This is a genomic window from Sphingobacterium faecale (assembly GCF_016746095.1).
GTDB classification, from domain to species: domain Bacteria; phylum Bacteroidota; class Bacteroidia; order Sphingobacteriales; family Sphingobacteriaceae; genus Sphingobacterium; species Sphingobacterium faecale.
In genome coordinates, this window is the sequence record NZ_JAERTY010000013.1 from 1 (window position 1) to 115,343 (window position 115,343).

Consider the following 115,343-nt stretch of genomic DNA (forward strand, 5'->3'; position numbering starts at 1 on the left):
TTAACTTTATTGAGGTCAATCATAGCGGGATAAACAGTTAAATATTTGAATTTAAGATACTTAAATATATAACCATGCCCACTATATTGCAAATTTTTATACCAAATTATTAATCGAACTCAGGTTTTTAGCTTTTTCCATTCTTAACTGTACGACATAGGCGTACAGTGTAGTACCGTAGGTAGCTTTGAAACTTTGCTTAAGCTTCTTTTCATTCATAAAAAATATCTTTGCCAGTTCTGCACTTGAAGGTGGGGTGTCTAGATTTAGTGTAAGATAAGATTTTATTTTTTCTAAACTGTCGGATGGCTGGGATGCGATTTCAGGAATATTTTCTCCATACTGTGTCTGTTGATGTATGGTAAATAGGAGCTCCCGCAACTTAAGTTTAAAAAAGTGATATCTATGTTCAATTATATCTTTACTGTTTATCATATCCTCCATAATCTGTAGCATCTTAAGATCTATACAAAGAGTTTCATTGGGTCTGTTTTCTGGTGTTCCAGACAGGATATATTGATGGAAACTATCTTCATTTATCCAATCTTCATATTTTATGAGATCGAAATAAAAATCGATGGACATTTTTATTATGATATAATGTAGCGCCTCTCCTGGTTTCACAATGAGAACGCCTCCACCTCCTTCTGTATCTAAGAAGTTTCGTTGTAACATTCCCGCCCTATGTGTATAAGACTCATTACCTGCTCCATTTTTTACACAAGAATTACCCCCGAGATAGAAAAAAAAACGAACGTGTGGAGTCTCTGCAGACCAGTTATTGGTAAGAATAGTAGCTGTATCTATCTGGGCCTCGACAATATGTAATCCCACCGAATGAAAGATGTCACAATGTATCGACACTTGATGCTGTTTGTAGCTGAACACTCTATGTATCAATACATCTTCCTCTATATGAGTTCTTTCCACTATATCATCATGTATTATTTTGTCTATCTCAATAATCTCTGATCTCAATCGCATGCCTCTATTTCGCTATTTTTTGTCCTGTTTATCACTATTTGTTAATCGGCATAGTAATTACATTTGCGAAGTTATTTATAATTAATCTAAATACCAATAGTGTTGTCAAGAATGAAAATAGATTTATCTGAAATCAAACAAGTGGTTTGCATATCCTTGATGTTTTCAATATTATTTACAAGTACCTCACTTTTTGCACAATCATCAAAAAGAGATGGAGCAAAGATTATCGGATATGTCAAGGATGCAGATGGAAATGCTGTGCCCAGTGCTACTGTCTATGTTTTAAATACAAGATACAGTACTCAAGTTGACAAAGATGGTCATTATGTCCTGATGGTAGCTTCAGGAGAATATGAGGTGATGAGTTCTGCAGTTGGGTTTATAGCGCAGAAGAAAAAAGTATCTATAGGTCGAAATGAGACTAAACATCACCAATTTGTTTTGAAAGTAGACCCGAATACAGCGATAGAGCAGGTTGTGGTCAGTGGTAAATCTGCAATTCAAGAGGTCAGGGAGACTCCTTACAATGTTGCTGTATTGGACGCTACGAAATTTCATAACTCGTCTATGGAGCTTTCAGATTTATTAAATAGAGCTTCGGGGGTTAAAATTCGACAAAGTGGAGGATTGGGATCTGCCACGTCTGTTAATTTGAACGGTTTTTCTGGCAGACATGTGAAGGTATTTATTGATGGTGTACCTATGCAGGGAATGGGATCTGCATTTCAGCTGAATAATATTCCTGTTAATTTGGCTGAACGTATTGAAATATATAAAGGGGTGGTTCCGATTGAATTGGGCTCAGATGCTTTGGGAGGAGCAATCAATATTATTACCAATAAACGTAATAAATCCTATGCAGATGTATCCTATTCTTATGGATCTTTCAATACGCATAAGACTAATATCAATGTTGGATACGCAGCAAAGAATGGATTTACGGTCCAATTAAACGCTTTTCAGAACTATTCAGACAATAACTATCGCGTCTATACCCAAATTAAAGACTTTAAAACCAGCAATTTTACGATGGATAGTGTATGGACAAGGGCCTTCCATAACAAATACCATAACGAAACAGCTATTTTAAAGACGGGATTTGTGAATACGAGCTGGGCGGATCAATTTCTTATAGGTGTGACTCTTGGTAAAGAATATTCTGATATTCAAAATGCCAACACTATGAAAATAGTATATGGCGAAAAATCGAGAAATGGTAATACTGTAATGCCCTCGTTAACCTATTCTAAGAGAGGTTTATTGACCGAAGGACTGGACGTTATATTAACAGCTAATTATAATCATAACTATAATCAAAATATAGATACTGCATCAAGAGAATACAACTGGCTCGGTGAGTATCGAGAAACTAAAAATGTTGGTGAGGGGAGTAGATCGTTAGCCAAGTTTTACAATGACAATGCTGTTGCTTCATTAAATGTGATCTATAAAATAAATAATCAGCATAGCTTCTCATTTAATGATAACTGGTCAACTTATGAACGTAAAAATGCAGATAATGTAGCGATCAAAGATGAATACTCTAAACCGGAGGATAAAGCAAATAATTATAAAAATGTAGCTGGTCTATCCTATAAATTTAATTACAATAAACGATGGGTCTCTACTGTTTTTGGGAAGCATTATAAGCAGAAGACATCAGGAGTAGTCAATGCGGGGGAAAGTGAGTCGTTTCCAACATGGAAAAGAGTAACGGCAGAAGCTAGTGCTTTTGGCTACGGGGTGGCAACTACTTATTTTTGGAAAGATTTTCAATATAAAGTCTCCTATGAAAAAGCATTACGGATGCCCTCCGACTCCGAGATTTTAGGCGATGCGCTATTAGAGCGAGCGAATGCTGAGCTGAGACCGGAGAGAAGTAATGGCGTAAATATTGGTGCATCTTATCAAAAGGATTTTAATGAAAATCATGCTGTTTATATTGATGCGAGTGGTTTGTATCGCGATGTCCAGGATTTTATTCGTCGTACTATCGTACAACGAACCGGAGAAGCGCAAAATGTAAATCACGGGAAAGTGCAAAATTTAGGGCTGAATTTTGAAGGGAGGTATTATTATAAGCGATTTCTATCAGTAGGGGGGACCCTAACCTATCAAAGTCTTATCAATAAAGAATTGTATACTAATTATGGGGATAAACAGTTGTCTGCGACTTATAATGACCGTGTGCCTAATCAGCCTTATCTATATGGTAATGGTGAAATTGAAATGCGCTTTCAGGGTATTCAAGAGCCTACAGATTTACTAACCATAGGCTATAATTTAAACTATGTTCACTCCTTTTATAGAGAATGGCCAAGTTTAGGGGATGTCAATACTAAACACACCATTGACGGTCAATTATCTCATGATTTTACAGCTTCCTATGCTATGAAAAATGGACGTTATAATATCGCATTGGAGGCAAGAAACTTGAGCGATCAACGCCTATATGATAATTATAGTCTACAAAAACCGGGACGTAGTTTTGGTGTAAAACTTCGATACTTTTTTATGTAATCTAATAAATAATTGAAATTAATAAATTATAATATGATGAGTTCTAAAAACAATGTATTCAGAGGTGCTATTGCATTATTATTGTGCGGTAGTATAATTAGCTGTTCAGATAAGAAAGTTTTCGATGAGGAGCGTGAGTCTAACGATGTCGAGTTCTTTATTTCAGCTTCTGAAAGTGAAACTGCTAGCTATTTATTAGCTGTGCCAGATATCACCGCAAAAGAAAAGTTAACTATTAAAGGTAAGGGGATGGAGTCTGATGCATATGGCTCTTGGTTATTCCCAACGCCTTACGTTGGTATTGGACTACAATACCGAAAGGGCGATCCTGGTATCGGTATCGGTATAGCTTTAGGGCCCAACGGTAAAATTATAAAAAGTGGTAGCGAGTTTCAGATTGTTTCAAGATTTACAACTTATGGTGTCTTTCAAGAAAAAGTATTATCTGTTGTTGAAGGGATAGTTCAGCGGGATGATAAAGGTAATATGGATAATACCAAGTTGTATTCTACCTTCAATTTTATCGATCCTGCTGATAATAATGCCGTTACTACGATAACGAAAAGTACAACAAACTTAACTGGTAATGGTGAGTATTCAATTTTATCAGGAGTAGTTCAATTTGGTGCCAATAACTTTTTAACAGCACTTGTTCCGAGACAATTTAAAGAAGGCTTAGATAGGAATGGAAAGCCTACATTAGTGATGAGTGACACGCAATATCCGGATTCAGTTTGGATCGCATCATTTGACAAAGATCTCAAGATGACCAAATTGTACGGAGATGATCGGATTAGTTACGCTGCAGGAAGACACCGCTCACAATTCTATAATACAATAGGTGGGGATGACGAGGGAAATCTTTATGCCTTCGCTCCCAAGAACGCGATAACATCGAAGGCAAGCGGTGTGCTTAAAATCAATAAAGGCGCTTCAGAATTTGATAAAAATTACTACTGGAATCTTGATGAAGAGGTCGTGAAATCCGGTATATCAAGTAGTCCTTCTTTTAATAGAATACATCATGTAAAGGGAGATTACTTTATTGTAGAATATCTTATAAAGGGTAGTAACCCTATCGAAGGCGATGTCCCTAGCTCTAACGCGCTTGCGATTGTCAATGTCCGTACAAAGGAATTTAAATGGGTAAAAGATATCCCGGATTACAATTACTATCCTAAATTCCATACGCCAATTGCTGACGGTGGTAAGTTTTACGTGCCAGTAAAAGAAGTGGACAAATTACCTGCAATCTATATTATTGACCCTGTCACAGGTCAAGCAGCCAAAGGTCTAGAAGTAGATGCTAAAGATATTAATGGTATCGGCAAGCTTCGTAAAAAATAGGTAGTCCCTTAATAAATGAATATTACAAATAGTAGGAGTAGACCTTCTGTTTGTAATATTCATTTTATATTATCCACAAGAATATTAATTATGAAATGTCATTTTCTTATAGCCCTATTTTTAGCGGCTTGTTACTTCAATACCTCTGCTCAGCAGGCAGTCACTTTCAAACATTCTAAAGGCGAAACCAAGGTTTCAGCAAATCCAAAAAAAGTGTTGATTATGGATTTGAGTGCACTTGAAACTTATTACGAATTGGGAATACCGGTTGCAGCGACGGTTGACCAGGTTCCGGAATATTTAAATGAATATAACGATACAAAGTATATACGGGTCGGGAATGTTAAAACGCCAAATATGGAAGCGGTAGCTGCTCTAAAGCCTGACTTTATCATTACTGGAGGTCGAATGGGAAATTACTATGACTCTCTATCTATGGTCGCTCCCACGATTATCTTCGGTACAGACAATGCTGATTTTTGGGGTTCGTTTGAACAGAATGTACGTGATATTGCAAAATTACACGGTAAAGAAAAAATCGGAGAAGCAAAGTTACAAGCTTTGCGGCAGAAAGCTGCTAAAGTGCAAGACAGAGCAAAAGCAGATCCTAAGAAAACAGTGTTAGCAATGCACATGGGCGGGCGCTTGATGCCGAGCGGTCCTAACTCTCGTTTTGGATTCTTGTATGATGCCCTGGATTTAAAACCGGCGTATATACCAGATGCCGAAGCTTCAAATGCCCCTAGAGGTGGAGATCGTCCTCAAGCCCCGAAATTGGCTGATATCAATCCCGATTACTTGTTCGTTTTTGACCGTAACACGGGCATACAAGGAGTTATGCCTGATCCAGCCGATATTATCAATGATGATATCAAAGCGACCGAAGCTTATAAGAATAATAAGGTATTTATTGTTCCAGGATGGATTTGGTATCTTTCGGGGAGTGGCTTGATATCTGTTGATCAAAAGATAACAGATATCGGTGAGAAGCTTTATAATATAACATTTTAAAAAGAGCTAAATCACAATAACAAAGAAGCCCGCTATAGCGGGCTTCTTTGTTATTGTGCGTTTAAGAACATTGATTTCTTTAAAACCAATTCCCTAAAATAAGGGTCTTTTAAATCTTTGATAAAACGTATGGCTTCACCCGTTGATTTCATTTCTGGGCCTAATTGTTTATCTACCTCTGGGAACTTAGAGAAGGAGAATACAGGCTCTTTGATCGCCCAACCTTCAAGTTTGCGCTCGATGGTAAAATCTTTCAATTTGTTTGCTCCCAACATTACTTTGGTTGCGATATTGATATAAGGTACATCGTAAGCCTTAGCTATGAATGGAACAGTACGTGATGCGCGAGGGTTGGCCTCGATAACATATACATTTTCTCCTTTTATAGCAAACTGAATGTTTAACAGTCCTCTTACGTTCAGTGCTTTAGCAAGTTTGATCGAATATGTTTCCATTTTATCCTGTACAGCTTGAGAAAGCTCAAAAGGAGGTAATACCGCGTATGAATCTCCAGAGTGAATACCTGCTGGTTCAATATGCTCCATCATCCCGATGATATGTACATCTTCTCCATCCGAAATAGAATCCGATTCTGCTTCTTCAGCACGATCCAAGAAATGGTCGATCAATATTTGATTTCCAGGAAGGTTTTTAAGTAGATTAACAACTGCTTTTTCTAAGTCTTCATCATTGATGACGATACTCATTCCTTGTCCACCTAATACATAAGAAGGGCGTACCAAAACTGGATAACCGACTTCGTTTGCAACTTTGATTGCTTCTTCAGCAGATGTTGCGACACCATACTTTGGATAAGGAATTTCAAGCTCTTTTAGGAGATCTGAGAAACGGCCACGGTCTTCAGCAAGGTCCATATCCTGGAATGAAGTACCAATTATTTTAACTCCTAGTTTTTCTAGACGTTCAGCCATTTTCAACGCCGTCTGACCACCTAACTGTACGATTACTCCTTCTGGTTTTTCTAATTCAATGATTTCGCGTACATGCTCCCAGAATACTGGCTCGAAGTATAGCTTGTCTGCCATGTTAAAGTCTGTTGATACAGTCTCAGGGTTACAGTTGACCATGATCGATTCGTAGCCACATTCCTTGGCAGCCAATAAGCCGTGTACACATGAATAATCAAACTCGATACCTTGACCGATACGGTTAGGTCCAGAACCTAATACGATGATTTTCTTTTTATCCGAAACAATCGACTCGTTCTCGTCTTCAAAAGTAGAGTAGAAATAAGGAGTATGTGCTGGAAATTCTGCAGCACAGGTATCTACCATTTTGTAAACACGATTGATTCCTAGTTGTTTACGACGGTCATAAACCTCGTCTTCTGTTACATTGCCCAACAACCAGGAGATTTGCTCATCCGAATAACCTTTTTGCTTCAAGGTCATGAAGAAATCGCGTGGAATATTGGATAGCTGGTAGCGGCGTAATTCTTGCTCTAGCTGAACTAATTCTTGAATCTGTACTAAGAACCATTTGTCAATATGCGTCGCTTTACGGATGGATTCTAGAGGAACACCTAGTTCAAAAGCGTCTTTTACGTGGAACAAGCGGTCAGCACTTGGATGCTCTAAACTGTGCATGATATCATCTAGGTTGCGCAGTTGTTTGCCATCTGCACCTAGTCCTGCACGGCCTGTTTCTAGAGACTGACAGGCTTTTTGTAGTGCTTCGATAAATGTACGGCCGATAGCCATAACCTCGCCCACAGCTTTCATCTGAAGACCTAGTTCTTTGTTTGCTCCTTTGAATTTGTCGAAGTTAAAACGCGGAACCTTTACGATTACGTAGTCTAATGTAGGTTCGAAATATGCTGAAGTTGTTTTGGTAATCTGGTTTTGTAACTCATCTAAGTTATATCCGATAGCCAATTTAGCAGCTATTTTAGCGATAGGGTAGCCAGTTGCTTTAGAGGCTAATGCGGAAGAGCGTGATACACGAGGGTTGATCTCGATTGCGATGATATCTTCGTTTTCAGGATTTACCGAGAACTGAACATTACAGCCTCCAGCAAAAGTTCCTATCGAACGCATCATCTTAATCGCTTGGTTACGCATATCTTGGTAACACTTATCGGACAATGTCATACCTGGAGCTACTGTGATAGAGTCACCCGTATGTATACCCATTGGATCAAAGTTCTCGATTGTACAGATGATGATTACGTTGTCGTTTGTATCACGTAGCAATTCTAACTCGAATTCTTTCCAGCCTAATACCGCCTGCTCTACTAACACCTCATGAGTAGGTGATGCGTGTAAGCCTCTATTCAAGGCTGCATCGAAATCTTCTTTTTTATGTACGAATCCACCTCCTGTACCTGCTAATGTATAGGATGGACGGATTACTAAAGGAAAACCGATTTCTTGTGCCGCTTCTTTTCCTTCAAGGAAAGAGTTTGCGATTTTTGAAGGAGCTACACCTACACCGATATCAATCATCAGCTGACGGAATTCTTCGCGGTTTTCTGTCTTCTCAATAGCCGCGACATCGACTCCGATCACTTGAACATTGTATTTCTCCCAAAGCCCAATATTTGAGGCTTCAATACATAGGTTTAAGGCCGTCTGTCCACCCATCGTTGGTAATACGGCATCAATCTTTTGCTCTTTTAATATTTGCTCGATACTCTCGCAAGTAAGAGGTAATAGATAGATGTGGTCTGCTACAACCTTATCGGTCATAATTGTTGCAGGGTTAGAATTAATTATGGACACTGTGATGCCTTCTTCTTTGAGAGATAAGGCAGCTTGAGATCCTGAATAATCAAATTCACACGCTTGTCCGATAACAATAGGACCAGAACCTATGATTAAGACAGAGTTAATGGAGGTGTTTCTAGGCATTATTTATTAGATCAAAAAATTAAAATACGAACTTATTGTTATTAACAAAGCTGTGAAAATGCCTTTGAAGAGAAGAGTATTCCGACTGCTTTGTCGGAGTGCAAAGTTATATTTAATTTTTGATATAGTCAAAAATGTTTTGTTAAACTTAGTACCCTATAAAAAGGGTTTTTTGAAATATCTGCCGAAATGGTACATTATTTGCTTTATATTCGGCAATAATTTAAAAAAATAACTACAAATACAACTTTATGAAAAAATTTACTTTAGCATTAGTCGCATTGTTAGTCGCTGGGGCTTCTCAGGCTCAGGACTATAAGAACTCGATCGGTATCCGTCTTGGATCAGGGTATTATGACGTGGTATCTGCATCTTTTAAAACATTCATTAAGCAGCCTGCTGCTTTGGAATTTAACTTAGGTTTTGATTCTGATAAATTTGGCGGAAAAAGTTTTACGAATTTAGCACTTTCTGGTGCTTACCAACATCATTTCCCTATCGGAAATATCGATGGATTCAAATGGTTCGTAGGTGGTGGTGCTGTATTGTCTAATACTTTCTCAGATATTGATGAGGTTAAGGGTTTTAGCGCAGGTATCTTCCCTACAGGGGGTGTTGATTACAAGTTGAAAAGTGCTCCTTTCGCATTTTCGGCTGACATTAGACCTACTATCCATGTTGTAAATGGTGCAGGACACTATAACGGTTTCTACGCTAATGGCGGTGTAACAGCTCGTTATACTTTCTAAGCTAAAAAATATAGCAATAAAAAAGGGATCGCATTCGTGATCCCTTTTTGTTTATTCTCTATTTCTTTAAATGGATATCAAAGTATTTAGCGATCTTGTCGTACATATGGATTCTGTCTTTTCCTCCAACATTGTGCTCATGAGTAGGGTATAGAAAGTAGTCTACTTGTTTGCCCGCTTTTATACATTGTTCTACAAAGTCCATGCTGTGCTGCTGTACGACTACAGGATCTTGGGCGCCGTGTATAATTAATAGGTTGCCTTTTAATTTATCCGCCTTATTTAATAGGGAGGTTTTTGTATAGCCCTCTGGGTTTTCCTCAGGACTATCCATATAGCGTTCGCCATACATTATTTCATAGTATTTCCAGTCCATTACCGGACCTCCCGCTACTGCTGCTTTGAATATGTCGTTATGTTTTGTCATTAATGAGGTGGTCATATAGCCGCCGTAGCTCCATCCGAATATTCCCATGTTTTCACTATCTACATAAGGAAGAGATTTAAGGTATTCTATTCCGACCAGTTGATCCGCCATTTCCGCTTCACCTAGGTTACGATGCGTTATACGTGTGAAGTCCCTACCTCTAGCGTCGGAGCCTCTGTTGTCCAATGTGAAAACAAGGTATCCGTTCTGTGCCATGAACATATCAAAGTAACCTACGCCTCCCAGCCATCGGTCAGTAACGAGTTGAGCATGTGATCCTCCGTAAAGATATAACATAACTGGATATTTTTTTGAAGAATCAAAGTTTGCAGGATAGGTTATTCTAGCGTTTAGAGGTGTTTTGCCATCCGGGGAAACAAATGTCTTGAATTCAATCTTTGGAATGTTTATCTGCCCTATAAAAGGATTCTCAGCCGTTAGTATATTAGTCGATTTATTGTCTTTTTTTGTTATTACATCAATTTTATTAGGAGTGTTCAGGTTGCTGTATTGGTCAAGAATGAAATTCCCACTATCACTGATTGAAGCTTTGTGCGTGCCGTTTGTCTGAGTCAGTTGTGTTGTTTTGCCACTTTTTAGCTCTACTTCGAAAAGCTGGCGCTCCATGCCATTATTGGTTGTGCCTATATAATAAGCTTTTGTTCCTTTGTTGTCAAATCCCTGGAAATCTATTACGCTGACATCGTTATATCCAAGATGACGAATCAATGTGCCTTGTGTATCGTATAGGTAGAGTTGGTTGTAGCCGTCTCTGTCTGTTTGATATAAAAACTGTTTCGGATTGTTTGGTGCAAAAATCAATTCATGTTGAGGTTCTACCCATGTAACCGATTTTTCTTCAAAAAGTGTTTTTACAAGAGCCCCTGTTTTTGCGTCATATTTGTTCAGCTTTAGATGGTCCTGCCCACGGTTTAATACCCCCACATAAATATATTCGCTATTAGGGTCCCATGAAGCCATGGTCAGGTACTGTTCTTTTGGAGTTCCACTCTGTAGTGTGATATAGTCTCCTGTTTGCATGTTAAAAACGTTCAGTGTTACTTCTTCACTTTTCATTCCGGCCATAGGGTAGCGGATGTCTTTAATCGTAGCAACGCGTGTGTCCCACTGGGGTAGCGGATATTTACTGACCATCGTTTCGTCTTTACGGTAGTAAAGTAGTTTTTGATCATCAGGAGACCACCACATCCCTTTGGTTATTCCGAATTCTTGGCGATGCGTAAATTCACTGCCGCTCACAATACCATTCACCGTGTCTTTTGTGACCTGTATTTTCTTTCCGTTTGCAGTTGTGATCTCGATATTGTTGCCGATGAGGTAAGCTGTCTGTCCATTTGATGTACTATACTCTACATTTGTAGCAGTTTTGGGTACACTAGAAGTAATCAGTGCTTCGTTTTTGTTAATATTATAAGTTACGCCATACACACTTTCTTTTCCGCTTACGTTAAATACGAGTGTATTAGCATCCTGCCATTGATACTGTGTAGGAAAAGCTCTTAGTGTGAACTGTTCATTAGGGATCGCTTTTGTTAATGCAGACTGGAGTTCTGTGATCGAAACTAGATCTTTGCTCTGCCAGTTATCTTTTGATGAGCGTATCACTAAGTTTTGATACGAAGCGTCTAGATGTGAAAAAGCATCAGTTCCTTTTAGCCATTTTTGCCCAAATAGATTCTTGGGTGAAAATTTGCTCGGACCGAATACTGTTTCATCTATCGTGAAACTGCGTTGGCCGTAGGCATAAGTGGAGCCGAGTAGTAATAATAACAATAATTTTTTCATCTGTTTGTTTTTTGTTAGATGGAGTCTTTAAGAGGCGTCGCCTACTGGCGAAATTAGGTAATTGTGTTAATATAATTACTAACGTCAAAAATGTTTTACAAGCCTTTTTTTAGTTTAGGTAGCTTTAGCTATGTTGTAAAAGAGACGTTTTGTTTAAGATGCCGTTGAAATGTATTGCTTTTCGCCCGTATTAATTTAAAATTTGTGTAATTTTAATATTATGATTACACAGAAGGTCTCCCTACGGGAGGTGCGATTTTATTCGCCAATTGGTTATTACGAAGAAGAACAGGTCGTTGGAAATGAGTTTTATGTAAGTGTCGACGTGTTTTTTCCTTTCGAGAACTCGGATGCAGAAGACTTAAAGAATACTATTAATTATGAAGAGCTTTATCAGATTCTTCTAGAAGTGATGAGTCCTAAGCGTAAGTTATTGGAGTCTGCATTGGAAGATATGCTTGATTTGATTCTTAAGAGGTTCAATTTTGCACAAAAGGTCAATGTGGTTATCAAAAAGATTAATCCCGCTTTTGGTGGAGACTTGGCAAATTCGGAGGTGGCTCTACTTTTTGAAAAGGACTGATTGACAGGTTTTAGTGTTGTGTTGAATAATTATGACTGACATTTTGTCTTTTCATTTTGTTTGCTTATGTCAAATTGTCTTGTTTTTGGGTTTGGTATTTTTATTGAAATAGACTGGCTGTATAAGTTTAGTATATAATTAAAAAATAAAAATAATTGGAGGACAAGAAAATGGCATTAATTAAATTCCCTACAAAAACAGTAAACACAGACAGTGTGAACCCATTTGTTAATAGTGTATTTGACAATCTTTTTAACGATTCATTTATCTCTGACCGTTTGGTAACACGTGTTCCAGCAGTAAATATCACTGAGACAACAGAGGCTTTTGCAATAGAATTGGCTGCTCCTGGATTACAGAAAACTGATTTTAAAATCAATGTAGATAAGAATATTATCTCTATCAGTGTGGATAAGGTTGAAGAGTCAGTATCCGATGATAAGCTGTACAGCAAAAAAGAATATAGCTACAGCTCTTTCTCTAGATCTTTTACGTTGCCTGAAACTGTAAATTATAGCGATATTGATGCTGCTTATGTGGATGGAGTATTGCAGGTTAAGATCGGCAAAAAAGAGGAGGCTATTGTGGCCAAACGCTTGATTGAGGTTAAGTAAAATAAGTTTTTTAAGCATATAAAAGAGCTCCCAAGGAGCTCTTTTTGTTTTATACAGATCTGTAGGCGCGATTTTTGAAAAAAAATTGCAGTATTGAATATAATAATCTATCTTTGCGGTTCATTAAATAATTAACATTATTAATAAATAACAATGTACGCAATAGTAAATATAGCAGGGCAGCAATTCAAGGTTGCAAAAGACCAGTATCTTTTTGTACACCGTTTACAAGGAGAAGAAGGCGCTAGTATTGAATTTGACAATGTGTTGTTGGCCGAAAACGGTGGTAAATTCACTGTAGGTACACCAAGTATCTCAGGAGCTAAAGTTTCAGCTACGATTTTGTCTCATTTGAAAGGTGATAAAGTAATCGTTTTCAAGAAAAAACGCCGTAAAGGTTACAAAAAGAAAAACGGCCACCGTCAACAATTCACTAAAATCCAGATTACTGGTATCAGTTTATAATCGAATTTTTAATCCTGACGCAAGTCATAAATTAAGATAAAGAAATGGCACACAAAAAAGGTGCGGGTAGTTCCAAGAACGGCCGTGAGTCACATAGTAAGAGATTAGGTATCAAGATTTTCGGTGGTCAGAAAGCTATCGCTGGTAACATTATCGTTCGCCAACGTGGTACTGTACACAATCCAGATACTAACGTAGGTGTTGGTAAAGACCACACTTTATTTGCTCTAGTTGATGGAACAGTTGTTTTCCGTAAAAAAGCAAATAATAAATCTTATGTTTCAGTAGTTCCTGCTGAGCAAAACTAAGGTTTAGTTTAATCCTATTTAAAAGCCGCTAAGTGTCCCTTGGCGGCTTTTTTTTCTGAAAGTGTCTGTTTTTTAGTGGCCATCAAGAACTTTCATATCTGTTGGTTATCCCAAGGAGCAATGAAAGTTTTATCTGAAAGTGTTTTATTTTCAATGGACATAACGAACCCTCGAGACATTTTCATAGCTATATAGACTGTTATTATAAGAGGGTTTGTTTTTACTATAAAACATATTGATGAAGACTTTCAATGATTTAAAAATCAGCTCGCCTATATTGGCCGCTGTAGAGGCGCTGGGATATGAGAATCCGACACCTATTCAAGAACAGGCTATTCCTGAGGTACTTAAAGGAAGGGATTTGTTGGGGTGTGCACAGACTGGTACAGGTAAGACTGCTGCTTTTGCAATTCCTATTTTACAGTTGCTCAATAGCTCTAAGCCACAGGGACATAAAAGAGGGACTATCCGTTCTTTGATTTTGACCCCGACTAGGGAGCTTGCTATTCAGATTGGTGAATCGTTTGGTGATTATGGGAAGCACCTTAAACTAAAGCATACCGTGATCTTTGGTGGGGTAAACCAGTTTAGCCAGGTTAATGAAATCCGTCAAGGCGTAGATATTCTCATCGCTACTCCAGGTCGGCTTTTGGATCTTATGAATCAGCGGATACTTTCCATTAGTCAGATAGAAATATTTGTTTTGGACGAAGCTGACCGTATGTTGGACATGGGCTTTATCCATGATGTCAAACGAATCCTTAATGTTATTCCTGAGAAGCGTCAAACGTTATTCTTTTCAGCGACTATGCCCAAAACGATACAAGCGTTAGCGGATAGTATTTTGACAGATCCTGTGAAGGTTGAGGTTACACCAGAGTCTACGACGGCAGAGACTATTCAACAGACTTTATATTATATCGAGAAGGCCAACAAGCCTAAGGCTTTGATGTATTTACTCAAAAAAGAGGTAGATGATAACGTGTTAGTGTTTACAAGGACGAAACACGGTGCTGACCGGTTAGTGAAACTCTTGCATAGACAGGATATTTCTGCTGCTGCAATACATGGTAATAAATCGCAAAATGCTCGTCAGAATGCTTTAGAAGGTTTTAAGAAGAAAGAAATCCGTGTCTTAGTAGCTACTGATATTGCGGCTAGAGGTATTGATATCGATCTTTTGAAATATGTTATTAATTACGAAATTCCTAATATGCCGGATGCGTATGTGCACCGTATCGGTCGTTCAGGAAGGGCAGGAGCCGAAGGGTTTGCTATCTCTCTCTGTGATGTGGAGGAAATTCCTTATATCAAAGATATACAGTTTACTATAGGCTTTGAACTTCCTGTTAAAAGAATGGAAGATCTGAGTATGTCTCCTCAGTTTTTGGCTAAATCAACGTTAGAGGCAGGAAAGGGAAAAACAAAAGGTAAAGCCGAAAAGCCCAAACCTGGAGCGAAGCCTGATTTTCGCCATAAAAAGAAGAAGCAGGCTTCTGGTAATGGAGGACAGTCTTTTAGCAGAGGGAAAAGGAGGGACTCAGATAGTTCCACGAAACGATACTAATAAAAAAAGGCAGATGAATAATCTGCCTTTTTTTATTAGTGGAGAATAACGGATTCGAACCGATGACCTCTTGCCTGCCAGGCAAGCGCTCTAGCCAACTGAGCTAATTCCCCGTTAGCTGATGCAAAGATATAAAAATATTAATCTGTTGCAAGTAACAGTGTGAATTTTCCTCTATCGGCTTCTGCAACTTTACGCATAAACTCATGGAACTGCGTATAATCTTCAACAGGATAAGTCCCTTCTTTAATTTCCAATTTACGGTAATATATCAGCTTGTTTTTCTGTGCTATTATTTGAAGTTCATAATTTCCCATAGGAGAATTTATGTTTTTATGTATAGGCGGGATATGCTGTTTTATTTTTTGTTTAAGGGTATATGTGATACTGTCAATGTCGGTATATCCTCGGTTGATATAGACAGGGTTTATTCTGTTTTTAGATTCTGGGATAGTTTTAGCAGTATTGAATAAGTTGGGGAGAAATATTATTTGATCACCGTTTCTGACCACATAGTTTTTTACAGTAATGTCTGTTCTCTCAATAATAGCAGGTTCTGTTCGTTGTTCCAAATTATAGGTGCTATTGGAAAAACTAATATTATCAATGTCATAATATTTTTTCAATAGTTCGTGTTGCTGACGTTCTCCATTAAACATATTTTCAAAATGGTTGTCAAACTGTGTGCCTGTGAATTTTGTTATTATGCTTCCCTGTATATTACCTGTCTCTGTGATTTCTAGATCTCCCGTTCGTTTTTGAACATTTGCTGAGTAGGGGTAGCTTATCGTTCTTAGTAGTTTACCACCATTTGAAGTGCAGGCAAGGACTAATCTGTCGTCCGTGAATTTGCCAAGGTAGCCAAAAGGATGTCTGTTGCTTGTACATTCAAGCCAAGTTGTATCTTTTTCAAAAGGTAGGCATAGGATTATATGGTTGCCGTCAACAGCATTAGGGAAATCGATATCAACGTTTTTTTTCTGATAGCCGGCTTCAACAATACAATATAAAGACTCTATACCAGCTTCCTTTAGCAGTGCTTGGGTGTAGTTTACAAGCGCTTTGCAATCCCCATAGCCAAGTTTCTCTACATGAGAAGCAGGGTATGGCTCCAAGCCTCCTATTCCTACCTGAACGCTTACGTATCTCGTTCTGTTCTGCATATATGTATATAAGATTCTTGCTTTTTCTTTGTCCGAATCTAGATGGGCGGTAAGTTCTTTTACTTTGGACTTTGTTTCTGGAGACAGATCTTGTTTGCCTGCTAGAAGATTTTCATATACCCATTTCCCAAAATCTGACCAAGAATTTACAGTTCCTCGTTTTTTGAAATATTGAAAGGATTCTGGAATTGCTTTAACAACGATAATATCCTGTTGATATAAAGGATTAAAGGGTTCTTCTTTTCGGGCTTTTATATCCTTCACTGTCCATTTGTAAGTTTTTGAGTTTTCTGATGTTGTTATTTGAGGGGGATGGGGTATGTTTTTACTTTCTATACGTAGTGTCTGGTTTATTCGGGAGGTAAGTTTGTATTCGCTATTAGCCACTGAAAGATCTGAGAAATAATTCGGCTGCCAGTAAGGAATAAATAGATTTTGGTTATGTTTTACCTCGTAACTATATATAATGGTATAGGGATATGTGTGGGAGTGTGGAGCATAATGTTTAACCCTTGTATCGTCAAACAAGTTAATCTGATTTGACGCACTATAGTCTTTAAAATCCTTTTGACTAAACTTGTTTATTTGCTTACCGAATTCATCTAGAACCTGTCCTTTTATATTCTTGATGGTTTCGCTTTTGTTATAATGAAGCAGCAGTTCAGCATATTTGTCTCCGGCTTTGTTTAATACCGTTATAACTTTATAGACAGTTTGGGACACCGTTGAATAATCTATATCAAAGGACGTTTGCTCTTCCCTTATTACGGCATTTGCACGGATAAGGAGACTTTTGGGGATATCCGAGGCTGGATACTGCTGTGTCTTGGCAGTTGCGGTGTAAGATATCAAAGCCAACAAGAATATGATTTTATAAGGTAGCATCAGGTACGTGGTTAAATGAATGATCTATCTTTAGGTGTTGAATAATTCTTGAGAACAATTCTTTTAACTGGAAATATTCATTGCTATCGTATATTGCTTTTTTGAGCGATAGGCTTTGTGTCACATAGAGTGTACCATCTCGTAGTTCACTTTTATAGCTATATCTGGCCGATTTATCAGGTAGCACAAGGTTTGTGTTTTTAGGAGAAGCCTTTATGCTACTTCCGTTCGGTAGTCTGATTGTTATCGTATGACTTTCATCTCTCTTGGACCCAATATCTACGTGATAGTTTCTTTCATCCAGATTGAAGGGGTTTTTTGATATACGATTAATAAATATTGGATTGAAATTAAAGCTGTTTCCGATGATATGGTCGGCAGTTTTTATCTCTACGTCCAAGTTTTCAATCAATTCTTTTTCGTTGTCGTGTAAGTTTCCTATATTAATTTCTTTTATAGCTATGTTTGTAAGTTTTTCGTCAATAGCCTCTTCATATTCCGCTACCGAACCATATTCGAGGATATTTCTACGTTTGCCCACTGCATCCATTCCGCTATATGTTATTACCAACCTTCCTTTTAATGTCCCACTAAGATCTAATAAGCCATCAAAACTGTAATCTGTTGATGAGATCTGATTATTGACCAATGGGATCCATTCGGAAGATTTTTTTGAAAATATAATTCTTCCTTTGTCGTTGATGCAGCGCAGCGGGAGTTCGCCAAAAGGCAACAAAGGGTCGCTCGCATCAGCAAGGTAAGTTTTGTCCTCAATTTTAACTCCTGCAATGACATAATTGAAATCCGAAATAACAGGATGTAAGCTATTCGGTATCCCATTTTCACGAGTCGAAACAAGTATGGGATAAGATTCTATACCCATTGTATTGAGCGCTGTGACGAGCGTCAGATTAATGTCTGCGATGTTTCCGTTTTTAGCTTTTAATGCGTCTTCAATGCCATGCTGTGTATATTTACCATAGGTATTATTCCATTTAATATTTTGTTGGATCCATTTGAATATTTCTTTTGCTTTATCATAGGGAGAAGATGATGCATTTACTGTTTCCGCGAAAATGCCTTCAAATAGATTTGTTTTTTTTAACTGCCCTCCAAAGTTTTTATCGGTCATGAGCTCTCTGTCAACATCGCTCCATTTCTTTGTGAAAGTTTTTATCCCACCTCTAGACATCGCCATTTCCTCAAGTTCAAAATTTATAGCCGATATATAATTTTTAGGAGCAAGCATATAAGCCTCTGTTTTGAAGGCTGGTATGTTGTCCATAAAGTAGGTGATATCGGAACAGTCTATTTTTTGTCCGTTCAAAATCAAACATTCCCGTTGTACCTTTGATTTTGTGTCAGAAAGTTTCAGGGGCCCCTTTAGGGTAATATTATATTTATATGTGGCAGGAATCTGTACTCTATAGTTGCTTTTTAATTTAGGAATAGCTGTTTGGAATTGCCAAGATCTGAAATTAAATATATCTGGAGAGATTAATGTGTATTCTAGTTCTATTATTGATCCAATCTGAATGTCTGGCAGGGTGAACTTGTTTAGTTTAACAAACTCACTTCGATTTTCAAGAAATAAATCTTTATTCTTAAGGGGAGTAGATTCTATTTTACCGTCTATAAGATTGTAGGTGGTGGCTTTTATATCACTAATATATTCAAAGTTTGAACCATATTTATATAAGGGGATGGTGAAGTTGGCGTGCTCATAGCCTTCTTTCGTTAATATTCTAAGGCGAGTTTTGTAATGGTGAAATACCATTAAGGAGCGGTCTGATTCGCTTTTGTCAATTCGTGTTTTTCCATGCTCAAAAAGTACGATGGCATGAGCATTAGTGTCTATTTCATATATTTTTTTTGCGAAGTCGGAGGTTAATACTGTAGGGAGCTCTTCTGATTGTGCCATTAAGTCGCTCGAGAGTATTACGATAACGGCTAAAAGAATATATCTCATAACTAAAAACAAATAGTTTGGTGTCTTCCCGAAAGTTAGATAAATAATCTTCTAATCACAAACCGAATTTTACTCCACACTCTGAAGCAGTTGTTTTTCGTAAAGCTCAGCATACTCACCTTTGGCAGCCAATAGACTCGTATGGTTTCCTTCTTCTATAACTTTACCATTGTCCAGAACAATAATATGATCCGCATTTTTTATAGTCGAAATCCGATGGGCGATAAAAATAGAGGTCTTGCTTCGCATAATACGTCCTAGGTTGTGTAGTATTTCTTCCTCTGTCTTTGTGTCTACAGCGGAAAGGCAGTCGTCAAATATCAGTAACTGTGGGTCTTTGATTAGCGCACGGGCTATGGATAGGCGTTGCTTCTGGCCGCCTGATAACGTGAGACCGCGTTCGCCAATATGTGTCTGAAATCCATTTTCAAAAGCAGCAATGTTTTCGTAGACAGCTGCGTCTTGTGCTGCAGACTCTATCTTCTCTATGTCGGTGTTATCTAGGCCAAACGCTATATTGTTGGCGATAGTATCAGAGAATAAGAATACCTGTTGAGGGACGAATCCTATTTGATGCCTTAATTCTTTTATATTTAAGTCTTTTATGTTATTTCCGTCATATTTGATGGTGCCTTTGTCAGCATCATACATCCTTAATAGAAGATTGGCTAAAGTAGATTTTCCAGAGCCGGTTTTACCAATAACGGCCAAAGTCTGCCCAGCTTTGATGTTAATATTAATATTATCCAAGGCTTGGATTCCGGTTTCGGGATAGGTGAAAGAAAGATTCTCTATTTGGATCGCTCCAGTCAGCCTCTCGGATACTCTTCCACTTATGATCTCTGGTTTTGTATTTAGGAACTCGTTGATTCTTTTTTGCGAAGCAGCTGCCCGTTGGATCAGTGAGGTGACCCAAGCCAATGCCATTGCAGGAAAAGTAAGCTGGTTGACATACATGATGAATTCGGCTATGTTTCCAGCGGTAATTGTCCCTTTGTCTACTTCTATTCCTCCAATGTAAACTGTAATTATTGTACTGAATCCGACTAAAAATATAATTAAAGGGAAAAAAATGGCTTGTACCTTGACTAGGTCTAATGACGTATTTCTGTAGATGTTACTTTCTCGTGCAAATTCGGCCATTTTTTGCTCTTCTCTTACGTAAGTCTTTATAACGCGTATTCCAGAAAAAGTCTCTTGTACAAAGGAAGATAGCTTAGATAGTTGCGCCTGTATTCTAGTGCTTCGCTTGTTTATGATCCGATTGACCATAAGGATTATTAGCGATATGATCGGGATAGGGAGTAGTGCATAGGTAGCTAATGTGGGATTTACATCATACATAGCATATATGATCATTACAGACAGCGTTACCGTATTGATGGCGTACATGATTGCAGGGCCTAGATAATTTCGTACTTGATTTACATCTTCTGTGGCCCGGTTCATAAGATCTCCGGTATTATTTTTTCGGAAGAAAGAGAAATCCAGCTCTTGATAGTGATTGTATATTTCGTTTTTTAAGTCGTATTCAATATGTCTAGAGATGAGGATAATAGATTGACGCATCAAGAATAAGAAAATTCCGCGAAGTAAAGCGAGTACAAGTACTATAATACCAAAAAAAAGTAAGCTGCTACCAAAGACCTGGTAGATAAGATTTTGTTGATCAAATCCATCGTATAGCCTGTATAGGTCTATATTTTCTTTAACAAGGTCAAAAGCCTCTCGTATTACTTTGGCGGGTAATATTCCAAAATAGTTGGAAATAATGACGAAGATAACCCCTGGGATCAGGCGCCATTTGTATTTGTAGAAATATTTATTGAGATAGGATAGTTCTTTCATGTTGCGTCTCCAATACAAATGTAATGGTTTCGATTTAATATCTTTTGGCTAGATCCTGTGAATTCGTCATATAATTCTGTAAAAGCGACATATTTCAATAAATAACAGATAAAACGAATAAATTTTTTATTTTTGTGGAGCTTTTTAAGATAGTTTTTGAATTATTTTTTTTGATATGCAAAACGCTTCGGTTTTCGATTTGATGGCTCCTTCAGAACATCAGAATTTATTTTTTTGCAATGATCCATCGGTCGGTTTAAAGGCCATCATTGCTATTCATGATACAACTTTAGGTCCAGCGATTGGGGGCGTAAGAATGCTTCCCTATGAGTCTGAAGAAGAAGCGGTCGAAGATGCGTTGCGTCTATCTAAAGCTATTACCTATAAATCGTCCTTGGCTGGATTGAATTTGGGTGGAGGTTGTGCTGTTATCATCGGTAATAATCGCACAGAGAAATCAGAAGTGCTTATGCGCCGCTTTGGAAAGTTTGTTAAAGGCTTGAACGGGAATTTCATAGCATCGATTGATGTAGGTACTACACAAAGGGACTTGGAGTATATACATGCTGAGACTGATTATGTCGCAGGCCTTCCTACCTCGATGAATGGGGGAGGAGATACTACTGTTTTCGCAGCGCGTGGTGTTTTCTATGGAATTAAAGCTTCTATCAAAGAACTTTACGGAGACGATTCACTAGCTGGGCGCAAGATCGCAGTTCAAGGAGTGGGCTCCGTTGGTGAGCAGTTGGTGTCTATGCTAAGAGCAGAGAATGCACGTGTCTACGTATCAGATATGACCGAAGAGCGTAAGATGAAAGTCGCTGCAAAATACAAAGCCGAACCTATACAATATTCGACGAGCTATGAGCTTGATGTCGATGTTTATGCACCTTGTGCATTAGGCGGGACGGTCAATGCGGATACTGTTCCAAAGATGAGGTGCAAAATCATTGCAGGATCTGCCAATAATCAATTGAAAGATGAAGAGCGGACTATACAGTTGTTAAAAGAACACAATATTTTATATACACCGGATTTTTTGATTAATTCGGGTGCTTTAATAAGTTGTTACTCCGAGTTAGAGGGGTATGGTACGGATCGGACAGAATCCTTGATACGTAATATATATAGCGCTACGCGTCATGTGTTGCAAACGTCTAGAGAAGAAAATATAACAACATTCCAAGCAGCTAAACAGTTAGCTGAAAAGCGTATTGCTGATATGGCGAAGCTTAGAAAATAACGTGTGTTCTTTTAAATTATCGTTCTTATAAAATTATCGTTCTTATTACACTATGTTAAACAGAAGACACCTTAGGGTTAAGGTATTGCAGACGCTTTACGCGTACAGTTTATCTGAAGATAAACAGGTTAAAGATTTTGAAAAAGCGCTTTTCAAAAATGTGGAGGAGGTCAATGAAATGTATATTTGGACATTGAACCTACTGGATGAAGTAGCAGAGTATGTGGTCTTGGATCAGGAAAGTCGTGCAGCAAAGTTTTTGCCTACCGAAAAGGATAAAATTTTAACTGCAAAGCTGAATAGTAATACCTTTATTGAGTCATTGCGTCAGAACAGGACTTATTTGGAATTGGTGAAGAAATATAAGGTGTCTTGGGGATTTGATCCCGAAATTGTTCGTTCAATTTTTGCGCAGCTTAAAGATTCCGAGGCTTATTTGGAATATCTTGCATTAGAAGATCGCAGTATCAATGCCGAAAAAGACATTATTAAATACATCTTCAAAAAGATTATTTTGAAATCGGTGGATATTGAACAGGTTTTCGAAGAGAAGTTTATAAACTGGCCTGTTGATAAAGAGGTTCTTCAGGCGATGATCGCTAAGACTTTTAAAAACTTCAGCTCAGAGAATCCTGCCCAGAATAAGCTTGCGGATCTGACACCAAATTGGAATGAAGATGAGGAATTTATTAGTGAATTGCTAAAAACAACCATCCGATATTCAGACGAATATCAGGATATGATCGCGGCTAAGACTAAAAATTGGGAAGCTGATCGTATTGCTTTGATGGACGTTTTATTGATGCGTATGGCTATAAGTGAGCTGGTCAATTTTCCCTCTATTCCGGTTAAAGTTACTATAAATGAGTATATTGAGCTGTCGAAGGCGTTTAGTACAGCAAAGAGTAATACATTTATTAATGGTATTTTGGATAAGATTCTAGCTGATCTGACAAAAGAAGGACGTATTCGTAAAGCGGGTAGAGGATTAAAAGATTAACTTATGATACTAAAAAACATACTTTTGGCATTTGCTGTCGTAGGGTTGATAGCGGGTTGTGGTAATCAAAATGGAACCAATACAAATCAACAGGTCGGAGATTCGGTAGTGTCTTCAACGGATACGACCGCTTCGCAACAGCAAGGGCTTGTTGAATTTGAAGAACCGGTATTTGACTTTGGTAAGGTGAAAGAGGGAGTAGTAGTGGAACATGTCTTTAAATTTAAAAATGCAGGTACCGCGCCGGTTATATTATCACAGGTTTCAGCATCTTGTGGATGTACGACTCCTGATTTTACTAAAGAGCCTGTTTTGCCAGGTAAAATTGGAGAGATTAAAGTTAGCTTTAATAGTTTAGGGCAAGTAGGTACGCAACAAAAAATTGTGACCGTAAGCTCTAATGCCGAAAATAGAGTTACCACAGTTCAGATAAAGGGTGTGGTTGAAAAATAGAATAATAATCAATAACTAAATAAATAATAATGATATCAACATTTTTTTTACAGGCTGCAGGTGGTGCAGGAGGTGGAATCATGAGTTTTTTGCCGATGATTTTGATCGTTGTGGTATTTTACTTCTTCATGATCAGACCACAGATGAAAAAGCAGAAAGACCACAAGAAATATATTCAAGAGCTAGACGTTAATTCAAAAGTTGTTACTACAGCAGGAATACATGGACGTATTGTTGAAGTCAGTGAAAATACTTTTTTAGTTGATGTTGGTTCTGGCGTTCGGATTCGTTTTGATAAATCAGCAATCTCTTTGGATGCGTCGCGTGCCGTTAATACAGAAGTGAAAAAAGACTAAATACACGGGTACTAAAATTAAGATTTTTTGAAGGGCTACAGTAATATGTAGCCTTTTTTTTATAGTGTATATTTTATTGATGAAGTCATAGTGTAGTACATCAAAAAACTTACTTGGACCCGTTCAGCCCTGCTGGTGATTCTATGGAATCAATCAAAGTTGTGTTGAATTTATGGTTATTGTAGGAACTGCCTTTGCGTTTTAGTAACTTTGTGTTCGATAAATTATCGGTTTTGTGTGTATACACAATAAGGCAATATATGAAGCAACGAAGAATCAGTAAAATACAGCGACGTAAGATTTCGATCTTTGTACGTTGTCTCATTATTTCTTTTATAGCTTGGCTATTAATTGCCGTTTCGAATAAGTATACGTTTACCATTAGAGCCGGTATTGAGTACGTTAACATACCAGAGAAGCGGGCTTTTCATCCACTACAGTCTGATACGGTCAGTGTGCGTATCAAGATGAGTGGGTGGAATGTGTTGTTGTCTCGATTGAATCCTGATACTGCTAATATTCAGGTCGATCTAAGCAGTTTAAGCACGAGAAACTATATTGTTTTTTCTAACCAGATTGGCTTTATTAACAGACAGTTTCCTGTCGATAGACAGGTCATCAGTGTGGGGCCAGATACCTTATATTTTGATTTCTCTAAACAGACCCAACGTAAAGTCCCGGTACGCGTTCCGATGCATATAGGCTTCAAGAAGCAGTATGGTGTGATTGGAGCTACACGCACTAACCCAGAGTATGTTACCATCACTGGGCCTTTGGAGGATGTAGCGAACATAGAGTATTTGGAAACAGACAGTGTCTTTGGTACACAGATACACACCGATATCAGGACAGTATCCAATATCAATAGAAAGCAACGTACCAATGTAACTATTTATCCTACTTTTGCTGAAGTGACGATACCAATTGGTGAACTGACGGAAAAAATTATTGAAATCCCTATTAAGGTAGAAAATGAAAGACGCTATACCTCGGTAAGGACGATTCCCAGTAAGGTAAGCCTTACTATCTTGGTGTCTCTAAAAGATTTTAGTAAGTGGACTGCTCGCGATTTTGAGGCTATTGTGGATTTAGATAATTGGGAAGAGAATAGAGTGAAGAGTTTGCCTGTTCTCTTAACTAAAACGCCAGATTTTGTCAAGGTAATCAAGATAGACCCTCAAAATGTTGATTTTTTTGTTCGTAGATAGATTAATATGGGTTTAAAAGTCGGTATCACAGGAGGGATTGGATCGGGGAAAAGCTATGTATCCCGTATATTTAAGGCTATGATGATTCCTTTTTATGATGCGGATCAGGAAGCTAAGTTGTTAATGAGCCAAGATGCGGATATCCGCAAGGGATTGCTCAACGCATTTGGTGCAGAAGTTTATCAGAGAGATGGTACGTTAGACCGAAAATGGCTAGCTTCACAGGTTTTTAATGATAGTAACAAATTAAATCTTCTCAATGCTATTGTACATCCAGTAGTGATAAAGCATGGAACAGCGTGGGCAGAGAGACAGATTGCTCCTTATAGTTTAAAAGAAGCTGCTCTACTCGTGGAGAGTGGATCCTATAAAGAGTTGGATTGCCTTATTCTGGTCTCAGCTCCTGATGAGGTAAGAATAGCACGGGTAATGCATCGGGACGGGGTACCACGAGAAGAGGTTATTGGACGGATGAGTACGCAGATGTCAGAAGCCGATAAAGTTAAATATGCTCAGTTTATTATATACAATGATGGGGTCAAACCTCTATTACCCCAAATACTACATATACATCAACAGATTTTAATAAGAGAATGCTCGAAATAATTGATGACTTTTTAGTGGAAACTGCTTTAGGATACTACTGTCGGTACGGAGATTTTTATATAGACCCCAAGCAGCCTGTAAGGCAGGCTGTAGTATCTCACGCGCACGGAGATCATGCAGTACCTGGTAGTAGACAGGTCTATTGTACAAAAGCTACAGCGAAATTCATGCAGTATCGTTTTGTACGTCAGGTGGCATCAATCTATCATATACAAGAGTTTGATGCTAGTTTTGATTTAAATGGTGTAAATATTACATTTATTCCAGCAGGGCACATATTGGGATCAGCACAGATATTAATGGTTTTTAAAGGGATAAGATATCTTTATACCGGTGATTACAAATTGCAGGAAGATGCGACTTGTGAGCCTATAGTTTATACTAAGGCAGATGTATTGATTACAGAGACCACATTTGCTGACCCCAATGTTATTCATCCGGATCCAATCGAAGAGATCAAGAAGCTGGGGGAACAGTCTTCTCATATTATGCTCGGTTGTTATGCTTTAGGGAAGTCTCAGCGGTTAACTCATCTTCTTAATACATATTGTCCGGAAAAGAAAGTGTTTTTGCATCACAGTATGCTTCCTTTGCACCGTATATATGATGAATTGGGTTTCGTGAAGCTAAATTACGAACCTTATCAAAGAAAGGCATTGAAAGAAGGTAAGGATAAGGTTTATCTGGTGCCACCGATGACTTTCAATCATTATATTAGAGCTAAGAATGTAGTCCGTGTATTTGCTTCAGGGTGGAAGCGTTTGCAGTTTCGTAATGATCTATCTCTCTATATATCGGATCATATTGACTGGGCTGATCTTTTGGCGTATATCGAACAAGTGGAACCGACAGAGATATGGACTGTGCACGGTGACGGTATTCATTTGAGAGAATTCTATAAGGACAGCATGCATGTGCGCAATATTTTGAAAAGAATATAAAGAATGGAATTCTGTTTATACAAAAAGAGACCATCTTTTGGATAGTCTCTTTTTGTGGTGCCAGCTGGATTCGAACCAGCGACACAAGGATTTTCAGTCCTTTGCTCTACCGACTGAGCTATGGCACCTTTTAGCTTTTATTTGAACCTGTGCTAATCAGGTTTTGGGTGGTGCCAGCTGGATTCGAACCAGCGACACAAGGATTTTCAGTCCTTTGCTCTACCGACTGAGCTATGGCACCTTTTTTTGCTTTCCGTTTTACCGTTCTTGCGATGCAAATATAGCTTCTCTTTTTGAATTCCGAAACATTTATACAAAAAAAAACGCCTTATATGTACAAATCGTTGATTCCTATGGGAATAATTTTTTGTAAAATAGGGATAGAGAATGTCTGGACATTTTTGGTCGAGATAAAATTACATGAAATAAACACAGGAATAAATGATTTTAGGGTATCTTTGCACTTTATTGGAATAATATGAGTAAAAGAGGAAGAGTATTAGTCGCAATGAGTGGTGGTGTCGATAGTTCAGTAGCTGCTGTTATGTTGCATGAGCAAGGTTACGAAGTGATCGGTATCACCATGAAAACATGGGATTATGCAAGTTCTGGTGGTTCATCAAAAGAGACGGGGTGTTGTAGCTTAGACAGTATCAATGATGCTCGATCTCTTGCTGTCAACTACGGCTTTCCACATTTTATCTTGGATATTCGCAATGAATTTGGAGATTACGTTATTGATAATTTTGTAGAGGAGTATATTGCAGGTCGCACACCTAATCCATGTGTGTTATGTAACACGCATATTAAATGGGAAGCACTTATCAAGCGAGCCAATAAATTAGATTGTGAGTTTATTGCTACAGGTCACTACGCCAATATCCGCCAACATGACAATGGACGTTATGTGATTTCTAAAGGACTTGATGAACATAAAGATCAGTCTTATGTATTATGGGGGGTCACGCAAGAAAACTTAGCAAGAACACAGTTTCCATTAGGAAGTTTTCGTAAGTCTGAAATCAAACAGATGGCCTATGATATGGGACAAAAGGAATTAGCTAACAAGTCCGAGAGTTATGAGATCTGTTTTGTGCCTAATAATGATTATAGAGAGTTTTTAAGGCATAGAAGACCGAGTTTGGACCAAGAGATAGGTCCAGGTAATTTTATACTCTCAGATGGCACGGTTGTGGGCCAACATATAGGTTATCCTTATTTTACAATCGGACAGCGCAAGGGATTGGGAATTGCACTGGGCAAACCGATGTTTGTGATCGAGATTCTTCCAGAAAGTAATTCTGTTGTTTTGGGAGAAGAGCATGAACTTGAGCGTACACAGGCATTGGTAAGGAATATAAATTTAGTGAAATATGCTTCTTTAGAAGAGCCTTTGGAGGCTGTAACAAAAATTCGTTATAAAGATCCAGGTGCTGTGTCCACCTTGATCCAGCAGGGGGATATTATGCAGGTTGATTTCCCCCATGCCGTAAAAGGGATTGCCCCGGGGCAATCTGCTGTTTTCTATGAAGGGAATGACCTGCTCGGCGGTGGCTTTTTAATGAAGTAAGCTTTAGAAATTCTAAAGCTTACTTTCTTTTTTAATTTTTCTCTTTACCACTTGGCTTACGGCCTGTTTGGCTTCATATTGATGTTCGAGGTATTTTATTATTTCCCCTGCTATATCTTTGTTTGTGGCTTTCTCTATACCTTCTAAGCCAGGGGAAGAGTTTACTTCTAATATCAGCGGACCTCGAGTAGAAGGGAGCATATCGACCCCGGCTACAGTAAGTCCCATTGCCCGAGCCGCTGCTATTGCGGTTTCTCGCTCTTTCCTTGTCAGCTTTACAATTTCCGCAGTTCCTCCACGGTGTAGATTGGATCTAAACTCTCCTTCTTTAGCGGTTCGTTTCATAGCACCAACTACTTTGCCATCGACAACGAATGCCCTTATATCTGTTCCTTTTGCTTCTTTTATATATTCTTGAATCAATATATTATTGCCCAATCCATAAAAAGCTTCGATGACTGAGGATGCAGCTTTTTTGGTTTCAGCCAGTACAACTCCGATTCCTTGAGTCCCTTCTAATAATTTGATAACAAGAGGTGCTCCGCCGACCATATTGATAAGATCGTCTACATCTGATGCTGTTCTTGCAAACCCCGTAATCGGTAAGCCTAGTCCAGCGCCAGAAAGGATCTGCATGCAACGTAATTTGTCACGTGATCGTGTGATAGCTTGACTTGGATTTGCCGATATAACATTCATTACTTCAAATTGACGTACGATTGCTGATCCGTAAAATGTTACGGAAGCGCCGATACGTGGTATTATAGCGTCGATATCCGTTATATTCTCTCCTCTGTAATGGATGCTTGGTTTTCCTTGTTGTATCCCTACATAACATTTGCTGTGATCCATCACAACACACTCGTGGCCCCTTGCTGAGGCAGCTTCGACTAGACGTTGTGTGGAGTATAGATTTTTATTTGTAGATAGTATTGCTATTTTCACGAATGTGCTTATTTAAAATATAAAACAAATGGGCAGGTTAAAGGTTTGATTAAAAGCTGTTTCTAGCGAGTCCCTTTTTAGAAACATCAACAAGGAATTTTCCACTGATGAAGTTTCTTCCCAGTAACATAGGGTAAGACATAGAGGAACGATCCCTCAATGATAATTTGATATCGAAGAGTTGGTCGAACATGCGGATTTTTGTCAAGAATATATGACGTGTTTCGGTTTGACCAAATGAGCTTTTGACGACACGTTCGCGATGAATAGGAAAGGTTAATGTCAAGATTTCCTCTTCTTCCAAGTGAGGTTTAATGTGGCAGGTAATAAACCGGTGTCCGTCTTTTTCTATTATTTCAAAGTCTTCGCAGTGTAACACCGAGGTTTCCGCCCCGGTGTCAATTTTGGACTCTATATTGTACATTCCTAGTTCAGGGAGATCTACAATTTCATATCTGCCTATGATAAGCTTTTCTTTCACTTACTATTCGTAGATAAATGTTCCGTAAGGCGAAGTTATAGTGACTTGTTTCTTCTCGCTATCTTCTACACGGCCAATAATCTGTGCCGGTATTCCAAATGATTTGGAGATTTGAATAATGTCTTGGGCGATAGTTTCAGGTACATATAGCTCCATACGGTGTCCCATATTGAATACTTTGTACATCTCTTGCCAATCTGTCTTGGATTCTTTTTGAATCAATTCAAAAAGCGGTGGAATTGGAAAAAGGTTGTCCTTGACAACGTGGACATTGTCTACAAAATGAAGTACTTTAGTCTGTGCTCCACCTGAGCAGTGTACCATGCCGTCAATCTGCTTTCTGTATTTATCTAATATTACTTTTATCACAGGGGCATAAGTACGTGTAGGCGAAAGTACAAGCTTACCTGCCGTTACCTGTTCTCCTGTTTCAACGGTTATGAGATCAGTTAATGCTTTTCCTCCAGCAAAAACCAGATCGTAAGGTACAGCGGGATCGTAACTTTCAGGATATTTCTCTGCTACGTATTTGCCAAATACGTCGTGGCGGGCAGATGTGAGTCCGTTTGATCCCATTCCGCCGTTGTATTCGTTTTCATAGGTTGCTTTACCATAAGACGCTAGTCCCACAATGACATTGCCACCTTTTATATTATGATTTGAAATCACCTCTTCGCGCTTAATTCGGCAGGTCACTGTACTATCCACAATAATGGTTCGTACCAAGTCACCGACATCAGCTGTCTCTCCACCTGTAGAATATATGCCTATTCCAAGATTACGAAGGTCAGCAAGAATTTCTTCTGTACCGTTGATTATTTCGGCGATCACTTCTCCAGGAATATTATTTTTATTACGACCGATAGTAGAAGATAGAATGATGTTATCAATAGCTCCTACACAAAGCAGATCGTCAAGGTTCATGATAATAGCATCCTGAGCAATACCTTTCCATACCGAGATATCACCAGTTTCTTTCCAATAGACATAAGCCAGTGAAGATTTGGTGCCAGCGCCATCGGCATGCATGATATTACACCATTCTGTATCACTTCCCAATATATCAGGGATGATCTTGCAGAAAGCTTTTGGGTATAAACCCTTATCTATATTTTTTATAGCGTTGTGTACGTCCTCTTTCCCTGCGGACACACCTCTTTGATTGTATTTTAAGTCTGACATCTTGCCACAAAAATAAACATTGCTTATGATTATAACTAAAGTTTTTTTGCTACTGTGCTTCCATCTCGAAGACCGAGTCGATTTTCCAGTTTGCTTTATCTTTGGATGCTGCTACGGCTAGACGGTCACAGCGTTCGTTGAGCGGATGTCCGGCGTGACCTTTCACCCATACCAGTTTTATATCATGGATTTTATAAGATTGCATTAGACGCAACCATAAATCTTTGTTTTTTTTTCCTTCAAATCCCTTTTTTATCCACCCATAAACCCATTTTTTATCTATAGCATCAATAACATACTTAGAGTCAGAGTAGATGGTGACTTTTTGTTTTGTGTTTTTGAGAGCTTCTAAACCTATGATTACAGCCATTAACTCCATCCGGTTGTTTGTTGTTTTTCGAAATCCTCCGGAAAATTCCTTTTCGATCAATTTGCCATGAAAATCGAGGTTGCTACCATTATAAATAGTTCGCAATATGGTACCATAACCTCCAGGTCCTGGATTACCACTGGAAGCCCCGTCAGTGTAAAGTTCTATCATTGTCGCAAAAATACATTTATTAGACGGACTTCAAAGGAAGTGAAAACTAATTTCTATGTGCTGTAATAAACACAGGCTTCATCGTTGTTAGATGGATATTTCACAGTTATAATAGCCCTAGTAGGCTACTATAACTGTGTTGAAATGTTTTATTTGCTACTTACGGATACTTTTCCTTCTTTTCCGGGCGATCCCGAATAGATCTGTCCTTGAGGGAGGCCGCGTAGACCGGGAGAAGAAGTCGCTATTCTTGAATAGATATTAGATATTTCCGAACTTGGGGTTACACGAAGTCCACCAGGACTGACATCAACAAAAAGGTAGTTTTTCTTTTTTTTGTTGTCCGTTTGGGGAACAATTCCTGTAGGTTCGTATAATAGATTTACATTGCCAGCATCTCCATTTGGATAAGTGCGGGTGCCATTATTGGCATCCTGTCCTCGGGCTATTACATATAGGGAACCTAACTTGCCGAAGTTGATGTCAATATCAAAATTAGAAGCGTTATTTTGTGCTCCCTGTCCAGAGATAAACGTGCGATCTCCGATTTCAGCATATTTAACAACCAGTTTGACATCTTTTTTGCCGTAAAACTGAAGTGATGATTTATCCTTCATGATCAATGTATCGATATGTATAATCGATGAAGAATCTCTGTTGTTAAAAATCTTCTTCTCCTTTTTATTCAATACTAATTTTTCAAGATGCAATTCTTCTGTCTGTGCCATTGCGATAGAACATAACGCAATCATGAAAGCGATAAGTCCTGTTGTTTTGTTTCCTTTCATCTGTTTGTACTTTATTGTTAACAATTATTCCATCTTAAATGTAAAGAAGGAACTTGACCTTTGATACAAAGTTTAGACTACAGTTAGGTACTGAAAGATTAATCGGGCAGTTTTTTCTGATGCACCAGGTGCTCCGAGTTTATCAGCTAACACATCATAGTTTTCTAATATGTTATCTCTGTGTTCCTTTTCAGTAAGTATTTTGCCGATTTCGTCTCGGATTTGTCCAGGATTACAATCTTGTTGTATCAGTTCGATTACGGATAGATAGTTGTTGATTAGGTTGACCAACGAAATAAACTTAACTTTAACCAATTTGCGTGCTATCCATACACTCACTGGGTTAGCTTTGTAGACAACTACCTGAGGTACTTTTAATATACCGGTTTCCAATGTCGCCGTACCGCTAGTTACGACAGCGGCTTCTGCATTTCGGAGCAGGTCATAAGTTTGGTTAAATACGATGGGTATTTCTAGATTTCCTAAATAATTCTTGTAATACAATTGGTCAAAATTTGGAGCACCTGCAATAATGAGCTGATGTTTTGGAAATGCATAGTAGAGCTCAATCATATCCGGTAGTATTTGCTCAATTTCCATCTTTCTACTCCCTGGTAGTAAAGCGATTATTGGTGCATCTGTGAGTCGGTTATCGTTTCGAAAGTCTGGGTTAAAACTATAGTGGCTTATAGCATCCAATAGAGGGTTGCCGACATAATCCACCTTCATACCAAATCTTTTGTAAAAATCGACCTCGAAAGGAAGTATACAGAACATGTGATCTACTATTTTTTTGATTTTATGTACTCTTCCTTGATTCCAAGCCCATATTTTTGGTGAGATGTAGTAACAGGTTTTTATCTGTAGGTGTTTTGCAAATGAAGCTATCTTTAAGTTAAAACCAGGGAAGTCTATCAAAATTACCGTGTCGGGCTGATAATCTAAGACATCTTTTTTGACACTTTTTAAGTTTTTACGTATAGCTCCTATATTTTTGATGACTTCTATAAAGCCCATAAAAGCCATCTGTGAGGTATGTATCAGAGCGGATTGGCCAGCTGCTTCTTGCATCCGGTCACCACCTACGATCTTGAATTCTGCATCTGGATCTTCCTTCTTCAGCGCCTTGATGAGGTTGGCTCCATGTAGATCTCCCGAAGTTTCTCCTGCTATAATATAGTACTTCATATATAAATCATTTATCTTTCCCTTGCTTTACCATTTAGATAACAACAATTATATGTGTCAGCAAACGACCATGTTTTTTTTCAATCTAGCTGTTCTGTATCGAGTGTTAAACCTACGTAAATTCTCTATCACACGCAATATAATTGCGTGATAATATAAGACGAATTTTGTGGTACTTTTTATCCATTTAGTTTTTTTATGGATAAAATAATAAGTGTTCTTCTAATAAGGATGCAACGCATATATCATTTCCATAATTAAGGAAAGTTGCATATCAAAAAAAAACGCCAACTCTTGTCAGCGTTTTTTGGGGATGCGTTGTTTTAGAAAATATGTTATATACCAAGTTCTACCTGAAACATGCCGCCCCATGAATTTTTGTTGTTTGAATTACCATAATTCCCGCCTTTAACCATATAATTTGCATTGAGCTGGAATTTGAGACGGTGTGCTTTCATGTATTTGGTGAGTCCCAATTCCAATACCTCGGTCTGTACCTCGAAGTCCGAGATTTGTTGATGGGGTTTTAAATATGTATAGCGGCCGGCTATTTCATAACCATGATTCATCAGATACGAGGTCTGCTGATTCACACCCCAACCTTTGTAGGCATAAGTATCTTCGGGTTTATCCTCTTTTGTCTTATTAAGCGGGTTGTCCACATCTCTACGCATATATTCTACCTGATAGGCAAACCCCTGATATTTAAATATTGCATCCGCAAAGGAAGTTTTGAGTGTAAAAGGGTTCTGTACGTATTTCCCTGTTTGTCCTCCTTCCCGGATGGTTCTGTCATTGTAACTGTAACCACCACCTAGCGATAGTTTAGGTCTTTTTTCTCGTTCAATATCACCTTCTGAATAGTCGCCGTCGTTAGTAAAATCTCCAAAAGGCAAAAACTCGACACGTCCTGTATAGGCTAGACCATCGTCGGTTGAGTTGGCTGGTCTTCCTTCTCCCGTTGATACAGCGGCTTTTGCATTGATTGGCATATCGCCCAGCTTCTTGCTAAGATTGAAGCTCACACCAAAATCCCTATCAATGGTAAAGTTTGAATTGACCAGCGATCTGTCAGCAAATTGAAGGGAACCTGAAGAGTTGACTCGCTGTCTGTTTCCCGGTAACTTGTTTTGCCCAAAAGAGATATAGAAATCGTCAGAGAAATTGTAGAATATTACCGCATCGCGGACGATATTGGGAATGCCTGTGTCATCAAAATCCTGATCACTCCTGGTAAAGGCCAGTTGAACAGAGTAGGATATTTTAGGTGTGTAGATATAACCATCCATCCTCATCCGCAAACGACGTATTCGTGCGTCAAATTTTCCATTGCTTTCGCCATCCAGCACATTGCTATAACCGAGTCTATTCTGCATTCTAAATCTGAAATTAGTGTAGAAAAGAGAATCTTTTGAGGTGTATTGAATTCCTTTAAAGTTGAGAATAGTAGCACGGTCGTCCCGTTCCTGTCCTTTTAATGCACCTATGCTAATAAGCAAAAACAAAGGCGTTGTAATCCATTTTTTTTTACTCAAAAAAAACGTTCGAAAATTGCGGTACTGCATTGTTATTCTTTAAATTTAAAATCTAATTTGGGTATGTGGTGTTAAGTCTTAGTGATTTAACATTAATTTTACGCAAATATAAGATTAATGAAAAGAACACAAAGTGTTAAATTTCAAGGTAATCATTTAATAACATTGTGTTAACATTTTATTAATACAAATAAAAAAGTACCTTGTCAATAGAATCAGAATTGCTGAAATTTAGTCGGTGTATATTATGAGAAAGATTATCCACGTTGATATGGATTCATTTTATGCTTCGGTAGAGCAGCGCGACTTCCCCGACCTCAGAGGTAAGCCCGTCGCTGTGGGAGGTTCTCCCGATGGAAGGGGAGTAGTCGCAACAGCGAGCTATGAAGCGCGGCGATTTGGTGTTAAATCAGCTATGTCGTCACGCCAAGCTCTGCAGCTATGTCCAGCACTTATTTTTGTCCGTCCTCGTTTTGATGTTTATAAAGAAGTATCCATACATATTCGTGAGATATTTAAACGATATACGGATCTGATAGAGCCATTATCTCTTGATGAGGCTTATCTTGACGTGACTGAAGACAAAAAGGCGGTAGGCTCAGCTATTGAAATTGCCAAACAGATAAAGCAGGCAATCCAAGATGAGCTCAATCTTACTGCTTCAGCAGGAGTTTCTGTCAACAAGTTTATTGCTAAAATTGCATCAGACTACCATAAACCGGATGGACTGACTTTTATTGGGCCGTCTAAAATTGTTCGTTTTCTAGAAGGGCTTCCTATAGAGCGTTTTTTCGGGGTAGGTAAAGTTACAGCCGAAAAAATGAAAGCTAAGGGAATACATAACGGACGGGATTTGAAGTTGTTTTCCGAGGAACAATTAATAGCAGGGTTTGGCAAATCCGGAAGTTTTTTTTATAATATGGTCCGTGGTAATGATGAACGCCCGGTACGACCGAATCGTGTTGCTAAATCGATCGGAGTTGAAGATACCTTCGAACGTGATATTGCCGATGTCGAAGAGATGAAGCTTGAGTTGGATCTATTATGTCTGAAATTGAGCAAACGACTTGAAGCAAAAGCAGTATCCGGTAGAACACTCACCTTAAAAGCAAAATTTTCAGATTTTACACTCCTTACCCGGAGTGTAACAGGAGGATATTTTTTACGAACACATCAACAGCTTCTGGACGAATCACAGGCGCTCCTAGATAAAATTAATCTGGAAGGAAAGAAGGTGAGACTCTTAGGAGTTACGGTATCCAATTTTTTTGAACATGAATTTGATGCCCCCCGAAACGGGCAATTGACTTTGTTTTAATGGTGGGACATTTCAATTACCAAGCAATAGTACAGTATGCCCACTATTGCTTGGTAATAATGGTAAATAAACTATTTATCATTAATCTTTGTGTCCGCACTAAAACTACAGCCACAACCTTTGCCACAGCCACCGCTTTTTGTTTTGGAAGGTAAAAACTTTCTAACCATAAATACAATTGCAAAAACGAATACAATTGTGATAATAGCGTATTGAATGTATAGCATCTTTTTGATAATTATTTTAAAAGTTGGTACGCAATCAAAGCGGCAATATAGGCAACACCTGTCATAAAACCAGCTTGGATTAATGTCCACTTCCATGATCCCGTCTCTCTTTTAACAACGCCAATTGTTGCCATACATTGCATAGCGAATGCATAAAATAATAAGAGTGAGATCCCCGAAGCAAAATTATATGTCGGCTTTCCTGTATTTCTGTTGATTTCAGATTTCATCCGTGTAAACAGCGTCTGCTTCTGCTCGTTATCTTCAATGTCTAAGTCAGAGCCAAGGGAGTATACGACAGCTACAGTACCAACAAATACTTCCCGCGCAGCAAAAGAAGCGAGAAGACCGATTCCTATTTTCCAATCATAACCCAATGGTCTGATGGCCGGCTCAATACCTCTTCCTAAATACCCCAGGTAAGAGTATTCTGTTTTATAAGCCGTTATCTCATCGGCAATCTGTTCTTCCGAAAAGTTAGGGTTTTCCTGTGCAATATATTTCTCAGGGTCTGAAAATTTATCGTTCGGGCCAAAATTGCCCAATACCCAAAGTACGATTGATATAGCTAAGATGATTTTACCTGCTCCGAATAAGAAACTAGAAGATTTTTCCCATACAGTGTTCAGTACATTTTTCCAATCCGGCGTTTTGTACGTCGGCAGTTCAAATATCAGGTAGGAGTTACGAACGGATTTGATGATCTTGTTCAGAACCAAGGCTGACAGTAGAGCTGCTAATATACCTAACAAGTACATTGCAAATAAAACTATCCCCTGCACATTAAATCCTAAGAACTCCATGTCAGGGATTACCAGACCTATTATGACCACATAAATAGGGAGACGTGCCGAACAGGTCATAAATGGCGTGACTAACATCGTAAGTAGACGCTCTTTTGGGTTTTCAATATTCCGGGCAGACATAACAGCAGGGATGGCGCAGGCAACTCCTGACATCAACGGAATGACCGATTTTCCATTTAGACCGAATGGTTTGAGCCAGCGGTCCATCAAAAATACGACACGACTCATATAACCGGTTTCCTCCATCAAGGAGATAAATAAGAATAAAATTATAATTTGAGGGAGGAAAATGACGATACCACCTATCCCCGCAATGACTCCGTTGACCATCAAATCAGCCAATGGCCCCTCCGGTAGCAGCGCCGCTGTAGATTCTCCTAGGCTAGCAAAGAGTTCGTCGACGCTGTCCATCAGCGGGCCTGACCAAGTGTATATAGCTTGGAATATCAAGAATAGTAAACCAAAAAAGATAATATAGCCGTATACAGGATGTATGAGTATATTGTCTATTTTTTCTGTAGTCTTAAGTTTCTTGTTCTCTTTCTTTTGAAATATTGATCTGAGATCATTGTTTATTTTGTCCTGACGCAGGATCGCTTCAGCTTTCTGTAGCTGTTGTATGTTTATGCCATAGCTATTCCTGATGGCGGATAGCTTATTGTTTTCCTCAATTGATAATGCCTTGATGTTTTCTTGGGCAAGATATTGCCAAGTGCGGTATTCCGTTTCTAGCGGAAATATTTTCTTTGCTTCATCCAGTGGTTCTCGAAAGGTTACTGGGAGTTCTAGGCTATTGAAGTAAGGAGAAGGCTGCGTGTCAAAATTTCGTATAAGCTTATCTACTCCCTCTCCTGTACGTGCATTTGTTTTAAAAACTTTAGTTTTTAAGTAGCTCTCTAAAGCGCTGTAATCGATCTGAATACCTTTATCTTCTATTTCGTCCATCATGTTTAGGACAAATATTGCTGGCAATCCAGACTCACGGATCTGCTGGTATAGAACGATGCCTCGGTTTATGGTGCTCGGTTCCGAAACGACTACTACAAGATCAGGTGTTGAATTGGTGTTTTTGCCTGCTAGGGTATTGAATACAACCTCTTCGTCCAGAGAATTGGGGAATAGAGTGTAGGTCCCCGGTAAGTCTATTACTTTATATTCTTTATCACCGGACTTTGCTGTTCCTTCTCTTTTCTCTACGGTGATCCCCGGATAGTTTCCCACCTTTTGGTTCAGCTTGGTGATTCGGTTAAATAGGGAAGTCTTTCCTACGTTAGGGTTTCCTAATAATGCTATTGTCTTATTCTTCATTATATTCTATTTGCCAGAATTAAAGAGGCTTCTGACCTTCTGATTGCTACTAAGGTGTTGTCTTGAATAATATTGATACAGATAGGACCATGTAATGGTGCTTTATGTTTGATTTGGATGGTCGTTCCAGGGGTAAAGCCTAATTCGTAGAATTTGGCAGGCAAGTCATCTTTTTCAAAAGAATGGATAATTGCTTTTTCGCCTTTTTTTAGTTTATCCAATGAGATTTTATTTTGCATTATTTTTGTAACTTTAAATGATTTCAGTGCCTCAAAATCTTCCAAATATAGGTAAAAGGAGTGAGATTTAGAGGTGTTGGCTCTGTCATATAGTTGTTTTATTTAGATTTATTAAAAGCATGGGGATTGAAGATCGAATCAAGACAAATCGATTTCAGGATGATTGGCATAGAGCCACAATTAATATTTTGTTTACCAATAATTGGTTAAGTAATCTGTTGGAAGACAGAGCTAGTAGGAAGAATATTACCTTGCAGCAATTTAACGTTTTACGGATTTTACGAGGTCAATATCCTAAGCCAGCTTCTAATGCTACCATTCGGGACCGTATGATCAGCAGTACGCCTGATATATCTAGGTTGGTGGAACGTATTGTTACTAAAGGATTGGTTACGCGTACAAAAAATAAAGCAGACAAACGCTCGGTAGATCTACTCATTACAGAAAAAGGCCTCCAACTTTTAGAGGAATTAGAGGCCGATATGAATTTATCTAATATGCTTTCAAAGAATCTTTCTGCACCCGAAGCCAAGCTTCTAAGTGATCTGTTGGACAAATTGAGAGGCGAAGATTAATCTTTTGGGTTAGTGCTTATGATCGTGAGCAGCTTCTTTGCTGTGGTCATGTTCATGTCCCTCATGATTGTGATCATGCCCTTCATGATTATGGCCGTGCTCGTGCTCGTGGTGGTCATGCCCCTGTGCGCCATGACTGTGTTCGTGTGGCAATAGGAAAGTGGTGAGTGATACCGCTAAGCCTAAGAATACCGCAGCCATTTTTTTCTTATTGAATTTATGATGGTCAGCTGATCCGGACTCAAACAATATTGTTGTAGAGATATGTAAGAATATACCGATTACAACAGCCATTATCTTATCGAAATGTTGCGAAATATTCCCTATTTCGCCTTCACTTAATACAGAGCTCGTAATAAACCCTAAGGGAGTCATTGCGGCAAAGATTACTAACATAATGATGATGGTCTGTTTTTTTACAGTTGAGCTCAATAATAAACTACCTAAAGCAAATGCTGCTGGGATATGATGTATAGCAATACCAAACACAAGTTTGGTCTGTTGTCCTGATATCAGCGGCATGCCCTCCAGAAATGCATGCAGACACAGACTAATCATAATACCTAATGGGAATCCTGAGTTTTCGTGATGATGAATGTGGCCATGTTCTATTCCTTGTGAAAACTGCTCCAATAGTAACTGGAATATAAAGCCTCCTAGTATATACAGGCCGATTACTTCCGGACTAGTCGTATTAGTGTGGTACACATGGGGAATCAAGTGTAATACTGTAATAGCAAACAGGTAAGCCCCACTAAAGGAGAGGATCAGCTTGAGATAGTTTGTATTGTCACGTTTGACAAAAAAGACTGCCATACCACTAATGAAGGCAGATAAAAATAAGATAGCTACGATTAATGTAAAGCTCATATAGTATTATGTTGTTGGAATTGTCTCCTTAAAGAAAGCGGGTACAAAGCGTTTAAATAGATTACCGTTGAGGGTTCCTATCAAGATTCCCAATAATGCACCGCAGAGTATATCGAAGGGATAGTGTACTCCGACATAAATTTGAGAGAATGAAATAAGTGAAGCCCATAGTATGCATAGCCATAGCGTATGCTTCCATTTTCTTCTGAATAAGACAATCCAGAAAAATGCCATTGCAAAGTGGTTTGTAGCATGGGAACTGGTAAAGCTAAATCCAGATCCGCATCTTACCCGTAGGTTGATATCGTGTTTGAATTCAATATCGTTACACGGGCGGATACGCTTTACATTTTTCTTGATCAGATGAGAAGATACACCATCCGATATACCAAAATTAATCAATGTACAAAGGACTACCAATATTCCTAGTTTGCCGTAGTGTTTAATAAAAAAGATAACAACAAATAGGTAAAGAGGTGCCCAAGTGAATGGGTTACGCAAAATAGGTAACAACCAGTCAAATACTGGATTGCTCATGCCTTGGTTTATAAGCAGGAATATCTCTTTATCTATATCAATTATTTGTTGCCACATAAGATTTTGTTTTTGTGTAAGAAAAGCTAAAAATACACTAATTGCCCTAAAACCGGAAATTGATTGTTAGTTTATCAAAATACACAAAGTTGCAACAAATATAGGTTTTTAATTTTATATCCTATCAATATAGTTGTATTTATTTCGGAATAACTTATTTTTACAGTTCACTATTCATTAATCAAGTATATGACTTTAATAAAATCTATTTCGGGTATCCGCGGTACTATAGGCGGACGTGCCGGAGAGGGGTTGACACCGATTGATATTGTCAAATTCACAGCCGCCTTTGGTAAAATTCTTATGCAGCAGACAGGTAACAAGAAGATTGTTGTCGGTAGAGATGCACGCGAATCCGGAGAAATGGTGAATAATTTGGTGGTTGGTACATTGCAGGGTATAGGTGCCGAGGTTGTTGATTTAGGACTATCTACTACACCTACCGTCGAGATTGCAGTTCCTTTAGAAAACGCAGCAGGAGGGATTATATTGACGGCCTCTCACAACCCAGGGCAATGGAATGCATTAAAATTATTGAATGCGAAGGGAGAGTTTATTTCTGATAAAGAAGGTAAAAATGTATTAGAACTAGGCGAAAGTTTAGACTTTGATTTTGCCGAAGTACAAGATCTGGGAAAAGTTACAGTAAATAGTTCTTATCTTCAAAAGCATATCGATGCCGTGTTAGCCTTGGCTTATGTCGATGTCGAGGCTATTAGAGCGGCACGTTTTAAAATTGCTGTGGACGCTGTCAATAGTACGGGAGGTATATTTATTCCTGCTTTATTGGAGGCACTGGGGGTAGATACTGTCTATAAGATACATTGTGAACCCAATGGTAAGTTTCCACACAATCCAGAGCCCCTAAAAGAACATTTGACCGATCTTTCGGCTGCAGTTTTAGAGAATAAGGCTGACTTAGGTATTGCTGTTGATCCTGATGTGGATCGTTTGGTTTTTATGATGGAAGATGGCGAGCTTTTTGGCGAAGAGTACACACTTGTCGCCGTGGCAGATTATATTCTGGGATGTCGAAAAGGAAATACTGTTTCCAATTTATCTTCGACCCGTGCATTGCGAGATGTGACTATCCGGCATGGAGGAGAATATTTTGCTGCTGCTGTAGGTGAAGTCAATGTCGTCACCAAAATGAAAGAAGTAGATGCCGTGATCGGGGGTGAAGGAAATGGAGGGGTGATCTATCCGGCTTCGCATTATGGACGCGATGCATTGGTCGGTGTGGCTATCTTCTTGTCCCATTTGGCCAAGCTCGGCAGAAAAGTTTCTGACTATCGTGCCGAGCTACCACAGTACTTTATGTCGAAAAATAAAATAACCCTTACTCCGGAAATGGATATCGATGGCTTACTGGCCAAAATGCAGGAAAAATATGAACACGAGAATCATACCACTATTGATGGGTTGAAGATTGATTTCGAGAATGAGTGGGTGCACCTGCGAAAATCAAACACAGAGCCTATCATCCGCATCTACTCAGAAGGACCTAGTCCTGAGGCAGCAGAAGCTATTGCTCAAAAGATTATCAACGAGATCAACGCTATTATAGCTTAGTATCCGACTGATAAATAATTTTTATAATAAAGTCAGAGCGTTTCCGAAAGCCGGAAGCGCTCTAATTTTATCTTTGATTAAGCTTTTCAATCCGTTGCTTGTTTTTTGCATCTAGACGGGAGGCGACAGCCCATATGGCAGCAGGTAGCCATCCGATCAGGGTGATTTGTAGAATTAAGCATAAGATCCCAGACAATATCTTTCCGCGAAGGAAAAAGGAAAGCCAAGGGAATAACACAGCTATTAAAATCATTATATTTTCCTATTGAAGTATAGCTAAACGGTAGGAGGAGCTTCCTGTTCTTTTTCCCCTTCTGTAGGCTCGCTATCTTTTCGTTCTACAATTATTTTGCACTCGGTAACAATTGCTGCTAATGCACCTGCAGCAGCAAAGACCGGAGCTAGTACTAGGCCTACGATTCCGATAGATACTGGGAAGCTAATGATTTCTTTCTCATTTTTATCAGCAATCGTAATCTTAGTCACGTTTGTCTCGTTGAATAGTTCTTTGATCTTCTTTAAAAGATTTTCACCGGAGATGTTATAAGTTTCTTTGAATGCCATGATTTTTATTTTTATAGTTTATGTTCCTTGTTTGTTTAAAACAAAGATAATCAACTATTGCAGAGATATTCTAGAACAAGTAGGTGAGCCAAGTCAGATTTTCGGTAAGAATTGTCTTTTTGTCGGTATATGGAATTATAAAGAAGATTATGCTTCCCGTCCGATAAGTTCACGTAGTGCTACCGAAGCAATAGCTCCTCCGAAAGCGGCCGGTAAATAAGACATGGTACCATAAGCTGATTTCTTGAAATTACTGCCGTCCGTATAGAGTAATGATGCTTTGTCCGGTAGTTCGGTCGAAAATGCTACTTTTACCCCTTGTCGGATATCGTGTTTACGTAGTTTTTTACGGATGTGTTGTGCGAGTTTACAGTTGTATGATTGGCTGATGTCTGCTATTTTTATTTTCGTCGGGTCCATTTTACCTCCAGCTCCCATAGAGCTCACAAAGGGGATTTTTGCAGCATAAGCCATGCGGATCAGGAAAAGTTTGGGTGTTATACTATCAATGGCTTCAACAATATAATCAGGAGCAGACTCCAATAAGGAAGGAAGTCGTTCGGGTATGATAAATTCCTCATATACTGTTAGGTCAAGTTCTGGATTAATGTCCAACAGACGCTGTTTCATAATCTGTGCTTTCGATATACCGTGGTTAGTAGATAGAGCTGGGAGTTGTCTATTTCTGTTGGTCGGATCGATAGTGTCCCCATCAATAATCGTCATCTTTCCGACTCCTCCACGACAGATGAATTCTGCGGCATAGGAGCCTACGCCCCCAAGGCCTAATACCAGTACATGTGATACTGCTAGTTTTTCAACAGCCTCACGGCCTATTAATGCCTCTGTTCTAGCTAACCAAGATAAATCTTCCATACATATTCCAATAGTTGTGCGCGTTGGCTAGATAGTATAGCCGAACACATGCTCTAAGTTCTCGATCAATTGCGCTTTTAGTCTGTTCATACCGATTTTTCGAGCGGCACAAAAGTAAGAAAAAATATCTACTATATTAGTCGTTTTATCATCCGTTTCTAGGAATAATCGATCTAAAGGGATATGTTGTATCAGCCTGTCCTTATTACCATGTATAATGGCAGCCCCTAAACTTAAATAATATCCTTTGTCTAAGAGTTGTTCTGCAAGTGTTATGTTTTTGTCGAACCCGTGAAATACAATTGGAGTTTGGGCTTTCTGTGCTTTAAGTTCATGTATAATTTCTTGGTAGGCACGTACACTATGTATGATCAGGGGCTTATGATTTTCGTTAGCCAGTTGAATTTGGTATCTAAATACTTCGAGTTGTAGGTTCCAATTTGTCTTACAGTGTTTGTCAAGACCACATTCACCAATTCCAATTACCCGATTGTTAGAGATCATAGACTCCATGACGTCGTACTGCAAGGAAGGAACTGGAGCTATATGCCAAGGGTGTATCCCTACACTGCATAACATTCCCGCCCGGAGATCGTCGACTCCTACCATCCAGTTCTGTATACGTAAGACGTTGGGATTTGTCGTCTGATGATGGCTATGTATATCCAAAAAGGGTAGGTCCATGTGTTAGTCTTCTGTATTCCTTCTGTTTTCTTTGTCTGTGCTTTCTATGTAAGGCATGTCTTCGCTTTCGTGGATTTCTTTGTATTTTACCTTTGTCGTCGGTTTCGATTCTGTGCTATCGATATGTACATCTACTTTGATTGTCTCTTTTATTTTTGGCGTACGTACGATTCCCCATTTTATGAGTAGCTCTTGGGTAGAGTTCTGTTTGAGGTGTTGTTTCTCTGGTTCGCCTATTAAAAAACCGAAAGCCTCCATGCTAGGGATCGCATCAAAAACGACTTTAAGTGTAGCAATAAAAGGCAGTGCTAATATCAATCCAGCAAGACCGAATAACATGCCTCCCAAGAGTATACCAATGATAGCCATTAATGGATTGATGCTGACTTTGCTGCCTACAATATTCGGGGTGATGATATTCCCTTCTAAAAATTGTACTACCTGAAACCAAGCTACGACACCTAATGCGTACCAAGCTGTGTCTTTGGTCGCTAGGGCAAAAAGTGCTGGCAGTATAGATCCGATGGCTATCCCTATGTAGGGTAGTAGCATAAGGAGTGAGGCCAATGTGCCAAAAAACCAGGCGTATTCAATATCCATCAGCATGAGTCCGACCGTGTTCAGTACAGCGACAATCCCCATAACGGTAATGAGTCCTACAAGGTAGCTCTGTACGACCGTATAGATCTTGTTCAGTACCTCATCGACTTTGGCTTGTGGAGTTGATTTGAAGGCCTTGAAGAAAAACTCACGGAAGAAATCACGGTAATAAAGCATAAAAAAGCTGTACAAAGGAACTAGTATCGCACTAGCTAACATGTTGCCAATCGAACCAAATGTAGCCGTTATGACTCCACCGGCGTTTTCTAGGGTTTTGTTGCCCTGCTCTTTAAGTTTGTCAAGTACTTGATTCTTTTCAATGCCAAATCGGTCCTTAAGCCAGTTCTGACCATTATCCAAGACAGAAAGCACCTTGTCGGTAATAGCGGAGGCATCCTTCCCAATAATGATACTCTGATGTACAATGAACCAAAGTATAGCAGATATCACAGTTATAGCCACAATAACTGCCAGCAAAGCAGAGAGTGCTTTTCCAAGGCGTAGTCGCTCGAACAACCGCGCCAATGGGAATAATGAAATCGAAATGAGTGTTGCAAACAGGATAGGTAACAACACGTCTTGTGCGACGTAAAGTAATGCAAGTATCAGTACGAGTGCAAATAAACTAGCTGCTAGGTTAAGTGCGTACGGGCTTTTAGTGGGGCTTTCCATATTTGCTATAACAAGCGGTTATATATTTATGTTTTTGTCTTTTCCCAATATAAGACATAAAAAAAAGCGGTAAAAATAACAACAGCATTGCCATACATAATATAAGGTATGCGGGATATAAAGTCCTGATAGATATATCCAGCCAAGAGTGCTCCTCCACCTATTCCCATCTCTAGGGCGATATACATCGTCGCCATTGCTTTACCTCTGTATTGAGGCAGAGATAGGTCTATAGTCCAAGCATTAAGTGCAGGCGATAAGATTCCCGTTCCGATACCGTATATGCAGGCTCCTAAGATAAGGCCAGAGATAGTGTCACCTTTCCCTAGTATTACCAAGGAGATCACAATTACAAATAGACCGACTAGCATTACTTTGATTCTTCCAAAACGATCCGATACCTTGCCTGATACGAATCGTATTCCTATAGAGGCTAGGGTATAGGCTGTAAAGAACAGTCCCTTGTTTGCTATTCCTAGGTGCTCACTCCAGTCCGGTATCAGTGTGAGGATCACTCCATAGGCCGAGTAGGATAGAAGTGTCACGATACCTGCTGGTATAGCCCGTTTTTCAAGGATATCCGATCGGGATATGCGTAGCATTTTTCCATGAAATTTACGTCTCGGCTGTAAAGTCTCTTTCATGTTCAGGACGATGATAATGGAGAGAAAAGCAAATAGCGAAGATGAAAAAAACATGGTGTTGAGATCAAAATTCTGCGCGATGAAACTGCCTATGGCGGGCCCTATTGCTCCACCTATACTAAAACATAATCCGTGCATACCCAATGCTTCTCCCCAACGTTCTTGTGGTATAATATCTGCGACGTAGGCGGAAGTTGCTGTAGGTTTGAAGCCTGTCGAAAATCCGTGTACAAGCCTTAACATGAAAAAACCAGATAAAGTCGTCAGGATGGGATATAGAAAGCCACATAATACACATACTATAGATCCGATGGCCATTACCGGTACGCGTCCCCATTGGTCGGTCAGTCTGCCGCTAAAGGGACGGGATATTCCCGCTGTAAGTGTAAAAAGAGCGATGATCAACCCTTTGTGATCAGCTCCTCCTAAGGAAGATAAATAATTAGGAAGTTCGGGGATGATCATGTTGAAGCTCGCTGAAAAAAGGAGAGAGCTTAAACAGAGTAAGGCAAACTGGAGTGTGTATATAGATTTTGCGCTATCGTGCATCGTTTTTTACACTTTACTTTTTAAGATGTTGACGAGCCAGTTCGGAGCAGAATATTGTTGTTGCTACCGCAACATTCAGTGATTCTGCTCTACCTATCCTTGGGATAGTCACTGCCGTCTTTAATGCAGGGATGAGCTCAGAGCTTATTCCGTTCCCTTCGTTTCCCATGATGATCAATCCTTCTTTTCCAAAATCAACTTCGTATATCGACTGTCCATGCAGCAGGGCTCCAAAAGTTGGTATTTCCTCTTGCAGAATAAGATCCCTAATATCCGTATAGTAGAGCTGCACACGTGACAACGAGCCCATTGTGGCCTGCACTACTTTTGTGTTATAGGCATCAACGGTTCCATTCGAACAGACGATTTGTTGTATCCCAAACCATTCTGCCGTGCGGATAATCGTTCCGAGGTTTCCAGGATCCTGAATATCATCCAAAACCAAAGTATGTCTATTCTTAAAGTTTTTTAGATTTATTTGTTGCGGTTCTGGTATTTCTACCAATGCAAGAGCGCCTTGAGGCGTCTTTAGTGTGGATACCTTATTGAAATCACTTTCTGGAATCTTGATAGGTTTTATACTTTGCGGTATTTTAGGCAACTTTGCGCAAGCCTGATCGGTAGCGAATATTTTTTGTACCTTGTAGGATGAATGGACAAACTCCGTTACGGATTTGATTCCCTCAACAATAAAGAGACCATGTTTGGTGCGAAACTTTTTGTGTTGGAGAGAAGTTATCAGACTGATTTGCGCTTTTGACAACATTGGATCAATGACTATAAAAAGAAGACTTTTATTTTTTGCAAGTATAACACTTTTACTCCTAAAATTTGCCTCTTGCCGTTCAGCAAAATATTTGGACGACAATCAAGCACTGGTTACCGAGGTCGACATGACCGGTGTGCCCAAAGAGCTGAAAGAGTCTGCTTATGCTTATGTGTCGAATGAAATCAGGCCCAATTCGATTCTTAACCTGACCATATACAATCTCTTCAATACCCAAAAGGGAAGATACAAAACGCAAAAAATAAGACAAGTAGGAGAGTCTCCTCACTTGTTGGATTCTTCATTAGTCGAGCTTTCTGGGGATCAGATCCAACGATTTCTTAATACCAAAGGCTACTTTACAGCGAACGTAAGGCCTCAGTTGCAGCTTAACAAAAAGAAAGCAAAAATAGATTTCGTAGCAGAATTGGGAGACCCCTTCTTTGTTCAAAAGATAAAGTATGATTTTGACGAATCCGCCTTTTTAGATATATATAAGGAAAAAGTAGCCCCCTTCAGTGGGCTAAAAGAAGGTATGCAGTATGATGCAGCAAAGTTGGTCGAAGAACGTGAAAAACTGTTCTTTAGCATCAAAAATGCAGGATATTTTGATTTTCTCCGTCAATATATGCGTGTCGGTGTCGATACTACAATGAGGAAGGATAAGGCCGATTTGTTTATCAAGGTGGCTAATCCAGACTCTTCGTTCCATAAGCGTTATAAGATAGGGCAGGTATCATTGCGTATACTCGCTGTTAACAGTAAGAATGTCGATGTTGCACAAGAAAAAGATCCGTTGACAGGTATTGTCTTTGCGGATCAGACCTTCCGGTACCGTCTCAAACCTATTGCCCGCTATATGTACATTCGCCCAGGACAGCTTTATAGCTTTGAGAATGAAACTCTTTCTTATGACCGGCTGTATGAAATGAATGGATTCAGAAATGTAAAGATACATTACGAAAAGGCGGATAGCAATTTGCTTGATGTTTCTTATGAGCTTGTTCCTAGGTCGTTAATGGCCAATCAGGTAGAAGGAGAATATACATTTAGCTCTGGGATGAGTGGATTCAATATTGGGAATACTTTTTCCCACCGGAACGTCTTTGGTGGCTCCGAGTTGTTGGAAGTAAAGCTACGTTATGGTGTGCTGTTTGATCCCAGGTTGCCTGGAGATATCACTCAGAAAATCTTCAATAATGATTTTCAGGTCGGTATTAATCTTGTTGTTCCACGTTTACTTTTGCCTTTTGGTACCCGTAGTTCTGGGCGTTTTGGATTGCCCCGTACAACATTCTCCTCCAGTCTCCAACTGTTTGATCAAGATGGTACATATTCGAATCGCTATTTTATCAATACCTTAAATTACTCCTGGTGGAAATCGCGCAACCTGCAACATAGTTTTACCCCATTGGTGCTGGAATATAGGGCGGGTAGATTTAATCCTGATTTTAAAGCTCAGCTGATAGAGGAGGGCTATCAGTTGTATGTCGAGTCCAATGACCGGCAGTATTTCGGACTAGGTGCGCAGTACGCTATTACATGGAATGCACCCCAGCTTCAGAAATTAGAAGATTTTTCTTTTGTACGTGGTGTTGTGGATTTGAGTGGTAATACATTGGGGGCATTAAATTCGCTTTTTCATTTCAGTCAAAATGCGGCCGGTATGAATACCTTGTTTGGTGTAGCCTACCTTCAGTATGCTAAGGCCGAGGTCGATTATAGATTGTATCGTTACCTCGGAGGCAATCGACAGTTTGTCTTTCGGTTTAATGCAGGAGCTATCGTACCGTATGGCAACAACTCCGAATTACTCATTTTTGAAAAGAGTCTGTTTGCTGGAGGGATGAATGGTATACGTGCTTGGCAGGCCAGAACTTTAGGTCCCGGAGCTTACAATCGAAGTAGTATTAAAGCGTCTGATGCTGCTAAAACCGAACAGTTGCGGCTTAATTTGCGTAATCTCGATCAGTTGGGCGAACTGAAGCTGGAATCTAATTTGGAGTATCGCTTCCGTATTTTAGATAGTTTTTTAGGAGCAAAAATGAATGGAGCTACTTTTGTAGACATGGGTAATATATGGCGTCTACGTCCTAACGCTCTGAATCAAGGAGGTGAGTTTAAGCTGGATCAATTCCTTTCTCATCTCGCTATAGGGACCGGTTTTGGATTGCGCTTCGACATGGATTATTTTACGATGCGTCTTGATGCGGGGCTAAAGGTCAAGGATCCACAGTTCAGAGGTAGTGATCAGTGGGTGATTAAGCATTTGTTTAACCCTAAGGATTTTAAAGGTCAATATCGGAAAACTAATAGTCCTGACCGGTATGGTTTTTTTCAGTACAATTTTGGAGTAGGTCTACCGTTTTAAAAGAAACTCTTTAATACTTCAACTGCACTTTCTAGAATTTGACTGATGGAGAGTCCTTTGCTGAAAGAAAAATAAGCGTATATGACTGCTAGGACGATAAAGGTCGTGAGGAAACGTTTCAGAGCGTAAGCGAGTAAAAGAAGTACTGCTGGTATGATTAATAGCAAAAGACCGTTGATCTTTACAGGAGTTATTTTATTTTCCTTTTTATAGAGAAAATACAACTTTCCTGTGCTCCGATTTTGATTCTTATGCTTGAAATAGGCAAATGTAGATCCATCTATGGCGTGAGACGGTACTCCCACTCCTTGATGGAACGAAAGAGTCTGTTCAAATCCGTTGATACTAAATTTGAATGTACCATTGATGGCTTCATTGGCAATCTCGCTCGAGTCTACAGCAATGATAGCTACCTTTCCGTTTGCAGTTAGGTTTTCTTTAACTATAAAATTGTCTATATATTGTGGTTTGTTCTGACCTTGGCTGTAGATCGAACAGTATAAAAGGGTGAATAAAATGACTAATATTCTCATGTCAGTAACTTCTGTACAATATTACTAAATAATTCGACTAATGAATTGTGTCTTTCGTTTTAAATCGTTAAAATATTTTTAAAATGTAGATATACTTTGTACCTTTGGTCAACGAAAAAATAGTATACAATATTATGGAAAATACAGCAGCACAGAGACAGCCTAGAAAAACAGATAACAATGCCAATCAGACACATTATTACGTTACCTTGACCGTTGCCATTATTATTGGTTTGTTTGGCGTTTTTGTGAGATTTGTACCTGATGTTGTGTCTGCATTAGATCAGTATGCATTCTTATTTTCTTTAATCGCCAATGTTGCCATCCTTATAGCTTCTTTTATCGCGTTCAAGATTGTATTCGCGATTTTAGGCTTCGGTAGCAAAAAATAGTCTGTACAAAAAAATAATATCCTATAATAAGAGAGGGCAGTATCGTAAAGATATTGCCCTTTTTTTATGTGCTGCGCTATCTATTATCTGTTTCTTTTTACTTTACTTGTTTTACTTATTTTTCATTGTAATGTGTTTTTTGTTATGTTTTTGGTTTTATTTTTGTTTGTATTTTAATGAAATGATAATAAAAACATAATTTAGTTATGATTTTATAAATCCATGTTATATCTTTGTCTCATTGTTGAATAATTAAATAGAGATAATATGTGTGGAATAATAGGAGCATTTGATCTAGTAGAATCGGATATTGCCGTTCGCTCTAGGGTTTTAGAAATGGCAAGGCGTATCCGTCATCGTGGGCCTGATTGGTCTGGTATATATAGTAGTGAGGGGGCTGTTTTGGCACATGAGCGTCTCGCTATCGTTGACCCGAAGTCTGGAAGTCAGCCATTGTATAGTGACGACGGTAAAGTCGTGTTAGTGGTCAATGGTGAGATTTACAATCACCGGGAGTTACGGAAATCTTTACCGGAATATTTTTTTCGCACAGCTTCGGATTCAGAGGTGATCCTAGCGTTATATCTTAAAAAAGGAATCGCTTTTGTCGAACAGTTGAATGGTATCTTCAGTTTTGCGTTGTACGATAGGCGTGACGGTTCTTATTTCATTGCCCGTGATCACATGGGGATTGTGCCCCTATATTACGGTAGGGATACCTTGGGCCAGCTTTTTGTGGCATCTGAGTTAAAATCTCTCGAAGGATTTTGTTCGACGATTGCTCAGTTCCCTCCAGGCTGCCAGTTGCATAGCTCATCCGGAGAGACTGCACCTCAGCGTTGGTATCACCGTGATTGGGAGTCCTTTGATAGGGTGCCTGCTGCGACAACAGATATAAACAAACTGCGTGAAGCGTTAGAATTATCGGTCTCTCATCAGCTTATGTCTGATGTTCCCTATGGTGTGCTTCTGTCCGGTGGACTCGATTCTTCTGTGATTGCAGCTATCACCAAAAAATATACCGACACCGCACTACATTCCTTTGCCGTAGGGTTGAAAGGGGCTCCAGATCTACTGGCTGCACGTCATGCCGCGGATCATATTGGCACTATTCATCACGAGGTCAATTTTACTATTCAGGAAGGATTGGATGCTATCAACGATGTTATCTATCATTTGGAGACTTACGACGTGACGACAGTACGTGCGTCCACCCCCATGTATCTATTGTCCCGCGTAATCAAATCGTTGGGTATTAAAATGGTGTTTTCGGGCGAGGGGTCTGACGAGCTTTTCGGGGGATACCTTTACTTTCACAAAGCTCCAAATGCAAAAGAGTTTCACGAAGAAACCATACGGAAGCTGAAGAAACTATATTTGTATGATTGTCTCCGTGCCAATAAATCGCTTGCTGCGTGGGGAGTAGAGGGAAGAGTCCCTTTTTTAGATAAAGACTTTATGGATGTGGCTATGACTATTCAGCCCGATGACAAGATGATTGGGCAAGGTCGGATGGAAAAATGGATTTTGAGGAAAGCATTTGAAGATTATCTTCCGGAATCTATTGTGTGGCGTCAGAAAGAACAATTCTCTGATGGTGTGGGGTACAGTTGGATCGATACACTAAAAGCTCAGGCCGAACAATTGGTGACAGATGCTGAATTTGCGACGGCATCGGATCGATATCCCATTAATACACCGAAGAACAAAGAAGAGTATCATTATCGAAGGATTTTCGAATCGCATTTTCCATCAGATGCAGCAGCGTCAACTGTACCATCAGTCAAATCTATAGCGTGTAGTACACCAGAGGCTTTGCTTTGGGATGCGTCGTTTCAGCAGATGAATGATCCGTCAGGTAGAGCTGTTGCTCATGTACATAATGACAGCTATGCAGAGGTTGATAGACAAACTGCTTTAAAACGAGTTGGTTAGTTTGTGTTTCTATTCTGTTTGATCAGGGAGTGGATTTTTGTGTAAAAATATTTTGGATTGTTGCGTTTCAAACAGTATCTTTGTAACACTTTAGAAGGAAGTACTTCTAATATGATTCCTGAATAGCTCAGTTGGTTAGAGCATCTGACTGTTAATCAGAGGGTCGCTGGTTCGAGCCCAGCTTCAGGAGCAGAAATGAAACCGACTATATTTAGTCGGTTTTTTTGTTTTACATATACATATATTCTTCATGAGCTTAGTTATTGTAGGTACCATAGCATTCGATGCTATCAAAACACCTTTTGGAGAAACAGATAAGATTGTTGGTGGAGCAGCGACCTTTGCAGGGTTGGCAGCCTCTTTTTTATATGATAACGTGAAGCTGATTAGTGTTATTGGTGAAGATTTCGGTGATAATATAGCGATTCTAAATCGCCGTCATATCGATACTACAGGAGTGGAAGTTATTCGGGGTGGTCAGACTTTCTTTTGGTCGGGCAAATATCACAATGATATGAATAGTCGGGATACTTTAGCTACAGATCTGAATGTTTTGGCTGATTTTGACCCCAAGATCCCTGTTTCTTATCAAGACTGTGACTATTTACTGCTGGGGAATCTCACACCTCAGGTGCAAATAGATACCTTAGACCGTCTGCATAATAAACCTAAACTAGTTGTACTAGATACCATGAACTATTGGATGAATACTGCTTTGGACGATTTGAAAACGGTTCTTAAAAGGGTGGATGTATTAACTATCAATGATGCGGAAGCGAGGCAGCTATCTCGTGAATATTCTTTGGTTAAGGCGGCTGATCGAATATTAGAAATGGGACCACGGTATTTAATTATTAAGAAAGGTGAACATGGCGCCTTGCTTTTTGGTGAAGGACAGGTTTTTTCAGCTCCTGCCTTGCCGTTGGCTGAGGTCTTTGACCCAACAGGAGCAGGTGATGCTTTCGCCGGAGGTTTTGCAGGATATCTAGCGCGTGTTAAGACTGTCAATTTTTCAAATATGAAAAATGCTGTTATTTATGGATCTGCGATGGCTTCTTTTTGTGTAGAGCGGTTTGGTACTCAGCGTTTGGAGACGTTAACTTATGAAGAGATTACTCTGCGTATACAGCAGTTTATTGCGCTTTCAAGGTTTGAGATAAGCGAATAGAAATTCGCTTATCCACCATTTATATTTTTAAAGAAGTTTTCCTACCACTTCGAAACGTTGAAATACACTCGAGCTGTGCGGGGCATCAGTCAGTTCTTCGGTCAGATCCTGTCCGGCCCAATGTTCGTAATGCATTCCATTTTTCCATAGCCTGCTCATAGATACATCATATATTAGTCCTCTGTAGGCGACCCATATAGCAGGTTTGTCTTGGCCATTACGTAAAGCCAGTTGTGCTTTGGTGTAGCAGGGTAGATCAGTGCCATTCGTTATCATGGCACAAAACTACAGATATCAATTGAATTTGTAAGCAGATAGCGATTTTTTCATCATCTTACGGGCCACATGTATCCGGGTCTTTACGGTACCTATCGGTATATCTAGGTGTTCAGCTATTTCATGGTACTTGTAGCCCTCGAAATACATAGTAAATGGTGTATAATAGTCTTCCGTGAGCGTTGTTAGTGCGGTATTAATGTCCTCCATTATGAATTTGTTTTCGCCATTATTGAGTGCTGCCGAAATGAAGAGATTCGATGGAGAGAGATCTTCTTCTTTTGTGATGAATGTATTGGTTTTAGTAATTCTACGATAGTTATTTATAAATGTGTTTTTCATGATGGTGTAGAGCCACCCTTTGAGATTTGTTCCATCTCTGAAATTTTTAAAATAGGTGATAGCTTTTACCAGCGTGTCTTGTACTAAGTCATTTGCATCATCCTGATCTTTAGTGAAGTTTCGGGCATAAGACTTTAACGAAATCGAATGCTGAGTCACAAGGTTGTTAAATTCCATTCTGTTCATAGCGGTAGTTTTTATTCGTTATACAATAGTTTGTTTTTCAAACAATGGCTCCCCTCCCCAGGTACAGAAAATATACCAGTCTCTCTCAGTTTATTAATTGAACTGAAGTTCTGATAAATAGATAGCAAAGATTGTGCTAGTTTTTATTGAGAAATATTAAATTTTTGTTATTATAGGGTAAATTTTATTAAAAATGAGCTTTAGGATTGTTCTAAAGCATATTTCTCTAAATTTGTTTTAATAAGTTATTAAGAAGTGTGGAAAACTTTTTATAAAATATTTACCTCTCTTTCGAGTTTGATGCCAAACTTCTGAAATACAGTATCTATGATCTGTGTAGATACCTCAAAAATCTCAGACCCCGTAGCCTGTCCTTTGTTGGTCAGAACCAAAGCTTGATTTTTCCATATTGCGACTTGACCGATTTCTTTTCCTTTCCATCCCGCTTGCTCTATCAGCCATCCAGCTGCTACTTTAGACTCGTTATTTTCTAGTGGGTAGAAGACCAAGGTGGGGTACATGGCACACAGAGTTTCGATTTGGTCGTGTGGGATTATCGGATTCTTAAAAAAACTGCCCGCATTTCCTATGGTGGTAGGATCGGGGAGTTTTTCTACGCGGATATAAGATACGACCTCTGCGATATTTTTTATGGTTGGAGTAGTGATTCCTCTTTTCTCCAATTCCGTTTCTATAGCACCATAGCTGGTATTGATAGGAGTATTGAGACTTAATTTATATGTGACAGAAAGTATGATAAACCTCCCTTTGTATTTGCTTTTGAAGATGCTGTCCCGATAGGTAAAAGCACATTCTTTATTAGTGAAAGTTCTGAATTCACCCGTACGTGTATCGAACGCCCGGCAGCTGTAAAATATATGCATCAGCTCTGTGCCATAGGCGCCTATGTTTTGCACCGGAGAGGCTCCAACAGTGCCCGGTATGAGCGCTAAGTTTTCAAGGCCCGGAAAGTCATGGTTGATACAGTACCACACCAGGTCATTCCATACTTCCCCCCCCGCTGCGGTTACAAATATATTGGATCCTTCTATGAAATGCTGTATTCCTCTATTAGCAATTTTAATGATGGTACCTTCGAAGTCCTTAGTGAAGAGTACATTGCTGCCACCTCCCAATATGAAGAATTTTTGCTGAAAATATCCTTTACTATATAATTCCGTGAGTGTTTTTTCGTCCCGCACTTCGATAAATTTTTTTGCAGCACAGGAGACACCAAAGGTGTTGAAATTTTTTAAAGAGATATTGCTTAATACGTCCACGGAGTATCGATTTGACTTTTGCTTTTAAAAATTCAGATTAAAGTACTACCTTTAATCGTTTTGTTGCGTAAAGATAGCAATAAAGCAAACTATTTGAACAAACTTATTTTATTTCGAATATGCCGAAAAATGCGGATGAAAAGCGATTGAAAATTTTAGAGACGGCCAAGCGAAGATTTGCACACTATGGTATGGCCAAAACAACAATGGCCGAGATTGCTAAGGATCTCTCCTTTTCTAAAGCTCTTTTATATTATTATTTTCCTGATAAAAACAGTCTCTATGCCGCCGTTCTTGAACACGTGGTTGAAGAATTAGAGGAAGATATCGCCGAATCATTAAAATCTGTCATTTCAGTTTCCGAAGCGATTGTTATTGTATTGGAAAAGCGAATGGAATTCGTGAAGAAATATTATTACATCCTTGAATATACCGTCTTAATGCGTAAGGATCTATCGACCGAGTTAGATCAACTTTTGATTGATTCTTTCGAAAACCAGAAAGGGATAATCAAGAGTGTATTTCAAAGAGGGGTAGAGCGGGGCGAACTGATGGATGTTGACTTAGAGGAAATTTCTAAAATTTTCTTATTTTCATGTATGGGTATGCGATTGGTTGTAGTGAAAGATTTGAAAAGTAGCTTTATTCCTGATAAAGAGGAGTTTGATGCGATTCTTGCTATGCAAAAGAAAATGTCTGCTATTTTTATCCGGGGACTCAAAGTGTAGTTTTTCTACGTATATCAGCAACGATTATATCAGCATGTACTCTTGAATTTTCAATAAACCATAAATGGGTATTTAACCCACCGCATACAACGCCAGCGAGGTACATTCCCGTTATATTGCTTTCCATAGTGTCCGGCTTGTGAGTGGGGATCATGGGGAATTCTTTTGGTATCTCAACCCCTAACTTATGCAATAGTTCAAAATCGGGACGGTATCCTGTAAGCGCTAGTACAAAGTCGTTTGGAATGATTTCAGATCTCTCGGGGCCAATGATATGTACCTGTTGTTCCTCGATCTTAGTTAACTGACTATTATAGCGCACGTCGATTTCTCCTGCAGCAATGCGGTTTTCTATATCCGGCCTTACCCAATATTTTACTCTATGGCTAATCTCGCTTCCACGTATGACCAGTGTTACTTTAGCTCCTTTTCTATATGTTTCTAGTGCAGCATCGATAGATGAATTGCTGGCTCCTACCACTACCACGTTTTGGCCTGCATAATAATGAGGATCTTTGTAATAGTGACTTACTTTAGCGAGATTCTCTCCAGGTACACCCAAGCGCATTGGAATATCATAAAAACCGGTAGCTATTATGATGTTTTTAGCCTTGTAAGTTCCTTTGGATGAGTGTACCGTAAAAATTTTTCCTTCTTTTTTACAGGTTGTTACCTCTTCAAATAAACGGATATTCAGGTCAAATTTAATATATGCTCTTCTGTAGTATTCCAGTGCTTCTGCGCGTTTAGGTTTAGGGTTGATGGATACAAATGGAATACCACCTATTTCCAGTTTCTCGGCGGTGGAGAAGAAAGTCATGTTGACCGGATAGTGATATAGCGAGTTGACTAGGCATCCTTTTTCGAGGATTAGGTATTCCATATTCTCTCTCTTGGCCGCGATACCACAGGCCAGTCCTATTGGACCCGCACCTATGATCAGGACATCATACAATTTCTCCATTTGCAGGTAGTTTTATGCGTTCGAAATCTTCGCTCTTATTCGCGAGTTCGGTAGTTATTTTCTGAAGATCTGCAGATATCTTTAACAAGAACTGTAATTGCTCTGTTATAAGTCTGGCGTCTTCACTGTCAGTTTCCTGGGTTTCTAATCGTTCCATCCCTTTAAATGGTTGGAAAAAGCTATCCTCATCGGTACTGACACTGATGATTGTTTTTTCTAGATTTCCTAGTGCCTTATATAATTGTCTTAAATGGGCATTATTAAAGTGGTGGTTGTCGGCATCTTGAAGATGAGTCAATAACGTGGCTGTATATGAAGAAAAGACATGGTTCAGTATGACAAATCTGTTGACCTCCTTTGTTACGTTCTGTCTCCATTTGGGTTCAGTCAATAATCGTTGGAATGTCGATCCCATATTGGCGGATGCGATATATACCTCTTTACGTGCTAGCTTATACGAAGTGATATCGTCCATATCGTCCGATAGAATGCGTATAGCTTGTGCCAGATAGTGGTAGTTAGCAATCAGCAGACTGCGTATACTGGCACGTATCTGAAAACTTTCCCAGTTCGGGAAGATGATATAGCTGGAGAGGAAAGCCAAGGAACCTCCAAGGAAAGTATCCAGTATCCGTTCTTGGGCCATCTCGAGGGTGTTGACACCGGTAAAACTGAGCATGATCAGTACATAGGGAGTCATAAAGATGACAGCCATAATATAGTTTACACGGAATAAGCTATAGGCTATTAAGAAAAAGATGATCAAAATAATAAACCTTGCCGTAAGATCCGGTATCGTCACCAGTACGATCCCACCGATGATCCCACCGATAACGGTTCCTATCAGACGTTGTACATTTCGCTCTTTTGTAAGCCCAAATCCTGGCTTTAATATAACCAAGATTGTGAGTAATATCCAATACGTACCAAATTTGGGGTAATGTAGGAGGTTGAGGGTAAGGTAGGTCCCCGATAGCATAATCGACATCCGTAGTGCATGTCTAAAATTGCTCGAGTTTAAGCTAAGGTTATCTCTGAACTTTTCCCAATTTAATGCTTCGTTACGTAAGAATTTACGGCTATGTTGTATCTCTTCCTTTTCTACGTGGACGGCCTTAAATTGACCATAGTTATATATATCGCGGATATGCTTGGTGATGGAGCGTATATTGATCAATATTTTTTTTAGAGGTATGGCGCTCTGCTCGGACGATTTATCAAACTCATCTACCGATACCCTTAGTTTGTCGATTTCCGCTTCTAGATCATATATCGGCTTAGGGACACGGTTTGCATTGATTTTGTAAGCAATGTTATCCAGTTCATGTGTAGCTTTGAGTATGACCGCTTTGATATCGTCCAGTATACCGGACGGGCCATAGTTGATTCTCACCTTATCATAGTCATAGTGGGTCGTCATACTCTGCTCGAAGAGGTCTATGACGTCGTTGAATATAAGAGATAGAAAACGACCCTCTTTGGTCGTATCTTTTATTGAACGTTTGCTCCTAAATAGAATATCTCTCAAATTTTCCTGATGTGAGTTTACTGCTATCTGGCTTTCTATGAGTTTGATATAGTTTTCATCCACGTCTACTTTGGTGTCATAAAAATTTGCTTTCAGACGCAGGTATTCTGCGACCTGGAGTATGGTCTCTGAGAGTTCCTGTTGTGCCAATCGGTACGGCCTCACCTGCATAATCGAAAAACTGATGATCATGTACCAAGCTGCACCGATCAAAAAGTAGAGCAGATAGATAAATTCCTGCGCAGCCCCGTATCTTCCATCCACATTGATGAGCATGACCAAAAGACACATTGTGCCAATAGTTGCTGCCCGGGCATTGAACACGGCCAACATCGAAAACAAAAATGCCAGAGTAGCGATTACCGTGGTCATCAATATCAGCGAGCTGTTGCATAGTGCCGTAATAGCAATGGTTACAGCGCCTAGAATCGTGCAGTATACCATGCCAAATTTCCGGTGACGAGGTGCTCCGGGTGTATCCGATAGCCCAACGATCAGAGCACCCAAGGAGATCAAGGTGCCTGTTTTAAACTCGCCGAAGAATGCACATATTACCACAGGGATAATGGTTCCCATAGTGATTCGCAATCCTTCAGCGAAGTATTGGCTGTAAAAAAAACTGGTTATCTCTTCCGTTTTCTTCATATGGGTTGACTAAAGCTGGTCTAGATGTTTTCTGTCCGAACGTTTTTCTGCCCGGAATGTCGTAGCAGATACCCCCACTATTTCCTTGAACTGTTTGCTGAGATGTGCCACACTACTGTAGTTGAGACTATAGGCTATTTCTTTCAGGGATAGCTCATTATAGGATAATAATTCCTTTGCTTTTTCTATTTTTAGCTGTATGTAATATTTCTCTATAGTGATTCCTTCCTGTTGGGAGAAGATGGAGCTTATCGTATGATAGTTGGTACCCAGATTTTCACTGAGGTAAGCCGATAGTTTGATTGGATCCGCATTGGTTATACTTACGGATTCAATCAACAACATTTTTACCTGTTTAGCAAGGTTACCTTTGGGATCTTCAATTAATTCAAAGCCTATATCCTCGAGCGCATTGCGTATTTTTTTTTTCTGCTCGTCGCCTATAGGTGACGATAGCTGTATTATTCCTAGCTGCACGTCTGAAAATGGGATCTCCAGCTGTTGGAGGATACCCTCTACAGCAGAAATACAACGTTTACATACCATATTCTTAACAGCTAATTCCATATGCAGCTCTTCTATTTTTTTACTTGTTTTTCGAGGATAAACTTAACGATAATTGCCTTTATATGCAATACAGAAGGCTTGCATATAAAGGCAATTTATTAAAAAATATGTTCTTTCAGATTTTTCCGGCTGTCTTTTAATTTTTAACAGCCTCTACATAAACAATGATTTCTACCGTTGGCGCGACAGCGTCTATGCCTGTAGGCAACTTGTCGTTATATTTGATGTTATAGTCGAAACGATTTATCGATGTTGTAGCAGTAAAGCCAGCACGGGTTTTACCCCAAGGGTCTGTAATAATGCCACCGTTTTGTTTGACCTGGAAAGTTACTTTTTTAGTTACGTCCCGGATAGTAAGATCCCCCGTTAGTATAAAACCACCTTTTGCTTTATTCAGCGTGGCATTGCCCAGTGTCATGTTCGGGTATTTTTCAGCATTGAAAAAATCATCGCTTTTGAGGTGGTCATCACGCATCTGCACACGTGTATTGATACTGTTGACATCGATTGTAAAGTTTACTTTTGCTTTATCAAAATCTGTTGCGGTAGCAGTTTCTACGTTACCTTCCAATTTCGTAAAAGCACCGTCTACAATCGCTATTCCTAGGTGTTTGACCTCAAATCTAGCGTTGGTATGTGCAGGGTCTATAGTCCAGCCTACTTGTGCAAAGCTGATATTCGTAAAAAGGACGAATGCAATAAATACATTTAATACAGTTTTCATATTCTCTTGTTTTTGTTTGTACACTGCAAAGGTCGATGAAGTTTTTGGTACGAAACTTAATCTACATTAATAAACAAAAAAAAACAGGATAAGTTTTTATTCGAGTCCTTCCCACCAATGTGGATAGGACTTATACTGCTCTAAAGACACAATTTGACCTATTTTGGGAGTGATGACAGCTACCTGTTGTGCATTGGCCGCTTCGGTCACACGTTTTAGGGGTTCATCCCAGGCATGGTTGGCCAAGGGGAACTTGGCCGAATGTACCGGGATCAGGTAGTGGGCCTGTAGATCTTGCGTTGCAGTAATCACCTCCTCGGGCATCATATGTATATATTTCCACATCGCATTGTACTGTCCATTTTCTAGGATGGCAAAGTCAAATGGACCATGCGCATTACCGATCTCTTTAAAGTGCTTGCCATAACCACTATCACCTCCTATAAATATCCGTTTAGAGCCTTTGAGCACAAATGAAGACCACAACGTTGTGTTTCGCTTGAAGGTACGTCCTGAAAAATGCCTTGCGGTGGTCGAGTGGATCTGGAATCCATCAATTTCTGCATGCTCTCCCCAATAGAGTTCTGTGATCTGTCCTGCGGGATATCCCCATTTTTCTAGATGTGCACCTACACCTAGTCCCGTTACGATATGTTTGACCTTGTCCTTGAGCTTCATAAAGGTGTTATAGTCCAGGTGATCCCAGTGATCGTGTGTGATAAAAAGGATATCGATCTCTGGTAGGTCGTCTACCTGATAATTGTATTCACTCTCAAAGGCACGTACACTCACCCGGACTGGTGTAGCATATTTGCTGAATACCGGATCCACCAATATTTTTTTTCCATCCAGTTGGATATAATAAGAAGAGTGTCCAAACCATACATAGAGATTACTGTCTATAGGTAAGTTATGAAGGTTGTTTTTTTCTACAGGAATCAGGTCTTTGGGGATGTTCTTTACTTTTTTCGCAAAGAAGAATTCATGGAGCATTTTTGAGTAACTCGTTCCTTCGGCAAGTGCGGGCGTGTCCTCTAGGTTATCAAAAGCCCCATCTTTATAATTAGGTTTGCTTTCCATCAGCGCCAAGCGGGAACCGTTGGCTTTTTTTCCAAATCTATCATGTTGCATGTACAATAGTGTCGCCAGAACAAACAGTACAATGAGGGCTAGGATTACCTGCATACTTCGTTTTAAAAACTTTATCATCTCTTCTTAATATCTAAAGTTATGTGAAATATTCTAATCTAAAAGTCATAACTTTAACAAGCTACATATGATATATACTATACCCATGACGTTACCTGCCATTTGGAAACGGAGTATTCTCGGTTTTTCCTTTGTTTTCTTTTTCTTTTTGAGTGCTTCTTCTCAAGTCCTGCAACGAGGCTTTGACCCAGATGAATTTGCTGAAATTTTAGCTGTTAATTCACGTTTTTCGGAGAGTCCACAGATGGCCCAATATATTCCGCCACCGGCGCGCTCCAGGTTGCTTTATAAAAGCGGTGAGTTCGGTCTGGTCAATCATTGGCAGTTGTGGCTTATGGACGAGCGTGTTGCGGTTATTTGCACCCGCGGATCCACCAGAGAAGGCGAGAGCTGGCTGGCGAATCTATTTGCTGCACAGATTCCTGCCAAAGGAGTTCTGCATATCGAGAAGGATTTTGAATTTGACTATTCTTTGGCGGAGCACCCCCGCGCAGCGGTACATGCAGGTTACGTTTTCAGTTCGGCTTTCCTGCTTCGTGATGTGTTGCCCAAGATGGATTCTTGTTATCAGGCCGGTGTAAGGGATTTTATCCTGTCCGGGCATAGTCAGGGGGGAGGCATCACCTATATTATGAGTGCTTATCTATTGCAAATGCAAAAAGCAGGTAAGCTACCGGCAGATATGCGTATCAAGGTATATACCAGCGCAAGTCCCAAGCCCGGCAACCTTTATTTCGCTTACGACTATGAGCATAGCGTAGGAGAGGGCTGGTCACAACATGTGGTTAATACCGAAGATTGGGTGCCACAGTCTCCTTTTACGGTGCAGACTATTGCGGATCTGCCCGACGTCAACCCCGTGCCCGCTCTACGTGTTACGCTCAAAAAACAGAACTTTTTCAAACGTTTGTTTTTTAACTCACTTTATAAGAAGATGACAAACCCATCGCAAAAAGCGGTAGACCGTTATCAAAAATACTTGGGCAAGTTTACGGGCAAGCAGATCAAGAAATACTATCCCGATTTCGTAATCCCTGATTTTGTCAATAGCAACGAGTATGTACGTACCGGCAAGCAGGTGGTGTTATACCCAGATAGTGGTTATTTTGAAAAATTTGATTATAGCAAGGATAAGACTAAGATCATGCTACATCACTCGACGGTTGCGTACTATTACCTGCTCAAGCAAACCTATGAGAAGTAAAGAGTCAGTTTTTTAAATAACTTTTATTATTCGTAATACAGAGCACGTATTGTAAAGCGATTTGTCGTTCTTATCAGACTTCTTTAATTTTAATCCCATAATACGTTATAGCGAGCATGGCAAAACAAATAAAGGCATTAAAATGTCCACAATGTGGTAGTGTAAAGAAGCAGAATGTTAAAGAGGACCATTATATCTGTAACCATTGCGGTACCGAATATTTTTTGGACAACGACGATATCAACGTTAATATCAGACATCAGTACGGAGATAATGGCCTTGACCCCAAAGTCAAACGTATAATAATATTAGGTTTGGCAGGTTTTCTGTTGCTTCTTTTTTTTGCGAGCATTATCCGAAACTGTGGAAGTAGTAATAGTACATCGACGGCTGTTTATTCAGCCATATCAACCAAAGAAAAATCCTATGTCGAGCGAATCAAGGGATACTTGGCTTTTACGGCTTATAACAGCAGCAATCCAATGTTGCTCTTTGTCGTGGCCCGTGGTAAGGATAGCTTTGATAGAGAGAATGCCGAGTATTTTGCTCGTTTCTATGATCCGGTGAAGGAAAAAATTGTCAACGATATCCTATTGCTGAGGTGGAAAGAAGACTTTTATATACAGAGTCGAACTTTCGCTGATGGTGTTCTTTATATCTGTGCTGATAAAAGTAATAAGGTGCTCAAGGTCGACCCGGCAAAGAATGAAGTCGTAGATGTAACCGAGACGTTTTTTGCAGGGGTGCCCGAGTTTGCATCTGGGATTGCTACATTAAAATTTATGCAGGAGGTAGAAGGTGATGGATTCCGGATCATGACCAATGATGGTAAAGAATATTATTATTACCCTTTGGTCCGTAAAATCTATAAAGATCATTCCGAACGTCGTAATGCAGGTATAGGTATGTCATCTTTATTGCCAGGAGCAAAGCCTTTGATACGTTATGCCCTTTCGGAGAAGAGCAGGGACTATCCAGACGAAAAAATACAATTGGTCAAATATTGGTATCAGCACAACCCAGGTTATCCGATCATGCTGCCGTACTCTTATCAGGTTGTATGGGAAAAGGTATATGATTATCCCAAGAAATCGGGTGTTTATTATGGTTCATTTCCTTATACAAAGAAACTGTTTAAAGAATCACGGATTAATAAATTCGTAGATCTTACTCCTGACCGTTTGTATTTTGAAGCCAAGATCGAATATCAGGATAGTGCCAATGTGTATATCTCCGGACTGCCCAATGCGAATCCCGAGGGTAATAGGTACCTGCAGAAGATAGATACAGAGACGGGCAAGATTGTGTGGAACTATACGCCAGCGAGTGATAGCTATTCTTTCGATACAGATATGTACGGTTATGCCGGCGGTCTTGTATTTGCCTATTATGATAGAGCTTCTACGGCCCGTACCAATCATCTGATCATTATGGGCAACGATGGGACAATTGTAAAAGATATAAATAAGGACGAATTATTTAAAAAGTAAAAGATGGGATTATTCAATTTTTTCAAAAAACAAGTCGCTACAGTCATCGAATGGCAGCCTCAGGCTCCAGGATTGTTGGTGTGGAAATATCCTGCAGTGACAGATGAAATAAAAAACGCGAGTAAATTGATTATTGCTCCAGGGCAAGGATGTGTCCTGGTGTATGAAGGCAAGATTACCGATGTGATCGATAGCGAGGGCGTTTACAATATCCGTACAGACAATCATCCCTTTATTACGTCATTGCTCAAGGTTGCTCAGCTGTTTGAGAGCGAACATAAGATGGGCCTTTACTTCTACCGCAAGGCAGAGGTCGTTAATCAGGGCTGGGGTACATCCTCACCCATCAAATATATGGACGACTACTATAAGATTCCTATCCAGTTATCGGCCTTTGGTAATTTTTCATACCGTCTTGGCGATGCAGGGCGATTTTTTACGGAATATGTCGGTTCACAGGATCGTTATAGTACCGAATCATTTCGTGAGGCAATACAGGCTCGTATCCAACAGGTGCTGACCTCTTGTTTTGCAGAAGAAAAGATGCCTTATACCAAGATCGATGCCGAGATTGCGCGGTTGTCTACGATTATGAAAGATCGGCTTATACAGGATTTTGAAACCTTTGGCCTGGTGCTCCGCGACTTTAGGATCGAAGGCAACTCGTTTGATGAGGAGACACAGACCCGTATCGGTAAGATTGCAGATATCACGGCCGACAGGCATGCTGCCTCTGAAGGTGGACTCAGCTATGTGGAGCTTGAAAAATTGAGAGCCCTCCGTGATGCTGCGAAAAATGAAGGCGGCCTTGCTGGAGCAGGGGTCGGCCTCGGTGCAGGTATGAGTCTGGGTAAGGTGTTCAGCAATTCCATTGACGAAGTCACGCAACCTACCGTAGGTGTCGATCCGATGGAGCAGTTGCGAAAGCTCAAGCTTTTGTTGGATGAAAACATCATTACCCAAGAGGAGTTTGAACAGAAGAAGAAAGAATATTTAAATAAACTGTAGGTCATGAAGCATATCATTACATTTCTATTCATCGTGTCCTTACTTGTCGTTGGCTTTGTCTCGCTCAATTATATGTGGAACTGGGTTGTTGTGGATTATACACAGCTTTCAAAAGTGGCTATTTCCATTTTTGTTTTTATTTTCATTGCCACAGGTCTAGCGATGGTGTTCAGCGCCGCCTATGCGCGTCCGAAGAACCAGACCGACGTAGGTAAGAAAGATTAACAATGAGGCCTATCTATATAAAACAGGATAGGCCTCATTGTTGATTATCAGTGTAACGTCCTAGGATCTAGAGTGAAAGTAGCTGTTTTCGTATCGGCCGAGTTTGTGCCGATGTATACTTTAAATTCGCCAGGTTCTGTCGTATATTTCAAATCAGTATTATAAAACTTCAAATCGTCTTCGGTCAATGTGAAGGATACCGTTTGGTTTGCACCTTTTTTAAGAAATATTTTCTGAAAACCTTTGAGTTCCTTGACCGGTCTGGTGATACTAGCTACGACGTCTTGAATATAGAGTTGGACAACTTCCTCCCCATCATATTCTCCTGAATTGGTGATGGTGACCGACGCTTTTATTTCACCATCCGGAGATAGTCTTTGGCGATCCAACACTATTTCGCTATAGTCAAATTTAGTATAACTAAGGCCATAGCCAAAAGGATACAGAGGGGCGTTGTCTACATCGAGGTAGTTGGATTTGAATTTTTGAAACCAAGGAGCGTTGCTCAGTGGCCGTCCAGTATTTTTATGCGCATAATACAAAGGGATCTGTCCTACATTCTTTGGAAAAGTTGCCGTGATTTTTCCGGATGGATTGATATCGCCAAATAAAACATCAGCTACTGCTTTGCCTGTCTCCGTGCCACCAAACCATACGTTGAGAATCGCGGGTACATTTTCCTGTTCCCATGTTAATGTCAGGGGTCTCCCGGTAAATAATACAAGTACTACAGGTTTGTCTGTTTTCAGGAGTGCCTTCAGTAGATTTTGTTGTGTTTTTGGGATCTGAAGATCGGTACGGCTTGAGCTTTCTCCCGACATCTCTGACGATTCACCGAGTGCGGCGATGATGACATCAGCCTCTTTGGCGACAGTTAGTGCTTCCTCGATGATTTCTGCCTCGGGTCGTTCATCTCTAGGGATCGTGCGACCAAACATAGTTGCTCTTTCTTGATAAGCATGGTCGGTAAGAAGGTTTGAACCAAGGTGGGTGAGTATCTGGACCTGATCACCCATGACTTCCTTCATCCCGTCGACGAGCGATAGGGTTTGAGCATGGTCAGCGCTGACACTCCAGGTGCCTGGCATATTGGCACCAGTATTTGCCAAGGGGCCTATAACAGCGACAGTTCCCTTTTTCTGTAAAGGTAACACTTTATTTTCATTTTTAAGCAGGACAAATGTCTTTGTGGCTGCTTCACGGGATTTGGCCCGATTTGATTCTGTAAATAGTTGTTGTTTGGCTCGTTTTTCATCGCAATAACGAAATGGGTCTTCAAATAGCCCTAGTTTATATTTCAGCATTAAAACATTTCTACAGGCATCATTTATGCGTTGTTCCGTTACTTTTTTCTGGAGTAAAGAATGCTTGAGTGTATGAAGAAAGCCTTCGCCTACCATATCCATATCTAATCCAGCTTGTAGTGCCAATGCCGATACCGTCTGTAGGTCCCCCAGTCCATGGTCTATGAGTTCGTTGACCGATGTATAGTCCGATACAACCATTCCTTCAAATCCCCATTGTTTACGAAGCACTTCTGTTAATAGCCATCGATTGGCAGTCGCGGGTATCCCATTTATATCGTTGAATGAGGTCATTACGCTAGCAACACCTGCATCTACCGCTGCTTTGTAAGGAGGCAAGTATTCGTTATACATTCTATGTAGACTCATATCAGTGCTATTATAATCACGACCTGCCTCGGAGGCCCCGTAAAGTGCAAAATGTTTGACACAGGCAGCCATTGTATGATGTGAAGAAAGATCTCCCCCCTGTAGACCATTGATCATAGCTGTGGCGATTTTTGCTCCCAAATAAGTATCTTCACCGGAGCCTTCTGATATGCGACCCCATCTAGGATCTCGTGATATATCTACCATAGGCGAAAATGCCCATTGAATACCATCTGCTGTGGCTTCAGTGGCAGCGATACGTGCTGTTTCTTCAATCAGGGGCATATCCCAGCTTGCCGCGAGCGCCAAGGGGATAGGGAAGATAGTACGGTAACCGTGTATCACGTCTATTCCAAATATAAGAGGGATCTTTAGTCGGGAGTATTTTATCGCTAGCTCTTGCGTTTTACGTATTTTTGTAGGTGTACTCATGCTAAATATTCCACCTATTTGGCCTGATTTGATTTTCGTTTCTACATCTGTAGATACAACTGAACCAGTCATAGTTTCCCCTGCAGTTACGAGGTTCAGTTGACCTATCTTTTCGTCGATGGTCATCTTTTTCATCAGATCGTCTACAAATTTATCTGCTTTTTGTTCCTGTGCCTTTAAAACGACGGGCAGTAGCAGGCTGTTCAGCAGTACCATTACGATAGTTCTGTACATCATGTTCATTACTTCAAATAAGGGCTGTCAAATCCAAGTTTTTTTAAACCGACTTTCACTTCAGGAGCTTGCATGAAAAGATCCCATATTAATCCTGAACGGTAGTTTTCAATCATGATGACAATAGGTCCTTGGTCAATAGCGAGATAGCGTTTGGGAAACCAGTTTTCAGTTTCGCTATAGGCATCATAAAAACCATAAGTACCCCATACTTTGGATTGAAGATGATCAAATAGATAGCGGGCAAATGCAATACTCTCTTTTGGTGTGTAGGGGATGGATGAAAGTGCTGCGGTAGGGGATATCACTCCGCTATCGTTGTCTGGGTGATGGGCATCGTATCCTTTTATCGAGTAACTTGCAGTCCAGCCCCAGCCTTTATCCGCTCCATATCCTTTATAACCCGACGGGTTAGAATTGGCATAAGCGATATTTATTTTTGTATGATTTGTGACCACCTCTCCGTAGTCGGCGTACTTATCTGTCAGACCTTTAGGATTCAGACCTAGAAAACTGTAATGTGACCAAAATAAAGGGCCGATCTGACCTTCCTTGGAATTGTGTTTTAGGATAGTAGGGATTTCATATTTACTGGTAGGCGTTTTTATAGCGCCGGATCTAGCCCAGCCTTCGTGGTATACCTGAGGTGTTATAGCATGTTGTGGAGATGCCGCTGCCAGTACATATGCGATAAGGCATTCGTCAAATCCTTGAATAGCATGGTTCATTCCAAAACCATGATCTGGGCTCCAATGCCAATAAAGTACATTTTTTTGATTGGTGTAGAAATTCCAATCTATATCTTTCCATAGACTGTCTGCTTTGGCGGCAATAGATTTTTGTGCCACATCTCCCGCTTTTAGATATTCGCGTACTGTAATGAGACCTTGTGCCAAAAAAGCAGTTTCTACGATATCGCCACCATTATCTTTATCTGAAAAAGCCATTACAGTACCTAAATCACCATTGTACCAATGGGCCCAGGCCCCGTGAAAGCGGGGGACTGAGGCTAGAAAATTTATCGCTTTATTCAATTGAGCTTCTCCCTGTTCTTTGGTTATAAACCCCCGCTCCATGGCCACTACTGTAGCCATCAGTCCAAAACCACTACCACCGGTTGTTACCACCTGTTGATCATTTAATGGATAGTCTCCATCGATATGTATACGTTCACGGGCTAACCCAGATTTAGGGTTAGCGCCTTGGTAGAAATATTGAAAAGTTTGTTGCTGAATTTTAGTTAACAAAGAGTCTTCAGATGATTCTGGTGCCATGTGATTTCCTGTTTTTACGGTATTGTCAGAGCATCCAGAGAGATAAGTAACGGCAATTATTAAAAATAAGTTGATTCGCATAAAAAATAAACTAGATAAATAGTATGGTGTTTTAGTTGTTTGAACTTAATCGGGCTGCTGTTATATAATAGAATCCCGATCCATTGTTGTTGTTTTCGCCAGCGGTGACTGTTACTTTGATTTTTCCAGCTGTATCCGGTATAATGGCATTGGCAGTAACTATTTTATCCGCATTGCTAGAGGTATTTAATCTTACGATCACTTCGTTTGCACCTTTACAGATATATTTGGTTTCTCTATTATCATTCACGCCACCACGGGATCCAAAAAAGGCAATATTGTAAGTCCTGTTTTTATCCAGTCCAGTGATATCAAAAGTGCTTTGTATGATGGTCATATTATTGAATGGTGCTTTTGAATTCCCAAAATATGAACTTTTGGAAACATTAGTAGGCATATCGAGGCTGGTGCTGGTTGTTGCAGGACCATCGTTATTGACACCATTAAAACGTTCGTTGATCAGCAGTTTGATACCCACATAAGAACCTAGGCTATCTTTGAGGTTGATGGCGGTACCTGCTAGAAAATTGTTGATCTGATTCCATTTTGGCGATGCCGTTGTATTACCAAAGTCTAATAATACAGCACTGTTCAGCGGGCCGCTCGTACCACCTTGAAAATCGGTCATTTCAGTGATCTTATCCGGATTGGTAATAGCCATGTGTGCTGCATTTTGGGCAATGCTGATTTCAAAAGGAGACAATCCTTCTGGTTTGAAGTTATTGCCGACTACGGATTTATCAAAAATAGCCTCAAACCAGGTGCAGGCAGCCGTATATCGGCCTAAAGGAATAGCAAGGTGATAGCCATCTCTCGTGAAATTGTCTTCCACTACTGATGTTCTACCGTTTTGTATGGCCGTTCCCGTTGGTATAATCATAGTTATAGGGACGAGAGATTTTGCTTTGTTCACTGCTTCGACAATCGCATTATACATCGTCAATTGATTTTTACCATAATTATCAAATCCGGTATGTGTTGAGTTATTGGCATAGGCCCAGGTTTGATGCAGTAAGAATTTGACGTTAGGGTGACCTGCGCGGGGCGCTACGTAATTGTATACTTTCTTAAGGTCAGCGGCCCAGCTGTCGTACATGCCCGATTGGGAGCTTACCTGTTGGAAACTGATATGTGTCCACTTTTCGTTGGCTAGTGTATTTGCGATTGTTTGGTTCGCTATGGTTGTTTTTTTTCCATCTTTATCTATTTTTCTATAGCTATATACGGCAGCATTCTTTGCGATATTCTCCGCGTGTTGAGCGAGTGAAGCATCGCCAATGAAAAGATTTCCGATGATTACCTGTTTGCCTTCTGCTTTTGCAAGATCATACAGGTAGTTTTCTACAGCATCTTCAGAAAACGAATTTCCAATAGCCAAGATTCTTATAGTGCCGTCATCGGGAGGGTCAGGAATATAGCTCATTTCTGGTCGCTCCATTTTTTGGCAAGAAGAGAGTCCGGTAGTCAGAATCAAGATGCTCCATAGTATTTTGATTCCTATTTTTCTGATGTTCATCATTGTATACATGCTAGCGGTTAATAATTAGGGTTTTGAATTAAAATACCTGCAGACTTGTCGATTTCAGGCTGTGGAATTGGAAAGAATCGGTTTTTTAGCTGATAACCTATATGTCCTGCGTCATGTAACGTTTGTACATCTATCTCCCAGCGTACAAGATCATAGAACCTTTCGTTTTCCATTCCCAATTCGACTTGTCTTTCGTGGCGGATGGCTTGTCTTAGCTGAGCTTGGTCGCGTGTGTTCACCTTTGGTAGAATAGCGTTGTTGCTGCCTCTTGCGCGTGCTCTCACCAGTTCTAGATAGGACAATGCGTTATTTATATTGTTTTCTCCACCGATCTCGTTTGCTGCTTCAGCTGCGAGTAGTACGATATCCGCATAACGGATGATACGTACATTGAACCATGCGCCTGCGCGGCTGCCATACTGGGCCCGCAGTGCCGGATTGGTATATACTTTCTTATTCCAATACGGTCTCGGAAGATTGCTAGGGAGTGTTTCACCATATGGTGTATTGGTTTGCCCACTAAATAGTACCGTTGTTTCCTTTCTCGGATCCCCCGGCTCAAAAGCATCGATCAGTATTTGATGAGGTATATTCCATCCCCATCCCAGATCCCACTGTCCCGATCCGCGTACCCCCTGTCTACTGGCATAGGTTACACCAAAGTTTTGAACGCCATCAGCCAAAGCTTGTATCTCAAAAATAGATTCCTTATTATTTTCACTTTCTTCTCGAAAGATCATGTTGTATGGCGTGCTTAAGTCATATATTCCTGAGTTGATGACCTGTGTGGCGGCAGCCAAAGCTTCAGCATAGCGCTGGCGTGCCATGAACGTTTTCGTCTGTAGTGCTAACGCCGCTCCCCTGGTGACTCTGCCAGGGTGCTTAGGCCAAGTTTCTGGTAAGGCAGTCGCCGCATACTTTAAGTCATCATCGATCAATTTATAGATCGTAGCAATAGGAGCTTTCGGTTTGTTAGCGGACGCCTGATCCGTAATTCGGAAATCAATTAATGGAACTTCACCGAAAGTTCTTACCATATTGAAATAAGCCCAAGCGCGTAAGAATTTCACTTCACCGATATTCGCCATCGTTTCTGCCGTTGGATTATTTATAGAGTCGGCAGTAGAGATTACGTTATTGGCCAGATTGATGAGCTGATAGTGTCCTGTCCAGTAACTGTTGGTGAGCCAATGGGATAAGGGGTACTTAAAATCATCATATATGGGCCCTGCCGCGGCATAGTCGCCATCGTTGCTTCCTAGATGAGCATCATCCGCTCGTATGTTATGCACCGCGACATAAGGCAAGCCACTTGTGGCCTCGCTGCGCAGTCCTGCGTAAGCCGCAAATACCTGTCCTTCTAGGGAGCCCACAGGTACGTCTTCTTCCGTGAATCTCCCTTTGGGTTTGATATCTAACCAATCTGTTCCACAACTGCTTAGTATTACAGCAGACAATGCAATGGCTGCAGCTTTATATATAGTTTGTTTTATTTTCATTTTATCGGTCTTATAAAGGTTAAAAATTGAGATTCAAGCCCAGTGTGTAAATTGCGGGAATAGGATATGTACCTTTATCCACGCCGAATGAAGTTGCGCTACCGCCGATTTCTGGGGTAAAACCGGTATTATTTGAAAAAGTAAAAATATTCTGTGCATTCGCAAAGAGCCGTAAATTCTTTAGACGCAGTTTACCCAATGTCTCTTGTGGAAAGGTATAGGCCAAGGTCACATCTCTCAGTCTGAAGAAACTGCCATCTTCTATAAAATATGTAGAATAAACACGGTTATTGGCTCTTCCTTCATGTATGATCGGTTCCCAGTTGCTTGTACCCTCACCGTTCCATCTGTTGATACGGTCGGTCAAAAAATTGTATGTGGCAAATTGATTTTGATTCCAGGTGCGCATTATTTCATTACCATATACACCTTGGAATTCGATATTGAGATCGAATCTTTTATACGATGTCGACAGCGATAGACCATAAAATAAATCCGGAGTTGGATTTCCGATCATGGTACGATCATTGGCCGTAATGGTTCCATCTCCATCAAGGTCTTTATAGCGGATATCTCCGGGTTTGAAATCACCTCCTCCCAGTCCATTTTTTGCGCTTTGATTGACATCTGCTTGCGTTTGGAAGATTCCGTCATGTACATAACCCCAGAAATAACCTATAGGGTATCCTTCCGTAGTACGTGATGGTCCGTCCACAATATCGTAACCTTTACTGGATAGACTGACTACCTTGTTTTTTAAGGTCGTTATATTACCGCCAATTGCAAATTTCCAGTCATCAGAAAGTATTTGGTTCCATCGTACTGATGCTTCTATACCTTTATTCTGGATATTTCCCAGATTACTAAGACCGGGTAGACTGCCGAGTATTCCCGGTACCCGTACCAATATACCATCTGTATTTTTGCTATAGTATACTGCTTCGATGTCCAGTCTATTGTCAAAAGTACGAAGTTCGAAACCAGCCTCCCAAGCTTTAACGACTTCCCAATGTAATTTATCATCAGGAATATATTCAGGGCCATAAGCCGGTATGATCTGATTACCGAATACAGCCGTATTGCCCGCAACCATTGGTGCCCACATAGGATATTTGTTACTTCCGCCATCTTGATTGCCTAGATGAGCGACGGATCCTTTTATTTTTAAGTTATTTATTACATTTTGGTTCTGCATAAAATTTTCCTGTGTCACTACCCACGCTAAGCCGAGTGCATAGAAGTTTTGCCATGGTTTTTTATATCTACCAAAAGCCGAACTCCCATCCCTACGGAAGGAGGTATTTAGCAGATATTTACCGTCGTAATTATAAAGAGCACGGGCTAGGTAAGAAATCGTTCTTGTCTCCCATCCGGTGCCATTTCCAGTATGTGTTTTAGCATCACCTATACCGACATACCAATATCTGGATTCATTGGGTATCTCATAGCCGTCCCCTTGTGTGCGCCTAGCAGTTGTATTTTCAAAGCCATTCATATAGGTCGTGTACCCCGCTGTTGCCTGTATATTATGTTTATCGAAAGAGTTTTTATAATTTAATAGCCAATCGGTTTGTATTTTGTAATATTTGTTCTGTTCTTGGTTGACTGCTGTAAGCAGATTGCCGACACGCTCTGCTTTATTGTCGCCTTGGATTTCTGGATTATAGACAGAAACCAGACCGTCATACCCTCTTGTTTGATTGAAACCATAATCGGCAGAAAGATTTGTCCGGAACGAAAAGTTTTTTAGGAATTCCACTTCCGCATAATAATTTCCTATTATACGATAATTATGGCCTATAAAGGTGTTTTTCCGTTCTTCTATAGTGGTCAACGGGTTACCGACCTGAGCGCGTTGGAATGCCGGCATCGTATGATACAGGCCATATTCCTGATTGAATACAGGAGCTATTGGTGCAGCGAGTACGGCACCGAATACATCTCGGTTCTGTGGTAGCTGGGCTCTATAACCATTTACAATGACTCCGGTCTTAAAATTGTCAGTGACACGTACTTCATTGCTTAAATTTAGGGTGATCTGACTATGTTTCTCATGATTGATTACACCTTGATCCAAGGAGTAGCCTAATCCCATGCGAAAAGAATTTCTGTCGGTAGCATTGGATACGCTGAGATTATTGTAATTAAGTATACCTTTCCTGAATATCTCGTTTTGCCAGTCTGTATTTGCGTTCCAGTGTGTATAATCGTAGGGCGAGTCCCCCTGGTTGAATCGCTGTTCTTCATATAGCTCCTTAAACTGCGTAGCATCGGTCAATTTCATACGATGTGATACATCCTTGAATCCTATTCTCGAGCTGAAATCAAAATTGAGCTGTCCGGTTTTTGCACGTTTTGTCGTTATTGCTATTACGCCATTAGCACCTCGCACCCCAAATATAGCCAAGGAAGAAGGATCCTTTAATACCTCTATATTCTCTACATCGTCAGGGTTTAGGAAATTGATGTTATCATTTAATAAACCATCAACTACATACAGAGGTTTTACTCCGTGGATCGAGTTGGTCCCGCGTATGCGGAGATCAGGTTCCTGTCCAGGCCGACCCGAATTGGTTACCTGTAATCCGGCTACCTTCCCCTGTAGACTGGCTATAGGGTTAGTACCTGGGCGATCGACAATTTCGGAACCTTTTACTTGGACGATCGACCCCGTCAGGTCTCTTTTATTTGCTGTACCATATCCAATAACCACAACTTCTTCCAAGGCTTCATTTTCACTTTCTAAAAATATCTCAAGTACAGTTTTCTTATTGATAGGTACCGTTTGGGAGGTGTAGCCAAGTATCACAAACTGCAGGCTCTCCGACGGATCCGCTTCAATTGTAAATTCTCCTTTTGAGTTCGTCTGCGTGGCAGTGGCTTTTCCTTTGATATTGATAGTAACTCCGGGAATCACCGCCAAAGATTTACTGTCTTTGACAATCCCGTTTACCGTAGTCTGTCCCCATGCAATTGTGGATATTAAGGACAGAAAAATAAGAATAGATAAACTCCTCATATAATATGGTTTAATAAGATTTATAAATAGGCACTGGTTATTGTCTATTGTATTTCAAATTTGCTGATGTATTGCGATGTATCCAATTATTTGTAATTCACATTACTACTACAGCCCAATAATTAGTTGCTCATCAAGTCTTTTTGTATATATTAATGCGTTGTTTTTTAGATGATTAGTGTTTGTTTGGGGATTCTCTTGATATAAGGCTAAGTGTTCTTGTGACACTTTTTGTTATGAGAGGTAATGATGTAGTGATTGGAAGGTTTACCTTTCCAATAAAAACTCACTTAAATTTTTTTCTGATGGTATGTTCAGTTTTTTACGTAATCTGTAGCGCCGTATTTCTACTCCCCGTGTTGTAATATTCAAGAGCGAGGCGATTTCTTTACTGGACATATTTAGGCGTAGATAGGCGCAAAGTTTGAGATCATTAGGGACCAAGGTGGGAAAATCTGCTTTTAGTTTTTTAAAGAAATTGCCATGTGCTTCGTTGAAGCTTTTTTCAAATATGTCCCAATCGCGATCATCATTGTGAGCTTCGTCAATGAGCTTGTTTATTTTACGTAATTCCTCTTCACTCAAACGATTTCCTTCAGCGTCTTTCAGTTCTTTCAGCTGGTTGTGCAGGTTGTTTAGCATTTCGTTTTTGTAAACAATATTCGTTGCGGCATTAGCCAGTTCTCTGTTTTTGACAACGAGCTCATTTTCTAACTGTTGATTTTTTATTTTAATGAGTTTTTGTTCGTTAAGCTCAGCTTCTCTGGCTATTGTTGCTTTTTGTTGCTCTAACAACCTGCGTTTGATTTGGAATTGACGCTTTTGCTCTTTTTTGCGTTGGTGTGTCCGGATAAACGCGAACAAAAGAGTTGCGGTCATCATGTAGATTATCAAGGCATACCAAGTGAGGTACCAGGGGTTGTTGATCTTAAATGCCAGTGTAGATACTGGTGATAGTACACCATTAGCTGATTTCGCTCTTATCTGAAAGACATATTTTCCAGCTGGCAGATTGGTAAAGTCTTTATAGGCTGTATGATCCCAGCTGGACCAATCTTCCGAATAACCTTCAAGGAAATATTGATATTCGAGAGGCGCAGTACTATAGAATGGTGTTGAAAAAGCTATTCTAAGGTTATTATTTTTATAATCGACAACAATCTCAGACGTATCGATTAGTATGGGGTCTTTCGATATGTTCCACACACCCGATATTATTGGGAGAGGGAGCTTTTCTTGTTCTTGTAAGCCTTCTTTATATATGGCAAATCCATTATCCAGTCCAATTAAGAGGTGATTCTTGTCGATAGTATATATATTTTCGTAATAGTCCATTACACGGTTTTGTAAACCATTTAATGAGGTAGAATCTACCGTTATTGTACCATTCTGTTTGAAGGCAATTTTGGCGATACGGGAGCGGTTAAAAAACCAATATTGATTTTTTTGTGTAGAGATTATTTTATTGGCATACTGAAATGAACCTAATTGTTTGTTCAATTCATCATGAGTTTTAAATTTTTTAATAATATCGTCATAGATATATAATCCCGAATCGGAAGTGAATACAATATTGTCCTCTAGGTTGAAGACACCAGTTAGTTCGATACGGTTTATAGAGCTGTCGTGTTTGGTCCGGATTAATGTTTTAAATGTTTTAAAGTCGGAGGCAAGTTCGATCAGACTGATATTGTTTCTGTTGCCGACCCAGTAATTCTGTTGATTTTTTGAGACTATAAAACGTATCGGTTCGCGAAGGCTCGGGTATTGTTGTACAAACGACACTGTAGGGTGCTTTTGAAAAAGGCTGATTCCTGTGTAATTTCCCTGTAGGATCAAGTCTGAATTCGGTATTTTCTCAAAAAACCAGCCTCCTGTTACGGATGATAGCTTTTTGAAAGACATATTCTCGACTTCAAAGGTCCCGTCATTGTGTCCACAGAGCAGCTTGTCTCCGATTACCGATAAGGACCACACTTGCCCACTTGAGGCAGAAACCTGTCTGAAATCTAAGGACTGAAAAGTATCGATCCCATTCCAGGGACTTACAAACAAACCTTGGTTGGTGCCTAGATAGATATGGCCTTTGAAAATAGCTGTAGCATATACAGTTCCTATATTCCCTAAAAAATCGGTGTAAAAGTACAAGGTCGAGTTTACTTCAATCCGATCTATCCCGTTATCTAAGCCTACCCATATATTTTTCTGCTTATCTTTAGTAATACTTAGTACAGTGTTGTTTTGTAGTCCGTTGTTTTTGTTGATATGCTGCAGAATTTCCCCCTGTTTGTTCAATATATATACACCGTCCTGTATTGTTCCAAATGCATACTGATCGTTGTCCAGTAGTATGCCATTATTTATCTGAGCTTTAGCTAATATATGACCTGCACTGATATCCCATTTTTTTATATATCCATTTTTGTCTAAAAAGAATAAGCCATGATGGGCTGTACCCAGTAAATAGCTGTCATTATTATAGGGAAGTATACAAAGTATATTTTTATTTTTTAAGATATCCTTATCTTTTACCGGGACTAGCTTTTGTCCTTGGAGCAAATGCAGGCCCGAGGGTATTTGTTCGAGGTAGAGCCTGTCCTGGATCAGATGCGGGAACAGAAATGGTTCCCCGTCGGCCGTTATAGTGTTAATTTTATTGTTTTTATAGACGTAAATCTTTGAGAAAGAGTGGAAATATACGGCTTCATCTCGAATGATGATTTTCCATATCTCATCATTGGCCAGTATATTTTTGTCTTCCAACAAACCTGAGATACTGGTATAAGCCATATGGCCATAAGGCTTTCGCTGCCAATAGCCAAATTCGGCATGTCCACCGACATATATCTTTCCATTTTTATCTGCCTTGACCGAGCGTACGGCCGATTTGTTTTTCAACGGATACAATTTCCAGTATTGACCATCGAATACAAGTAGGCCATCAGTATTGCCAAAATAGAGTATACCCTCGTCGTCTACAGATGCGCTCCAGTTTTGATTACCGGCCTTATAGGCTGTTTTGTCGAACTGTTGAATAGAAGGGCTTCCTACACGAATAATATTTTGAGCCTGTACCAAGAGAGGTGCTGCACAAAAGAGTAAAGTGAAATAGCAAAAAATGTATGTAGCCCATTCCATATGAACTATGCGGGTCCAGACTCTGTTTCTTTTTATGTAGGGTACTGTGGTCAAACTGTGCTGTATATATTGGTGTTTACTAATATAATGCTTTTCTTGTAGCATCAGCTAAGAAAGCAAAAATAGCTTCCGCTAAGTACAGAGTCCAGGATATTAAACGATCGATATCGCCGTGCAGTTTGTTATTTGACATAGTCTCTTCACTGCTTTGTGCTAATAGTTATCTGGTCGTTATGTGGGTATGTGGCCGGATAAAATTTTTGTTGAAATAAGTCATATTCCCCGATACAATTAGATGCCCGATGTTTGGTTCGTTGGATGGTTTTGCGTTTGCTATCCATCGCGAATCGGTCGCTAAATAGGCGTTTTTGATTGAACTTTTTCCGTTTAAATATATTTTTAAAGAATCGATGTACGTACTCTGTTGACAATTTAAAAAAGCGTCCGTTAGTTCGGCTGTACATTCATCCGCTTGTATTCCATTTAGATAAGCTTTTGATTGGTGCGACAGATTCAGTTTTAGATTCTTAATTTTTATTGGTCCATAAGATCCGTTTATTATTCCATTTCCATGTTTTTTTGTGTATTCTCCCATTCTTAACACGGACTTGTCGGCTAGGGTTATGTTTAGTTGTTGTAGACTATCCGTAGTAGGTTGTACGGGAATTAATTTTAGATTAGCATGGTCTGTACAGGATATCGACTGTATGGGCATTGGTTGTTCCAGATATAAATAGGTGTCTCCTTTCTTGAGTTGTATCTCTAAGGTATCCTTGTGCAGTTTATATTCAAAATTTTGCTGATCATCACTCTTTAAAAGATGCTCGCCTGCTTTTTTTATTTCCAAAGAAGCTGTAGATTCTTTGCAGCCGATAATTTTTATATGTTTAATGATTTTCTCTCCATTTAAGTTGATATTATTAGGATACAGATTGAGCCAGAATCTAGATATAGGATCCGTCGGATTACCCTGATAATCTACACTGATGATCCCAAAAACCGCGGGGCAAAAGAAATACGTAATAGCAAAGGCTATGCTGAGTAGTAGGATTATATTTGATTTTTTCATCACAAGAGTATTTTATTCGTTTGTAGTCTGAGTTCTGTTATTGTATTGTGCCAGCACTTCATGCATGGAGATATCAAGTATTTCCAGTTGGTTGAAAAAGCGAGGCAGTTCTATATTCATAAACTGTTCTTTTTGCAGCGCTGTTATCTTCTCTTTGGCGGAGGGGACTACAAACAGTCCTAGACCACGTTTATTATAGACTAAGTTTTGCTGTTGCAACAGGTCGTATGCCCGCATCACGGTGTTCGGTGTGACCTCCAATTCGGATGCTAGATCGCGTACAGAAAGTATTTTTTGATCTGCAGACCATTCGTCTTTCCGTATTTTTTCTTTGACGAAGTCAACGATCTGGAGATAAATTGCCTTTTCTTCTTTAAACTCCATTAGTGCTCCTTTTCTTTTAGTTTATAATAAAAGCTAAGTAAGATCATGAAGACCAAAAGTAGATAGTAGATATACCGCCACAATTTTACCGCGGTGCCATCGATTGTATATTGTATCGTCCCCTCGGGGTTTACTTGGGTAAAAGTCATCACAAAGATATAAGCACCGATACCTAGTACTATAAATGCCATTGTGGCGTATTTTTTTAACATAAAGACAAATAAGGCGTAAGAAGGTATTATCATCAATAAGACCGTAGAGAAAATCTTCAGCTGTAGCGTTGTTATCGTATTAAACGCGCTATATTCACCAAATTGATAATAAAATTGACCTTGGTGCTCGAGATAGGTCCGCGTATCTTCAAGATAAAGATGTTTGTACAAAGCAACCAAGAGGTGGTCAAATAAGATAATCGATACGATGGTTAGTAGGTAAGTGAATCCTGTAAATAAGCCGATGCCAATCACCCGTTCGGAAGGCGATATGGGGTATGTCAGTGTATTGAAGCTTTCATTGAGCTGAATGAGGTATCCACGTAAAGTCAACATTAAAAATGCAGGGATTGTCAGTATAACAAATACTTTTCCCTGATTTGGACGGATCAGCAAGTTCTCGTAAAACAGATTGGTTCTAAAATTTTCTTTGTTTATAAACTGTTCGTGGAGAGGTGCTCCCGACCAAAACGCAGCACCTACGAAGATTGCAAATACGATAATCGGAATACTGATAATAATATTTTTATTTATTGCCCACATTTCATATAGTACTACTTTTAAGGCAGTTGTTTTATTATATAGATTCATAAGTCTTTGTATTTATATGATCAGATATAGTTGTTGTATCCAGATTGGTTATAACGGCATTAAAGAATAATTCAATATCAAATAAATTTTCATCCAAGTTTTCCTGCATTTTCACCACATATTTTCTGCCATACATATTTTCCTCTGTATATATAATGGTATCGTGCTCCTGTGGGGCAGTCGTTACTTTAAACAGTTTAGATAATTGCTCGATCGATTGGTCTATAACCAATCGGTGATCTTTTAAAATCAACAGATGGTCTATCAATGGATGTATATCTCTGATTTGATGTGTAGATATTATTACCACCGAATCTTGGGAAGTATGCTTGGCCAATACCCTTCGTAGTTGACTTTTAGAAGGAATATCTAATCCATTGGCAGGTTCGTCCATCAACAAGATACGCGATCGTGTAGCTATGCCAAATGCGATATTCAATTTCTTTTTTTGTCCATACGATAGATTACTGATATGCATATCTGGATCTATACTAAACTGGGAGAGGAGGTCTTCAAATAGAATCTGATCAAAATTGGTGTATATTGAAGAATATACTTTTAGCCATTTTTGTAGTGGCCAAGAAGGTAATTGTACCTCGTCTTCAAAAAAATAGAGGTCACTTAAAAAGCCTACTTCTCTTTCACTCGGTATTTTATCAAATACTCGAATTTCTCCCTTTTTTGGAAAGGTGATACCTGCTATCAGCTTTAACAGCGTGGTTTTTCCCACTCCATTTAGACCCAATAAACCATAAATCTGACCTGGGTAAAACGTGGTAGATAACTGGTCAATGACTGGTTTATAGTTTCTTAAATAGTGAAAATGTAAGTTTTTTATGGCTATCATATTTCAATTGTGTTAGTGTATTACTAATGTAATACACCTCAAAGTTAATGATAGTTTTTAGAATTCAAAAAATATTATTTTTTTCTGTTTGAACAGCTTGTCCTTTCTTCTCAATATTCGTTTGTTCCGGAAAGGAGATCGGGATAATGTGTTAAATGCGAAGGTGCATCTATTCGTGAGTTATAGGATCGGTCAAAGCTTAAATTTTGATAAGAGTTATGGTCGTCATTTATTTTAAGCTTATAAGGTAAGCTATATAAAGATATAGCTTTAGATTTTTTTTCTTGAATACCTCTTTTAAGGTGGCCAGTGCTTTTGATCTACTGAAATACACCGTGTTTTTAGAAGTGTTTAAGAGCTCACATATTTCGGTTACATCCATGTCCTCGATATAGGACATCCTAAATATATCAGCTTGTTGTTTTGGTAGCCTATTTACTTCTATAAGCAACTCATCTAGAAGCTCCATATATATTATCTTAGCTAATATATCCGTCTCCTTCTCTTCGATAGGAATAAAATACTCTTCAGGAACAATTTCTGTCATTCCGTATGATGTATTATTATGGTTATAGCATGCGTTCCGAGTTACCAGATACAGAAATGATTTCACATAGGAGATGTTAGGAATTTGCTCTCTGGTATTCCAGAGCTTATAAAACGAATCAGATACAATCTCTTCAGCCTGACTAAAATTATTGGTTAGTTTATAAGCAAAAAAAAACAATTTTTTTTCATGTTTTTTCATAAAATAGCGTAATCCATTTTCGTTGCCTAGTTGCAATTCTGATAATTTTGCGTTATCAAGGTTCATAAATCTAAGGATAAAAGGTCTCTGCCAATGATATGAAAAATTTATCAAAGTTTGAAAACCTTTACTCTTTTTAACAGGTTAGGTATTCTCACAGTTTCTATTTAACTACGTGCATCTGCTGGTTAACATTTCTACTAAAAATATATTTTTTACTAAGGTTTACTCTTCTCAACTGTAATAGGTGTATATGACCAATTGAAAGAATGTTGACAAAAACTGAAATAGCAAAGTTGATTCGTAAGAAATATGAAGGTAAACTCGATAGAAAAGAGCAGTTCATGCTTGAAGAATTAGCGTCCCAGAATGTTCATTTTTTAGAGTTACTCAGAGATATTGATAATAGCGAGGTTTTACATCAAGATCTACTGTTATGGCTGAATCTGGATGGAGAATTGGGTGGAAAGCTCTCTGTCAGATTACGGAACCGGACATTGGATAAGATAAAAATAAATCAACGGAGACATAAGCATTTTTTTTCATCGCGCATTAAGATGGTTTATCAAGCGGCAGCTTTGATTATTATATCGGCTGTACTCTATTTTTATATTTACAGGTCACAAGCTGTAGATCTTGTTCAGGAGATCGATACTATTGAGCTTTCGGGTGAGATGCCATCTATTAAGATGCATGGAGGAAAAATCGTCGAACTCAAAATGACGGAGCACACTGTTGTGATCTCCGATAATTTGAAATATAAAAATGGGGCTGTTATCGAGGGAAACTATATAAAGGATGATGAACCATTAGAGCTGTCAACTCCCAAAGGACGCACCTATGAATTGATATTGTCTGATGGTACACATGTCTGGTTAAATGCAGATTCTAAAATTTCATTCCCTAAGAAATTTTCTGGGAATGAAAGATTAATAACGTTGGAAGGGGAGGCCTTCTTTGATGTCGCTAAAGATAAAGGCCGTCCATTTATCGTTAAAACCCTCCGACAGGAAGTGGAAGTACTTGGTACAAAATTTAATATTAAAGCTTACGAAGAAGACTTCTCTACAACCACGACCTTATTGGAAGGAAGTGTTAAAATCAACACAGAAAAAGAATCTGTTTACCTAACACCCAACGAGCAGAGTATAGTGAAAAATGGACAGTTGACAAGACGACATGTGCTTACAGACCAGTATGTGGGATGGAGAGCTAATAAGTTTGTTTTTTACGAAACCGAACTTAGAGATGCCATACTCGCTATGGGAAGATGGTATAACTTTGAAGTTGTAAATATGGATAAACTTCCCGCTATCCATATATATGGAACGATAAGCCGATCAAAAAAACTATCAGAAGTCATGCAGATTATGGGAATAAGTGGGTTGACATTCAAAATAGACCAACGGGAAAAAATAACTAAACTAATTGTTATGGAGTGATTTTTTACATAGACGTTCACAGATTTGGCTTGAAGTTGCTTCAGCTGGAATATGGTAAACAGATAAACAACCAATTCGATTAATAAACCACTATAATGATCAAAACGATGAAATTTATGTCTTCCCTATATCAATTGTCATTGATATTAAGGTCGATAAGTGTATTGTTAGTTTTCAATATCTCTACGCTTTTTGCCAGTAGTTATGCCCAGACAGTGACATTGCTAGGAGGTCGAATGACTCTTGCTCAGGTGATGCTTGAAGTAGAGAGGCAGAGTGGGGTACCCTACTTTTTGAATAATAAAGACATCGCCAATCTCACTGTAGATATTCAGGTTAAGAACCTGTCTGTTAAACAGGTTATGGATAAGTTGATGATGACCGTACCTATTAGTTGTTTTGTGGACAATGAAACCATTATTATAAGACCAGATATACATAGATCAGGAGAGAGAGATGAAAATAAGAAAGATAAAGAGGAAAAACAGTCGTCAATTATCAAAGGAAAGGTAGTTGATGCTAGAGGTAATCCTTTGGTAGGTGTGACTATATCTATAAAAGGGAGCACTATTTCGACGCAAACAAAAGCCAACGGAGACTACATAATTAATGTTGGAACTATTCATGACCCTATTTTAGTTTTTTCGACCATTGGACATGTTTCTGTAGAAAGAAAAGCGATGGGGAAGCCGTTATTAGATGTAATTATGTACTCAAGCGTTGAGCAAATCGACGAAGTGGTCATTGGTTACGGCGTACAGAAAAGATCTGATCTCACTGGCTCCATCGGAAGTGTACAGATGGAAGATTTACAAAAGGCTCCGGTCAAGTCTTTTGATGAAGCTCTAGCCGGTAGAGTAGCCGGCGTGCAAGTCACGTCATCGGAAGGGCAGCCAGGGGCTTCAATTGATATTGTGATAAGAGGAGTCGGGTCGATTACACAAAATACAGGACCACTTTATGTCATTGATGGAATGCCGGTCGAGACCGGAGGGGATACGGGTGAGATAAATCCAATAAATGGTATTGACCCCGCAGACATCAAATCTATAGATATTCTGAAGGATGCATCAGCTACTGCTATTTACGGTGCCAGAGGGGGAAATGGTGTAGTAATTATTACGACTAAGCGAGGCGCAGAATCTGCTCCTAAAGTCACCTACAACGGTTATTTTGGACTTCAGAACAGTACTAAAAGACAAAAGGTATTAAGCCCCTTCGATTTTGTAAAATTACAACAAGAGATAGATCCTCTGAGAACAATGGGGCTATATCTACAGGGGGGGGACGTAGATATGGAAGATTATAAGTTATTGGACGGGATAAATTGGGAAGACAAGGTAATGCGTGTTGCTCCGATGTTTAACAATCATCTTTCTTTGTCGGGTGGAAACCAGCAAACCAAGTACAGTGCATCCGTTTCAGCGATAGATCAAAGTGGTATTATAATTAATTCGGGGTTTAAGCGTATTCAAGGAAGAATGACTTTGGATCAGCAGATCAATAAAAAATTAAAAGTTGGTCTTGATGCTAATTATTCCAATTACTCCAATTATGGTACACCTACGTCAACTTCCACCTATAGTCATGAAATAAATCTACTGTTCAATGTTTGGGCTTTCCGTCCGGTATCCGTTACCAATGAGAATTTTTTAGAAGAAGGGCTGGATCCAGAGATTGATCAGACCAATGATCAGCGTTTTAATCCTATCCTCACGGCCAAAAATGAACTACGTGAAAACTATGGAACTACTTTTTTTGTTAATGGATATGCCGATTACAACCTGTTAAGTAACCTTAAGTTTAAAGTTTCTGGGACATACCATAGAGGTGCTAGGAGGTATGATGCTTTTAATGGATCAGAATCGCGTACAGGGCATCCTTTGTCAAATTATCAAATCAATGGCTCCCGCTCTTTTATTGAATCAAACCGATGGTATATTTCTAACCAGTTGAATTACACAAAAACTTTTAACAAGAAGCATTATCTGAATGCTATGGCAGCCTTTACGGCCGAGCGAGCTTCTAGTTTGAGTTTCGGAGCTTCAGCTATAAGACTTCAAAATGAAAATCTAGGGCTATCTGGATTAGATGAGGGTGAACCCAATTTTATAACATCGTCCACCTCCGCATCATCTATGGCGAGTTTTATGGCGCGAGCTATCTATTCTTATGATTCAAGGTACTTATTGACTGTCACAAATAGACTGGATGGATCCTCTAGATTTCTAGGAGAGTATATATATGGTTTGTTTCCTTCTGTAGCTGCTGCATGGCGCCTTAATAACGAGTCATTTATGAAATCTTTTGTATGGTTGTCAAATGCAAAACTTCGGAGTTCTTGGGGCAAAACCGGAAACAACTCTATAGGCAACTTTGTAGCACACGCTGCACTACAGAGTTTAAATACTACTGGCTACGGCTTCGGTAATAATATAATCCGGGGAGTTGTTCCCACTTCCTTAGGAAATGAAGCGTTAAAGTGGGAAGCGTCGGAGCAGATCGATCTAGGGCTTGATGTCGGTTTTTTAAATGATAGGATTGCAATGACGATCGATTTTTATCGGAAAAAGAGCCATGATCTGCTGATGAATGCAGAGCTATCACCATCTACAGGTTATCCGAGTGCAATCAAAAATATTGGGAAAATACAGAATGACGGACTAGAAATAACGTTGGGTCTAGTACCTATAAAAAAGACATTCACTTGGACTTCAGATTTTAATATCTCATTTAATAAAAACAAAGTTTTGGAACTCGTTGACAATCAGACATCACGCCTTACGGCTATGACTTGGGGGGATGATTGGCGTGGTGTGCACGGTTATATTGCCAAGTTGAATAAACCTGTCTCTCAATTTTATGGGGTATTGTGGGATGGAGTATATACCTACGACGATTTTGATTTTGATGGGATCAATTATACGTTAAAACCTACTATAAGTACAAATGGTACAGCTAATGTACAACCTGGGCATATTAAGTACAAGGATCTGAATGGAGATCGGGTTATTGATGATAATGATAAGGTCGTCATTGGTAATCCTCTACCCAAGCATTTTGGAGGATGGTCCAACAATTTTTCATATAAGGGATTTGATCTTAATATCTTTCTACAATGGTCTTATGGTAATGATGTGATGAATGCTAACCGTATTATTATGGAGTCAGGGTATAAGTATAATATCAATCAGTTCGCATCTTATAAAGACAGGTGGGCGCCTGATAATCAAGATGGAAAACTTCCTGTGGCCAGAGGTGCCTTGTACAAAACATACTCAGATAGAGTGGTAGAAGATGGTTCGTTTATACGCTTAAAGACTGCTGCTTTCGGTTATAATATACCGTTAGACTATTTAAAAAAGATCAAGCTTGCTCAGCTTAGGCTTTATGTGTCGGCACAGAATCTGTATACCTGGACTAATTATTCTGGATATGATCCCGAAGTTTCCATCCGCAACTCAGCCCTTACTGCAGGGTTCGATTATTCAGCTTATCCCCGTGCTAGAACGTATACTTTTGGCTTAAATATGACCTTTTAATTCTAAATAAGAGCGCAATGAAAAAAATAATAATAGGTACTTTATCCGCAATGATTCTCTTTAGTGGATGTAGTAATTTTTTAAAAGAAGATCCGACCGATTTTGTTGCCCCCGTTAACTATTATAAGACGGAAAAGGAAGTTTTCTCCGCTTTGGCCGGTGTATACGATATTCTAGGAAATAGAGCCGCTTATGGTCGATATCTTTTTTTTGAAATGGATATGAGTGATCAGTGTTATATGGCACTTTCTAGTACAGGGCAGGATATTGCTTTATACAACTATGATATCGGCGATCAGAAGCTCGTGGATACTTGGTCAATTTTGTATCAGGGTATTAATAGAGCAAACATGTTATTGGAAAGAATTGATCAGTCTGATATCTCAGAAACGCTGCGGGATAATTATAAAGGAGAGGCTCTCTTTTTGCGAGCCTATTATTATTTTCTTTTAACATCCAATTGGGGGAGCGTTCCCTTACGTTTGCAGTCTACAAAGACACCCGGAGAGGTCGATATGAAACCCGCTAAGTTGAAAGATATATATGCCCAGATTATTGTAGATATGACCTCCGCTGCCGACCTAGTCGGTGACGTTACGGCCTATAAAAATGCTGGACGCGTCTCCAAATCCACAGTTTGGGGTATTTTAGCCCGTGTTAATTTAAAGATGGCAGGCGCACCTCTACGTGATAAGAGCAGGTATGCAGAAGCTAAAAAATGGGCGGAAAAAGTGATTAACCTTGGGTATCATACCCTGAATCCAGATTATACCCAAGTGTTCAAGAATCATGCTCAAAAAGTGTATGATACCAAGGAATCTATATGGGAAGTCGAATTTTCATATATGTCAGGATCACAATATGAGGAAGGCAACGTGGGGTCAATCAATGGTATAGGTACAAGTAATAAATTAGTAGGATATAGCTACGGTGCTCAAAAGATAATGAAGCCTTATTACGACTCGTTCGGGGTCGGTGATCTACGTAGGGATTGGAATATTAATGATTATTATTATGAGAATGAGCCTGCAACAGGAAGAATCGTTTATGCTGGTAATGCAGCTGCCATTTTTTACAATAGATCCGCGTCCAAGTGGCGTAGAGAGTATGAAATCACACCACAGAAGAGTGTTAATACAACCACTATTAATTTTCCATTGCTGCGCTATGCTGATGTATTGTTAATGTTTGCCGAAGCCGATAATATGTCGCCAGAAGGACGAAGTTCACAAGCAGAATGGTGTGTAAATCAAGTCAGGCAGCGGGGCTTCGGTAATTTATTACCAGGAGCAGTGCCTACTGCAAATGTTGATCTTCCAACAGGATTGGATGTTGTTGATTTTCAAGAGGCTATCCAGAAAGAGCGTTCTTTCGAACTTGGATTCGAGGGACTGAGAAGGCATGATCTCATACGTTGGGGAATATTTCTTCAGACTATGCAAGGGCTTAAGTCCTATAAGGCATCTGCCGCTGCCGATTATCAATATGGATTTAGAACAGCTGAGAATATAAAACCCCGAGATACACTTTTTGCTGTGCCAAGAAGTGAAATGGTTGTTAACAAGCTAATGGAGCAGAATTCAGGATGGTAACCAATTTATTTTATGGAATACTCCTGTTTAGCGAAACGCAAACACGCATGAGTCCGCCAACTGGCGGATGGTCATTAAAGAAAAAATAATAAACATATGAAATAGAAAATGCTATCTATAACTAAATATATGCATATGATTAACTTAAGAATAATACGGTTTTTCACAATACTAGCAGTTATGTCGATCTCTTGTCAGAGAGACGTGATTTCCATACCCCAGTCTACCGTCCACATTAATCAGCCTACATACCGTGTAAAAGACTCTGTTCGTTTTCAATTTCAGGGGGATGCAGATATGATTACATTTTATTCGGGAGAGCGCGGACATGAATATAGACATCGTGATCGTGTACTATTAGAAGGCGGTGATTTATTAGTCAATATCGAAACGAATGTACTGTATGGTGTACAAAAAGATAATCTAAAACTTTTGATGTCCACAGATTTCTCGGGCAAGTATACCAAAGACGATTTGACAGCGGCGACTTGGACTGATATCAGTGACCGACTGGAGTGGAGCACAGGAACTCGCCTTATTTCCAAAGATGCTAATGTAACCGATCTGTTAATTGCGGGGCGTCCACTGTATTTTGGATTTAAGTATGCAGGAGCAAAATCAACAACGGGAACTGCCCAGCAACGTACTTGGCGTGTATATCAGTTCAATATACACAATAAGTTTTCCGAAAGTGAAATAATTCCGGTTACTAATAGAGCAGAAGCAGGCTGGCAAGCAATAACTAATCTTTCATCAGATCCAGATTTGGGCGTGTGGAATTTAACAGGTTATTCAGACATGATTACTTATGTTCCCGAAAGTAATTTAAATGACGTGGAGAAATGGGTGGTATCAAAACGATTTGATCCCAATAAAGTTGCTCCTGATAGGGGCGTCGCTATAAAAAAATATCCTGATAGTCCGCTCAAAGAATTTAAATATGCCTTCACTGAAGCAGGTGAGTATGAAGTTACTTTTGTATTTGTAAATGCCAACTATAGTGATCAAAAAGAAGTTGTTCAGACCGTAAAGGTCATTGTTGAATAAGAAATATTTAACTCATATTATGGTAAGATTTAGTTTAAAATATTCTTTATGGTTTATTACCCTAGTGATGCTTTCTGCCTGCGATAGCAAAGAAGATACAGGCCTTTACTCGATATATCAACTTGATAAATATAAAAATGGGAAGGGGGTTGTTTCATTAAACGAAACTTGGGAAAAGCAGGAATCTCTTATGAAGTCATTTCCTAAAGGCATAGAGGTATATCGAACCCATAGGGAGATTAATGGAAAGGTTTCCAATATCTGTTTAGTAGCCTTCAACCCTAAGCATAATATAGATTTTAAACCTATCGTTTCAAAAGTAGCCCAGACCCCTACGGATTTTTTTAAGGCAGAGTCTGGTGATGTTTATGTTTGCTTGAATGCTGGTTTTTTCTCAGGCAATACAAGCCTAAGCTTAGCCATATACAATACGGCTATACAATCTATTAATACCAAGAGCTTGCAGAGACCTTTCAATAATGTCAATACACCTTATTATCCTACTAGGGCGGCTTTTGGGCTTAACAGTGATTTTGCTCCTTCTGTATCTTGGGTATACAGTGTAGGGGCCGGCAATGGGGTTCTTTATCAATACCCACAGCCGAGTCCCAATGAGCTCGGTTTGGCCCCACAGAATATACCTTCTGCAATTTTTCCTCAGGGAGGGGCTGTCTGGAATCCAAGAAGTGCCATTGGTGGTAGTCCTATGTTAATCCATAAAGGGCAGATCAAAATAACAGATAACGAAGAGTTGGCCGACTTAGACAACAACGCAAAGCGTGCCCGGTCTGCAATTGGACATCTTAGTAATGGAAATATAGTATTGTTGGCTGCGGAGGGAGCGCAGACGGGAAATGTTAATCCGTCATTTCATGGGTTGACATTGAGAGAATTAGCAGACGTGATGCTGGAGGTTGGATGTGTGGGTGCTATCAATCTCGATGGTGGAGGGTCGTCATCTATGGTTATTGGGGGAGAGCAGGTGATCACTCCTTCCGATAAAAATGGAGAAAGAAAGGTAGTCAGCGCTATTATTCTGAAGGGCCGATAATATAATGTATCGGTTAGCACATATTAATAAAATATAAAAAAATAAGTATATAGAAATGAAGAGAAGAAACTTTCTAGAGTCTTTAGCTATTGCAGGAGGAACAATCGCCACTACAGCAATTCCCCGTTTACCGGCCATAGCCGCTACTCCAACTCATATTAATGCTGCCGCGCATAAAACTGATGTTTTGATTGCGGGAGGAGGATTAGGAGGATGTTCCTCCGCCTTAGCTTTACTTCGCAATGGGCATAGCGTCATTATGACCGAAGAGACAGATTGGATCGGCGGGCAGATGACTCAACAGGCTGTTCCTCCCGATGAGCATGCTAGTATCGAAACCCATGGAGCGCCAGCCTCTTACTTAGTTTATCGCCAAAAGGTTAGGGAGTATTATTTTAAAAATTACCCACTCACAAAAGCAGCGAAGGATAATCCTATATTAAATCCAGGAAACGGCTGGGTTTCTAGACTTTGTCATGAGCCAAAAGTAGGGTTGGCGGTTTTGTATGAGATGCTATCGCCTTATATTTCCAACGGACAGCTCAATTTACTTTTGGAACATAAGCTTGTCTCTAGTGACACCAAAGGTAAGTTTGTAAATACGGTGACAGTCAGAGATCTGCGTTCTTCCCAATTGCACAAGATCGAAGCAGCCTATTTTATCGATGCAACCGAGTTGGGGGATCTGTTACCATTGACGGGTACGGAGTATGTCACAGGTACAGAGTCCAAAGCAGAGACCGGCGAGTTGCATGCTCCTGAAATAGGTAACCCACACGATAACCAAGCTTTTACCGCATGTTTCGCATTAGAGTACCATAACCGTGAAGATTATGCACAAAAACCGGCAGACTATAATTTCTGGTCAAAGTATATACCACAAATCCAACCAGCTTGGCCAGGTAAGTTACTGAGTCTGGTATATTCGGATCCACGTACATTACAGCCAAAGACCTATGCATTTGATCCCACAGGTGCAAGCACTGCCCCTGTGTACAATCTATGGAGTTACAGGCGAATTATTGATAAGCGGAATTTTGAGCAAGATTTTTATAAAAGTGATATTACTATTATCAACTGGCCTCAGAATGATTATATGTTAGGTAATATTATAGGAGCTTCTGAAAATGAGTTTAAAGAACATGTTCATTCAGCAAAGCAATTGGGGCTTTCACTTTTGTATTGGTTACAGACTGAAGCCCCAAGGCCCGATGGTGGTAAAGGGTGGCCTGGCTTATGCCTCAATAAAGACGCGTTGGGTACAGTCGATGGTTTTGCTAAGTATCCTTATGTACGTGAAGCTAGACGGATCAGAGCACTATTTACTGTTGTAGAACAGCATGTCGGTCAAGATAATAGAGCAAAAGCGATAAAAGTAGGCGAAAATCCAAATAAGGCTGCGAGTTTTTATGACAGTGTAGGTATAGGTTATTACCCCATAGATTTACACCCTACCCAGCGTGTGAATTTTATTGATTTTCCGTCTTTAAAATTTGAAATACCTCTAGGGGCATTGATTCCCGTACGCATGGAAAATATTTTTCCAGCAAACAAGAATATAGGGACGACACATATTACGAACGGTTGTTACAGGCTGCATCCGGTAGAGTGGAGTATAGGCGAAGCCGTCGGTTTGTTGCTAGTCTACGCTAAAGAAAAGAGTGTAAGCCCTAGAGAGGTAAGACAGAATAGAGAACTATTGACTGACTTTCAAGCTTTTATCAAGACACAAGGGATTGACATACGTTGGAAAGACTAAGGGAGAAAAACCTGCTGTTTTATAGTTCACGTTTTAATGTATAGCATGTTTTTAAAGAATAAAGATAAATGAACAGAAGAGATGCTTTGAAAAATGGATTGCTGCTTTTGGGAGGTGTTTTTGTAATATCAGGATGCGGCGAGGATCAAACAGTACACTACAATAATTTCAAACTGAAGGCTACAGAAGTTGTTTTTCTTAAAGTTTTGGCAGAGACTATCATACCACAGACAGACACTTTAGGGAGTGAAAAGTTAGGTCTTCATGAGTTTGTCTTAAAAATGCTGGACGATTGCCACAGTCCTACCGAACAGGCGCAGTTTTGCGATGGACTTAGCCGGTTTCGCAAGTGGGCACAGGAGAGGTTGGAAAAAGCGTTTGAAAATACCAGTTTAAAAGAACGTACCCATGTGTTGCAAAGCATGGGAGAAGTAGATATAGAAAATGTAGATCTATTTTATAAGATCACCAAAAAAAGGGTCATCCAAGGGTATCTAAAATCAAAATATGTCATGACTGATTTGGTACCGTACCAGTTGGTGCCAGATCGGTATGTGGGAGATGTAGCTCTATCATCATAAAATCTTAATTGTAAAGAGAATTTATATGTCATTCAATATAAATAAAGTTAAATCTGCCAACACATATGATGTCATCGTTGTTGGTTCGGGTGCTAGCGGTAGTTGGGCAGCAAAGGAGTTTAGTGAGCAAGGACTTCGTACCCTTCTTTTAGAGAGAGGCCGGGATGTGGAACATATCAAGGATTACCCTACCACCAATATGTATCCTTATGAGTTTGAGCATCGATTAGAAATGCCCTATGAAGATAAAGTTACGAATCCTATCGTAAACCGATGTTATGCATACAAAGAAGACTCACAGCATTTTTTTGTCAAGGACCAAGAGCACCCTTACATCCAAGTTAAGGATTTTGATTGGATCCGGGGGTATCAAGTGGGTGGAAAGTCTCTCTTATGGGCGAGACAGGTACAGCGATGGAGTGATTTCGATTTTGAGGGGCCTGCCCGTGACGGTTTTGCCGTGGATTGGCCTATACGCTATACAGATATTGCTCCATGGTATAGCTATGTTGAACGCTTTATAGGTGTTTCTGGAAATCAGGATAATATTCCAGAGCTTCCGGATGGAGAGTTCCTTCCTCCATTTCCATTGGGTAGGGTAGAGCAGCACCTAAAAGAAACCGTAGCTAACCACTTTCCAGGTCGCCATGTGATCAGTGCACGTTGTGCTCACTTGTCCAAAGCACAGCCCATACATTTTAAACAGGGACGGACGGATTGTGTCAATCGTTTACTTTGTCAGAGAGGATGTCCATTCGGAGGATACTATAGTGCTAATGCGGTGACGATACCATGGGCAAAGAAAACGGGTAATTTGACCTTAAGGACTCATGCTGTAGTTCATTCTGTGTTGTACGAAGAGACAACGAAAAAAGCAGTAGGCGTTAAGGTTATTGATGCGAATAGTAAAGAAGAAATAGATTATTTTGCACGTGTTATATTCCTTAATGCATCTACTTTAAATACCAATTTGATTCTTCTGAATTCCAAATCAAACCGTTTCCCGGAAGGGTTGGGCAATGATAATCAATTGTTGGGAAAATATGTAGCATTTCATAACTATACTGCATTGGTCATGGCAGAATATGAAGGTTTTCAGAACTATAAGACCACAGGTAGAAACCCTGCCGCAGGAGCTTACATGCCTCGTTTCAGAAATCTTCATAAGCAGGATACTGATTTTCTCCGCGGGTGGTCTGCAGGGATAAGTACACAGCGAAAAGAACTGATTGATCCCGAGGCTGTAGGTATTGATTTGAAGAACAGTCTGTTAAATCCTAGATTGGGCCCTTGGAGTATTTTTTCTTATATGATGGGCGAAACGCTACCTAAGGAGAGCAATTTAGTTACTTTGGATAATTTACAGACGGATTCTTGGGGAATTCCTCTATTGCGTATCGACGTTGATTATGACGATAATGATAGAAAAATGAGAGATGACTACTTTCAGGAAATGGGTGATATGTTTGATAAGGCAGGGTTTACCAATATCAAAAAAGTACCTGATAAGAGAAGACCTGGAAATGATATACATGAGATGGGGGGCGCCCGCATGGGAGTCGATCCCAGGACATCTATTGTTAATAAGTGGAATCAGATCCATAGTTGTAAGAATGTCTTTGTTACGGATGGGGCATGTATGACGAGCACATCTACACAAAATCCTACTTTAACTTTTATGGCACTCACTGCGCGGGCAGCTAACTACGCCTTGGGTGAAATGAAAAAGAGAAATTTATAAAAGCTAAGTTATGCGAGCAGCTATATTGTTGTTGTTTTTATCGATTAGTTTCCCTCCTTCTGCTTCGATAGATAGGGTGGATTCTACTACGCGAAGGCCTTGTTATCCAGGAGCCTATTATCGTAAGGTTGTCTCGGACCTTGATCACTGGACTGGCATTACAGGCAGAGTCAGACTGCCTGTAATTGAATTCGATAAGAATCGGGTCAATACGAATAAACCGGGCCAGTTCTTAGATAATCCTACGGTATACATGGGAGGAAATATGGATGGACAAGAGACAGATATTGGTCTGACTTGGGAGGTAATCAAAGAGTCAGATGGTACAATATCAAAAGAACGTAAGGCATATCGTCCTTTTTTTAGGCGTAACGCTTATGGCAAAAGTAAACAGAAGTTTACTTGGATTTCTGGTCCTCCGGAGCCCCAATATTACTGGTACCCAGGGGATGTTATCTCTATTACAGTAAAGATCATACGGGATGGTGTTTTAAAGTTCACGGTAGAGGGAGAAGGTAAGAAGTATGAGACTGAGGTCGCTTGTGATGCTTATATTTTCGGTCGAGCAGGCGAATTTAAAAGAGTGAATGCTATTGATCAGGTCGGTAATGAAAATAAGCCGGTGCAACCCACAAATACCAAGGTTATAAAGTCAGAGTGGGCCTATACTTATCTTTTAAAAATGGAAAATGGCAAAGAAATCAAACGTTCACTAAATACAGGTCGACATATAGAAATGAGTTGTCCGCAAATAGAACATTTTCCACTACAGCAACATCACAGACTGAATAAAAAAGGTGGAGAAAGTATAGATATTTACGGCCGGTTTCCGATCCCTTAGTCCGTTAGAATTGCCGCTGTATATCTCCCGATAACTACATCTAGGATCGCCCTTATCGAGATCTTAACAAAAACATAATAGTGTTTTGTTGTTTTATCTATATGTTAATGATTACTTTTATTCGTTTTTTATTTTAATTACCGTTTGTATGTGTTGTGTACATTTAGTCTCTTAAAGGGGACTAAATGTATACAACACTCAGAATTTGTTGATCTTCTTGTTTAATTTTTGGTGTTTATATGAATTTAGGAGAAATGTAATCATGGCGAACATTTTTTATAATTTCATTTAAATTGGTAATTTTAGGTTTGTAATGCCCACTGTCTATATAACCGAAATAAACCCGAAAAGACTTTAGGAGATAAAATGATGTACGGCATTTCTAATAAAAATCTATTTTCGAAACTTAAGAATCTTAATATATAATTTAGGGACATGATCCCTGCAGATTTAAACCGGATGGAAAGTATAGAGGGTAGACTTATCCGCTTATTGAGGACAGATAGCGAAGCTGCATTTCAGGAAGTCTATGATATGTATTCTGCTCGTATATATCGTTTTTCATTGGTTCTGTTGAAAGATACAGGGTGGAGCGAAGATATTGTTCAGGAGGTATTTGTCAAACTATGGAAAAGCAGAAGACAGCTGGATGTCAATAAAGACCTATGGGTCTATTTATATGTGCTTACCAAGCGTACTGCCCTTAATAAATTAAGAGATATCGAGACTTTCAGTTCTTCTTTCGACCTTCTTTGGGAAAATATATCGCGACTTGGGGATTCTCCGGATGAGAAGTTGATCAATAAGGAACTTGGATTATATTTAGAAAAAATATTGGGCAGACTACCTGAGCGGCAGCGTGAAGTTTTTAGATTAAGTCGATTCGAGGGCTATACCCATCAACAGATTGCAGAAAAACTCAATATATCACCCAACACAGTCAAAAATCACCTTATACAGGCTTTGAAAACAATCCGCTCTTTACCTCTGGATATTAATTATTTTCTTTTTATTCTTTTTATATCGCTGTAATTCAGTTGTTTATTTTAAATTTTCTTTTCTCTGTAAAAATAATAAAAAAGGACTAGTCCTTTTTTTTCTTTTTAGGGTTCTGTACTATAAGCGACTATAGCTAAGAATTAAAAAAGAGAAATATGGATCAGGATAGACTTGCATATCTATTTTCAAAATATCTACAAAACACCATCAGTAAGACAGAATTAGCTGATTTGTTACGGAGAATCAAAAAAGAAGATGATGCTATACTAGATGATATTATAGATAGATTAGGGTATGCCGGTAAAGAACCTCTAGGATTATTACAGGATGATTTTGACCAGAATAAAAACTATGAAAGAATACGGGAGCAGATTATGGGAGAGCCTCTCGTCAGAAGGAGTCGTTTTTTTAATCTAAAAAAGACTATACTGTTTGCAGCTTCTGTTCTCTTGATTGTATCTATAGGTTTATTCTTTTTACAGCGCCAATTTGATAATGCTCAAGTTTTGTCAGATAATGATATACAGTTACCAGAAGGGCAACAGGCGGTGATTATACTGGAGGATGGGAGCTCCCTAGACCTGATGAAATCTGACAAGAAGTTGCTGGACCGTGAAGGTATACAGCTGGTCTTGTCCGCTACCGGTGAGGTTACTTTTAGGATCAATACGCGCGACGGCAAGCATACAAAGAATCATACATTTTTATCCCCTAAGGGGACTTCATCTGTCGTTATCTTATCCGATGGGACCAAGGTTTGGCTAAATTCGGGTTCCAAGATCACCTATCCGACTGTTTTTTCATCCCAACAGCGAGCCGTTACATTAGATGGTGAGGCCTATTTTGAAGTACAGCACAATCCTTTACAGCCCTTTATAGTATCCAGTGGGCGGACAGCCATAAGGGTTTTAGGAACAGAATTTAATGTAGCTACCAATATCGAAACCGATAAGATATTTACCACCTTGGTTTCGGGGTCCGTTGAAGTTCATACGGCAAATAACATGGAGTTATTGAAGCCAAATATGCAATCCGTGACCCATACTTTTTCCGACCAGATTGAGACTAGAGAGATTGAGCTCAGAGAGGTTCTGGCTTGGAAAGAGGGGTATTTCCGGTTTAAAAACGACGATATTAAAGTGGTGTTGAACAAAATAAAAACATGGTACGATATCGACGGATTCGAAATTAAAAACTATACGCAGGATCGTTTTACAGGATCCATTGTCAGGACGCGTAAGTTGTCCGAATTATTGGGGCAATTAGAAAAAATATCAAACTACAAATTCAGAATTGAAGAAGGGAGGGTTATCGTTATGAATTAAAGAAGTAGTCTCATAAAATCGGAAGTGCTACCAACACTCCCGATCTAAAAAGTCTAGTGATATAGATCAACAGATGTGAATAAGTAAACTATTATCAACCAAACACTACCAAATGTATAAAATCTATTTTAATAATCGCATAAGACTGCGACAGTGCTTGATCAAATGCATTAAAATCATGAAAATAGTTGCGTTTTTTATAATGGCAATTTTACTCCATGTACAAGCCTCTACGTATGGGCAGAAAGTCTCTCTTAATTTCAAAAATGCTTCTTTGAGTGACGTACTGGACGAAATACAGAAGCAGACGGGTTATGACTTCCTATATAACAGTGCACTGATTGATGGACAGCATACGATCACAATCAGAACCAAGAATACCGATGTCAGCAAGGTGCTGTCACAGGTGCTGGCCGCTCAGGGACTAGATTTTGAGGTGGATAATAAATCCGTTTTGATCAAGCGCTCTAAGCGTATGTTGGCTATAGAGGCCCAACAGCTAGAGTCTGGGAAGAGAGAAAATCAAAGACGGGTAATAACAGGCAAAGTCAGGAGTATCGCCGGCAACGTTCTTACAGGAGCTACCGTGACTGTTAAAGGTAGCCCGGTCGGCACGTCGACAGATTCGGAAGGAACCTATTCGATAACGCTTGATAAAGATCATAAGGTCTTGGTTTTTACTTCTGTGGGGTATGATAGTCAAGAGGTCGTGGTAGGAAATCAATCCGTTATAAACGTAGTCTTACAAGAACAAGTTGACGATTTGGATGAAGTGGTAGTCGTTGGCTACCGTACCGTCAAGAAAGAATTGGTAAATGGAGCCGTATCCACGATACAGATGGCGGACAAGGAGAAACAAACAATCACCCATGCTTCTCAAGCACTATACGGCACCAATGGAATTCATGTCAATCAAGGCGGGGCACCTCCGGGACGGGATGGAACGACCATTCGTATTCGTGGAGTAAATACACTGGGCAACTCTAATCCTTTGGTTCTGCTTGATGGAATCGAATACAATTTGGGGGAGATCGATCCGGCGGATATCGAAACAATAACTGTATTGAAAGATGCTTCAGCTGCTATTTATGGGTCTAGAGCTTCCAACGGTGTGATTTTAGTTACGTCAAAGCAAGGTAAAGTCGGTAAAACCAAGATTGAGTTACGCAGTCATGGAGGTATGCAACAGGCTACCTATCTGCCTGATGTCGTCGATGATCCGATACTGTACATGCAGATGCGGAATAGAGCCGAGGCTAATTCCGGCAAAATGGCATTAACTTACTCGCAGGACCAGATTGATGAATATAGAGAAGGCCTGCTGACAGACCCTTCCGTATACCCTGCAACTAACTGGTTTGATGTTGTACTTGAAAATGGGTGGATGCAGCAGCATAATGCACGTGCGACTGGCGGTAATGATATATATAATTTTACTATAGGTGGTGGATATATGAAGCAGAAAGGTGTATTCATTGCTAATGATGATGCCAATCGGTATTCTTTTGATATTAAAGTTGCGGTCCAAGCGACCCCCCGTTTGAAAATAAATGCAGGAATGTTAGGTAATCTTAGGGAGTTTAATGCCAATATAGGTAGCTTGCTCAATTCGTTGATGCGAAGCCTTCCTATCTTTTCAGATTATCACCGCAATGGTTATTACGGTGGATCTTGGCTATATACACCAGGACGTAATAACCTCGAAAATCCAAGGATGTTGGTCGAACAAGGGGCGACCTATCGCGATTATCAGGAAACGCTGACGAATATAAACCTAGAATACAAGTTACCTTTTAATATTACATATCACAATACCCTTGGTTATCGTCGAAACGATCACTTCTCCAAAGATTTTGTGCCAGAGATGTATTATGTAGATCCCAAAACCGGTTACACCAAGACATTTAACACATCGGTTCCGAGCGTAAAAGATTGGGATTCCCTTTTAAAGCAGTTTACATTTTCGCAACGACTAGTCTATGATCAGGAATTTGAAAATCATCATTTTCACGTGATGCTGGGGCAGGATTATCAAGTGAATAAAGCTATAGGTTTCCAAGCCTATAATTGGGGTTTTTATGACAATTCACTACGTGAATTAAATGCACTTTCGGATCAAACTAATGCACAGGCTACTGGTAGTTCTTCTTTGGATAAGTTGGCATCGGTCTACTCCAGATTGGCTTATGATTATAAACAGAAATATATTGTAGAAGGTTCTGTTCGGTACGATGGGAGTTCCAGATTTGCCCCTGGCAATCAGTGGTCCTTTTTCCCCTCCATGTCGGTGGGTTGGATCCTAAGCAAGGAGAAGTTCTTCGCTGTTCCTCAGATTGATCAGTTAAAACTTCGTGCATCAATCGGCAAGCTTGGGAATCAGGCCGTCAGTATCGGTGCCTACAATAGTACCGTAAATATCAGTAATGCCTACAATTATACCTTTGGTGGAGATGTTTTTGGAGGAGCCGCTATTACTGCTCTGACCGACAGGGATATCCGGTGGGAGTCTACGCTATCCTACAATGGCGGATTTGATATGAGTCTATTAGGTAAGCTGTCTGTTACGGCCGATTATTTTTATAAAAGGACCTACGATATTCTGAGGGCGATATCGATTCCAGGGCAGATAGGAGGTTTGAGCGGCCCTACGGTCAATTTAGGTAAGGTAGATAATAAAGGATGGGAGATTGGACTCAACTTTAATGATCAGCGGGGCGATTTTTCTTATGCATTGAATAGTTCGGTAAGTTATGTTAAAAACAAAGTTGTCGATATTGCCGGACAGCAGTCCATATCCGGAAGGTACATCATTAAAGAAGGATACCCGATCAATTCTTACTATCTGTATGAAGCCGATGGTTACTACCAGTCACAAGAGGAAATCGACAATGCTAAAGCCGTTTATGGAACGCGTGCCAAGCTTAGACCAGGATATATAAAATATAAAAACCATACTGATGATAATTACATCGACGACGAAGATAAAATCATAACAGGTAGTTCTATTCCAGATTACACCTATAGTTTTGGTACCCGATTGGGCTATAAAAATTTTGTGCTCGACGCGCAGTTTCAAGGGGTGGCCAACATAGATGTCTACCCAGGAGGTAATGTAGCTCTCCCTTTTAATAATGGGGCAAATGTAACGTACGAATGGGCTCGGGATTCATGGACCCCTAACAATCCGAATGCAAAACTACCGCTTCTCACTACAGTGACAGATGCGGGCGAAAACTTTATTAATTCCACTTTTTGGTTACAGGATGCTTCTTATCTGAGGATGAAGAATATATCATTGACTTTCAATATGCCTGAAAAATGGCTTAAAAGGTGGGGCGCGAGCAAAATGGGAGTTTACCTGAGCGGGCAGAATCTGTGGACTTTGAGTAAGTTTAAAATGATGGATCCCGAAATGACTACCACTTTGGCAAATCTAAATGAGTATCCAAATCTCAAGAGTTATAGCCTGGGCTTAAATTTAACCTTTTAAACTAGAACAGACATGTCTAAGTTAAGAATATTTGCACTATTGGTCACAGTCATTACCATTTATTCGTGTGACCTAACAGTTTATCCTACCGATAAGTACGACCAAGATACATTTTGGTTGGGCGAAAAAACAGCTAGGGCGGGGCTCACAGGCTGTTATGCCGTGCTAACCGAACAATATTTATATGGGAGTGCGGCCCCCCTTTGGGAGGAAACAGCAACCCCCAATGCGTACAATTATGATAACAGTCAAGGTTGGAATAGTATCTCATTGGGTACTCATACGGCCGATCAGGGGATTTTCAACGGAAGATGGATTTCTGCATATAGAGGCATAGGACGTTGTAATGCCTTGTTGGATAATATTGACCGTAACACGGTCTTGTCGGGAGCGGAGATTACGCAAATGAAAGCAGAAGCAAGATTTTTAAGAGCACTTTATTATCAGATTCTGATAACCTATTATAAGGACGTTCCTTTGGTAAAGGTAGAAGCCGAACTTGGGCAGAAAGATCTGTCCCGTAATCCGCACCAGGAAGTCGTCGGGTTTATCCTCGAAGAGCTAGATGAAATAGCTTCGATACTGCCCACGCGGTATAGCCAACGCAGTGATATGGGAAGACCTACACGTGGAGCTGTGCTGGCACTCAAAAGCCGTTTGTTACTGTTTGAAGCTTCTCCTTTGAATAGTACTGATAGCGCTACGGATAAATGGGCAAAGGCATCCTCGGCAGCTCGCGCGGTTATCGATCTGGGTGTCTATAGTTTACACAGTAATTATCGCAACCTATTTTCCGTAGGGGCCGAGAATAGTACTGAAAGTATCTTTGATGTACAGTATATCAATGAGCCGGGGATGGGCAGTAATTTTGATGTCATATTGAGACAGTATAATACAGCTGCTCCACTCAAAGGACTTGTAGACAGTTATTGGATGCTTGATGGCCGTCCGCGTAGTAGTTCTATCTATGTTAGTTCTCCAGCATATGAGAATTTAGATCCTCGTTTCAAAGCAACAGTTGTATATCCCGGATCTACCTTCATGGGAGAAGTGGTACGTCCAGACGGCAACAATACAAAATTCAAGACGCCACAGACAGGATTTACCTTCAAAAAATATAGTGTATACGACGCTGCGGCCACCTCGGGCGAGGAGAATATAGGAGAAGGCCGTTCCGAGATCAATTATATGGTATTACGTTATGCCGATATATTGCTGATGTATGCCGAGGCTATGAACGAGCAGGGTTTGTTGACACCGGATATCTGGAATATGACGGTAAAGGAAATCCGTAGAAGAGCGGGCTTCACAGCTACTTCAGCCTTAGAATATCCAGGGGTTGATCCTGCTGTTTTGCGTGAACATATCCGCTATGAGAGACGCGTGGAATTTGCGGGCGAAGGATTTTATTACAATGACATCCGACGTTGGAAGCTGGCCGAAACCGCCTTACCAGGGAATATCCAGAAGCACGATGGGACCATTATCATAACACGATCTTTTGATGCAACGCGAGACTATTGGTGGCCGGTACCTACTACACAGATGGAACTGAACCCCAACCTTAAACCGAATAACCCAGGATGGGGAAATTAGAAAAGAAGACTATGAAATTACAAGATGTTTTTAATACTGTATTGATAACGGTAGCACTTTTTTTAGGAGCCTGTAAAGAGGAAAAACTACCCTTGTTAGATTTTTCCGATCCATTCGGCAATAGCGCTGAAAATAATCACCCCGTTCCTGAGTTAAAGGATAGCAAAAGACCTATACTGATTACTGATGAGAGTGAGTATCAGGTGCTCATTGTGGACTCTTTAAGTGGTGGGATTATGTGGCAGTGGAAAGCTACAGATCATCTTAATACAGCTGAAGCAGCCTGGTTTCGTGCGATGGACGAAGCAAAGGTGGTTTACAATAAAGAGTACGTACTGTTTACCGCGTCTAGCGGTGGTGCAGGTCTGGTTAGGATAGCAGACAAAAAACTTATGTTTTACACCAATGCCGGTGGAGGGCCACATTCGGCCGAATTATTGCCGGACGGAAACATAGTTGTTGCTTTAAGTAGTGGGAATGCCCTGAATTTATATCGTGTAGATGCCAACAAGCCTTATGTGTCTAATCCGATCAAACGGTATAATCTGACCTTTGGCCACAATGCAGTATGGGATCTAAAGCGGGAGATCTTATGGACGACCGACGATCAGAATTTATATACATATCGATATGATAACAGTGATCCTGATAATCCTGATCTCATTAAGACCCCTGATTTTTATCCCGTTCCGGACGGGCAGCCTCACGATCTGTTCCCGGTATATGGGCAGGATAAACTCTTTCTGACTACTACCAATGCAATTTGGATTTTTGATATTAATACCCAGGTCTTTTCCAAGAATGAATATTCCATGACGATGATAAAATCAATTTCCAATGGGCCGTCCGATTTTGGAACTTTAGTCATAAAGCCGACAAATGACTATTGGACCAATCGGTTGACAAATATAAAAGGTAGTAGCGTTTTTTTTAGAGAAAAATACAGGATGTATAAAGCCCGATGGTTTATTGAAAACTCCTTTAGTTATCCCAGTGACCATCCCTATAGACAAAGCAAATAACGATGAAAACACAACTTATACATATCATCTTGGTGACCGTGTGGATGGCTGCACTTTCATCATGTAAAAAAGATACAAAATCTGCTGTACAGCAACCGGATTTTATTTCGACTTCCCTTTCTGGATCCTTATCTGTTGATGCCGGAGAGGAGTTCGAATTGTTTGTTCCTGACAATGAAGAAGGCGTAAAATATTCTTGGAGTATACCCGACATGCTCGATCTGCGGAGTGGGCAGGGAACCAATCGTATAAAAGTAATTTCCAATATAGATAAAGGTATAGTTCCGGTCAAAAGTATCGGCGTTACAGCCGAAAGGGGTACCCAAAAAAGCTATACGCGGTGGCTGTACCAAGAAATATCTATTCTTGCTCTCCCGCCCACGCTGGATGGCTACCGTACGAAACGATACGGGGCAAAGACCTGGATGATAGATAATCTAAATGAAGCAGGAGACGACGGCTCACTTGGTAAAACACACCCCAAATACCCTGATTTTGGTCGTTATTATACCTGGCACGAAGCAGTGACAGGAATCCCTAATGCTACAGCTTCGGATCACGGCTATGTGTGGGGTAGTAGTGGTACCGATGATGCAGGCAAGCCTTATGTGCTCGATGGCACTTATGCCAATGCTTCTAATATTCAGATACAGGGTATTTGTCCAAAGGGCTGGCACATTCCCAATGCTAATGATTGGTATGACCTTTTAGTCGCCATAAAAGAAGATTTTAATGTTCCTGGTAATTCTTTAGACCAGATCAAGCAGATTAAAGAAGGGTATATCATAGCTTGGTCTCGTCAGGAAGGACTGAACAAAAGCATCGTTGCAGGAGACTGGGGTGTTATAGGTCCCTATTTAAAGGGGAGCCGTCCGCAAAGTGAAGGCGGGTTGTGGTTAGGTGGTACTACCTACACCCAAGGCAATTGGGGGCTCTTACCTACTTTTGTCGCTCAGAGCACCGATATCGGTTTCAATATACTTCCCAATGGATATTGGGTGTCTGCCACAGCTGCTTGGGGAGATGTCGAAGGATATTCATGGCATTTGGCGGCTGTCTTGAGAGAGCCCAATGATAACCGTCCATTACGGGTTACTATAGGGAATACAAATGCCAACTTTTCAAATAACCTATTGGGGATGGGGCATTCTGTCTGCATAAGATGCGTTGCTAATTATTAAATTATTATATTTAGAAATAACTAATAAATAATCAACCATGAACCCAATTAAAAAACTAACATTATTCTTACAGGTCTGTCTTTTTGTGACCTTTTCTTTTGCGCAGACAGATAGTTATCGACCTCCTAAACTAACCGATCCTGACTCTTGGTCGATGATTCTTATTCCTGATGTGCAAAGCTATGTGAAATTTGAGCGCAATCACGGTATCTTAGAGTTGATGACAGGCTGGGTTGCCGAACAGATTGTGCCCTTGAATATACAGATGGTACTCGGTACGGGCGATCTCGTCGAGCAGAACAATTGGCTCAGTCCCGATGGCAAACGTGCCAATCAGGCTAGTCCACAGCAGTGGAAGGCGGTGTCGCGGGCATTTGAAAGATTGGATGCTAAAGTACCTTATCTCAATGCCACCGGAAATCATGATTATGGGATCAAAAGTGTTGAAAACCGCAAGACCTACTACGATGATTTTTTTCCCGTAGATCGCAATTTTATGGCGCAGCGATTGCTCAGCGAAGCGGGATTTAATGCCGATAACGACCCCTCTTTAGTGAATGCGGCTTATACCTTCCGTAGTCCCTACAACGATGATTTTTTGTTTCTGGTCTTGGAGTTTGCGCCTAGAGATGCAACCATCGAATGGGCGAAGAAAATCATAGAAGATAAAAAGTATAAGGATTATCGCGTCGTGCTACTGACGCACTCTTATCTCAACTCAAAGAGTGAGCATATTGTTAAGGAAAATTACCCCCTAGAGAACGGTAATTACGGAAGAGCTGTTTTTGAAAAACTAGTACAGCCATCCAGTAATATTGAACTGGTCTTTTCAGGACATATCGGAAAACCAGATGATTTTGAAGGGCACGTGGGCTATCGTACCGACAAAAACAGTGCAGGGCGTACTGTACATCAGATGACTTTTAATGCACAGGCTCTCGGTGGCGGATGGCATGGCAATGGTGGGGATGGCTGGTTGCGATGGCTAGAGTTTATGCCCGATAAAAGAACCGTCAAAGTAAAAACTTTTTCGCCCTTTTTTGCTATCTCTCCAACGACTCGGCAGTTTGCTTGGGAGCGGGCATCGTATAATGAGTTTGAGTTTCAATTCGATTCCAAATAAACCTATTAGATACTAATTATAAAAACGTTATGAGCTATACACGAAGAAAATTTTTACAATATGCCGGAGTTTCGGCAGTAGGAGGTGTTTTGGCCTCACATACAGTGCTAGGAGCGGATCTGCTGTCTGCAAACAACAGTAACACGCTGCGAGTCGGTCTGGTCGGCTGTGGTGGGCGCGGTACAGCCGCAGCAGTCGAAGCGCTCAATGCGGACCCCAACGTGGTGCTTACCGCGATGGGCGATGCCTTTGAGGATCACCTTTCCACGTCATTCCAGACGCTTAGCACAAAGATGGGTAAAAAAGTACAGGTGCCCTCCGGGAGCCGGTTTGTAGGGCTCGATGCCTATCAGAAGGTCATCGGTTCTGATGTGGACGTGGTTATCCTAGCGGCACCTCCGGCATTCCGTCCGGCACATCTGGAGGCGGCGGTTTCAGCGGGCAAGCACATCTTCTGTGAAAAGCCCTTTGCGGTGGACGGCCCCGGTCTGCGCCGTGTCATTGCCGCAGCCCAGAAGGCCAAGGCTTCCGGGCTTGCTCTGGTTGCGGGTTTCTGCTGGCGTTACCACCAGCCCAAGCGTGAGACCTTCGGCAAGGTGCTCAATGGGCAGATCGGCAATATCCTGACGGCAGAATCCACCTATAATACGGGGGAGCTCTGGTATAAGGAGCGGGAACCGGGCTGGTCCGATTTTGAATACCAGCTCCGCAACTGGCTTTATTATAACTGGCTTTCGGGCGATCATATCGTCGAGCAGGCCATCCACAGCATGGACATGATGCAATGGGCGCTGGGCGACCGCCTTCCGTTGCGTGTGACTGCCAGCGGTGGCCGGCAGAAGCGAACAGATGCCCGCTTTGGTAATGTCTACGACCACTTTTCTGCGGTGTACGAGTATGGTGACGGTACCAAGAGCTATTTTTCCTGCCGTCAGCAGAACGGCACCTCGCCTTCTTATGCGGTAGAGCTGTTCGGCGACCGGGGGCGCTGTCTGGTCGACTGCCGGACGGGGGAGCATATCATTACCGGACAGACCCCCTGGAAATACAGCGATGATACAAAGTTTACGGACGACAAGTCATACGAGAAAAAAACGGCCTCCCGGGGTATGTACCAGCAGGAGCATGACGAGCTCTTTGCATCGATCCGCAAAGGCAGTCCCCGTTACGATGGCGACTGGATGGTCAAAGCCAACCTGATGGCCCTTGCAGGGCGCGATGCGGGTTACAGCGGGCAGACCGTGGTACTTGACGATGTGCTGCGTTCGGAAAGGGTTCTTTTTCCGGCCCATGTTTCCTGGGATATGAAGTATGATATCCCCGTAGCAGTTCCCGGTTCTTCTATATTAAAATAACAGTTATGATAAGAAAAGATTTCATAAAAAGTGCTTCCCTGCTGCTCGGCGGGGCTGCACTTACCCCGCTATCAGCTCTTACAGCGGCTCCTACCGTAGGTACGGGACCATTGGTGCTTAAAAAGGCACTCGGTTACGCGATGATAGAAGAAGACCTTCCGCTTGTGGACAAGCTGATGCTTGTCCGCGATCTGGGCTTCGATGGGGTAGAGTTCAACAGTCCTTTGGATTTCGGTATTGACGAGATCCTGCGTGCAAAAGAGAAGTCCGGCATACAGACAGCCAGCACCGTCAATAAGGACCACTGGTCCAAACCCCTTTCCGATCCGGATGCCACCAAAAGATCGTTTATCGTAGATTCTATTGCCCGCTCACTGGAGGAGACACGGCAGCTTGGCGGAGATACGGTACTGGTAGTACCGGGAGTGGTCAACGACAAGGTATCTTATGAACAGGCCTACCGTACGGCCCAGGATTCGATCCGGCAGCTTATTCCGTATGTCGAAAAGACCGGTGTAAAAGTGGGCCTGGAAAATGTGTGGAACAATTTTATCCTGAGTCCGGTGGAAGCCAAGCGCTTTGTCGAGGAGATCGGCCATCCCCTTATCGGCTGGTATTTTGATATAGGCAATGTGCTTCGTTACGGCTGGCCCGAACACTGGATACAGACGCTGGGCAGTCATATTTTCAAGCTTCATATCAAAGAGTTCAGCCGTGAGAAGATGAACAAAGAGGGGCTCTGGAAAGGATTTGATGTAGAGATCGGCAGAGGGGACATCAATTGGCCTGCTGTAATGCAGTCGCTCCGCGAGGTGGGGCATAGCGGAGGCTGGATTACGGCCGAGGTAAAGGGAGGCGATCGCCACCATCTCCGGAAGATAGCCCTACAGATAGATGAAGTGATGAAGTAAAACACGGACTTGTCGAAGGTGCACCATCACAAAGCCCAATTCTTAACGGATTGGGCTTTTTAATACCACTAGAAAAAAGGTTGTATCCCTTGCTATCTGAGCGGTGTTTTTTCCTGTTTAATAAAAAATACTTATCTTTCGGCATAACCCTATAAACTAACTTATGATACTGCAAGATATAAATGGCGAAAAAGAGCTACTTCAGCGCATCGCTCTAGGGGATGAAGTAGCTTTTGTTAAAGTTTTTCGTCATTATCAGGATCCCGTTTTTAAGGTCGTTTACAGCTATCTAAAATCCACCGCACTTTCTGAAGAAGTATTGCAGGATATTTTTTTGAAGGTATGGCAGAAACGGGAGACCCTTGCTGATTTAGACAGTTTTAAAAACTGGTTGTTTATCGTGAGCCGCAATTACTTGGTCAACTATCTTCAAAAGCTTGCTAAGGATAAGGCGATGAGAGAACAGTGGATTACCGAACAGCCTATTTACGAGAATTCTACAGATTACCGTCTTCGCGAAAAACACCTAGCTACCTATTTGCAGGAGATTATCAACCGATTGCCCCAGCAACAGCGCTTGGTATTCCAGTTGGCCAAAGAACAGTTTTTGACGTATGCCGAGATTGCCGAAGAGCTTGGCATTTCTCCTGGTACTGTACGCATACATATGAGTAGAGCGTTGGGCAATATCCGTGAAGAACTTAAGCAACACGGCATGGAATACCTGTTGTTGTATATCGTCACTTACCCTATTCTAAAATAATTTTAAAAAAAATGCAACCTTCAGTATGAGGGCTGTCTGTTCTAACTGTCTTTACGTATAGATTGGGGATATAATGATCTTCAAGATTATAAACGTATGAGACAAGAAGACCGATTTGAGCTACTATTACAGTCCTATTTAGCGGACGAATTGAGTGTTGAGGAGATAGATGAATTCTTTACCTATGTAGAAGAGACCAGCTATCAGTTACGACTTCAAGCTGCCATTGATGCCTCCTTCCTACAACCAGATTCTAATGGACCCAGTCTGTCTGTCAATAGACTACGTTCTATAGAAAATCAGATATTAGGAAGGACTACCAGACGCTTACCTTCTCTCTCTTGGCGTATAGCCGCGGCTTGTATTATCCTAGCCCTATCCGGTTTGACCGTATGGAAAGTGTTTTTTACATCCACAGCCCTAAATGACCCATATGAAGTAGTTTATCAGAGGGGTGAGCAGATTACAGCCCCATCGGATCAACAAGCCTATATCACGCTGGCCGATGGTCGATCTGTTATATTAGACAGTCTATCTATAGATCCTTCGCTCGGTAGTGATTTGCGGAGGACGGCGGAAGGCGTCCGTTATGACGTTTCCGAAGAGGGATTAAACCCTATAACCTACAATACCCTGACCAATCCCCGCGGCAGTAAAATTGTACAGTTGGTATTGAGCGATGGTACAAAAGTATGGCTTAATGCCGGCAGCAGTCTACGTTACCCTACACGATTTGCACTAGGCGATAGATCCGTGTATTTAGAAGGAGAGGGTTATTTTGACGTGCAGCATGATCAAAAACGTCCTTTTTTTGTAAAGCATAGTACCCTTGAAGTACAAGTGCTGGGTACGCAGTTCAATATGAGCGTTTATAAAGACGATTCCCAGCACAAGGTTGCTCTACTGGAAGGAAGCGTAAAGCTCCAAGCAACCCATGCCCAAGGGCAAGGACATATATCCCCCGTTTTATTATCCCCTGGAACAGCGGCCAGCATAAGACGTGGCGACCAGAAATTTGCACTGAGTCAGGTGAGCTTAGGCCAGATAGGAGCATGGAAGGATGGACGCTTTGATTTTGAAGGGGTCGAACTTAAAGATGCGATGCGGCAGATCGCCCGTTGGTATGATATTGACGTACACTATGAAGGTACGTTGCCCCAGCTGGTTTTATCTGGAGACATCGACAGAACGACCAGTCTCAAGAGCTTTCTTATGATATTACGATCATTAGGGCTATCCCTGCGTTTCGAAAACCGTGTACTTACTATTTATAACGAAAACCAATCCTAATATTATGCAACTGTTGTTTATTAGATTTTATTATGCCACAGCATGGCTAAATCCAAATCGATGGCGTACTTTCAGTCCGTTTTTATGGAGACTGTTCGGTTTATTTTTGTTGTTCTCAGGTCATGCGTTTGGGCAGGAGATCAATATAAAAAACAGCCCACTGAGTCTCAAGCAGGTATTTGATGAAATACGTGAACAGACGGGCTTTAAAGTCCTAGCCAATCAAAATCTCTTCTTGGAGGTACCCCAGGTACGGGTACCTACCGAGCGGATGTCTCTCCTTGATTTTTTAGAAGCATTGTCTAAGACCGCTCCTTTACAATTCAGTGTACATGAGAAGAATGTGACTTTTACCTATACAGCGACTAAGCGTAAGGCTGTGGAGAATTCTAGTTTCGTAATACCCAAAAGGCAGGAAAATGATACGGTAAAAGGGATGTTGTTGAATAATAGCTATCAACCTATAGTAGGAGCGAGTATTAGTGTGGTGGGTAAGCTCAAGGGGACAACTTCCAATAACAAAGGCGAGTTCCAATTATTGGTCAAGGATGGTGAGTCTATCGATATCACTATGATGGGCTTAGAATCTGCTCGTTTGGTACGCAGGGGAGGTGCTGTGCAGTTGGTGAGGAAAGAGAGAAAAGATAGTCTGGATGTCACCAATGTACAAGAAGCTGTTTTGCTGAATTCCTTAAAAGGAGCGATGGCTTTACTTCTTCCGCTGAGCACCTCGTCCTTGGACGAAGTGCAGGTTATTGCCTATGGTCGACAGTCGAGGCGCTATAGTACAGGTAACGTGGTAATGATAGGAGCAGAGGAAATAGAAAAGCAACCTGTGATGAATCCCTTGTTGGCATTGCAGGGGCGGGTTGCTGGACTCATTATTCAACCCACTTCTACACATTCCAGTGCACCCATCAAAGTCGAGCTCCGCGGTAAGAAAAGCCTTAACCCCAATGCACTTACCGAACCCCTGTATATAGTTGATGGTGTGCCTATCAATGTGCTGGCGGCGCCTAGGACATGGTCTTATAGTCAAGGAGTTTCCCCCGGCCTAATTCAGGATGGAATGTCTATGACAGATGGGCAGAGCCCTTTATTCCATATCAATCCCAAGGATATCGAAAGTATTTCGGTGTTGAAGGATGGCGATGCCACCGCAATCTATGGATCTAGAGCAGCTAATGGGGTTATTCTTATTACGACTAAAAAGGGACAGGTAGGAGAGCCGCGACTTAATGTTAATATTACACATGGCTCTATCACCGTTTCAAAATTCCCGAGACTGTTATCTCTACATCAATATCTAGAAGTGCGACGAGAAGCCCTGGTGAATGACGGTATTATTCCCACCCCCGAAAATGCTCCCGATTTAACTGTTTGGGACTCTTCTAGATCTGAAGATTGGATGAGACGATTATCCAATGAAGGTTACCAGAGTGAATTGAGTCTCGGCATTAATGGGGGAGATCAGCGCACGACCTACCGTCTGAATGGTAATTTTACTAAGAATAAAGACTTGTATAATTACAAAGGTGGAAATCAGATAGGTAATATTTCACTGGATTTAATGAATAATGCGTATAACAATAGATTGACCACCAATCTAAGTGTTAAGTATTCAAAAAGTAAAACCGATGCTATTGTTGCTTTCCAGGATGAAGCATTGCAAGCACCTAATGCCCCCGCTGTATTTGATGACTCTGGCAATCTCAATTTTTCGGAATGGAATCATTTGGGGCTCCCTGGTTATGAACATCCTTTTGGATACCTCTTGCGGCCTAATATAATTAATACAGACAATCTAATGGCCTCATTGAATTTTAATGTTAATATTCTAAAGGGGCTTGATTTAGAGCTTTTAACTAGTTACAATGATTCTAAGGCTAAAAGCAATATTTTAAATCCTCATGCTTCAAGAGACCCTCAGTCTTACCCGTTGTCATTATCTTTCTTTAATAAGACAGATGTTAAGGGCGTAATGATCGAACCCAAAATCTCTTATAGAACGTATTTTTTAGGAGGTAATCTGAATACATTATTGGGGACCAGTTATCAGGCTAGCTCTACCGATGTCGAGACTTTAGGGGGATATTTTGAATCGGATGATATGATGCATAGTATCAATAATGCGTTTCTGAAAGACATCACCACGCAGTTTTCTGAATATAGGTATGCGTCGGTATTTGTACGCTTAAATTACCAATGGCAGAATAGATATATCCTAAATCTTAACGGTCGTAGAGATGGATCTTCACGTTTTGCTCCAGGAAAGCAGTTTGGTCTTTTCGGTTCCGTGGGACTGGCATGGTTGATGTCTGAAGAGAAATGGTTGCAGAATAGATTACCTATTTGGGTCACCCTTATCAAATTAAGAGGGAGCCATGCTTTGACAGGAACTGACAATGTGGGTGATTATAGGTATTTGAGCCTGTACTCTACTACTGGTCACAATAATTATACTCCATTTCACCCTTATGATGGCATGCAACCATATGTACCCAATGGACCATTTGATATGCAGTATCGTTGGGAATCATCAAAATCTTCTGAAATCGCTTTAGATCTAGGTTTCCTGGATGACCGGATTAATTTTAATACTGCCCTTTCTGAAATCAGATCAGGGTCTCAGCTGACAGATATTCCGATCCCTGTATATACTGGTTTCTCGAGTGTTACCACTAATTGGGCTGCTGATATTCAGAACAAAACTTTGGAATTTACACTACAGGCGAGTGCTATTAAAAAGTCAGACTGGACGTTGAATATTAATTTAAATTGGGCAAAAAACATTAATAAGTTGATTTCCTATCCAGGTTTGGAGGATTCTCCTTATGCGAATATTTATAGTATAGGCCGATCTACCAATACCCGTTATGATTTAAATTATATAGGGGTAGATCCATTGACCGGTAAATATGCTGCAGAAGATTATAACGGCGATGGTTTTGTTACAGTAAATTTGTCAAAAAAGCCAGGTATAGATGACGATCGTTATTTAGCCTTTGATATGAACCCCCGGTATGCTGGAGGGTTCGGATTTAATCTGTATTGGAAGTCCTTAGGTCTATCTTCCCAATTTTCATACTCTAGACAATTGGGAAATAATCCCGTGCTTGCTTTGAGATATGGCATTCTGAAGAATGCTATATATTCCAAGGGACTTTT

Annotated in this window: 94 protein-coding genes and 4 tRNA genes (1 of these 98 running past the window's edge); 51 read left to right on the forward strand and 47 right to left on the reverse strand. The window is 40.1% G+C overall.

Going from position 1 to position 115,343, the window contains the following annotated elements:
• Window positions 1–96: 96 nt before the first annotated feature.
• Window positions 97–984 (reverse strand): helix-turn-helix transcriptional regulator, encoded by an 888-nt coding sequence (locus JKG61_RS20290; protein ID WP_202104844.1) that lies wholly within the window; start codon window positions 982–984, stop codon window positions 97–99.
• Between the two features lie 111 nt (window positions 985–1,095).
• Between JKG61_RS20290 and JKG61_RS20295 the strand changes: the two genes are divergently transcribed.
• From JKG61_RS20295 to JKG61_RS20305, 3 genes are all read left to right on the forward strand, one after another.
• Window positions 1,096–3,507, forward strand: a complete 2,412-nt coding sequence (locus JKG61_RS20295) for a TonB-dependent receptor (RefSeq protein ID WP_202104845.1) — start codon at window positions 1,096–1,098, stop codon at window positions 3,505–3,507.
• 33 nt (window positions 3,508–3,540) lie between these two features.
• On the forward strand, window positions 3,541–4,854 hold the full coding sequence (locus JKG61_RS20300; protein WP_202104846.1) for a DUF4374 domain-containing protein: 1,314 nt from the start codon (window positions 3,541–3,543) through the stop codon (window positions 4,852–4,854).
• 90 nt (window positions 4,855–4,944) lie between these two features.
• A complete protein-coding gene (locus JKG61_RS20305; RefSeq protein WP_202104847.1) occupies window positions 4,945–5,865 on the forward strand; it encodes a siderophore ABC transporter substrate-binding protein in 921 nt (306 codons plus the stop codon).
• A 50-nt stretch (window positions 5,866–5,915) separates the two neighbouring features.
• On the opposite strand, the gene carB is transcribed toward JKG61_RS20305, so the two are convergent.
• Window positions 5,916–8,735, reverse strand: a complete 2,820-nt coding sequence (gene carB / locus JKG61_RS20310; protein WP_202104848.1) for a carbamoyl-phosphate synthase large subunit — start codon at window positions 8,733–8,735, stop codon at window positions 5,916–5,918.
• 251 nt (window positions 8,736–8,986) lie between these two features.
• On the opposite strand from carB, the gene JKG61_RS20315 reads away from it, so the two are divergent.
• Window positions 8,987–9,484, forward strand: a complete 498-nt coding sequence (locus JKG61_RS20315; RefSeq protein WP_202104849.1) for a hypothetical protein — start codon at window positions 8,987–8,989, stop codon at window positions 9,482–9,484.
• A gap of 58 nt (window positions 9,485–9,542) precedes the next feature.
• Here JKG61_RS20315 and JKG61_RS20320 read toward each other — a convergent pair whose 3' ends face one another.
• On the reverse strand, window positions 9,543–11,717 hold the full coding sequence (locus JKG61_RS20320) for a S9 family peptidase (protein ID WP_202104850.1): 2,175 nt from the start codon (window positions 11,715–11,717) through the stop codon (window positions 9,543–9,545).
• Between the two features lie 220 nt (window positions 11,718–11,937).
• Between JKG61_RS20320 and JKG61_RS20325 the strand changes: the two genes are divergently transcribed.
• The 5 genes from JKG61_RS20325 (at window position 11,938) to JKG61_RS20345 (ending at window position 15,254) form a co-directional block, all read left to right on the forward strand.
• Entirely contained in the window at window positions 11,938–12,300 is a 363-nt protein-coding gene (locus JKG61_RS20325) for a dihydroneopterin aldolase (RefSeq protein WP_202104851.1), read from the forward strand.
• Between the two features lie 170 nt (window positions 12,301–12,470).
• Window positions 12,471–12,914 carry an Hsp20/alpha crystallin family protein gene (locus JKG61_RS20330; protein WP_202104852.1) on the forward strand — a complete coding sequence of 148 codons (444 nt, stop codon included), beginning with the start codon at window positions 12,471–12,473 and terminating at the stop codon, window positions 12,912–12,914.
• A gap of 153 nt (window positions 12,915–13,067) precedes the next feature.
• Window positions 13,068–13,379, forward strand: a complete 312-nt coding sequence (gene rplU / locus JKG61_RS20335) for a 50S ribosomal protein L21 (protein ID WP_133582728.1) — start codon at window positions 13,068–13,070, stop codon at window positions 13,377–13,379.
• Between the two features lie 44 nt (window positions 13,380–13,423).
• The gene (rpmA, locus tag JKG61_RS20340; protein ID WP_133582727.1) at window positions 13,424–13,687 is read left to right on the forward strand and encodes a 50S ribosomal protein L27; all 264 of its coding nucleotides are present in this window, start codon (window positions 13,424–13,426) and stop codon (window positions 13,685–13,687) included.
• Between the two features lie 238 nt (window positions 13,688–13,925).
• Window positions 13,926–15,254, forward strand: a complete 1,329-nt coding sequence (locus JKG61_RS20345; RefSeq protein WP_202104853.1) for a DEAD/DEAH box helicase — start codon at window positions 13,926–13,928, stop codon at window positions 15,252–15,254.
• A 39-nt stretch (window positions 15,255–15,293) separates the two neighbouring features.
• Here JKG61_RS20345 and JKG61_RS20350 read toward each other — a convergent pair.
• The 4 genes from JKG61_RS20350 to JKG61_RS20365 form a co-directional block, all read right to left on the reverse strand.
• Window positions 15,294–15,367 (reverse strand) — tRNA-Ala (locus JKG61_RS20350).
• A 27-nt stretch (window positions 15,368–15,394) separates the two neighbouring features.
• Entirely contained in the window at window positions 15,395–17,302 is a 1,908-nt protein-coding gene (locus tag JKG61_RS20355; protein WP_202104854.1) for a DUF3857 domain-containing protein, read from the reverse strand.
• Entirely contained in the window at window positions 17,289–19,271 is a 1,983-nt protein-coding gene (locus JKG61_RS20360) for a DUF3857 domain-containing protein (RefSeq protein WP_202104855.1), read from the reverse strand. Before JKG61_RS20360 ends, JKG61_RS20355 begins: the two co-directional genes overlap by 14 nt.
• A gap of 69 nt (window positions 19,272–19,340) precedes the next feature.
• Window positions 19,341–21,119: an ABC transporter ATP-binding protein gene (locus tag JKG61_RS20365; RefSeq protein ID WP_202104856.1), complete on the reverse strand. Its 1,779-nt coding sequence runs from the start codon at window positions 21,117–21,119 to the stop codon at window positions 19,341–19,343.
• A 175-nt stretch (window positions 21,120–21,294) separates the two neighbouring features.
• Here JKG61_RS20365 and JKG61_RS20370 point away from each other — a divergent pair, with 175 nt between their 5' ends.
• The 7 genes from JKG61_RS20370 to JKG61_RS20400 all read left to right on the forward strand — a co-directional run bounded on the left by JKG61_RS20370 (window position 21,295) and on the right by JKG61_RS20400 (window position 26,926).
• Window positions 21,295–22,362, forward strand: coding sequence for a Glu/Leu/Phe/Val family dehydrogenase (locus tag JKG61_RS20370; protein ID WP_202104857.1), 1,068 nt, complete (start codon window positions 21,295–21,297; stop codon window positions 22,360–22,362).
• Window positions 22,363–22,414: 52 nt separating this feature from the next.
• A complete protein-coding gene (gene nusB, locus JKG61_RS20375) occupies window positions 22,415–23,362 on the forward strand; it encodes a transcription antitermination factor NusB (RefSeq protein ID WP_202104858.1) in 948 nt (315 codons plus the stop codon).
• A 3-nt stretch (window positions 23,363–23,365) separates the two neighbouring features.
• Window positions 23,366–23,815 carry a DUF1573 domain-containing protein gene (locus JKG61_RS20380; RefSeq protein ID WP_202104859.1) on the forward strand — a complete coding sequence of 150 codons (450 nt, stop codon included), beginning with the start codon at window positions 23,366–23,368 and terminating at the stop codon, window positions 23,813–23,815.
• Between the two features lie 29 nt (window positions 23,816–23,844).
• Window positions 23,845–24,171, forward strand: coding sequence for a preprotein translocase subunit YajC (gene yajC, locus JKG61_RS20385; protein ID WP_202104860.1), 327 nt, complete (start codon window positions 23,845–23,847; stop codon window positions 24,169–24,171).
• 260 nt (window positions 24,172–24,431) lie between these two features.
• Complete coding sequence (locus tag JKG61_RS20390) at window positions 24,432–25,379, forward strand: YbbR-like domain-containing protein (protein WP_202104861.1); 948 nt, start codon at window positions 24,432–24,434, stop codon at window positions 25,377–25,379.
• A 6-nt stretch (window positions 25,380–25,385) separates the two neighbouring features.
• Window positions 25,386–25,985 carry a dephospho-CoA kinase gene (coaE, locus tag JKG61_RS20395; RefSeq protein WP_202104862.1) on the forward strand — a complete coding sequence of 200 codons (600 nt, stop codon included), beginning with the start codon at window positions 25,386–25,388 and terminating at the stop codon, window positions 25,983–25,985.
• Window positions 25,973–26,926: an MBL fold metallo-hydrolase gene (locus JKG61_RS20400; RefSeq protein WP_202104863.1), complete on the forward strand. Its 954-nt coding sequence runs from the start codon at window positions 25,973–25,975 to the stop codon at window positions 26,924–26,926. The genes coaE and JKG61_RS20400 overlap by 13 nt, the downstream gene beginning before the upstream one ends.
• A 55-nt stretch (window positions 26,927–26,981) precedes the next feature.
• Here the strand turns inward: JKG61_RS20400 and JKG61_RS20405 are convergent.
• A tRNA-Phe gene (locus JKG61_RS20405) sits at window positions 26,982–27,054 on the reverse strand.
• A gap of 40 nt (window positions 27,055–27,094) precedes the next feature.
• Window positions 27,095–27,167, reverse strand: a tRNA-Phe gene (locus tag JKG61_RS20410).
• Between the two features lie 237 nt (window positions 27,168–27,404).
• On the opposite strand from JKG61_RS20410, the gene mnmA reads away from it, so the two are divergent.
• Window positions 27,405–28,496 (forward strand): tRNA 2-thiouridine(34) synthase MnmA, encoded by a 1,092-nt coding sequence (gene mnmA, locus JKG61_RS20415; protein ID WP_202104864.1) that lies wholly within the window; start codon window positions 27,405–27,407, stop codon window positions 28,494–28,496.
• 12 nt (window positions 28,497–28,508) lie between these two features.
• Here mnmA and rimK read toward each other — a convergent pair whose 3' ends face one another.
• From rimK to JKG61_RS20450, 7 genes are all read right to left on the reverse strand, one after another.
• Window positions 28,509–29,441, reverse strand: coding sequence for a 30S ribosomal protein S6--L-glutamate ligase (rimK, locus tag JKG61_RS20420; RefSeq protein WP_202104865.1), 933 nt, complete (start codon window positions 29,439–29,441; stop codon window positions 28,509–28,511).
• Between the two features lie 49 nt (window positions 29,442–29,490).
• On the reverse strand, window positions 29,491–29,922 hold the full coding sequence (locus tag JKG61_RS20425) for an ATP-dependent zinc protease family protein (RefSeq protein ID WP_317192427.1): 432 nt from the start codon (window positions 29,920–29,922) through the stop codon (window positions 29,491–29,493).
• Between the two features lie 3 nt (window positions 29,923–29,925).
• Complete coding sequence (locus JKG61_RS20430) at window positions 29,926–31,104, reverse strand: AIR synthase related protein (protein ID WP_202104866.1); 1,179 nt, start codon at window positions 31,102–31,104, stop codon at window positions 29,926–29,928.
• Between the two features lie 49 nt (window positions 31,105–31,153).
• On the reverse strand, window positions 31,154–31,645 hold the full coding sequence (rnhA, locus tag JKG61_RS20435; protein WP_202104867.1) for a ribonuclease HI: 492 nt from the start codon (window positions 31,643–31,645) through the stop codon (window positions 31,154–31,156).
• Window positions 31,646–31,794: 149 nt separating this feature from the next.
• Window positions 31,795–32,433 (reverse strand): hypothetical protein, encoded by a 639-nt coding sequence (locus JKG61_RS20440; RefSeq protein ID WP_237249560.1) that lies wholly within the window; start codon window positions 32,431–32,433, stop codon window positions 31,795–31,797.
• A 72-nt stretch (window positions 32,434–32,505) separates the two neighbouring features.
• On the reverse strand, window positions 32,506–33,621 hold the full coding sequence (lpxB, locus tag JKG61_RS20445; RefSeq protein WP_202104868.1) for a lipid-A-disaccharide synthase: 1,116 nt from the start codon (window positions 33,619–33,621) through the stop codon (window positions 32,506–32,508).
• 335 nt (window positions 33,622–33,956) lie between these two features.
• A complete protein-coding gene (locus JKG61_RS20450; RefSeq protein ID WP_237249561.1) occupies window positions 33,957–35,156 on the reverse strand; it encodes a porin in 1,200 nt (399 codons plus the stop codon).
• A gap of 247 nt (window positions 35,157–35,403) precedes the next feature.
• Between JKG61_RS20450 and dinB the strand changes: the two genes are divergently transcribed.
• Window positions 35,404–36,474 carry a DNA polymerase IV gene (gene dinB, locus JKG61_RS20455; RefSeq protein WP_202104870.1) on the forward strand — a complete coding sequence of 357 codons (1,071 nt, stop codon included), beginning with the start codon at window positions 35,404–35,406 and terminating at the stop codon, window positions 36,472–36,474.
• A 238-nt stretch (window positions 36,475–36,712) separates the two neighbouring features.
• Here the strand turns inward: dinB and feoB are convergent, their stop codons facing one another.
• Together feoB and JKG61_RS20470 are read right to left on the reverse strand one after the other, a co-directional pair.
• Window positions 36,713–38,815, reverse strand: a complete 2,103-nt coding sequence (gene feoB / locus JKG61_RS20465; protein WP_202104872.1) for a ferrous iron transport protein B — start codon at window positions 38,813–38,815, stop codon at window positions 36,713–36,715.
• Window positions 38,815–39,054, reverse strand: coding sequence for a FeoA family protein (locus JKG61_RS20470; RefSeq protein ID WP_202104873.1), 240 nt, complete (start codon window positions 39,052–39,054; stop codon window positions 38,815–38,817). The genes feoB and JKG61_RS20470 overlap by 1 nt, the downstream gene beginning before the upstream one ends.
• A 119-nt stretch (window positions 39,055–39,173) precedes the next feature.
• Here JKG61_RS20470 and JKG61_RS20475 point away from each other — a divergent pair, with 119 nt between their 5' ends.
• Window positions 39,174–39,629: a MarR family winged helix-turn-helix transcriptional regulator gene (locus JKG61_RS20475; protein ID WP_202104874.1), complete on the forward strand. Its 456-nt coding sequence runs from the start codon at window positions 39,174–39,176 to the stop codon at window positions 39,627–39,629.
• A gap of 9 nt (window positions 39,630–39,638) precedes the next feature.
• Here the strand turns inward: JKG61_RS20475 and JKG61_RS20480 are convergent, their stop codons facing one another.
• Both JKG61_RS20480 and JKG61_RS20485 read right to left on the reverse strand, forming a co-directional pair.
• The gene (locus JKG61_RS20480) at window positions 39,639–40,499 is read right to left on the reverse strand and encodes a ZIP family metal transporter (RefSeq protein WP_202104875.1); all 861 of its coding nucleotides are present in this window, start codon (window positions 40,497–40,499) and stop codon (window positions 39,639–39,641) included.
• Between the two features lie 6 nt (window positions 40,500–40,505).
• A complete protein-coding gene (locus JKG61_RS20485; protein WP_202104876.1) occupies window positions 40,506–41,093 on the reverse strand; it encodes a phosphatase PAP2 family protein in 588 nt (195 codons plus the stop codon).
• Between the two features lie 189 nt (window positions 41,094–41,282).
• Between JKG61_RS20485 and glmM the strand changes: the two genes are divergently transcribed.
• Window positions 41,283–42,665, forward strand: a complete 1,383-nt coding sequence (gene glmM, locus JKG61_RS20490) for a phosphoglucosamine mutase (protein WP_202104877.1) — start codon at window positions 41,283–41,285, stop codon at window positions 42,663–42,665.
• Window positions 42,666–42,732: 67 nt separating this feature from the next.
• Here glmM and JKG61_RS20495 read toward each other — a convergent pair whose 3' ends face one another.
• From JKG61_RS20495 to JKG61_RS20525, 7 genes are all read right to left on the reverse strand, one after another.
• The gene (locus JKG61_RS20495) at window positions 42,733–42,918 is read right to left on the reverse strand and encodes a YqaE/Pmp3 family membrane protein (protein WP_202104878.1); all 186 of its coding nucleotides are present in this window, start codon (window positions 42,916–42,918) and stop codon (window positions 42,733–42,735) included.
• Window positions 42,919–42,941: 23 nt separating this feature from the next.
• On the reverse strand, window positions 42,942–43,229 hold the full coding sequence (locus tag JKG61_RS20500; RefSeq protein ID WP_202104879.1) for a DUF4342 domain-containing protein: 288 nt from the start codon (window positions 43,227–43,229) through the stop codon (window positions 42,942–42,944).
• Window positions 43,230–43,376: 147 nt separating this feature from the next.
• Window positions 43,377–44,105 carry a tRNA threonylcarbamoyladenosine dehydratase gene (locus JKG61_RS20505; RefSeq protein ID WP_202104880.1) on the reverse strand — a complete coding sequence of 243 codons (729 nt, stop codon included), beginning with the start codon at window positions 44,103–44,105 and terminating at the stop codon, window positions 43,377–43,379.
• Window positions 44,106–44,132: 27 nt separating this feature from the next.
• Complete coding sequence (locus tag JKG61_RS20510) at window positions 44,133–44,789, reverse strand: TatD family hydrolase (RefSeq protein WP_202104881.1); 657 nt, start codon at window positions 44,787–44,789, stop codon at window positions 44,133–44,135.
• A 3-nt stretch (window positions 44,790–44,792) separates the two neighbouring features.
• Complete coding sequence (locus JKG61_RS20515) at window positions 44,793–46,061, reverse strand: AI-2E family transporter (protein WP_202104882.1); 1,269 nt, start codon at window positions 46,059–46,061, stop codon at window positions 44,793–44,795.
• A 26-nt stretch (window positions 46,062–46,087) separates the two neighbouring features.
• Window positions 46,088–47,254, reverse strand: coding sequence for an MFS transporter (locus tag JKG61_RS20520; protein WP_202104883.1), 1,167 nt, complete (start codon window positions 47,252–47,254; stop codon window positions 46,088–46,090).
• A 13-nt stretch (window positions 47,255–47,267) separates the two neighbouring features.
• Entirely contained in the window at window positions 47,268–48,020 is a 753-nt protein-coding gene (locus tag JKG61_RS20525) for a TrmH family RNA methyltransferase (RefSeq protein WP_202104884.1), read from the reverse strand.
• 7 nt (window positions 48,021–48,027) lie between these two features.
• Here JKG61_RS20525 and tamL point away from each other — a divergent pair, with 7 nt between their 5' ends.
• On the forward strand, window positions 48,028–50,391 hold the full coding sequence (gene tamL / locus JKG61_RS20530) for a translocation and assembly module lipoprotein TamL (RefSeq protein ID WP_202104885.1): 2,364 nt from the start codon (window positions 48,028–48,030) through the stop codon (window positions 50,389–50,391).
• Here the strand turns inward: tamL and JKG61_RS20535 are convergent.
• Window positions 50,388–50,924: a hypothetical protein gene (locus JKG61_RS20535; protein WP_202104886.1), complete on the reverse strand. Its 537-nt coding sequence runs from the start codon at window positions 50,922–50,924 to the stop codon at window positions 50,388–50,390. The genes tamL and JKG61_RS20535 overlap by 4 nt on opposite strands.
• Window positions 50,925–51,058: 134 nt before the next feature.
• On the opposite strand from JKG61_RS20535, the gene JKG61_RS20540 reads away from it, so the two are divergent.
• The 4 genes from JKG61_RS20540 to JKG61_RS20555 all read left to right on the forward strand — a co-directional run bounded on the left by JKG61_RS20540 (window position 51,059) and on the right by JKG61_RS20555 (window position 54,419).
• On the forward strand, window positions 51,059–51,316 hold the full coding sequence (locus JKG61_RS20540; RefSeq protein WP_202104887.1) for a hypothetical protein: 258 nt from the start codon (window positions 51,059–51,061) through the stop codon (window positions 51,314–51,316).
• A 267-nt stretch (window positions 51,317–51,583) separates the two neighbouring features.
• Complete coding sequence (gene asnB / locus JKG61_RS20545; protein WP_202104888.1) at window positions 51,584–53,251, forward strand: asparagine synthase B; 1,668 nt, start codon at window positions 51,584–51,586, stop codon at window positions 53,249–53,251.
• A gap of 116 nt (window positions 53,252–53,367) precedes the next feature.
• Window positions 53,368–53,441 (forward strand) — tRNA-Asn (locus JKG61_RS20550).
• 60 nt (window positions 53,442–53,501) lie between these two features.
• Window positions 53,502–54,419, forward strand: a complete 918-nt coding sequence (locus JKG61_RS20555) for a PfkB family carbohydrate kinase (protein ID WP_202104889.1) — start codon at window positions 53,502–53,504, stop codon at window positions 54,417–54,419.
• Window positions 54,420–54,446: 27 nt separating this feature from the next.
• Here the strand turns inward: JKG61_RS20555 and JKG61_RS20560 are convergent, their stop codons facing one another.
• From JKG61_RS20560 to murB, 3 genes are all read right to left on the reverse strand, one after another.
• A complete protein-coding gene (locus JKG61_RS20560) occupies window positions 54,447–54,695 on the reverse strand; it encodes a cytochrome b5 domain-containing protein (RefSeq protein ID WP_202104890.1) in 249 nt (82 codons plus the stop codon).
• Between the two features lie 18 nt (window positions 54,696–54,713).
• Complete coding sequence (locus JKG61_RS20565) at window positions 54,714–55,223, reverse strand: RNA polymerase sigma factor (RefSeq protein ID WP_202104891.1); 510 nt, start codon at window positions 55,221–55,223, stop codon at window positions 54,714–54,716.
• A gap of 269 nt (window positions 55,224–55,492) precedes the next feature.
• A complete protein-coding gene (murB, locus tag JKG61_RS20570) occupies window positions 55,493–56,503 on the reverse strand; it encodes a UDP-N-acetylmuramate dehydrogenase (RefSeq protein WP_202104892.1) in 1,011 nt (336 codons plus the stop codon).
• 119 nt (window positions 56,504–56,622) lie between these two features.
• Between murB and JKG61_RS20575 the strand changes: the two genes are divergently transcribed.
• Window positions 56,623–57,231: a TetR/AcrR family transcriptional regulator gene (locus JKG61_RS20575; RefSeq protein ID WP_202104893.1), complete on the forward strand. Its 609-nt coding sequence runs from the start codon at window positions 56,623–56,625 to the stop codon at window positions 57,229–57,231.
• Here the strand turns inward: JKG61_RS20575 and JKG61_RS20580 are convergent.
• From JKG61_RS20580 to JKG61_RS20600, 5 genes are all read right to left on the reverse strand, one after another.
• Window positions 57,221–58,195, reverse strand: coding sequence for a YpdA family putative bacillithiol disulfide reductase (locus JKG61_RS20580; protein WP_202104894.1), 975 nt, complete (start codon window positions 58,193–58,195; stop codon window positions 57,221–57,223). The two genes, JKG61_RS20575 and JKG61_RS20580, sit on opposite strands and share 11 nt — an antisense overlap.
• Complete coding sequence (locus JKG61_RS20585; RefSeq protein WP_202104895.1) at window positions 58,179–60,368, reverse strand: FUSC family membrane protein; 2,190 nt, start codon at window positions 60,366–60,368, stop codon at window positions 58,179–58,181. The genes JKG61_RS20580 and JKG61_RS20585 overlap by 17 nt, the downstream gene beginning before the upstream one ends.
• A 9-nt stretch (window positions 60,369–60,377) precedes the next feature.
• Window positions 60,378–60,935, reverse strand: coding sequence for a helix-turn-helix domain-containing protein (locus JKG61_RS20590; RefSeq protein WP_202104896.1), 558 nt, complete (start codon window positions 60,933–60,935; stop codon window positions 60,378–60,380).
• Between the two features lie 136 nt (window positions 60,936–61,071).
• Complete coding sequence (locus tag JKG61_RS20595) at window positions 61,072–61,659, reverse strand: YceI family protein (RefSeq protein ID WP_202104897.1); 588 nt, start codon at window positions 61,657–61,659, stop codon at window positions 61,072–61,074.
• Window positions 61,660–61,755: 96 nt separating this feature from the next.
• Window positions 61,756–62,868, reverse strand: coding sequence for an MBL fold metallo-hydrolase (locus JKG61_RS20600; protein WP_237249563.1), 1,113 nt, complete (start codon window positions 62,866–62,868; stop codon window positions 61,756–61,758).
• Window positions 62,869–62,935: 67 nt separating this feature from the next.
• On the opposite strand from JKG61_RS20600, the gene JKG61_RS20605 reads away from it, so the two are divergent.
• From JKG61_RS20605 to JKG61_RS20620, 4 genes are all read left to right on the forward strand, one after another.
• Window positions 62,936–64,072, forward strand: coding sequence for a lipase family protein (locus JKG61_RS20605; RefSeq protein ID WP_202104898.1), 1,137 nt, complete (start codon window positions 62,936–62,938; stop codon window positions 64,070–64,072).
• Between the two features lie 116 nt (window positions 64,073–64,188).
• Entirely contained in the window at window positions 64,189–65,562 is a 1,374-nt protein-coding gene (locus JKG61_RS20610; protein ID WP_202104899.1) for a hypothetical protein, read from the forward strand.
• 3 nt (window positions 65,563–65,565) lie between these two features.
• Window positions 65,566–66,570, forward strand: coding sequence for an SPFH domain-containing protein (locus tag JKG61_RS20615; protein ID WP_202104900.1), 1,005 nt, complete (start codon window positions 65,566–65,568; stop codon window positions 66,568–66,570).
• A 3-nt stretch (window positions 66,571–66,573) separates the two neighbouring features.
• Window positions 66,574–66,795 carry a hypothetical protein gene (locus JKG61_RS20620; protein ID WP_202104901.1) on the forward strand — a complete coding sequence of 74 codons (222 nt, stop codon included), beginning with the start codon at window positions 66,574–66,576 and terminating at the stop codon, window positions 66,793–66,795.
• A 47-nt stretch (window positions 66,796–66,842) separates the two neighbouring features.
• Here the strand turns inward: JKG61_RS20620 and bglX are convergent, their stop codons facing one another.
• From bglX to JKG61_RS20675, 11 genes are all read right to left on the reverse strand, one after another.
• Window positions 66,843–69,116, reverse strand: coding sequence for a beta-glucosidase BglX (bglX, locus tag JKG61_RS20625; RefSeq protein ID WP_237249565.1), 2,274 nt, complete (start codon window positions 69,114–69,116; stop codon window positions 66,843–66,845).
• 26 nt (window positions 69,117–69,142) lie between these two features.
• Complete coding sequence (locus tag JKG61_RS20630) at window positions 69,143–70,408, reverse strand: glucoamylase family protein (RefSeq protein WP_237249564.1); 1,266 nt, start codon at window positions 70,406–70,408, stop codon at window positions 69,143–69,145.
• A gap of 112 nt (window positions 70,409–70,520) precedes the next feature.
• Window positions 70,521–72,008 carry a DUF4886 domain-containing protein gene (locus JKG61_RS20635; RefSeq protein WP_202104903.1) on the reverse strand — a complete coding sequence of 496 codons (1,488 nt, stop codon included), beginning with the start codon at window positions 72,006–72,008 and terminating at the stop codon, window positions 70,521–70,523.
• 17 nt (window positions 72,009–72,025) lie between these two features.
• Window positions 72,026–73,516: a RagB/SusD family nutrient uptake outer membrane protein gene (locus JKG61_RS20640; protein WP_202104904.1), complete on the reverse strand. Its 1,491-nt coding sequence runs from the start codon at window positions 73,514–73,516 to the stop codon at window positions 72,026–72,028.
• Between the two features lie 19 nt (window positions 73,517–73,535).
• Window positions 73,536–76,535 (reverse strand): SusC/RagA family TonB-linked outer membrane protein, encoded by a 3,000-nt coding sequence (locus tag JKG61_RS20645; RefSeq protein WP_202104905.1) that lies wholly within the window; start codon window positions 76,533–76,535, stop codon window positions 73,536–73,538.
• Window positions 76,536–76,802: 267 nt separating this feature from the next.
• On the reverse strand, window positions 76,803–79,673 hold the full coding sequence (locus tag JKG61_RS20650; RefSeq protein ID WP_202104906.1) for a triple tyrosine motif-containing protein: 2,871 nt from the start codon (window positions 79,671–79,673) through the stop codon (window positions 76,803–76,805).
• A 220-nt stretch (window positions 79,674–79,893) separates the two neighbouring features.
• Complete coding sequence (locus JKG61_RS20655) at window positions 79,894–80,742, reverse strand: hypothetical protein (RefSeq protein ID WP_202104907.1); 849 nt, start codon at window positions 80,740–80,742, stop codon at window positions 79,894–79,896.
• Window positions 80,743–80,754: 12 nt separating this feature from the next.
• Complete coding sequence (locus JKG61_RS20660) at window positions 80,755–81,126, reverse strand: GntR family transcriptional regulator (protein ID WP_202104908.1); 372 nt, start codon at window positions 81,124–81,126, stop codon at window positions 80,755–80,757.
• The gene (locus JKG61_RS20665; RefSeq protein ID WP_202104909.1) at window positions 81,126–81,929 is read right to left on the reverse strand and encodes a hypothetical protein; all 804 of its coding nucleotides are present in this window, start codon (window positions 81,927–81,929) and stop codon (window positions 81,126–81,128) included. The genes JKG61_RS20660 and JKG61_RS20665 overlap by 1 nt, the downstream gene beginning before the upstream one ends.
• Window positions 81,916–82,776, reverse strand: coding sequence for an ABC transporter ATP-binding protein (locus JKG61_RS20670; RefSeq protein WP_202104910.1), 861 nt, complete (start codon window positions 82,774–82,776; stop codon window positions 81,916–81,918). The genes JKG61_RS20665 and JKG61_RS20670 overlap by 14 nt, the downstream gene beginning before the upstream one ends.
• Window positions 82,777–83,005: 229 nt before the next feature.
• On the reverse strand, window positions 83,006–83,590 hold the full coding sequence (locus JKG61_RS20675) for an RNA polymerase sigma factor (protein WP_202104911.1): 585 nt from the start codon (window positions 83,588–83,590) through the stop codon (window positions 83,006–83,008).
• A gap of 203 nt (window positions 83,591–83,793) precedes the next feature.
• Between JKG61_RS20675 and JKG61_RS20680 the strand changes: the two genes are divergently transcribed.
• The 21 genes from JKG61_RS20680 to JKG61_RS20780 all read left to right on the forward strand — a co-directional run.
• The gene (locus JKG61_RS20680) at window positions 83,794–84,966 is read left to right on the forward strand and encodes a FecR family protein (RefSeq protein WP_202104912.1); all 1,173 of its coding nucleotides are present in this window, start codon (window positions 83,794–83,796) and stop codon (window positions 84,964–84,966) included.
• 116 nt (window positions 84,967–85,082) lie between these two features.
• On the forward strand, window positions 85,083–88,508 hold the full coding sequence (locus JKG61_RS20685) for a SusC/RagA family TonB-linked outer membrane protein (protein ID WP_202104913.1): 3,426 nt from the start codon (window positions 85,083–85,085) through the stop codon (window positions 88,506–88,508).
• Window positions 88,509–88,525: 17 nt separating this feature from the next.
• Complete coding sequence (locus tag JKG61_RS20690) at window positions 88,526–90,100, forward strand: RagB/SusD family nutrient uptake outer membrane protein (protein ID WP_202104914.1); 1,575 nt, start codon at window positions 88,526–88,528, stop codon at window positions 90,098–90,100.
• A 135-nt stretch (window positions 90,101–90,235) separates the two neighbouring features.
• Window positions 90,236–91,147 carry a DUF5017 domain-containing protein gene (locus JKG61_RS20695; protein ID WP_202104915.1) on the forward strand — a complete coding sequence of 304 codons (912 nt, stop codon included), beginning with the start codon at window positions 90,236–90,238 and terminating at the stop codon, window positions 91,145–91,147.
• 19 nt (window positions 91,148–91,166) lie between these two features.
• A complete protein-coding gene (locus JKG61_RS20700) occupies window positions 91,167–92,198 on the forward strand; it encodes a phosphodiester glycosidase family protein (protein WP_202104916.1) in 1,032 nt (343 codons plus the stop codon).
• 55 nt (window positions 92,199–92,253) lie between these two features.
• The gene (locus JKG61_RS20705) at window positions 92,254–93,957 is read left to right on the forward strand and encodes an FAD-dependent oxidoreductase (RefSeq protein WP_202104917.1); all 1,704 of its coding nucleotides are present in this window, start codon (window positions 92,254–92,256) and stop codon (window positions 93,955–93,957) included.
• A gap of 68 nt (window positions 93,958–94,025) precedes the next feature.
• A complete protein-coding gene (locus JKG61_RS20710; protein ID WP_202104918.1) occupies window positions 94,026–94,538 on the forward strand; it encodes a gluconate 2-dehydrogenase subunit 3 family protein in 513 nt (170 codons plus the stop codon).
• A gap of 25 nt (window positions 94,539–94,563) precedes the next feature.
• Window positions 94,564–96,279, forward strand: coding sequence for a GMC oxidoreductase (locus JKG61_RS20715; protein WP_202104919.1), 1,716 nt, complete (start codon window positions 94,564–94,566; stop codon window positions 96,277–96,279).
• A 10-nt stretch (window positions 96,280–96,289) separates the two neighbouring features.
• On the forward strand, window positions 96,290–97,120 hold the full coding sequence (locus tag JKG61_RS20720; RefSeq protein WP_202104920.1) for a hypothetical protein: 831 nt from the start codon (window positions 96,290–96,292) through the stop codon (window positions 97,118–97,120).
• A gap of 435 nt (window positions 97,121–97,555) precedes the next feature.
• Complete coding sequence (locus JKG61_RS20725) at window positions 97,556–98,152, forward strand: RNA polymerase sigma factor (protein ID WP_202104921.1); 597 nt, start codon at window positions 97,556–97,558, stop codon at window positions 98,150–98,152.
• A 122-nt stretch (window positions 98,153–98,274) separates the two neighbouring features.
• On the forward strand, window positions 98,275–99,444 hold the full coding sequence (locus tag JKG61_RS20730) for a FecR family protein (RefSeq protein WP_202104922.1): 1,170 nt from the start codon (window positions 98,275–98,277) through the stop codon (window positions 99,442–99,444).
• Window positions 99,445–99,646: 202 nt separating this feature from the next.
• A complete protein-coding gene (locus tag JKG61_RS20735; protein WP_202104923.1) occupies window positions 99,647–102,934 on the forward strand; it encodes a TonB-dependent receptor in 3,288 nt (1,095 codons plus the stop codon).
• A gap of 12 nt (window positions 102,935–102,946) precedes the next feature.
• A complete protein-coding gene (locus JKG61_RS20740; protein ID WP_202104924.1) occupies window positions 102,947–104,530 on the forward strand; it encodes a RagB/SusD family nutrient uptake outer membrane protein in 1,584 nt (527 codons plus the stop codon).
• 11 nt (window positions 104,531–104,541) lie between these two features.
• Complete coding sequence (locus tag JKG61_RS20745) at window positions 104,542–105,552, forward strand: DUF6528 family protein (protein ID WP_202104925.1); 1,011 nt, start codon at window positions 104,542–104,544, stop codon at window positions 105,550–105,552.
• A gap of 2 nt (window positions 105,553–105,554) precedes the next feature.
• Window positions 105,555–106,733, forward strand: coding sequence for an FISUMP domain-containing protein (locus JKG61_RS20750; RefSeq protein WP_202104926.1), 1,179 nt, complete (start codon window positions 105,555–105,557; stop codon window positions 106,731–106,733).
• Between the two features lie 37 nt (window positions 106,734–106,770).
• On the forward strand, window positions 106,771–107,856 hold the full coding sequence (locus tag JKG61_RS20755) for a metallophosphoesterase (protein ID WP_202104927.1): 1,086 nt from the start codon (window positions 106,771–106,773) through the stop codon (window positions 107,854–107,856).
• Window positions 107,857–107,885: 29 nt separating this feature from the next.
• Window positions 107,886–109,211, forward strand: coding sequence for a Gfo/Idh/MocA family protein (locus JKG61_RS20760; protein ID WP_202104928.1), 1,326 nt, complete (start codon window positions 107,886–107,888; stop codon window positions 109,209–109,211).
• 5 nt (window positions 109,212–109,216) lie between these two features.
• The gene (locus JKG61_RS20765; RefSeq protein WP_202104929.1) at window positions 109,217–110,122 is read left to right on the forward strand and encodes a sugar phosphate isomerase/epimerase family protein; all 906 of its coding nucleotides are present in this window, start codon (window positions 109,217–109,219) and stop codon (window positions 110,120–110,122) included.
• A 163-nt stretch (window positions 110,123–110,285) separates the two neighbouring features.
• On the forward strand, window positions 110,286–110,885 hold the full coding sequence (locus tag JKG61_RS20770; RefSeq protein WP_202104930.1) for an RNA polymerase sigma factor: 600 nt from the start codon (window positions 110,286–110,288) through the stop codon (window positions 110,883–110,885).
• A 96-nt stretch (window positions 110,886–110,981) separates the two neighbouring features.
• The gene (locus JKG61_RS20775; RefSeq protein ID WP_202104931.1) at window positions 110,982–112,175 is read left to right on the forward strand and encodes a FecR family protein; all 1,194 of its coding nucleotides are present in this window, start codon (window positions 110,982–110,984) and stop codon (window positions 112,173–112,175) included.
• Between the two features lie 4 nt (window positions 112,176–112,179).
• A protein-coding gene (locus JKG61_RS20780; protein WP_202104932.1) for a SusC/RagA family TonB-linked outer membrane protein crosses the window boundary here: on the forward strand, window positions 112,180–115,343 show its 5' portion. It continues 298 nt past the right edge of the window; the window shows 3,164 of its 3,462 coding nt (coding positions 1–3,164); its start codon is at window positions 112,180–112,182; its stop codon lies beyond the right edge, outside the window.

Excerpts from the sequence above, each read along its gene's own strand:
- JKG61_RS20290 (WP_202104844.1), bottom strand. The coding sequence starts at position 984 with ATGCGATTGAGATCAGAGATTATTGAGATAGACAAAATAATACATGAT.
- JKG61_RS20295 (WP_202104845.1), top strand. The coding sequence starts at position 1,096 with ATGAAAATAGATTTATCTGAAATCAAACAAGTGGTTTGCATATCCTTG.
- JKG61_RS20300 (WP_202104846.1), top strand. The coding sequence starts at position 3,541 with ATGATGAGTTCTAAAAACAATGTATTCAGAGGTGCTATTGCATTATTA.
- JKG61_RS20305 (WP_202104847.1), top strand. The coding sequence starts at position 4,945 with ATGAAATGTCATTTTCTTATAGCCCTATTTTTAGCGGCTTGTTACTTC.
- carB (WP_202104848.1), bottom strand. The coding sequence starts at position 8,735 with ATGCCTAGAAACACCTCCATTAACTCTGTCTTAATCATAGGTTCTGGT.
- JKG61_RS20315 (WP_202104849.1), top strand. The coding sequence starts at position 8,987 with ATGAAAAAATTTACTTTAGCATTAGTCGCATTGTTAGTCGCTGGGGCT.
- JKG61_RS20320 (WP_202104850.1), bottom strand. The coding sequence starts at position 11,717 with ATGAAAAAATTATTGTTATTATTACTACTCGGCTCCACTTATGCCTAC.
- JKG61_RS20325 (WP_202104851.1), top strand. The coding sequence starts at position 11,938 with ATGATTACACAGAAGGTCTCCCTACGGGAGGTGCGATTTTATTCGCCA.
- JKG61_RS20330 (WP_202104852.1), top strand. The coding sequence starts at position 12,471 with ATGGCATTAATTAAATTCCCTACAAAAACAGTAAACACAGACAGTGTG.
- rplU (WP_133582728.1), top strand. The coding sequence starts at position 13,068 with ATGTACGCAATAGTAAATATAGCAGGGCAGCAATTCAAGGTTGCAAAA.
- rpmA (WP_133582727.1), top strand. The coding sequence starts at position 13,424 with ATGGCACACAAAAAAGGTGCGGGTAGTTCCAAGAACGGCCGTGAGTCA.
- JKG61_RS20345 (WP_202104853.1), top strand. The coding sequence starts at position 13,926 with ATGAAGACTTTCAATGATTTAAAAATCAGCTCGCCTATATTGGCCGCT.
- JKG61_RS20355 (WP_202104854.1), bottom strand. The coding sequence starts at position 17,302 with ATGCTACCTTATAAAATCATATTCTTGTTGGCTTTGATATCTTACACC.
- JKG61_RS20360 (WP_202104855.1), bottom strand. The coding sequence starts at position 19,271 with ATGAGATATATTCTTTTAGCCGTTATCGTAATACTCTCGAGCGACTTA.
- JKG61_RS20365 (WP_202104856.1), bottom strand. The coding sequence starts at position 21,119 with ATGAAAGAACTATCCTATCTCAATAAATATTTCTACAAATACAAATGG.
- JKG61_RS20370 (WP_202104857.1), top strand. The coding sequence starts at position 21,295 with ATGCAAAACGCTTCGGTTTTCGATTTGATGGCTCCTTCAGAACATCAG.
- nusB (WP_202104858.1), top strand. The coding sequence starts at position 22,415 with ATGTTAAACAGAAGACACCTTAGGGTTAAGGTATTGCAGACGCTTTAC.
- JKG61_RS20380 (WP_202104859.1), top strand. The coding sequence starts at position 23,366 with ATGATACTAAAAAACATACTTTTGGCATTTGCTGTCGTAGGGTTGATA.
- yajC (WP_202104860.1), top strand. The coding sequence starts at position 23,845 with ATGATATCAACATTTTTTTTACAGGCTGCAGGTGGTGCAGGAGGTGGA.
- JKG61_RS20390 (WP_202104861.1), top strand. The coding sequence starts at position 24,432 with ATGAAGCAACGAAGAATCAGTAAAATACAGCGACGTAAGATTTCGATC.
- coaE (WP_202104862.1), top strand. The coding sequence starts at position 25,386 with ATGGGTTTAAAAGTCGGTATCACAGGAGGGATTGGATCGGGGAAAAGC.
- JKG61_RS20400 (WP_202104863.1), top strand. The coding sequence starts at position 25,973 with ATGCTCGAAATAATTGATGACTTTTTAGTGGAAACTGCTTTAGGATAC.
- mnmA (WP_202104864.1), top strand. The coding sequence starts at position 27,405 with ATGAGTAAAAGAGGAAGAGTATTAGTCGCAATGAGTGGTGGTGTCGAT.
- JKG61_RS20430 (WP_202104866.1), bottom strand. The coding sequence starts at position 31,104 with ATGTCAGACTTAAAATACAATCAAAGAGGTGTGTCCGCAGGGAAAGAG.
- rnhA (WP_202104867.1), bottom strand. The coding sequence starts at position 31,645 with ATGATAGAACTTTACACTGACGGGGCTTCCAGTGGTAATCCAGGACCT.
- JKG61_RS20440 (WP_237249560.1), bottom strand. The coding sequence starts at position 32,433 with ATGAAAGGAAACAAAACAACAGGACTTATCGCTTTCATGATTGCGTTA.
- lpxB (WP_202104868.1), bottom strand. The coding sequence starts at position 33,621 with ATGAAGTACTATATTATAGCAGGAGAAACTTCGGGAGATCTACATGGA.
- dinB (WP_202104870.1), top strand. The coding sequence starts at position 35,404 with ATGAGAAAGATTATCCACGTTGATATGGATTCATTTTATGCTTCGGTA.
- feoB (WP_202104872.1), bottom strand. The coding sequence starts at position 38,815 with ATGAAGAATAAGACAATAGCATTATTAGGAAACCCTAACGTAGGAAAG.
- JKG61_RS20470 (WP_202104873.1), bottom strand. The coding sequence starts at position 39,054 with ATGCAAAATAAAATCTCATTGGATAAACTAAAAAAAGGCGAAAAAGCA.
- JKG61_RS20475 (WP_202104874.1), top strand. The coding sequence starts at position 39,174 with ATGGGGATTGAAGATCGAATCAAGACAAATCGATTTCAGGATGATTGG.
- JKG61_RS20480 (WP_202104875.1), bottom strand. The coding sequence starts at position 40,499 with ATGAGCTTTACATTAATCGTAGCTATCTTATTTTTATCTGCCTTCATT.
- JKG61_RS20485 (WP_202104876.1), bottom strand. The coding sequence starts at position 41,093 with ATGTGGCAACAAATAATTGATATAGATAAAGAGATATTCCTGCTTATA.
- glmM (WP_202104877.1), top strand. The coding sequence starts at position 41,283 with ATGACTTTAATAAAATCTATTTCGGGTATCCGCGGTACTATAGGCGGA.
- JKG61_RS20495 (WP_202104878.1), bottom strand. The coding sequence starts at position 42,918 with ATGATTTTAATAGCTGTGTTATTCCCTTGGCTTTCCTTTTTCCTTCGC.
- JKG61_RS20500 (WP_202104879.1), bottom strand. The coding sequence starts at position 43,229 with ATGGCATTCAAAGAAACTTATAACATCTCCGGTGAAAATCTTTTAAAG.
- JKG61_RS20505 (WP_202104880.1), bottom strand. The coding sequence starts at position 44,105 with ATGGAAGATTTATCTTGGTTAGCTAGAACAGAGGCATTAATAGGCCGT.
- JKG61_RS20510 (WP_202104881.1), bottom strand. The coding sequence starts at position 44,789 with ATGGACCTACCCTTTTTGGATATACATAGCCATCATCAGACGACAAAT.
- JKG61_RS20515 (WP_202104882.1), bottom strand. The coding sequence starts at position 46,061 with ATGGAAAGCCCCACTAAAAGCCCGTACGCACTTAACCTAGCAGCTAGT.
- JKG61_RS20520 (WP_202104883.1), bottom strand. The coding sequence starts at position 47,254 with ATGCACGATAGCGCAAAATCTATATACACACTCCAGTTTGCCTTACTC.
- JKG61_RS20525 (WP_202104884.1), bottom strand. The coding sequence starts at position 48,020 with ATGTTGTCAAAAGCGCAAATCAGTCTGATAACTTCTCTCCAACACAAA.
- tamL (WP_202104885.1), top strand. The coding sequence starts at position 48,028 with ATGACTATAAAAAGAAGACTTTTATTTTTTGCAAGTATAACACTTTTA.
- JKG61_RS20535 (WP_202104886.1), bottom strand. The coding sequence starts at position 50,924 with ATGAGAATATTAGTCATTTTATTCACCCTTTTATACTGTTCGATCTAC.
- JKG61_RS20540 (WP_202104887.1), top strand. The coding sequence starts at position 51,059 with ATGGAAAATACAGCAGCACAGAGACAGCCTAGAAAAACAGATAACAAT.
- asnB (WP_202104888.1), top strand. The coding sequence starts at position 51,584 with ATGTGTGGAATAATAGGAGCATTTGATCTAGTAGAATCGGATATTGCC.
- JKG61_RS20555 (WP_202104889.1), top strand. The coding sequence starts at position 53,502 with ATGAGCTTAGTTATTGTAGGTACCATAGCATTCGATGCTATCAAAACA.
- JKG61_RS20560 (WP_202104890.1), bottom strand. The coding sequence starts at position 54,695 with ATGATAACGAATGGCACTGATCTACCCTGCTACACCAAAGCACAACTG.
- JKG61_RS20565 (WP_202104891.1), bottom strand. The coding sequence starts at position 55,223 with ATGAACAGAATGGAATTTAACAACCTTGTGACTCAGCATTCGATTTCG.
- JKG61_RS20575 (WP_202104893.1), top strand. The coding sequence starts at position 56,623 with ATGCCGAAAAATGCGGATGAAAAGCGATTGAAAATTTTAGAGACGGCC.
- JKG61_RS20580 (WP_202104894.1), bottom strand. The coding sequence starts at position 58,195 with ATGGAGAAATTGTATGATGTCCTGATCATAGGTGCGGGTCCAATAGGA.
- JKG61_RS20585 (WP_202104895.1), bottom strand. The coding sequence starts at position 60,368 with ATGAAGAAAACGGAAGAGATAACCAGTTTTTTTTACAGCCAATACTTC.
- JKG61_RS20590 (WP_202104896.1), bottom strand. The coding sequence starts at position 60,935 with ATGGAATTAGCTGTTAAGAATATGGTATGTAAACGTTGTATTTCTGCT.
- JKG61_RS20595 (WP_202104897.1), bottom strand. The coding sequence starts at position 61,659 with ATGAAAACTGTATTAAATGTATTTATTGCATTCGTCCTTTTTACGAAT.
- JKG61_RS20600 (WP_237249563.1), bottom strand. The coding sequence starts at position 62,868 with ATGATAAAGTTTTTAAAACGAAGTATGCAGGTAATCCTAGCCCTCATT.
- JKG61_RS20605 (WP_202104898.1), top strand. The coding sequence starts at position 62,936 with ATGATATATACTATACCCATGACGTTACCTGCCATTTGGAAACGGAGT.
- JKG61_RS20610 (WP_202104899.1), top strand. The coding sequence starts at position 64,189 with ATGGCAAAACAAATAAAGGCATTAAAATGTCCACAATGTGGTAGTGTA.
- JKG61_RS20615 (WP_202104900.1), top strand. The coding sequence starts at position 65,566 with ATGGGATTATTCAATTTTTTCAAAAAACAAGTCGCTACAGTCATCGAA.
- JKG61_RS20620 (WP_202104901.1), top strand. The coding sequence starts at position 66,574 with ATGAAGCATATCATTACATTTCTATTCATCGTGTCCTTACTTGTCGTT.
- bglX (WP_237249565.1), bottom strand. The coding sequence starts at position 69,116 with ATGGTACTGCTGAACAGCCTGCTACTGCCCGTCGTTTTAAAGGCACAG.
- JKG61_RS20630 (WP_237249564.1), bottom strand. The coding sequence starts at position 70,408 with ATGGCACCAGAATCATCTGAAGACTCTTTGTTAACTAAAATTCAGCAA.
- JKG61_RS20635 (WP_202104903.1), bottom strand. The coding sequence starts at position 72,008 with ATGATGAACATCAGAAAAATAGGAATCAAAATACTATGGAGCATCTTG.
- JKG61_RS20640 (WP_202104904.1), bottom strand. The coding sequence starts at position 73,516 with ATGAAAATAAAACAAACTATATATAAAGCTGCAGCCATTGCATTGTCT.
- JKG61_RS20645 (WP_202104905.1), bottom strand. The coding sequence starts at position 76,535 with ATGAGGAGTTTATCTATTCTTATTTTTCTGTCCTTAATATCCACAATT.
- JKG61_RS20650 (WP_202104906.1), bottom strand. The coding sequence starts at position 79,673 with ATGGAATGGGCTACATACATTTTTTGCTATTTCACTTTACTCTTTTGT.
- JKG61_RS20655 (WP_202104907.1), bottom strand. The coding sequence starts at position 80,742 with ATGAAAAAATCAAATATAATCCTACTACTCAGCATAGCCTTTGCTATT.
- JKG61_RS20660 (WP_202104908.1), bottom strand. The coding sequence starts at position 81,126 with ATGGAGTTTAAAGAAGAAAAGGCAATTTATCTCCAGATCGTTGACTTC.
- JKG61_RS20665 (WP_202104909.1), bottom strand. The coding sequence starts at position 81,929 with ATGAATCTATATAATAAAACAACTGCCTTAAAAGTAGTACTATATGAA.
- JKG61_RS20670 (WP_202104910.1), bottom strand. The coding sequence starts at position 82,776 with ATGATAGCCATAAAAAACTTACATTTTCACTATTTAAGAAACTATAAA.
- JKG61_RS20675 (WP_202104911.1), bottom strand. The coding sequence starts at position 83,590 with ATGAACCTTGATAACGCAAAATTATCAGAATTGCAACTAGGCAACGAA.
- JKG61_RS20680 (WP_202104912.1), top strand. The coding sequence starts at position 83,794 with ATGTTGACAAAAACTGAAATAGCAAAGTTGATTCGTAAGAAATATGAA.
- JKG61_RS20685 (WP_202104913.1), top strand. The coding sequence starts at position 85,083 with ATGTCTTCCCTATATCAATTGTCATTGATATTAAGGTCGATAAGTGTA.
- JKG61_RS20690 (WP_202104914.1), top strand. The coding sequence starts at position 88,526 with ATGAAAAAAATAATAATAGGTACTTTATCCGCAATGATTCTCTTTAGT.
- JKG61_RS20695 (WP_202104915.1), top strand. The coding sequence starts at position 90,236 with ATGATTAACTTAAGAATAATACGGTTTTTCACAATACTAGCAGTTATG.
- JKG61_RS20700 (WP_202104916.1), top strand. The coding sequence starts at position 91,167 with ATGGTAAGATTTAGTTTAAAATATTCTTTATGGTTTATTACCCTAGTG.
- JKG61_RS20705 (WP_202104917.1), top strand. The coding sequence starts at position 92,254 with ATGAAGAGAAGAAACTTTCTAGAGTCTTTAGCTATTGCAGGAGGAACA.
- JKG61_RS20710 (WP_202104918.1), top strand. The coding sequence starts at position 94,026 with ATGAACAGAAGAGATGCTTTGAAAAATGGATTGCTGCTTTTGGGAGGT.
- JKG61_RS20715 (WP_202104919.1), top strand. The coding sequence starts at position 94,564 with ATGTCATTCAATATAAATAAAGTTAAATCTGCCAACACATATGATGTC.
- JKG61_RS20720 (WP_202104920.1), top strand. The coding sequence starts at position 96,290 with ATGCGAGCAGCTATATTGTTGTTGTTTTTATCGATTAGTTTCCCTCCT.
- JKG61_RS20725 (WP_202104921.1), top strand. The coding sequence starts at position 97,556 with ATGATCCCTGCAGATTTAAACCGGATGGAAAGTATAGAGGGTAGACTT.
- JKG61_RS20730 (WP_202104922.1), top strand. The coding sequence starts at position 98,275 with ATGGATCAGGATAGACTTGCATATCTATTTTCAAAATATCTACAAAAC.
- JKG61_RS20735 (WP_202104923.1), top strand. The coding sequence starts at position 99,647 with ATGGCAATTTTACTCCATGTACAAGCCTCTACGTATGGGCAGAAAGTC.
- JKG61_RS20740 (WP_202104924.1), top strand. The coding sequence starts at position 102,947 with ATGTCTAAGTTAAGAATATTTGCACTATTGGTCACAGTCATTACCATT.
- JKG61_RS20745 (WP_202104925.1), top strand. The coding sequence starts at position 104,542 with ATGAAATTACAAGATGTTTTTAATACTGTATTGATAACGGTAGCACTT.
- JKG61_RS20750 (WP_202104926.1), top strand. The coding sequence starts at position 105,555 with ATGAAAACACAACTTATACATATCATCTTGGTGACCGTGTGGATGGCT.
- JKG61_RS20755 (WP_202104927.1), top strand. The coding sequence starts at position 106,771 with ATGAACCCAATTAAAAAACTAACATTATTCTTACAGGTCTGTCTTTTT.
- JKG61_RS20760 (WP_202104928.1), top strand. The coding sequence starts at position 107,886 with ATGAGCTATACACGAAGAAAATTTTTACAATATGCCGGAGTTTCGGCA.
- JKG61_RS20765 (WP_202104929.1), top strand. The coding sequence starts at position 109,217 with ATGATAAGAAAAGATTTCATAAAAAGTGCTTCCCTGCTGCTCGGCGGG.
- JKG61_RS20770 (WP_202104930.1), top strand. The coding sequence starts at position 110,286 with ATGATACTGCAAGATATAAATGGCGAAAAAGAGCTACTTCAGCGCATC.
- JKG61_RS20775 (WP_202104931.1), top strand. The coding sequence starts at position 110,982 with ATGAGACAAGAAGACCGATTTGAGCTACTATTACAGTCCTATTTAGCG.